The organism is Nitrospira sp. NS4 (assembly GCF_049546785.1).
Classification (GTDB): Bacteria; Nitrospirota; Nitrospiria; order Nitrospirales; family Nitrospiraceae; genus Nitrospira_D.
On record NZ_JBMWAN010000003.1, the window covers coordinates 507628 to 619793 of the forward strand.

The window sequence follows — 112166 nt, forward strand, 5'->3', positions numbered from 1 at the left end:
TCGTATGGAGGGCGGTTTCGACCAGTGCGCGTGCGCGTTCATGGGTGTCTGACCGGCCCGGAGGCTCGACCTTCAGGGTGCGGACGCCGGCCGGCGTGGCCCTGATATTTTGCAGCTGGGCCTTCAATTCAGCGTTTTCCTTTTGAAGTTCTCGAAAGTGCTCCGTGAATCGTTCTTCCGCGTGCCGTCGGCGGATGGCTTCTTGGAGGCTGTCGAGATTGACGACTGCCCGGATGCGGACAAAGAATGCCGGACGGTCGTGTTCAAACGTACGGCGGGACTCAAGGATTTCTGTCCTGGTGATGGCAGCTGCAAGGGTGCGAATTTCCATTGAGACGGTGAGGCTCTTCTTCCCATTGCGGAAGACTTCGTGATCGTGGAACGTGGCTTCGAGGTAGATGCCGGCTTCCTCAAGGGCCTTGCGTTGTGCGCGTTGAAGTACCGCGCGTTCAGCGCTCGCCAAGGTGTCGCCGTCGGCCATGAGGTACTGTCCTTCGGCGATGATGGTTCTATCGGTGGCGTAGGCGGTCTGGACGAAAAGGACAAAGCAGGAGAAGAGACTCGCCAGAGGAAGGCTATACCTGCTAATCATGTTGCAACTATACCGCTTCGAATTGAGGCGGACAATGATCCCAAAGTACTGCCCATTTGTCGAAATGGCGTATTGATTCCGGCAGGAAGGGGCTATTTAGGAAGAACCTGCATGAACGGATGAATCTCGACGCGTTCGAATACGCCATGGACGGTGTAAGGGTCTTGCCGGGCGAACTGTTCGGCTTCGGCCTGAGTTTCGAACTCCAGAACCAGCAAGCTTCCCGCTTTGTCCGTCAGCGGCCCGGCCAAGATGACGCGGCCTTGTTGCGCTAATGGGTCGAGATTCGCAAGATGGGCAGGCCGGTGAATCTTTCGCTTCGCTTCTCCCTCAGGGCCGTCGTATCCAAGAATGACGAATTTCATAGAGTCACCGTCGATCCCCCAATCAATAGGTGTGCTGTAGATGCGCTGTCGGGAAAACGAGTTCAGGCGGGACCCTCGAGGGGACAGCGGTCGTTGTAGCCGGTCGTGACTTCATGCCACCAACGTATCTCTTTTTCCCCCAGTTTCCAGCAGAGATAGACGATTCGTCCGTCACGGAGATGAGGAAAGTCGCACAGGCCCATATCGATGTCTTTGACATGAACGCCCAGTTCGTGGATGGCATGGAGGTTGGCGCTGATCTCTTGCAGACTGCGGACATAGTGAGCGCCAACGGGAGTTCCTCCCCCTTGGTCGGCCTGTGCTGAGGCTTTCCGGATTTCGTCACGGGTCTCCATCAGGATGGCTTTTCGGCGCTGAACAGTCGCCAGATGTGATTGGAGTTGAGGGATCAACTGGTTGGCTTCGAACAGCGTAAAGACACGCTCCGGATTTTCATCGTCTCGCTCATGTGCCATGCAATACTCCTCCGGGCTGTTTACCACAGTGGAATTCCGGGTTCAATGGGACGAGAACGCACGCGGCTCAATCGGAAGGATGAGCATGAAAAATAGTGGAAACTCAGTTGACAACCGGAGAAACCATGGGTATCATTCGCCATAGCATTCCGATTTTCGCGGGCACTCTCCACGAACCAGTCAACTCTCGGAACCTGTCTCAAAGCGAAATCACACGATCTGTCGAATGTCGGGGCGCAAGGCTAAAGCCAACAAGATGTATTGATGGTCATCGATACTTCAGTTGCTTCGGAGACCACATCCTGAATTTTTACAACGAATAATCTACACCCTGTACGAATCGTCCTCTCCGACGAACTATCGCGGACTCAACCACACACTAACATCTGTTTCGAATGGTCAATCAATTTCGTGAGTCGTCCCTCATGACAACAGAGCCGAAGGCTCGATAGGAGATCTATGCAAGCGACTAAGGGCGAGGTCATGTATCTGGCGGAGTTGAAGCAGAAATCCATCGCCGATCTCAACGATGTGGCCCGCGAGCTGAAGATTGAGGGCGCGGCGAATCTGCGCAAGCAGGAGTTGATCTTTGCGATCCTGCAAGGCCAGACGGAAAAGAACGGCGTGGTCTTCGGGGAAGGCGTCCTTGAGACCTTGCCTGATGGGTTCGGTTTCCTGCGCGCCCCGGATTCCAACTATCTTCCCGGTCCCGACGATATCTATATCTCTCCTTCTCAAATTAGACGGTTCAACCTTCGCACGGGGGACATCGTCTCCGGGCAAATCCGTCCGCCGAAGGAGAGTGAGCGATACTTCGCCCTGTTGAAGGTCGAGAAGGTCAACTATGAGGACCCTGAAGTTGCCCGCGACAAAATTCTCTTTGATAACCTCACCCCGCTCTATCCGGAAGAACGACTCAATCTGGAATTTGACCGGGAAGAATACTGTACCAGGGTCATGGATCTCACGACCCCCATCGGAAAAGGGCAGCGTGGACTGATCGTCGCGGCGCCCCGAACCGGTAAGACGATGCTGCTGCAGGCCATCGCCCGGGCCATCCTGAAGAACCATAAAGAAGTCACCCTGATCGTGCTGCTGATCGATGAGCGTCCCGAAGAAGTCACCGACTGGCAGCGCCAGGTCAAAGCGGAAGTGATCAGCTCGACATTCGATGAGCCGCCTCAGCGCCACGCGCAAGTGGCGGAAATGGTTCTGGAGAAGGCGAAGCGGCTGGTGGAACATAAGAAGGACGTGGTGATCCTGCTGGACAGCATCACGCGTCTGGCACGCGCCTACAATACCATCGCCCCGCCAAGCGGGAAAGTGCTGTCCGGCGGTCTGGACTCCAACGCGCTCCAGCGGCCGAAGCGGTTCTTCGGCGCCGCCCGGAACATCGAGCATGGAGGGAGTTTGACCATCATGGCCACCGCCTTGGTCGATACCGGGAGCCGCATGGACGATGTCATCTTCGAAGAATTCAAAGGCACCGGCAACATGGAAGTCCATCTGGATCGCCGGCTGGCCGACAAGCGGATTTTCCCGGCTATCGATATCAGCCAGTCCGGTACCCGCAAGGAAGAATTGCTGGTCGACAAGGACCGGCTCAACAAGATGTGGATTCTCCGTAAGGTGCTGAGCCCGCTCGGAACCATGGAAGCCATGGAGTTCTTGATGGACAAGATCGGCGGGACCAAGACCAATCAGGAGTTCTTGCAATCCATGAACCGGTAAGGGACGCTTGTTTCTACCCCCGTCGTTCGGATAGAGTGTACCGCTCTTGGCGTGGGGCCAGGAATCTGACCGAATGTTTGGCAAGGAGTCGTAGGTTATGCAAAAGGGAATTCATCCGGTGTATCGGGAAGCCACGGTTCATTGTGCCTGTGGGAATTCATTCAAGACACGAACGACCATCGGGGACATCAGCGTCGACATCTGTGCGGGCTGTCATCCGTTTTTCACCGGCACGCAAAAGATCGTCGATACCGAAGGACGTGTCGAACGGTTCAAGAAGAAGTACGCGAAGAAGGACAAGTAGCTGCGCGACGGTTCATAGAAGAGACCCTGCTTCGCATCGAGGCAGGGTCTTTTTCTATTCTGGGGGACGGACGCGTATGACCGTGCAGAGGGGCCGAACATGATCGATCCAGTAATTCTCAAGCGTTGGGAGGCTGCGGTAGAGCGGCTTGACGAGCTGACGAGCCAGCTCATGGATCCCTCTGTCATCAGTCAGCCAGCGCTCCTGGTGAAGCTCAGTAAGGAGCGGACCGAGCTCGAGTCCGTGGCCGCACTCTTCGAGGGGTATCAGGCCTGTCTCAAGCAGTTGGACGAGGCCGCCCAGATTCTTGCCGATCCCACGGCGGGAGAGGAGATGCGGGCAATGGCCGGTGAAGAGGCGTCCGCCCTCGAACAACAGCGCAACGACATGGAAGCGCAGGCGAAGGAGTTGCTCACGCCCAAAGACCCCCGCGACGAAAAAAACATGTTTCTCGAAATCCGCGCCGGCACCGGCGGCGACGAAGCGGCGTTGTTTGCAGGGGATCTCTTCCGGATGTACAGCAAGTATGCCGAGAAAAAGGGTTTGAAGGTCGAGATCGTCGAGGCATCGGAAACCGGCATCGGCGGATACAAGGAAGTCATTGCGCTGGTCGAGGGGAAAGGCGCCTTCGGCTATTTCAAGTATGAGAGCGGTGTTCATCGGGTGCAGCGCGTTCCGGCCACAGAGGCGAGCGGGCGTATCCATACCTCGACGGTGACCGTGGCGGTGATGCCGGAAGCCGACGAAGTGGATGTGAAGATCGACCCCAAAGATCTGCGCATCGACACGTTTTGCTCGTCCGGCGCCGGCGGACAGAGTGTCAATACCACCTATTCCGCCGTTCGCATCACGCACATTCCGACCGGCGTCGTCGTCAGCTGCCAGGATGAACGGTCGCAGCTCAAAAATCGGACCAAGGCCATGCGGACCCTCCGCGCCAGAATTCTGGAGGCCGAGCAGGAGAAACAGGCAGCGGAGATTGCCCAGAATCGCAAATCGCAAGTCGGTACCGGAGAGCGGAGCGAGAAGATTCGCACCTACAATTTTCCGCAGAACCGCGTCACCGACCATCGCGTAGGCGTTACGTTGCACAAGCTGGAGCTTGTGCTGGAAGGCGATCTCGACGAAATCGTCCAAGCACTGAAGACCCAGCGCGAACATGCGGAGTCCGGAGTGGCCTGAGTGGTAACCACCGTGCTGACAGGACCATTGACCCTTGGGGTGCTACTGGCGGAAGCCCGGCAGCGGTTAGCCGGAGCCGGTGTGGCCAATGCCGCACAAGAAGCAGGCTGGTTGCTGGAGAAGGGGTTAGGATGTCGCTCCCATCACCTCATGACACAGTCGGATCGGGAGATCTCGATCGAGCAGCGCGCATCGGTTCGGAGCCTGGTTGAACGACGCGCCCGCCGTGAGCCGCTCCAATATATTCTTGGCACACAGGAATTCTGCGGGCTGGAGTTCGCGGTCGGTCCGTCAGTCTTGATTCCGCGACCGGAGACAGAGCTGCTCGTGCGTGAAGTGGTGCGGCAGACTGGTGCCCACCATGCCTCGATGCTCGTCGATGTCGGGACAGGTTCAGGCTGTCTGGCGGTGACGCTGGCGACTACTCTCAGGGGATCGAAAGTGCTGGCGATCGATCGTTCGGCAGACGCCTTGCAGGTGGCGAAACAGAATGCGGCTACGCACGGGGTTCTGGAGGGAATCGAGTGGCTGCACGGGGACCTGCTGGCGCCGCTGGCGGGGCGCGGGTTGGAAGAACGGGTTGATGTCATCGTCTCAAATCCGCCCTATATCGCCGAGCGGGACTTGCCTGGACTCCAGCCGGAAGTTCAGATGTTTGAGCCTCATATGGCGCTGGTGAGCGGTCCGTTGGGGACGGAGTTTCATCGGCGATTGCTCCAAGATGCCCCGGCCTTCCTGGTTCCAGGAGGGAGGCTCATGATGGAAATCGGTCAGGGGCAGGCGGCAGCGGTGCGAGCATTGGCGCAGGATATCGGGGGCTATGCGCCGGTGGTCTTGGTCGAAGATGCGGCCGGCATCGAGCGCGTCGTGATCGCGCAGAAAGTGGGATAAGGCGGCTCTACGATGGATCACATTGTCATCACGGGCGGGAATCGGCTGCAGGGGGAAGTGCCGATCAGCGGAGCAAAGAATTCCGCCCTGCCCATTCTGGCCTCGACGATTTTGGGCGGCGGCGAGTGTGTCATTACGAATCTTCCTCGCGTCGTCGATGTGCTGACGATGGGCAAATTGCTTGGCATGCTGGGGGCCACGGTCGTTCATGAAGGCAATCGCGCGGTCATCAAGGCCGATGCGATTCATTCAACGGAGGCTCCCTACGACCTGGTCAAAACCATGCGGGCATCGGTGCTGGTGCTGGGCCCGTTGTTGGCCCGGTGGGGTGAAGCGAAGGTTTCGCTGCCGGGTGGATGCGCCATCGGTTCACGTCCGGTCAATCTTCATTTGGCCGGTTTGGCAAAATTAGGAGCTGACATTTCCATCGAGCATGGGTATATCACCGCTACGGCCAAGCGGTTGAAGGGGGCCCGGATCTATTGCGATACCCCGACGGTGACGGGAACCGAGAACTTGATGATGGCGGCGTCCCTCGCGGAAGGGACCACCGTCATTGAGAATGCGGCGAAAGAGCCTGAAATCAATGATTTGTCCGAGTTTCTGTGCCGGCGAGGTGCCCGGATTGCCGGTGCCGGGACCGATATTCTGACCATCGAAGGGGTGCAAGAGCTGCAAGGCGGTGATCACGATGTGATCCCAGACCGGATTGAAGCGGGGACCCATCTGGTAGCCGGGGCCATCACCAGGGGCGATGTGACGATTACCAACTGCCGGCCGGCTCATCTGGAAGCGCTCTTGATGAAGCTGCGTGAAGCCGGTGCCGATATTCAGGCGGGGCATGACCGGGTTCGTATCAGGGTGACAGGAAGGCTCAAGGGAACCGATATCCGGACCTTGCCGTTCCCGGGGTTTCCGACCGACATGCAGGCGCAGATGGTGGCCGTGATGGCGCTGGCCGAAGGCACCAGTGTGGTGACTGAAACCGTCTTTGAAAGCCGGTTCATGCATGTGGAAGAGTTGCGGCGAATGGGGGCGGACATTCGCGTAGAAGGGAACCGGTTGATCGTGACCGGCCGGCCTACCCTGACGGGTGCGCCGGTGATGGCATCGGATCTGCGCGCAAGCGCCGGATTGATCCTGGCGGGGCTCGCGGCGGAAGGGACCACGGAAGTTCAGCGGGTCTATCACCTCGATCGAGGCTATGAACGTATCGAAGAAAAACTGCGGGCGGTAGGGGCGGTGATTGAACGCCGAAAGGCGAGGACGTCGCCGACCATGCGGTAGGGGATGCTATGCTGACGATTGCACTGTCGAAAGGAAAGCTGATCGAGCCCACGCTGGAGCTGTTCCGCCGGGCGGGGTACGAAGGCGCCGGACTGGTCGGGGAAAGCCGGCGGCTGGTGTTTCCCTGCCCTGAAATCGGCATGACGTTTCTGATCGTGCGTCCGAGCGATGTCCCGACCTACGTGGAATATGGCGGGGCCGATGCCGGGGTGGTTGGCAAAGACGTCTTGATGGAGCAGGACAGCGACGTCTATGAACCATTGGATTTACTCTTTGGGGCGTGTAGAATCTCGGTCGCTGCGCTCCGGGCAGAAGTCGCGCGGGACCGGCTCTCGTCAAAAGTCCGCGTGGCCACGAAATACCCCAGGATCACCGAGCGGTTTTTCAATCAGCGCGGGATCCCGGTCGAAATCATCAAGCTCTACGGGTCGATCGAGCTGGCGCCGGTGGTCGGACTAGCCGACCGGATCGTCGATCTCGTCGAGACCGGCAGTACACTGAAGGCCCACGATCTCGTCGAAGTCGACGTGATCGCCCAGTCCACCGCGCGCTTCATCGCGAACCGGGCCAGTTTGAAACTGAAACACGAGCCGTTGATGGAGCTGATCCGCCGGCTCCGGAAAGCGGTTGCGGCGTCACACACCGCCCAGCCATCGAAGAACGGCAGCCCGGCATCGACCGGCCGAGCCAAGAAAGCGAAGGCCCGCGCATGAAGATTCTCACTCAGGCAGATCGATCCTTCGCCTCCACGCTCAAGAAAGTGGCGATGCGCGGGAGCGTCCAAAGCGGCGCGGTTGAGAAAGTCGTCCGGACCATTCTGCAGGCGGTACAGCGCGGCGGTGATCGGGCTGTCCTCCGCTACACGAAGCAGTTCGATCGCGTTACGCTGAAGGCGGAGGCGCTGCGGGTCACGCCGGAAGAAATCAAAGAAGCCTATCACCACATCAGAAAAGACGAAGGCGACGCGCTGCGTTTTGCCGCGCAACGGGTGATCTCCTTCCATGAGCGGCAGCGGACCAAAACCTGGATGTACCAGGACAACACGGCAACGCTGGGGCAGGTGGTGACGCCGGTCGATGCGGTGGGCGTTTATGTGCCGGGCGGCAAGGCCGTCTATCCCTCATCGGTGCTGATGTGCGCCATTCCCGCGAAAGTGGCCGGCGTGAAACGGATCGTGATGGTGACGCCGCCGCAGAAGGGCGGCATCAATCCATACTTGCTGGTTGCGGCTGATATCGCGGGGGTCACAGAAATCTATCGTGTCGGGGGTGTGCAGGCTGTTGCAGCATTGGCCTATGGGACGAAGACGATTGCGAAGGTCGATAAGGTCGTCGGGCCAGGCAATATCTACGTGGCCACCGCCAAGCGGCTGCTCTATGGGACGGTGGGGATTGATATGGTCGCCGGCCCGAGCGAGCTGCTCGTCGTCGCCGATGAGGATGCGAAGCCCGAACATGTCGCCGCCGATCTGCTCTGCGAAGCCGAGCATGACGAAGACGCGCAGGTCTTTCTCGTGACGACGTCCGAACGGCTGGCGAAGGACGTGTCCAAGCTCATCGGCAGTCAGTTGAAGGGGCTTCAGCGCGAGAAGATTGCCGCCAAGTCCATTGCGCGGCACTCCGTCGCGTTTGTGGTGCCTACGCTCGATGAGGCAATCGAGGTGGCGAACGAGATCGCCGCCGAACATTTGACTCTCTCCGTGGACAATCCCTTTGACTATCTGGAGAAAATCCGGCACGCGGGGGCCTTGTTCCTGGGGCGGTATACGCCGCCCTCCGTGGCCGACTACATTGCCGGGCCGAACCACGTGTTGCCCACCGGCGGGTCGGCGCGGTTCTTCTCGGCTCTGTCCGTGAACGACTATGTGAAGACCAGCAACATCGTGCATTACACCAAAGAGGAACTGAGCAAGGTGAAAGACCATCTCGTGCGCCTCGCGCATATTGAAGGGTTCGACGCTCATGCCAAGTCGGCCCAAAGCAGGTTCTCATGAAGACCAACGGATCGGCACCTCGACAAGCCTCGATACACCGTGCGACGAAGGAAACGGATATTTCTGTCGAATGGACGCTGGATGGCAGCGGACTGGGTAAGATCGACACCGGCATCCGCTTCTTCGACCACATGCTGGAGCTATTGTCCAAACACGGCTTTTTTGATCTCACCGTCAAGGCCAAAGGCGACATCGACATCGACGAACACCACACGGTCGAAGATGTCGGCATCGTGATGGGCAAGGCCTTGCATCAGGCGCTGGGAGAGAAGGCGGGGATTAAGCGATTCGGGTTTGCCTCGGCGCCGCTTGATGAGACGCTGGCTCAGATCACCGTGGATCTCAGCGGCCGGCCCTATCTTGTGTACAACGTGGCGTTGCCGGATCGGAAGATCAAATCGTTCGACCTGGGCCTCTTCGAAGACTTCTTCCAGGCCTTCGTCACCCATGGCGGGCTCAACCTGCATGTGAATCTGCTGTACGGCCGCAACCCGCACCACATTATGGAGGCTATTTTCAAAGGCCTGGCCAAGGCCCTCGATCAGGCCACCATGCCGGAAGAGCGGCTGGCCGGAAAAGTCCTCTCGACGAAGGGGTTGCTATAGCTGAGTAGGAGCAGTGAAGTAGCGTGTCTATTTTGAAGGGGCAGGTTTCTGAAAAGGAACCTGCCCTTTGTGTTTTGAATTTATTTAAGGGCAATTCTTGAAAGTCTAATGGCGTAAGGCTGAACTTAATCTTGCCTCTCTGTTGTATAAGTTCTTATGGCATATAAACGGAATCACTACGTGCCTGAGTTTTATTTGAAGAGCTTTTCGCTGTCGGTGTCCGGTCGTCGGAAACCGATGATTTGGGTTTACGACAAAGATGGAGGCTCAACACGACAGCAATCTGCGAAAGATACCGCTGTAGTGAGGGATCTCTACACCATTCGAAATGTTGAGGGTGTGCATCCTCACTTTCTGGAGCATGAATTTGCCAAATACGAATCAGCTGTCAAGCCAATCCTTGAACGATGGAAGGAGCCTGACGCAAAGCCTGCAGTGAAAGAAATTTTTGTGGTTTCTCAATTCCTCGCATATTTATACCTTCGTGTGCCAAGAACTATAGATGCAATCAAGCAGATTTCTGCGCATTCTAGCATCATCAGTCTGGAGAATTTGGCGAGAGATCCTGAGCGGCTTTTGAAGGCCTTTGAATGGCTTCGGTCGAATAAACAACCTAATCTGACCATGCAGGAATTGCGAGAACTTGCGGAGAACGTTGAGCAGCGATTTGAGGTCAAGGTTGATGACATATTTGCTTTATGTACAACGCTTCGAATGTTTGAGACGGTTGAGAAGCGACTTCGTAAACTGTATTGGTGTCTGAGCGCAGCTCCGCCCACGACTGAATTTATTACCTGTGACTCTCCACTCGTGGTCGTGTTTAGAGAGGAAGGCAGGATGGGATTGGGCGATGGTTTTGGCCATCCCCATGTTGAAGTCTCTTTCCCATTATCTCCTAGGGTTTGTCTGACGCTAGAGCGGAAAACCAACTTGAAAAGGAGAACCCTAGGAGATGGCCGAGTGCTAGAGATAAATAGACGGGCTGTGGCAGTAGCTGAGCGGTACATCTTTTCTGCTCATAAGAGTGATTACACAGAGAGGCTTGTAAGAGCCTTTGCCTTTACCAGGCAGACGCCAAAGGTGAGTAAGAAAGCTTTGCGCGCTCATTTTGACCTTCCCCCAATTCCGTGGACACCTGGTTAAGCGACTGCCGCCCTCGCTTCGTACTCGACCGGGGAGTGATAGCCGAGGGTTGAGTGCCGTCGCTGCCGATTGTAGAACACTTCGATGTATTCGAAGATGTCCTGCTTGGCTTCGTCTCGTGTGGCATAGTGCCGATGACAGACCAGCTCACGCTTCAGCGTCCCGAAGAAACTTTCGACGCAGGCGTTGTCCCAGCAGTTGCCTTTACGGCTCATGCTGGGAATGAGGCCGTACCCCGTGAGTACCCGCTGATAGCTCGTGGCGGCATACTGACTGCCGCGGTCCGAATGGTGCACGAGCCCCGCTGTGGGGGCCCGGTGCGCCAATGCCATCATGAGGGCCTGTTCGGCCAGATTAACGGTTAATCGCTGGCCCATGGCCCCCCCAACCACTCGGCGCGAGTATAGATCCAGCAGGACCGCCAAGTAGAGCCAGCCCTCCAGGGTCCAGACGTAGGTGATGTCTCCAGCCCACACCCGATTCGGCGCCGCGACCGTGAACTGGCGATCGAGCGTGTTGGCGGCCACGGGCAACCGATGATTCGACTGGGTAGTGGCGCGCCATTTCTTCACGGTCTTAGCCAGGATCCCTTCGACGCGCATCAGCCGGGCGACGCGATGCTCGCCAATGCGCTGGCCCTGCTTGAGCAGCGCATCCCAGATACGGGGACTACCGTAGGTCTCGCGGGACTCTCGATGAATCACCCGGATGGCTGAGAGCACAGTTCTGGCCGACACCGATCGGGCACTCTCAGGCCGTGCGCGCCACGCATAATAGCCTGCCGCCGAGACGGCGAGCGCCCGGCACATCAGGCGGATCGGATAGCGACGGTCATGCTCCTGGATCGCGCGGTATCTCATTGGGATTCCCTCGCGAAGAACGCCGCCGCACGTGTTAAAAAAACCCGCTCCTTCTTTAGCGTCTCATTTTCCCGCTTGAGCCGGGTCAGTTCGTCCTGGTCGGCGCGCATCGACTGGCGCGTCTGGCCCTGGGCGTCAGCCTGGCGCTGCTCGCCCCGCCAGCGGTAGAGCAAATTATCTCCAATCCCGAGTTCCCGCGCTACCTGGGCCACCGGCCGCCCCGATTCTCGTGTGAGCCGAACGGCTTCGGATTTGAACGCGTCGGTAAATTGACGTCGTGTGGGTGTTGCCATGCTGACCTCCAATTTCACTATTCTCCCACTTATGGAGGTGTCTGTGAAATCAGGGGAAGATCATTTCGAGTCCAAGCCGGGGGAGATAAAGGAGTAGGGGAGGTCTGATTAATTCCCGATTTCGATCAGCCAACCTTCAAAACACAGGGAATCCGACGAGGTCAGTGCCTGGAATTGCAAATTAATCAGACCTTTCCTAAGAGAAGGAATGAAGTGGCAAGATTACGGGGCCACTGTTTCACAATGCCTTTGGCCACGAATTCTTCTTGGAAAATCCGTTCCGATTAGGAGAGATGGATTGACCAATTAGTCTGATGGCTGAATTAGGAAAGCGCTTTGACGATGATCGAGGAGAATGCGCGGAAGTCTTCCAACTGCTTGGTGATAATGGCTTGAACCACTTCCAGATTTAGGCGGGTGTATTCGTGCACGGCTATGTTGCGGAAGCCAACCATCCGTTGCATGCGGATAGCGAGATCGGCTGGCAGGATGCCGGCAGTTTGCAAGAGTGTAAACGCGTCACGACTTTCCTGAGGGGCTCCAAGACGGCGTTGGTTGACCACGTACATGGCAAGGTCAATGGCGGTTTCACAGGCGCGCTGAAGGTTTAAGATGATGGCGTCCCGTTTGGTCTTGTTCGCCACCAGATTCTGATTATTCCCTGCATACTCTTCGAGAATGCGCTGGAGGCAGCGTTCGATGCTGGCTGCTTTGTTGAGAATGACGTCGTCAGCCATAGACTATCCCGCTCTCAGCGATCCTCTTTAAGATATCCCGCCGTTCCTCATTCAGCCTGGCATAGTCCGAATAGGCATACATTTCGAATTCCCGTCTGGCCGACTCGTCCGGCGCATCGAGGCACGTACCCGTCGAGATGACCTGCATTCGCATGACCGTTGACGCGCTGCGCAAATCGACGAGATCGACATCGCGATGGAGTTGGATGGCCAGCTCTTGGGCCAGTTCGAAGCGACGCATTCCGGGGATCGGGTCGCGGGCGAGCAGGGCGAGATCCACGTCGCTGTCCGGACGAGCGGTCCCTTTCGCCTGAGAGCCGAAGCGGTATAGGGCGATGAGTCCTGGGACGGACTTTCTGAGGTATTCGGTCAGTGCAGGATCGTCCATATTCGCGCTGCCTTTTGTGTCGGCTCAGGCTACTGGTTCAGCCTGGCACTGTCAATCTTAGGGTGCTGATCTCCATGAAGAAGGCCAGACGGGTTGCTTGTTAGCGTTCGTCCTGTCGTTTGCCAGTGGCAGGTTGCCGCTGGTTGCGGTATTGTTACGGCCTTACGGCCAGGCTAGGGGCGTGAGGCCATAGGCAAGAGAGGTACGAGGACGGTTCTTCTAGCCGCTCGCCTCGTGCCTCTCGCCTTCAGGGAATGGATATGATCGCGATTATCGATTACGGCATGGGCAACTTGCGCAGTGTTTCCAAGGCCTTTGAGGCGGTGGGGCATCAGGCGGTGGTGACGCGTGACGTGGCGGCGATCAACAATGCCAGTCATGTGGTGTTGCCGGGGGTCGGCGCGTTCGGCGACTGCATGGCCAACCTCGAACGTTATGATCTCATTGATTCTGTTCGCATGACGATTCAATCGGGCAAGCCGTTCCTGGGGATTTGTTTGGGGCTTCAATTGTTGTTCTCGGAAAGCGAGGAGTTCGGCCCCCATAAGGGGCTGGACATTATTCCCGGCAAGGTCCGGCGGTTTGCGGCTGATCCCGCGCTGAAAGTGCCGCATATGGGCTGGAATCAGGTGGATGTGCAGCGGCCCTGTCCCTTATTCAAGGGCATTCCCAACGGGGCTAATTGGTATTTCGTGCATTCCTACTTCGTCGATCCGGTGGATAAAGAGATTGCCGCGACGACCACAACCTATGGCATTCCGTTTGTCTCGAGCATTTGGAAAGACAATGTGGTGGCCTGCCAGTTCCATCCGGAAAAGAGCCAGGTCGTGGGATTGCAGCTGATCAAGAACTTTGGAGCATGGCATGTGTAGCCTTCAGGGGTGTGCTGTGAGGAATGAGCGGTGAAGACTCGACAGACCGGACAAGGCGCCGCCCGGCACACGCTTCGCGCACTGACAATGATGGCGCTCGTGGTCGCCGCCGTCGGGTGCAGCGGCGCCAAGGTCACGACGAAGTCGTCGAACGAACTCCCTCACTACAAGATTCAGACTCTTGCGCTGGTTCCTTTTACGTCCCTCAAGACGCCTCAGGTGCATGATCAGCGCGATTTGTATTTCTCAACCCCTTATGGTGTGCGAGGGTCGGATATTTCGGTCGCTATCCCGCCTGACACCGAGGTGCCGTCGAAGCGGACGGAGACCGTTCCCGCCTATGCCGCGGATAAGGTGACTCAGCTTTTTTGGAAGCGCCTTCAGCCGAGAGAGGGACTGCATGTGCTGCCGCCGGGGGACGCGGCCAAGGTGGCTCCTGTGACAGCGGAGGCCGCGAAGACTACTCCTGAAGCGGCTGCGGCGAACCTGGCTCAACGATTGAAGGCGGATGCGGCCTTCATCGGCGAGGTGCTGATGTTTCAAGAGCGGGTCGGCAGCCGAATGGGAGCGAACCCGACCGCGGCGGTGGGGTTCGAAGTCAAAGTCGTGGCGGCCGATGGGCAGGTGCTCTGGGTCGGCAATTACTATGAACGGCAGCGGCCGATGACGGAGGATTTTATGGGATTTATCCATCGGTGGGCGTTCGTCACGGCTGATGAATTGGCGCAGTATGGGGTTGAAGAGGTCCTGAAGGAGTTTCCGTTTGGAGCCACGGCGAAGTAGCGCAGAAAGGGCGGATGGATTTCCATGCTTGTTATTCCTGCAATTGATTTGAAAGACGGGCGCTGTGTGCGGCTTCGTCAGGGCGATATGGCGGCGGAGACGGTCTATTCCACCGATGTGCCGGCGATGGCGCGGCAGTGGCAGCAGCAGGGGGCGGGCTTGATCCATGTCGTGGATCTCAACGGCGCCGTGGACGGCGAGCCCAGGAATCTCTCCGAGATTCAAGCGGTGATGGCGACGGTCAGTGTGAAGGTTCAGGTCGGCGGCGGAATTCGCACCATCGAGACCGTCCGCCGGTATCTCACGGCCGGGGTGTCGCGCGTGGTGTTGGGGACGGCCGCGCTCACGGATCGGGCGTTCCTCGAGCAAGCCTGTCACGAATTCCCGCGGCGCATCCTGTTGGGGCTGGATGCGCGTGACGGCAAGGTGGCGGTGAAGGGCTGGACATCGGTATCCGATACGAAGGCCATCGACTTGTTGAAAGAGCTCTCCGGATACGCGTTGGGTGCCGTGATCTATACCGACATTGCGCGGGACGGCATGCTGGACGGGCCGAATCTGACGGCCCTGCGGGAGGTTGTCGAAAGTGCGTCGTTCCCGGTCATTGCCTCAGGCGGGATTTCGCGTGTGGAAGATCTGCACGCCATCAAATCGCTCGGCCCCCGTCTTGAGGGGGCCATCGTCGGCAAGGCCCTCTACGACGGGAAGCTGGATTACGCCGCGGCGGTAGCCGCGATAGGCGGGTGACGAGAGGTGAGGGGCAAGGAGTGGAGCAGTTCAAGCCAACCCTTTGGTTTTGCGGCTACCCTCATCCCTCTGGCCATGAGCGAACGGAGTGAGCGAGTATGTTGACGAAACGCATCATCCCCTGTCTCGACGTCAAAGACGGCCGTGTGGTGAAGGGCGTGAGCTTTGTCAATTTGCGCGATGCGGGTGATCCGGTCGAAGTTGCCACGGTCTATGACCGTGAAGGCGCGGACGAGCTATGCTTCCTGGACATCACGGCCTCCCATGAAAACAGGAAGACGATTCTCGATGTGGTGGAGCGGACAGCGACACGGGTCTTCATGCCCCTGACGGTGGGCGGGGGGGTGCGCACGCTCGATGATATTCGCGCGTTGTTGAACGCGGGTGCCGACAAGGTCAGCATCAACACGGCGGCGGTGCAGCGGCCCGAATTCGTGCGGGAGGCGGCGCAGCGGTTCGGTACGCAATGCATTGTCGTGGCGATTGATGCGAAGCGGGCGAGCAGGCCGGGTCACTGGGAAGTCTTTACGCACGGAGGCCGGAAATCGACCGGTCTTGATGCGATCGAGTGGGCGAGACGGATGGAAAGCTTCGGCGCGGGCGAGATTCTGCTCACGAGCATGGACCAGGACGGTCGGCAGACCGGCTATGACCTGGCACTTACTGCGGCAGTGTCCGAGCAAGTCTCCGTTCCGGTTATCGCATCCGGCGGTGTGGGCACGTTGGAGCATTTGTATGACGGGTTTGTCACCGGCAAGGCTGATGCGGTGCTGGCGGCGTCGATTTTTCATTTCCGAACCTATACCATTCCGCAGGCCAAACAATTCTTGAAAGAGAAAGGGGTGCCGGTCCGGCTGGATCAAGCTGTGTCGGTTGCGTGAGGTGATGGGACAACAGGACCGGGGAACGACGTTCAAGTTCGATGAGCAGGGGCTGATTCCGGCCGTGGTGCAGGACTGGCTCGACGGGACCGTGTTGATGGTCGGGTATATGAACCAGGAGGCGCTGAGTCAGACGCTGGCCACCAAGACAGTCCACTTCTGGAGCCGGTCTCGCAAGAAGCTCTGGGAGAAGGGTGAAACATCGGGGAACAAGCTTCATGTCAAAGCCCTCTTTGTCGATTGCGATCGCGACACGATTCTCGTGAAGGCGCAGCCGGTCGGGCCGACCTGTCATACGGGTGAGCGGGCCTGTTTCTTCACGGCGATTGATGCACAAGGCCGGATCGAGTCGGACAAGACGGGTGACGCGGCTGCTGGCATTCTTGAGGCCGTTGCTCGGACGATCGAGGACAGAAAGGCCCATCCTCAGCAGGGGTCCTACACGACGAAGTTGTTTGAAGGGGGCCAGGATAAGATTCTGAAGAAAGTGGCGGAAGAGGCGGGGGAAGTGCTCCTGGCTTCCAAGGGCGGCAAGCGGGACGAGATTGTTTATGAAGTAACCGACCTGTTTTTTCATACGCTGATGGTTTTGGGTTATCACGATGTGCCGCTCCAAGCGATCTATGAGGAACTCGCCAAGCGGTTCGGGAAGTCGGGCCTCAGGCCTGAGAAATAGCTAGGGAGGCCGTGTGAGCACCTGTATCTTTTGCCGGATTGTGGAGGGAAGTATCCCTGCCAAGGTGGTCTATCAGGATGAGGACACGCTCGCCTTCGACGACATTACCCCGCAGGCGCCGGTCCACACGCTGGTGATTCCCAAGCGGCATGTGGCGGCGGTTCAGGACCTCGGGGAGGCGGATCAGGCCCTGCTGGGACGGCTCCTCTTGACCTGTCGAAAGGTCGCGACGGAGAAGGGGCTGGCAGATTCCGGTTATCGCATTGTGGCGAATACCGGGAGGGATGGCGGGCAATCGGTTTTTCATCTGCATTTTCATGTGCTTGGAGGAAGGCACCTGGCCTGGCCTCCTGGGTGATCTTCCCCTCGCAGAATTGACAGACTTTCCAGCCGTCTGATACCCTGACCGATCTATTCATCCGACTTTTTGGCAACCGACCCGTCCGGTCGTGCGTGACGGGTGTGCAGGAGCGACGACTCTCGTGGGCCGAGGCTTGATTTCTGACGACATCATCAACCAGATTCGGGACCGCGCCGATATCGCCGATATCGTCGGACACCATGTCTCGCTCACGAAGGCGGGACAGAATCTCAAAGGGCTCTGTCCATTCCATCAAGAGAAAAGTCCCTCCTTTACGGTCAGTCCGTCGAAACAGATTTTTCATTGTTTTGGTTGCGGCGCGGGCGGCAACGTCTTCACATTTCTCACCCGGATTACCGGATCGAGCTTTCCGGAGGTCGTGCGAGAACTCGGTCGGAAGGTGGGCGTCGAGATCCAGGAGCAGGCGGAGTTCAATCCTCAGACGGCGCAGTTTGCCCGCATCGAGCAGGTGAATCAGGCGGCCTCCGCCTGGTTTTATAAAAACCTCCAAGATTCGAAGGCCGGCGATGAAGCCAGACGCTATCTTGTGGAGCGTGGAATCGAGACTGCGACGGTCGCGCAATTTAAGATCGGTGTGGCCCCGGCTGAGTGGGAGGGGTTGATCAAGTCGCTTACCCGTCAAGGATTTACGGCCGGCGATTTGGCGGCGGCGGGTCTGACGATTGCGCGGGAGCAGGCCGGCAACGGGGCGACGGGATTCTACGACCGGTTCAGGTCGCGGGTGATGTTTCCCATCGTCGATCTCCGCAAACGCGTGGTCGGGTTCGGGGGGCGCGCCCTCGGCGACGGGACTCCCAAGTATCTCAACTCCCCCGATACACCGTTATTCAAAAAAGGTCTGACGCTCTTTGCCTTCGATCGGGCGCGGGAGGCGATTGCCCGGACGAAGACCGTCATTGTGGTGGAAGGGTATTTCGACGCGATTGCGCTCCATCAAGCCGGTATTGCCCATACGGTGGCGACGCTGGGAACAGCATTGACGGCGGAACATATTCAGGCGCTCCGGCGGTTCGCCTCCAATGTGGTCTTGCTGTTTGATCCGGATGCGGCCGGTGTGCGTGCGGCGTTGCGGGGGCTGGATCTGTTTGTGAACAGCGGGTTGGGTGTGAAGGTGGTGACTCTTCCGGCGGGGGACGATCCGGACACCTACGTTCGCAAGGCCGGGGTGGAGGCCTTTGCGCGTCTGGAAGCCGCCGCGCCGAGCCTGTTGGATTATGCGCTCGAACATAGTGTGAAAGCCGCGGAGTCCGGATCGCTGGAAGGGCGCATCCGGAGCGTCGATGAAATTCTCCGGATTCTCCAAAAGAGCGAGCATCCCATCGAGCGGGAAGAGCGGATTCGCCTCGTGGCCGAGCGGTTAGGTATCAGCCAGCAGCGGTTGATCGAGCGCTATCCGGCATTGGTGGCGGAACAGCGGAAGGTCGCGGGTGCCCCGGCGGTCAATCCGAAGGCCGCGCCCCTGTTTAAAAACGCGCCGGAGGAACGAGACCTGGGGCTGATGCTGTTGCATGGCAAGCTGAATCCGGCGGATATTCGTCGGCTCAAGCCGGAATTGTTTTCAGTACCCGCCTGCAGGAAATTGGTGGAATTGGCGCTTGGGCATGTCGGATCGGACGGCCGGATCGGTGTCCGCTCGCTGCTTGACGCGGTGCTGGACGATCCGGATTGCGGGGCGCTGGCGACGGAATTGTCGTTGCGCGAGGAGCATTTCGACGATGTGCCGGCGCACATCAAGGATTGCCTGGATCAGTTGGACCGGAAACGGGCGGACGGAGCCATGCGCGACTTGATCGCCCGGCTCAAGATGGCCGAACGGGAAGGGCGATGGGAGGACGCGCAGTCGATTAATCTCCAAGTGAATGAATTGCGGATGCGGAAAGCCGGCACGCCAGTCGCCGGCACAGTCTCATTGGTTAAGGAGTAGCTATGCCGAAACAAGAGTTGCTCGGCGAGGTCAAAAAGCTTATCTCGATCGGGAAAGAAAAGGGCTTTCTGACTTACGACGAACTGAACAACACCCTGCCGGCTGAAGTGGTCTCATCCGATCAGTTCGGCAGCATCATGACGATGTTCGGCGAAATGGACATCGAGATTGTGGATGCGCCGGACGGGGAACGGGCGCAGAAGACGACCGAGCGCGACGATGCCGCCGACGAGAGCGACGAAGCGGAGGCGGAGAGCGACGAAGAGAACGAAAAACCCATCGACCTGACGCCGGGTGCGCTCAGCCGGACGGACGATCCGGTGCGGCTTTATTTGAAGGAAATGGGCAGCGTTGCCTTGCTGAGCCGCGAAGGGGAAATCGAGATCGCCAAGCGCATCGAAGAGGGGAAGAAGGACATTGCCTCGGTCATCTACGGCATGCCGATGACGATCGAGTTTGTCCTGGCCCTGCGGGATCAGCTCAAGGATGCCAAGATCGATGTGCGCGAAATCGTGCCGGTACAGGAAACGGAAGAGGATTTCGATGAAGAGCAGCCCGTTGAACGGGATTATGAAGAACTGCGGGTCAAGACGCTGGATGCCCTGAACGCGGTGCGGAAAGTGTCGCTGGCCCTGAAAGCCCTGGCCGAAAAGGGCAAGACGATCGGCAGCGATCCGGTCAAGCAGAAACAATTCAAGAAGCAGTTCGACATGGCCCGTCAGCAGGTGGTGGACAAGATCGAGTCCGTTAATCTGCACGGGGTCTTGAAAGATCGCATGGTGCAGCGGGTGCGCGACCTGGCAGTGCAGTTCCGCATGGCCGAGCGTGAAGTGGCCAGCTGCCAGCGGCGCATCGGGGTCAGCGGCGAGGCCGGGGCCGAGTTGCTGAGGAAAATGTGTCGGACGCGGCCGGATTTTCTGGCCGTCAAGCGGCGGGCCGGAGTGTCGGAAGACACGTTAAATGACATCAAGAAGGTCTATCAGGCGGCGAAGGCGCGCATCCGCCAGCTGGAAACCGAAGAGGCGCTGGTTTCGGCCGATGAGATCAAGGACGCGGTCAAGCATCTCGACGTGGCGGAGGAAAAAGTCAAGCGCGGGAAGGCGGAACTTGTCGAAGCCAACTTGCGGCTCGTCGTGAGCATCGCGAAGAAGTACACCAACCGCGGCTTGCAGTTCCTGGATCTCATTCAGGAAGGCAACATCGGCCTGATGAAGGCGGTCGACAAATTTGAATATAAGCGCGGGTACAAGTTCAGCACCTATGCGACCTGGTGGATTCGTCAGGCGATCACGCGGGCCATCGCGGATCAGGCGCGCACGATCCGCATTCCGGTGCACATGATCGAGACGATTAACAAGTTGATCCGGACGTCCCGCCATCTGGTGCAGAAACTCGGGCGTGAGCCGTTGCCGGAGGAAATCGCCGAGCGGATGGACCTGCCGCTCGACAAGGTGCGGAAGATCTTGAAAATCGCCCGCGAGCCGATTTCGCTCGAGACGCCGATCGGGGAAGAGGAAGACAGTCATTTGGGTGACTTTATCGAGGACAAGAAGGCGGTTTCCCCGCTGGAAGCCGCCATCCGGTACGATCTGCAGCGCCAGATCAACAGCGCCCTTGAAACGCTCACGCCGCGCGAAGAAAAAGTGCTGCGGAAGCGGTTCGGCATCGGTGAAGCGACGGATCACACACTGGAAGAAGTCGGGCAGGATTTCGAAGTGACCCGTGAGCGCATTCGCCAGATCGAGGCCAAGGCCCTGCGCAAGCTGCGTCATCCGAGCCGGAGCAAGAAGCTGCGCAGCTTCGTGGAAACCCTGTAAAGGGGCTGTTGCTGAGCACGATTTGACTCCAAGTGGGGGGCGGCCTAGAATCGAGCACTTATCTTCGGCTCTGTCCAGGCAGTGTGGGTATTCTCGGGACACCTGATCGGGCCCATAGCTCAGGTGGTTAGAGCGGCTGACTCATAATCAGCTGGTCCTAGGTTCAAGTCCTAGTGGGCCCACCACATGAGAGGCGTTCTTGCGCATGACCGGCTGTGATCGCCTGCATGCAGTATATAAAGGAGTCCGTTGAGCCAGAAACTAGTCCCCCTGATTGCCCTGCAAAAGCTTGATCTCCGTATCATGGAGATCAAAGACCAGCGTCGGAAAATTCCCGAACGTCTCAGTCTCGCCGAAGCGCCGCTTCGCGAGGCGACCCAGCTTTTGACCGACACCCAGGCGGCGATCGAAACCCTCATCAAAGAGCGTCGTGCGCATGAAAAAGATCTGGAGGCCCACGAAGCACAGACAGAGAAGATGAAGACGCACGCGTCAAGCTTGAAAACCAATAAGGAGTATCAAGCGCATCTCTTTGAGATCGAACTGGCCAACAAGAGGCGCGGAGAGTTTGAAGAAAAAATCCTTCTGTCGATGGAGAAGATCGAGCAACTGCAACAGACGGCCAAAGAGGCGCAGGAAAAGGCCGATGTGGCCGGGAAGATCTTTGCCGAAGAGAAAAAAGTCCTCGATGGACAGGATCAGGTGCTGGCGAAAGAGTTGGCCCAACTCGAAGCCCGGCAATCAGAGGCGGCACGGTTGATCGATAAGAACCTGCTCGCCCGGTATAATCAGATCAAAGCGGCCAAGAAGGAGCAGGCGCTGGCCGCTGTGCGCGATGGCATGTGCGCCGGATGCCGCCTGCAAATCCCGCCTCAGCTCATTGCCCAGGTCAAACGCTCCGACGATCTTCACGTATGCCCCTATTGCCGCCGTATGCTCTACTGGGAAGGCGAGGTCCCAACCGAGTCCCCGTCGGCGCTGAGCGAAGCCAAGAAAAAAGACCTGGAAGTCGGCGAATCGGTCTAGGCCAGTCGTGCCAGGACGGCTTGTGTGGTCTTGAAGTGCATCTTGGCCACGGTCTCAAGCCGCTCCCTTCCGTGCTTCTTGATGACCATCCGTGCGGCCAGTTCGACGGCGGGTGATGCGCCTTTGGGCAGCGTCGTCCCGACGTCCTCCGACAGTCGCTTCAGCCTCTGCAGGAATTCTGCACGCGCAAGGATGGAGGCGGCGGCTACGGCTATATCGGACTCGGCTTTGGGTCGCTGCTCCAGCACGATCGTGCGGCCCCTTTCTTGGAGCGCGTTCAGAATGAGCCGCTCGTCTCCAAATTGATCCGAAATCGCCCGCTCGCAGGACACCCTGTCGAGCAGATTCTCCAGGGCCCGCGCATGGCCCCAGGCGAGAAGGCGGTTCAGATTTTTGATCTTCGCATACAGCTCATTGTATTTCTGCGGGCCGATGGCCACGATGCTATGCGGGCAAATAGTCTTGATATCCGGTGCCATTTCCAAAATTCTTCCATCGGAAATCTTCTTGCTGTCTCGCACTTGCATGAGGGCCAGTTCGCCCTGGGTGGTCGTGTCGACGAAGACGGCGGCGATGACCAGCGGCCCAAAGTAGTCGCCTTTCCCTGATTCGTCGATGCCGATGCGTTCGATCGACGGTGCGTTAGGGGGTGGGGCTGTCACGCGTCTCTCCCGGTAGAAAACAATCATGAGGGCGCGGTAATCTAACGGATAGAAGAGGGGATGGTCAATTTGTGAGTTGGAACGACGGGGGAAGGGCATGAGGCATCGAGCAAACGTGATGCGGTTGTTGCTGGCGGGTACCGTGTGGTGTGTGTCGTTGAGTGTGCTGGGCTGCGAGACAAATCCCTACACGGGCCGGCATCAATTAGTGATGACGTCGGTGGCTGACGAAATGACGATGGGCGCGCAGGCCTACCAGCAGGTGAAGAGCGATCCCAAGATACGGCAGTCACAAGATCCGCGCGAGATCGAGCCGGTGAGGCGGGTGGCGGCCCGGATCATTGAGGCGGCGAAGCGGTCAAAGTACGCGGAGATGGCCCAGCAGTTTCAGTGGGAAGTGACGGTCATCAAGGATGATAAAACCATGAACGCGTTTGCGTTGCCTGGTGGGAAAATTGCCGTGTACACGGGAATTTTCCCCGTAGCCAAGACGGAGGCTGGACTGGCCGCTGTGATGGGGCATGAAGTCGTCCATGCGTTGGCGCGTCACGGAGCGGAACGGATGAGTCAGGGCCAACTGACGAGCGCGGCCTTGCAGGCGGCGGGAGCGGCGATTGGTGCCAGTGGTAGCAATCCGATGCTCAGTCAGGCGGCAATGGCTGCGCTGGGAGCCGGAGTTCAGGTTGGAGTGCTCTTACCGTTTAGTCGAGAGCATGAATCAGAAGCTGATTATATCGGCATTCTACTTGCGGCTGACGCAGGGTACGATCCGCGGGAGTCCGTTCATCTCTGGGAGCGAATGGAGCAGATGTCCACTGGCGGCGGGCCTGCGGAATTTTTGTCTACCCATCCGGGACACGAAACCAGAATTCAGCAACTCAAGAAGTGGATGCCGGAAGCGATGGCGATTTACCAGGGAAGACAGCCGGTTCCGGCTTTAAATTTGCCGGCTGTTGGGGGGCGATAGGGAGATCTGTGGGAGTGTTGGTGAATTCGGAGACAGACCTCTTGCGCCATTCCGGGGAGCCATTGCCGGTTCCTTGTCAGGCCTGAGCTGTTTCCCCTATACTAGACATGCGCGAGTGAGGAGGCTGGGCGATCGCTCGATACCTTCGGTATCGGGAGGAAAGTCCGGACTCCAAGGGCAGGGCGCTGGGTAACTCCCAGGCGGAGCGATCCGACACCAGCACCACAGAAAACAAACCGCCGATGGCCAACGCGACAGGATCCCATTCGGTCGCCGAGGCTCAGGTAAGGGTGAAACGGCGGGGTAAGAGCCCACCGCGGTGGTGGCGACATCACCGGCACGGTAAGCGTCGCCCGGTGCAAGGCCAAATAGGAAGACACGTGCGGATGCGAAAGCGTCTGCACAACGGCTGGCCCGGTCGAGGTCTTCGGGTAGGTTGCTTGAGGCTCGGGGTAACTCGAGTCCCAGAGAAATGATCGCCTATGCAAGGGCTTTGTGCTCTTGCAGGACAGAATCCGGCTTATAGGCTTCCTCACTCGCGCTTTTTCTTTTCCGCCTCGGTGTTTTCCTCTCTTAGAAGTATGTCGAAGGCCGAAACCGGATCGTACGGGCATTCTCCGTCCCCGTTGGATTCCGGCTCTTGACCCTCGTGGACCGTGATGTTAGGATCTCCCATCTTTCCCATTGATATTTCAGAAATTTCTGCGTGATCAGACGGGGCATTCTGTTTAGCCTATCTGTGGGGGCGATTTTCGCAAGAAACACACTCCGGCGGTCCGGGGGAGGATAAGGATATGAAGCTCAACGGATCAGAGATCTTTATCGAGAGCCTCAAGCGGGAAGGAGTGAAAACGATTTTCGCGCTTCCCGGTGGCGTGGTCCTCAAGATTTTCGACATGCTGCATCAGCAGAAGGATCTTGAAGTGATTCTGACCAGGCATGAGCAGGGTGCCGGTCACATGGCAGAGGGGTATGCCAAAGCGACCGGGAAGGCCGGCGTTGCGCTGGTGACCTCTGGGCCAGGGATGACGAATGTCATCACGGCGCTGGCCGATGCCTATATGGATTCGGTTCCGCTGGTCTGTTTCAGCGGCCAGGTGCCCACGAGCCTGATCGGCAATGATGCGTTTCAGGAAGCGGACAATATAGGGTTGAGCCGTCCCTGCACCAAGTATAATTTCCTGGTGAAGGACGTGAACGATCTTGCGATGACGATCAAGGAAGCCTTCTACATCGCGACGACCGGACGTCCCGGACCTGTGCTGGTTGATATTCCCAAGGACGTGTCGATGGCCAAGACGGAGTTCGTCTATCCGAACTCGGTGTCGATTCGCGGCTATAACCCCACCTACGAAGGCAATAAGTGGCAGATCAAGCAGGCGGCTGAGGCCATCATGAAGGCCAAGAAGCCGATCCTCTATGTGGGCGGCGGAGCGGTGTTCTCAGGGGCCGCGCAGGAATTGCTCGAACTCGCCGAACTCACCCAGATCCCTGTGGATATGACCTTGATGGGGCTGGGCATCTTCCCGGGCGAGCATCCGCTTTCGATGGGTATGCTCGGGATGCATGGCACCTATCAAGCCAACATGGCGATGCATTACTCGGATCTCGTAATTGCGATCGGAGCCCGGTTTGACGACCGGGTGACGGGGAAGGTGGCAGAGTTCTGCCCTCATGCCAAGATCATTCATGTCGATATCGATCCGACGTCGATCCGGAAGAACATCCACGTCGATATTCCGATCGTCGGCGATTGCAAGACGGTATTGCGAGAGTTGAACCAGATCCTTCGTGCGTCGGTGAACGGCGAGCAAAAGGAATTGCGCAAGCCCTGGTGGGACCAGATTCATGAGTGGCAGCGCAATCATCCCTTGGCCTATCAGCAGGATGCCGACGGACCGATCAAGCCTCAGCACGTAGTCAAGCGCCTGTACGAACTGACAAAGGATCGCGATCCGATTGTGTCGACCGACGTGGGCCAGCATCAAATGTGGGCCGCGCAATATTTCAAGCTGGCCAAGCCGAATCGCTGGTTGACCTCCGGCGGATTGGGCACCATGGGTTTCGGCTTTCCGGCTGCCATGGGGGCGCAGGCCGCATTTCGAGACCGGTTGGTGCTCTGCATTGCCGGAGACGGCAGCATTCAGATGAATATGCAGGAGATGGCGACCGCGGTGGTCAGCAAGCTCCCGGTGAAGATCATTGTCTTGAACAATCGCTTCCATGGCATGGTGCGGCAGTGGCAGGACTTGTTCTATGAGGGCCGCTATGCCTCCAGCGATCTTGAGAATACCCCGGACTTTGTGAAGCTGGCTGAGGCCTACGGCGCGGTCGGGTTGCGGGCCAGCAAGGTGGCCGATCTTGATGGCGTCTTAAAGGAAGCCATTGCCGTCGATAAGCCCGTGATCGTGGATGTTCCGACCTATCGTTTTGAGAACTGCTACCCCATGATTCCGGCCGGCGGGTGCAATCATGAAATGATTCTTGAAGATCCGCCCGAGTTGAAGAAAAAGCAGGCCGGTGCGGGAAAGGTGACTCCGGAAGACAAAGATACGGTATTGACGGCGTAAGGCAACCGATTATGGAACATATCATTGCAGTGACGGTCGAAAATAAGTTTGGAGTTTTGTCTCGCGTCGCGGGGCTGTTCAGCGGGCGGGGATTTAACATCGAGAGTCTGTCGGTGGCTCCGACGCTTGATCCGTCGATGTCGCAGATGATCATCGTCACATCCGGCGATGACCGCATCATCGAGCAGATCGTGAAGCAGCTGAACAAGCTGATCGATGTCATCAAGGTGGTTGATCTGAATGAAAGCGAATTCGTGTCGCGTGAAACCGCGCTGATCAAAGTGCATACCAAGGCGGAAGATCGGGCCGAGGCCCTTAGGATCGCGGACATCTTCCGGGCGAACGTCATCGATTCGACGCCGGCCACCTATACGATCGAAGTGACGGGTGATCCCAAAAAGATTGAAGCCATTATCAATTTGTTGCAGCCGCTTGGCATCAAGGAGCTCACCCGGACCGGCCGCGTGGCGGTCGCCCGTGAGCCGATTCGGGCTAGTGTCGTGCAACCAAGGAAAGTGGCGCGCGAGTAGCCGGTCGTTCAGCCAACGGTTTTATTCTGACCACAGGGAGTTGTTGAGGAGTGCATGATGAAGATCTATTACGACAAAGATGCCGACATTCAGCAGATTCGCAATAAAAAGGTCGCCGTGATCGGATACGGCAGCCAGGGCCATGCGCACGCGCTCAACATGAAGGAGAGCGGGGTGAACGTGGTCATCGGGTTGCGCGAGGGGGCGTCCTGGAAGAAGGCCGAACAGAGCGGCTTGAAAGTCATGCCGGTGGCCGATGCCGTCAAAGCATCGGATGTCGTCATGATTCTGGCCCCTGATGAAATGCAGGCGGCCATTTATCGCCAGGAGATCGCGCCCAATCTGAAAGCGGGGTCCTATCTTGCGTTCGGCCACGGGTTCAATATTCATTTCGGCCAGATTGTTCCCCCGGCGAACATCAATGTGTTCATGGTGGCGCCGAAGGGCCCCGGACATCTCGTCCGTTCCGAATACACCAAGGGGAGCGGTGTGCCCTGCTTGCTCGCGATCCATCAGGACCCCAGCGGGACAACCCGGCAGGTGGGCCTGGCCTACGCGAGCGCCGTCGGCGGCGGCCGCGCAGGCATCATCGAAACGAATTTCCGTGAAGAAACGGAAACCGATCTCTTCGGCGAACAGGCCGTCCTCTGCGGCGGACTCACGTCCCTGATTCAAGCGGGATTTGAAACCCTGGTCGAAGCAGGGTATTCACCTGAGATGGCCTATTTCGAGTGTCTCCACGAAGTGAAGTTAATCGTCGATCTGATCTATCAAGGCGGCATCGCCAATATGCGGTACTCGATCAGTACGACGGCGAAATACGGGGACATTACTCGCGGGCCCAGAGTCGTCACCGAGCAGACGAAGCAGGAGATGAAGAAGATTCTCGGCGAAATTCAGACCGGTCAGTTTGCCAAGGAGTGGGTGTTGGAGAATCAGGCCAATCGTCCCGTCTACAATGCGTTGCTGGCCAGAGGCGAAGCCCATCCGATCGAAGAGGTCGGCGCCAGGCTGCGGGCGATGATGCCGTGGCTCAAGAAGGACCAGCTCGTCGATAAATCCAAGAACTGAGGCTTCTGATCCCGTGGCAGATCGTGCTGTCGGCATCCCGATTGTCAAAGAAGGAATTCCCTTCGTCGGAATGACGGGAGGGATTACACTTCTATCAGGAATGATGGGGTGGATGATCCCTGCTGTGATAGCCGGGGGATTCACGCTCTTTACGGCCTGGTTTTTTCGTAACCCGCATCGGGTCATTCCGCAAGGCCCCAATTTGGTCGTGGCATCAGGCGATGGGAAAGTGATCGCCATTGAGGAAGAATTTGAACCCCGCTATCTGAAGGAGCGCAGTATCCGGCTCACGATTTTTCTGAACGTGTTCGACGTGCATGTGAATCGGATTCCTTGCGAGGGTATCATAGAAGACGTGCAGTATCAGCCGGGATTGTTCTTGGTCGCCAGCAAGCCGGAGGCGACGTTGAAGAATGAACAGAATGCCCTGATGATTCGAACGGCCGAGGGGATGAAGGTTTTGTGTGTGCAAGTAGCCGGGTTGATTGCCCGGCGCATCGTCTGCTGGGTGTCTCCAAAGGATAGGGCGGTCCGGGGTGAACGCTACGGCTTGATCCGGTTTGGGTCACGGATGGATACGTTTCTTCCTCTGGGGACGAAATTACGGGTGGCGGTGGGAGACCGCGTCAAGGGCGGGGAAACCATTGTAGGAGAACTGCAATGAGAGGAAACGGCTTGCGACAAGCGTTGGTGAAGGAAGGGCGAAAGCGCCAGGCCATGCACCTGATTCCCAATCTCCTGACCACTGGGAATCTGTTCTGTGGCGTCTATGCGATTCTATCTGTCTTTAATGCAAACTACATGGCCGCGGCCATCGCGATCTTGGTGGCCATGATTTTCGATGTCCTGGATGGAAAATCAGCCCGGCTGACCAATAGCACCAGCCATTTCGGGCTGGAGTATGATTCCTTGTCCGATGTGGTCTCTTTCGGCGTCGCTCCGGGCCTCCTGATCTACTCATGGGCATTGAGCGGACAGGGCACGTTCGGCGTGGCGGTGATGTTTGCCTATGTCGCGATGGGGGCGGTGCGTCTGGCGCGGTTCAATTCCACCGTGGCATTGGCAGATAGCAAGTACTTTACGGGGCTGGCCATCCCTGCTGCGGCCGGTGTGGTCGCCTCGCTCGTGATTCTTGAGCAGCATGTTGTCCGGATGGGGACCGATGTGAAGCCGGTGGTGGTCCTCATAATCACCCTGGCGTTGTCGTTTCTCATGGTCAGCACGGTGAAGTACCGAAGTTTTAAGGACATGAAGTTCAAGGGGCGTCAGCAGATTACCTATCTGGTGTGGGGTATTCTTGCGTTGATGCTGATTGCCGCGTGGCCCGAGGTCATGTTGTTTGTGGTTTTTGCCGGCTATGCCTTGATGGGGCCGACAGAGCGGGTATTTTGGCTGGTTGCCAGGGCAACGGGGAAGAAGGCCCTTCTCAAGTCGGATCAGCCTGTGATAGAACCCAAAGCGTAAGGCGACGACGAGGAGTAGTACGCGAGCCGCATAGATGGGAGAGAGCCGGCGGGTGGTGCAAGCCGGCCTGTGCGTCGCAGAACTCGCCTCCGAGCCGAATCCGTGAACTCCGAGTAATGGATTCCGCGTTGCTCCCGTAAGGAGCGAATGAAGGGCATCGGACGACAGCACTGTGGTCCGAGCTGAATCAGGGTGGTACCACGGAGCTTCTGAAGCCTCCGTCCCTGGGCTGAGGGATGGGGGCTTTTTGTTTTTTCAGTCCGATGAAAACGGTCGCCATCTGCATTCCCGGTTTAAAAACATCCTCAACGTACCCCAGAGGGTACGCCTACGGTGTTTTCTGTACCTGCGGCCTTGATGGACAACCGTTTTGATCGATCTGAATTGAAGAAGGGGGATGCCATGGCACGGATGATCCGGATTTTTGATACGACGTTACGCGACGGCGAGCAATCGCCAGGCGCCAGCATGAATGTGGAAGAAAAGGTGATGGTGGCGAAGCAGCTGGCGCGCCTCGGCGTCGATATTATCGAAGCCGGGTTTGCCTACAGTTCGCCCGGCGACTTCGAAGCGGTGCGGCGGATCGCGATGGAAGTGGACGGGCCGACGATTTGCAGCCTCGCTCGCGCGCGTCCGGAAGACATCGATCGGGCCTGGGATGCCCTCAAGGGGGCGCCGAAGGTTCGCATCCATACGTTCCTATCGACGTCGGATATCCATTTGAAGCATCAGTTCCGGATGACGAGGGAGGAAGCGAAGAACCGGGCGGTCGAGATGGTTCAGCGGGCGAGAAGCTATGTCAGTGATGTGGAGTTCTCCCCGATGGACGCCAGCCGATCCGATCCGGCCTATCTCTATGAGGTGATCGAGGCGGTCATTGCGGCGGGGGCCGGGACCATCAATATTCCGGATACGGTGGGCTATGCGGTTCCGCAAGAGTTCGGCCAGTTGATCAAGGGGATTTGCGAGAAGGTGCCCAATGCCAGGCAGGCGGTGATCTCCGTGCATTGCCACAACGACCTCGGGATGGCGGTGGCCAATAGCTTGGCGGCGGTGGTGAACGGTGCGGGCCAGGTTGAATGCACGATCAATGGAATCGGCGAGCGGGCCGGAAATACCTCGCTCGAAGAAATCGTGATGGGGCTTCGAACCAGGAAGGATTTCTATCAGGCCGATACGGGCGTGCGGACTGAGGAGATCGCCAAGACCAGCCGTCTCGTCAGCAAGATCACCGGCATGGTGGTGCAGCCGAACAAGGCGATTGTCGGGGCCAATGCCTTCGCCCATACATCCGGGATTCACCAGGACGGGCTGTTGAAAGACAAGACGACCTACGAGATCATGCGGCCGGAATCGATCGGGCTGGTCGAGAGCAAGATGGTGATGGGCAAATTGTCCGGCCGGCATGCGTTCCGGCAACGGCTGGAGGACTTGGGTTATAAACTCAGCGAAGAGGAAATCAATCACGCGTTCGAACGATTCAAGAAGCTGGCCGACCAGAAGAAGGAGATCTACGAAGAAGATCTCGAAGTGATCGTGTCGGAAGAGTTGGCCAAGATGACGGAACGGATCATTCTGAAGTCGTTCCATGTCGAGAGCGGAACAGATCGTGTGCCGACGGCCACGGTCGAACTGGAAATCGACGGCCGGCTCGTCAAAGAATCCGGCTGCGGCGATGGCCCGGTGGATGCGGTGTATCGCACGATCGCGTCCATCACAAAGACGAAGAGCAAGCTGCTGATGTTCGGCGTTAATGCCATCACCGGCGGGACCGATGCTCAGGGTGAAGTCTCCGTCCGCGTCGAGGAGGCCGGGCGTACCGTGTCCGGCCATGGAGCGGATACCGACATCATTACGGCCGCGGCCCGGGCCTACCTGAATGCCTTGAATCGGCTGGCCTATATGGCGTCGAAACAGGCTGACGGAGGGGGGAAGGTCCGCTTGATTTGATCGTTCCCGCCACGCTAGAGTGATTGCCCCGAGGGGTGTTCAAAGCGTCCGCCAGCGTCGTTTCCGAGGCGCTGACGCTTCAACGCACAGAACTGGGTACGTCTCGCGCCTCTGCTGGCTACGGCTTTGCTGAGCGGCTCTGGTGACCATCCTGCGAAGAGGAAGAGATGGTTCATTGCTGGATTGACTTGTGGTGTTGAAGCGAACGTTCGCCGACACTGAGGAGTTTCTTGCCGGGGACCATACGGTTCTGCGGGAATTGCTGCATCCGGCAAAGCAGTCGCTGAAGCTCGGCTACAGTCTGGCCCATGGCCGGCTTGCGCCGGGACGGCGGTCGAAGCGGCATAAGCTCGCTTCATCTGAGGTGTACTATTTTATTGCCGGGCAGGGGCGGTTCACAATCGATCATGAAGTCTGTTCCGTTGAAGGCGGCTCAGTGGTGTATGTGCCTCCGGGCGGGGATCAATCATTAGAGAATACCGGTACGTGCGATATTGAATTTCTCTGTCTCGTCGATCCGGCTTGGCGGGTGGAGGATGAGCAGGTGCTTGAGTAGGAGTGTCGGTTGTCCGTAAGAAGGAGTGCATGACGTGAAAGCAAAGATTGCGGTGTTGGCAGGCGATGGTGTCGGGCGGGAGATCGTTCCGGAAGCGGTCAAAGCATTGAAGGCAATCGGGGAAAAGTACCACCATTCATTTGAGTTCGTGTCGGCCGATATCGGCGGCCAGGCGATCGACAAGGTCGGGGTGCCGCTTCCTCAGGACACGCTGGCGCTGGCCAAACAAAGCGATGCGGTCTTGCTGGGGGCCGTCGGCGGTCCCAAGTGGGAAGGGTTGGAGTACAGCCTCAGGCCTGAGCGCGCGCTGCTCGGCATTCGCGAGGCCCTGGGGCTCTATGCCAATCTGCGTCCGGCCAAGGTCTATCCCAATCTGGTTGATGCCTCCACGTTGAAGCGCGAGGTCATCGAAGGGATCGACATCCTTGTCGTGCGCGAACTGACGGGCGGCATCTATTTCGGGAAGCCGAAGGGCATTGAAAAGCTCCCGAACGGTGAAGAGCGGGGTGTGAACACCGAAGTCTACACGACTGAAGAGATTCGTCGCATCGGGAAGGTGGCATTCGAGGCGGCCAGGAAGCGGCGGAAGAAGGTGACCTCGGTCGATAAAGCCAATGTGCTGGAATCGTCGGAACTCTGGCGCCGCGTGATGATTGAGGTGCAGAAGAGTTACCCGGACGTCGAATTGCACCACATGTATGTCGACAACGCGGCAATGCAGCTTGTGCGCAATCCCCGCCAGTTCGATGTGATGGTCTGCAATAACATGTTCGGCGACATTTTAAGCGACGAGGCCGCGATGCTGACGGGATCGATCGGCATGTTGCCCTCAGCCAGCATTGGGGCCAAAGTCGGCCTGTTTGAGCCCATCCATGGCAGCGCGCCAGATATCGCCGGGAAGAACATTGCCAATCCGATTGCGACCATTGCGTCGGCGGCGATGATGCTGTCCTATGCGTTCCAACTGGACAAGGAAGCGGAAGCCATAGAACAGGCGATCGTGAAGACGCTCGACCTGGGCTACCGGACGAAAGACATCCAGAGTCCGGGAGCCAGAATTGTCGGGACGACCGAGATGGGAGAGGCGATTCTTCGTAACCTGGTGTAATGCCGGGCGAGTCACGTATGACGACGACAATCAAATCCTGGATCATCAGCACTCGGGCGGGAATCGGAGACCCGGGATTTTCCGGTGACGGCGGGCTGGCTGTCCGGGCGAGTTTGAATGAGCCGAAGGGGCTCGCCATTGATCAAGACGGGCATCTCTTTATCGCGGATTCGGAAAATCATGTGGTTAGGCGGGTCGATCGTGTCACTGGTCTGATCACCAGGGTCGTTGGGGTTGCGCCAGAGACAACCACGGCAGGCGTGAATGTTCCGTGGATGCAGGCGTCCCAGCAAGAAGAGGTCGATCCGTTCGCGGAGGCCAGCCAATCCACGACAGAGAAATTTACCCAACAGACAGACTTGAGCGGGACAGTTCGCTATCTGGTCGGCGCGGCGGCGCACAAGCGATTCGGTGGCGACGGGGGACCTGCGAGGGAGGCGACTCTGAATTTTCCCACCGCGGTGGCAGTGGATGGGCAGGGGCACCTTTACGTGGCCGATACGATGAACCATCGTGTGCGACGGGTGGATGTACAGACCGGGATCATCACGACGGTGGCCGGGACCGGGCAGGCACGGTTTTCAGGCGATGGCGGACCAGCCGATCACGCGGCGCTCAATGAGCCGGCTGCGTTAGTGGTGGATGACGAAGGACATCTCTACATTGCCGATCAGAGCAACAATCGTGTGCGGGTGGTGGATCTGAAGACCGGCCTCATCAGGACGCTTGCCGGGACCGGTTCCGCGGCCTACGACGGAGATGGCAAGCCGGCGATCGAAGCAAGCCTTGCCGGACCAAGCGGACTGTCGTTAGGATCCGGCAGCTTGTATGTCGCCGATACGTTTAATGGAAGGATCCGGTCTGTGGATCTCTCAACCGGTATGATCTCCACGGTTGCCGGTGATGGCGGAGAGTATCGCTATCAGGCTCCTTCCGAACCGCCGTCTTCGAGCCTCTCCCGGCCCTCAGGGATTGCGCTGGATCAGGGAGGGAATATTTTTCTGACCGATTCGGACAGCCATCTAATTCGTCGTTGGGATCGGGAAACGGGGGCGGTGACACGGGTGGCCGGCATCGGAGCGGCCTCGTATACCGGTGATGGCGGACCGGCGTTGAATGCGAGTTTGTGCTATCCGTTCGGCATCGTGGCTGATCGGGACGGGGCATTGTTCATTGCCGATACGTTTAACCATCGCATTCGTACATTGTCGTTGGAGTAGGAAGAGACTCATGCTCAAGAAAAAGTCGGCGTATACAGTTGCGATTCTCGGGGCCACCGGTGCAGTCGGGAAGGAAACGCTCGAGATTTTGGAGGAGCGGAAATTCCCACTGGCGTCGCTCCGTCTGTTTGCCTCGAAGCGATCGGCCGGGGAAGTCATGACGTGCCAGGGCAAGGAATGGACGGTCGAAGAACTGTTGCCGTCGTCTTCGTTTGCCGGGGTCGATTTTGCGTTTATCTCAGCCACGGATGCGATCAGTAAAGAATATGGTCCCCGGTTGGGGGCTGCCGGCGTGGTGGTGATCGATGACAGCGCGGTGTTCCGGATGGATGCCGAGGTGCCGCTGGTCGTCCCGGAAGTGAATGCCGCCGCGTTACGGTCGCTTCCTCGCGGGATCGTCGCGATTCCCAATTGCACGACGACGCCGCTGGTGATGGCCTTGAAGCCGTTGCATGAGGCAGCGGGGGTCAAGCGTGTGGTCGTGACCACGTTTCAATCCGTGTCCGGAACCGGGGCTGCGGCGATGGATGAGTTGCTGGAGCAGACCAGAGCCTTGATGGCATTTCGCGATGTGAAGGCCGAAGTCTATCCCTATCAGATCGCGTTTAATCTTCTGCCGCACATCGGATCGTTTTCGGAGTCGGGCGATTGTTCGGAAGAGGTGAAGATCGTCCGGGAAACAAGAAAGATTCTGGATGCCCCGAAGCTGCGCGTGACCTCGACGACCGTCCGAGTGCCGGTTTTGCGCTGCCATTCCGAGGCGATCAATGTCGAGCTGGAGAAGCCGTTGACGGCGAATGAAGCGCGGGCGGCGCTGGCGGCCATGCCGGGCGTCCTCGTGTATGATGACCCGGTGAAGAAGCTGTATCCCATGCCGTTGGATGCGACCGGCAAGGACGAGGTCTACGTCGGCCGCATTCGCGAGGACGAGTCGATCACCAACGGTCTCAATCTATGGGTCGTTTCAGACAACCTTCGCAAGGGCGCCGCCCTCAATGCGATCCAAATTGCGGAGTGCCTGGTGCAGGGCTGATGGAAGACTGGAGCAGCCTCGGCAAGCTCTTGATCGCCGCAGGGGTGGGCGTTGTGCTGCTGGGCCTTCTTCTGGTGTTCGGTGACAGGCTGTCCGGGTTTGGTTCCTGGCTTGGTTGGATCGGTAGGCTTCCCGGCGATATCTCCGTCAAGCGCGAACACTTTTCCTTCTATTTTCCCCTCGGCACCAGCCTGGTACTCAGTGTGGTTCTGAGTCTGGTATTCTATCTACTATCATGGCTATTCCGACGCTAGGTCGTCTACAACGTGCCGCGTTGACCGGAGGACTGGCCGGGCTGGTCTTTTTCGGGACGATGCCAGCAGTCGAAGCCGCGGAGTCGATCCGTGTCTTGCTGGCCTCTGATGTTCATGGCCTGGAAGCCCGGGCCGAGACCGTCCTCTGGGTCACGGATGCGCAGAACCGGGCGCATCCGTTCAAGTCGGCGCTGCACGTCGAGGTGCGCGGGAATACCTTCCTCATCAACGGGACGCGGATGGCCGGAGACCGGATCACGCTTCGGGCCGGCGATCATGATCTCAAGCTGTGGGTGCCTCGTTCCCATGGAGGGACGAACGGCTCCTCCGTCCAGTCTACGGATGAGAAAACCGCGCTTCACGTGAGCGGGCAGGTCCATCTCCTCCGGCGCGGGAAAGGCGCGTTGGTGATCAACCAGGTCGATCTCGAAGAATATGTGAAGGGGGTGGTGCCGGCGGAGGTCAATTCGGCCTGGCATCCTGAAATGCTCAAGGTGCAGGCCGTCGCGGCCCGAACATATGCGTTGTATCAGCATATGCTGAGCGCCTCGCGTGACTACGATGTGGCCGCCAGTATTCAGGATCAGGTCTATCGCGGACGGCAGGGAGTTGATGCCAGAGTGCAGGAAGCAGTGGAATCCACAAGGGGATTGGTGGTGACCTACGACGGGGCGCCGATCTATGCCGCCTTCTCCTCGACGGCCGCCGGTCTTACCGAAGATGCCATGATTGTGTGGTCGAAGGACTTGCCGTATCTGAAAGGGGTCGAGTGCCCTTTTGATGTCGAGTCTCCGTACTACCAGTGGAAGGCCTCATTCAAAATCTCAACCTTGGAGCGCAACCTCAGAAGCCAGGGGTTCTCTCTCGGAACGATCGCGACGATCACGCCGGTGAGTTTTAGCCGGGCCGGCCGTGTCGCCAAGCTGCGCATCCTGCATTCCAAGGGCGAGCTGATCGTGCGCGGGGAGGATCTGCGCAAGGCGGTCGGGTATACCGTCATACCCAGCACGCAATTCACGATTGAGTCAATCGGTCAGGATGTGGTGCTGGTTGGATACGGCGCCGGGCACGCTGTCGGGTTGTGCCAGTGGGGCGCGAAGGAACTGGCCGAGTTGGGATATTCCTATTCAACCATCCTGCAGTATTACTATCCCGGCACGGAATTACAGAATGCGGCGTTGACCAAGATGCCACCGGTGCCCTCTTCCTAGATGAACCTCTCTGAATTCGACTTCCCCTTCGATGCTTCGCTGATCGCGTCCGAGCCGATTCTTCCCCGTCATGAGGCCCGGCTGCTCTGTCTCGATTCCGGCTCACACAGGATTGCACATCGGCAGGTGGCGGATCTCCCGGCGTTGCTGGAACCCGGCGATCTGCTGGTGGTCAATGACACCAGGGTGATGGCGGCCCGGCTTTCCGGGAGAAAACAGCCGACGGGCACATCGGTCGAGGTGTTGTTTGTCAGGGATCTCGGAGCGGCGGTGTGGGAAGTCATGATCAAGGGCCACTTCCGCGTGGGGCAGCGGATTGAGTTCGGCCCCGACGCATGTGCCACGGTCGTTCAACGCGACGCCGAAGGGACCAGGCTCAAGGTGGAGAGCGCCCTGCCGGTTGTGGAGTTGCTCCGGATTCACGGGCGCATGCCGCTGCCTCCTTACATCAAGCGATCCGCCAAGGCGGAGGATCACGTCTGGTATCAGACCTGTTTCGCCGACCGGGAAGGAGCCATCGCCGCTCCGACGGCCGGGCTTCATTTTACCCCAGAACTCATTGATCGTTTGCGCGCTCGCGGTATCTTAACCACGGCGGTTACGCTGCATGTGGGGCCGGGCACGTTCAAACCCGTGGTTGTCGGTCGCATCGAGGATCACCGTATGGGAGAGGAATGGTTTGAGGTGGGAGCGCCGGCGGTTCAGGCGATTCTGGAGACCAAACGAGCGGGGCGGCGGGTGGTGGCGGTCGGCACCACAGTCGTGCGGGCGTTGGAGTCCGCCGCGTTGCAGACCGGGATCCTCCGGCCGGCCGCCGGCGACAGCCGGTTATTTATCGCGCCGGGATTTCAGTTCAAGGTTGTCGACGCGCTCATGACCAACTTCCACCTGCCCCGGACGACCCTGTTGATGCTGGTGTCGGCCCTGGCCGGCGTGGAGGCCGTGCGTGCAGCCTATGCCGAGGCGGTCAATGAGCGCTACCGTTTTTACAGTTATGGCGATGCGATGTTGATCTTGTAGGGGGCAAGAGGCGAGGGACACAGGCATGAAGCTGAGTATGCCGGCCCCATGCCTGTGGTGTGATTGCTAGAGCAGTTCCCGGTGGATCTTGACCGGCACCTTCAACTTCAGCGACTCTTGATAGGCCATCAGGGCGCGTTGTTGTTTCTGAAAGAGCATGTCTTGCAACACGCGGTCCTTGGCTGCGGTGGCTTTGGCAGGATCAGCGTCAGGCTGCCGGGTCATCAGCGTCTGTCCTTCGGCGATTTCAGACGGGGTGAGCGCGACGGCATCCCGGACGAACATACGGGCTTTGTTTCCCAGGATTTCCTTGGCCTGCGCCTCCTCGAAGACTTTAGGGGTCAGATGGTTCGCGGCCAGGAGTCGTTGATACGTCTCCGGGTCAAAGGCGCCATTTTTCTGGAATTCCGGAATCTGGATGATCATGTCGCGGAGGTCTCCGTCCGAGACGGTGATGCCCATGTCTTTGGCGGCAATGAGCCAGAGGCGGTTATCGACCAGCTGCTCGATCACGAATTGCTTGATGGATTCATCCTTGAATTCCCCCGAAGCCTTGTCCTTGTAAAACCGGTACATGTTCTCGTAGGCGCGACGAAACTCTTCGCGGGTGACGGAGAGGTCCCCGACCGTCGCGACCGCATTGCCGGCTTGCTCTCCAAACCCCCACCATCCCATCGTAATCACGAAAGCAATAGCCAGAATCCCCATGATGGATTTGAGCAGCCAGGGGTAATTGTGGGATGCATCACGCATTAACTTGATCATTCGAGTCCTCTCGTCGTCTGAATTTGTGCGGGGATTGTACTTGGCGCGGGGGCTGAAGGCAAGATCGGGCGAGGGAGAACGATCTGGGGCTGTGGAGGGGGAGCGCAGTCCAGATTGATGAGGTGCGGGGTCTATTCTGGACAAGCTGCGGAGATCGCCGGCTCCCGACTGGTTGTGCCGGGCGGTTTGGAGGATCAGGAGGGGAAAACGAGGTTTGTTTGTGCATGTTGTTTGACTTTGTTATACTTTGCCACTAATTAGAAGGAGACGCCTTGATCGGGGTAGGGCCAGGTGTGAAGCTCATGGAACAGGCCGTCTATCCCAAGGCCCACGTTCTTAATCGGTTCATTGCCAAACTGATTGATCTGTTTATCGTGGTGGCGGCGGACGAGGTCGCCCCGCCGGTCGGGTTTCTTTCCGCGCTGGCCTATATTTTGATTGCCGATGGGTTTGCGGGGGGGAGAAGCATCGGGAAGCGGCTGGTCGGCCTGCAGACGGTGCGGCTTGATTTCCGGGAGTCCGCGGGGTTCCGGGAATCCATCATCCGGAATCTCCCTTGCGCGGCAGCGCAGGTGTTGTTTGCGGTGCCCTACATCGGATGGATCGGCTCCGTGGCGATTCTCACGTTTGAGGGCTTGTTGATCGTGGGGAATGAGCAAGGCCGGCGGTTGGGTGACGAAGTGGCCAGGACCCAGGTGTTGGATGCCGGTCAGTTGGCTGTGCCGGATTAGGTGTGAATGACGAGGGATTAGCGGGAGTCAGCGCTGGTCCGTGACGAAGGGAGAGAGGCCGTGGGGTTCACGGGAGATGTATTCGGATGGTTCTCCAACGATCTCGCGATTGATTTGGGGACGGCCACGACGCTGGTGTACGTGCACGGCAAAGGCATTGTGCTGAATGAGCCGTCGGTCGTCGCGGTGGAGAAGAAAAGCGAGAAAGTTCTGGCTGTGGGCGCTGATGCGAAGAAAATGCTCGGCCGGACTCCTGGAAATATCGTTGCCGTTCGGCCCATGAAAGAAGGCGTGATCGCCGATTTCGAGATGGCCGAGCAGATGCTCAAGCATTTCATCCGCAAAGCCCATAATCGCAGTGCGTTCGTGCGGCCGCGGATCATCATCGGCGTGCCCTCCCGGATTACGCAGGTCGAACAACGGGCCGTGCGCGATTCTGCTGAACTGGCGGGCGCGCGCGAAGTCTACTTGATCGAAGAGCCGGTGGCCGCCGCCATCGGCGCGGGACTGCCGATCACGGAGCCGTCAGGCAATATGGTGGTGGACGTGGGGGGCGGGACGACTGACATCGCCGTGATTTCGCTCGGCGGGATCGTGTACAGCGAGTCCGTCAAGGTCGCCGGCGACCGGATGGACGAAGCCATCATGAATTACATCAAGAAAAAGTACAATCTCCTCATCGGCGAACATATGGCGGAGCGCGTCAAGTTTGAGATCGGATCGGCCTATCCGTTCGAAGAGCGGAAGACCATGATGATCAAGGGGCGCGATCTGATCTCCGGAATTCCTCGCACGCTGGTCGTGGACGACGCCGAGATTCGCGAAGCGCTGCAGGAGCCGATCGGGACGATCGTCAATGCCATCAAGGTGGCGTTGGAAAACACTCCGCCGGAACTGGCGGGGGATATCATTGACCGCGGAATCGTGCTCACCGGTGGAGGCTCCCTCTTGAAGGGAATGGACACACGGTTCCGGGAAGAGACCAACTTGCCGATCATTACAGTGGACGATCCTCTCACCTCTGTGGTGCTGGGTGTCGGAAAGATCCTGGATGAGTTGGATCTCCTTCGCAAAGTGTCGGTCATGTCCCAGTGCAGTAGCCTCCGGTAAGGTCCCATCCCTCTATGCGGATGGCCAATTTTCGTTCATCGTACGGCGCACGGCGTCTCGCTCTCGGCGTGTTTCTGCTCGTCCTGCTGGGCTTCTTCCTGCTGCCGCATCAACTCCAAACCATGTTCCAAGGGCTGGGTGGACCGGTCGGGTGGGTCCTGAGCTGGCCTGTCCGCATGGTGGCTTCGATCGAAGACGGGATCGGCGAGGTCTGGCATCGTTATCTCGCCTTACAGGGCGTCGAAGACGAAAATCGGCGGCTCAAGAAAGAAATTGAGCGATTGCAGGGACAGAACAGCCAGTTGCGTGAGGCGGCATCGGCCACGGAGCGGTTGACGGCGCTGCTCGAATTCAAGGCTCAGGCCCTTCCGACCATGGTGGCGGCCCAGGTCATCGGGCGGAACACGGATAACTGGTATCGAACGATTATCCTGAATAAAGGGACCTCGGACGGAATTCGGCCCGATATGGGCGTGGTCACTTCAGCCGGCGTCGTGGGGCGTATCGTCAAGGCCACCCTCGCGACCTCGGTGGTGTTGCTGGTGTCCGATCCGAATAATGCGATCGCCGGGTTGATTCAACGCACGCGCGACGAGGGCATCGTCGAAGGGACGACCGAAGGGCTGGCACGACTCAAGTATATCCCCCTGCTGTCAAACGTCCGGAGCGGGGATCATGTCGTGACGTCCGGGCTGGTCGGGGGATTCCCGCGCGGGTTGGCCATCGGCACCATTACCAAGATCGACAAAGAAGAGGGGGCCCTGTTCCAATCAGCGGAAGTCCGGCCCGAGGTGGATGTCACCCGGGTGGAAGAGGTGCTGGTGATTCAATCCTCCTACGGGGCGAACGAGGAGAGCCAGGGGGAGGGACTTCCCTCCGTGAAGACGAAACCATGAGAGTGCTGCTCTACAGCGTGCTGATCGCCGGTCTGGTGGTGTTGCACACGACCCTCTTGCCGCACCTCAGTGTCTGGAATATCAAACCGGATGTCGGGTTGGTGGCGGTGTGCTTTGTCGGGCTCCTGGCGGGAGAGTTGGAGGGATTGCTGGTGGGCCTCTTTCTGGGCTGGGCGATGAGCTTGTTCTCAGCGGGGGATCTTGCTGCCAGTATGACGGTGAAGGGCGGCGCCGGTTTTCTGGCCGGGCTGGCCGGCCGGCAGATGGCGCAGGTGACACCTATCCTACTGGTGAGCGGGCTGCTCGTGGCATCGATCGGGGGCGGCCTTGTGACGATGTGGGCGGCCAAGCTGAGCGAACAACAAAATATCTGGTGGGTGCTCCAAACGATCATTGTGCCCCAGGCCTGCCTTGATGCCGTCATCGGGGGCATCGGGTATTGGCTGCTCTGGAGTCGATTCCATCTGGATCGGCTGGCGACGGAGCAGGAATTGTAAGCGACACCATGGCAACATCAGGCACCCATGATTCCGAACTCGGAGAGTTGCAGCGGCGGCTGACCCTGCTGCGGATCGGGCTGCTGCTGGTCGTCGGGTTGCTGGGGTTGCGGCTCTGGCATTTGCAGATTCGTGAGGGGCCCTACTATCGGGACCTGTCGGAGAATAACCGCACGCGGTCCGTGCTGCTGGAGCCGGCTCGGGGGCTGATCTATGACCGTCACGGCGTGCTGCTGGCGAATAATGTGCCCAGTTTCAGCCTCTATGTCACGCTGGAAGATGTCAAGGATCGAGAGGGACTGGTGCAGAAGCTCTCCGAGTTGCTGGGGCTCGATTCTGCCGTGATCCGGAAGAAGCTCGCGGGACGGGGCAGCAAGATGCTTCCCAGGAAAATCAAGGATCGGTTGACGCTGCGCGATGCGACGCTCATTGAATCGCATCGGCTTGATCTGCCTGGCGTCATGATTCAGGTCGAGTCGCAGCGCAATTATCCCGGCGGTATGGCGGCCTCGCATCTCATAGGCTATGTGGGAGAAGTTTCACCGGAGCAGTTGGAGAAGCCGGAGTTCGCGGATCTTCATCAAGGCAGCATCGTCGGTCAGTACGGGGTCGAAAAGTCCTTCGATCGCCATGTGCGGGGCCAGGCCGGGCAGAAAAGCGTCGAGGTCGATGCGTTGGGACACGAAAAGCGGACGGTGCAGGTCGACAAGCCGCAGTCCGGCAATGACCTCTACCTGACGATCGATATCAGGCTGCAGAAGGTGGCCGAGGATCTCCTCGGAGAGGAATCGGGAGCGATCGTCGCGCTGGATCCCACCAGCGGCGATATCCTGGCGATGGCCAGCCGTCCCGGTTTCGATCCCAATGTGCTCTCGCGCGAGCTCACGCCGAAACAATGGGTCGAAATCGTGCAGAACGAGGGGCGCCCGTTGAATAATCGGGCCTCGCAAGGCCAATATCCGCCAGGATCCACCTTCAAGGTGCCGATGGCGGTGGCGGCGTTGGAGTCCAATACGATGTCGCCGTCAAGCTCCGTGCTCTGTACAGGGGGCTATCAGTTCGGCAAGCGGGTGTACCGCGATTGGAAAGCCGGCGGACACGGGTATGTCGATCTCCACAAAGCCCTGGTCCATTCCTGCGACGTCTATTTTTACACCATCGGACAACGCATGGGGATCGATACGATGGCGGAGTATGCCAAGGAGTTTGGCCTGGGGCATGAAACCGGGATCGAGTTGCCATCTGAGCGGGTGGGGATTGTTCCTTCCACGGCCTGGAAGATGAAGGCCAAGAAAGAGGCCTGGTTGCCGGGTGAGACCATCTCCGCGGCGATCGGGCAAGGGTACGTGACCGTGACGCCCCTGCAGATGGCCAGCATGATCGGCACGGTGGCGAACGACGGGGTGAGCTACCGGCCGCGCCTGGTGCAGGCCATCATGGATCGGATGACGGGAAACCTGCAAGAGATGCCTGCCGTGCCTCGCGGGAAAGTGCATGCCAAGCCGGAGACGTTTCGGCTGGTGAAGGAGGCGTTGGCCGATGTGGTGACGGAAGGCACTGCCACGCGCGCGAAGTCCTCCATCGTGGCGATTGCCGGGAAAACCGGGACGGCGCAGACGACCGCGCTTGCCAAAGAGAAAAAGGCGGAGAAAGATATTCCCAAGAAATTTCGAGACCATGCCTGGTTCGTCGCCTTTGCTCCGGTGGAGTCTCCGAAGATCGCGGTGGCCGTGCTGGCAGAGCATATGGGCCACGGCGGGTCGGCGGCGGCGCCCCTGGCCAAGGAAGTAATCGAAACCTATATGAAACTGAAGGCGCAGGCGCCAACGGATGCGTCCGGGTCATGAGGATGCTGCGATGGAAAGCGAGGCGTGACGGCAGATGATCGACCGGCTGATCGACAACCGCGGCCTCGATAACTTCGACTACCGCTTCCTGGCGCTCGTGGTGGCCATCTTGGGCATCGGGGTGTTGTCGATTCATAGCGTGACGCACACCCAGCAGAGCGGCGCGGCCCCGTATTATCTCAAACAGCTGGTCTGGATCTTCCTGGGCGGCGTGGCGTTCGTCGTCATGCTGGTGTCCGACTACCATCGCATCGCCCGGCTGGCCTATCCCGCCTATGGCGTGGTGTTGCTCATGCTGGCGTTTGTGCTGTTGGAGGGCCGGACCAGCAAGGGCGCCCAGCGCTGGATCGCGCTCGGGCCGTTCAGCTTCCAGCCCTCCGAGTTTGCCAAGCTCGTTCTGATCCTGGTGCTGGCGCATTACTACTCCAAGGCGCCCCGCGTGGGATGGTTGCAGCGGGTGGTGCTGCCGGGGTTGCTGATGCTGCCGGGCTTGCTGCTGATTGTGAAGCAGCCCGACCTGGGCAGCGGATTAAGCTTTGTGGCGGTGTATGCGGCGATGCTGTTGATGGTCGGGGTGCGCTCGAAGGCCCTGGGGGTGATTCTGCTCTTTTCCCTCATGCTGTTCCCCTTTGCCTGGGAAGGGGTATGGGGGTCCTTGCATGATTATCAGCGACAGCGCATTATGGCCTTCGTGGATCCGGATTATGATCCGGGAGGAAAGGGCTATCACGCCTTGCAGTCCAGAATTGCGATTGGATCGGGGGAATTGATGGGGAAAGGGCTTTATGGGGGCACGCAAAGCCAACTGAAGTTCCTGCCCGAAGGTCATACAGACTTTGTCTTTGCCGTGTATGCGGAGGAATGGGGTTTCCTCGGGGTCCTGCTGCTGTTGGTGCTCTTTGTCGGGTTGATTTGGCTGTCCCTTGAAATCGCGTCGAAGGCCAAAGACCAGTTGGGGGCGCTGTTAGCCGCTGGCATTGTGGCGATGTTGTGTTTTTGTGTGGTCGTCAATATCGGGATGACGGCCGGCATGTTTCCGATCGTCGGGATTCCCCTTCCCCTCATGAGCTACGGGGGGAGCGCCACCATTATGACGATGGCGTCGCTGGGACTCCTGCTGAATGTGAAGCGAAGACGCTTGAGCTTGTTCTATTGAACCGATTGGAAAGTACTGTGGCTTTGTGAGTTAGGTAGCGGTGTATCGAGCAACCAGATTGAGAAGCCGGAGCCGCGTGTTGTGGACGGATGTATGGGACCTGGGCCCTCGGCCTGCGTCCTTCGCCCACGGCGCGGCGCCGGTTCTCGCAGACAAAAGGAGTCAGTATGGGTATTGAGATTGCGATTGCCGTTTCGCGGGAAGAAACCCGCGTGGCTGTGTTGGATGGCGGGGTCGTCACCGATTTGTTCGGCGACCGGGCCAAGCACAAGGATTTCGTCGGGAACATTTACAAAGGAAAAGTGGCCAAGGTGCTGCCGGGCATGCAGGCGGCCTTTGTCGATATTGGATTGGAGAAGGCCGCGTTCATGCACGTGTCCGATCTCTCGGAGGATGCGGAGCCCGGCGATCTGCTGGTGGAGGCGGACGAAGACGATAAAGATGCGGATATGCTGCGGCCGAAACGCCAGAGCGCCAAGCCGATCGAGCAGCTCCTGAGCGAAGGCCAGGAATTGATGGTGCAGATCTCAAAAGGTCCGATCGGCACAAAGGGGCCGCGTGTCACGACCTATGTGTCGCTGCCGGGCCGCTATCTGGTGTTTATGCCGAACGTCGAGCATATCGGAGTGTCCCGCCGGATTGCGCGGGATGAAGAGCGCGCCCGTTTGAAGGACATCATGCGGCGGGTCCGCCGCCCCGGGTGCGGCTACATCGTTCGGACGGTCAGCGAAGGCGTCAAGGAGGACGAACTGAAGTCCGACGTCGACTTTCTGCATGTGCTTTGGCAGGACATTCTGACGAATCGGGAAAAGCTGGGGGCGCCGGCATTATTGCACACCGACCTCAGCCTGAGCTTCCGTGTCGTGCGGGACCTCTTCGGCAGGAAAGTCGACCGGCTCTGGATCGATTCGCGCCGGGAGTATGACGCCATCCGGGATTTTGTCCAGCGATTCTCGCCGGAACAGACGTCGCGGATTCACTTTTACGACAAAGATGAAAGTCTGTTCGATCATCTGGGCGTCGAGCAGGAAATCTCGCGCGCGATGAGCCGGAAGGTCTGGCTCAAGTCGGGCGGGTATCTGGTGATCGATCATACCGAAGCCATGACCGTGATCGACGTGAATACCGGCCGGTTCGTCGGCAAACGCGATCAGGAGGAAACGATCCTCCGCAACAACCTTGAGGCGGCCAAAGAGGTCGCCTATCAGATCAAGCTGCGGGGCATCGGCGGGATCATCATCGTCGATTTCATCGATATGGAGCGGGAGAAAAACCGGGATAAGGTCTATCACGCGCTGGTCGATGCGATGGCGTCGGACAAGGCGCGCACGCGCATTTCCCGGATCTCCGACCTGGGGTTGATCGAGATCTCGCGCGAGCGGGTCCGCGAGGATCTGCTCCGTTCGTTGTCCGAGCCCTGCCATTACTGTGAAGGCCGGGGCTATACCAAGTCTCCCACGACCGTGGCGTATGAAATTTTCCGCGAGATCCGCAAGATCGGCGAGGCGGGCGAGTGCCAGCGGATCGTCATCGGTGTGCACCCCGCGGTCGCGGATCTGTTGCAGGACGAAGAACGCCAAGGTGTGGAGATTCTGGAGCGGGATTGTTCGGCCAAGATCCTTGTGACGCCGGACGACAAGCTCCATCTCGAACAGTACGATCTCGTCGCGCTGTAGGCGGGGATGCCTCCGGCGCAGTCTCTTCTGTAGCCCGGTCACGCAGCGACCGACGATGGCGGGGATGTTCCCCTCTCTTCGACGGCCGCTTCTCTGGTGGTCACGTTTCATGGATGCTGCGCAACTCACCGCCTGGTTGGTGCTGCAGGCAATCGAGGGTGTGGGCGACCGGACGCTCGCGAAGCTTGTGCAGACGTGCGGATCGCCGGAGCGGGCGCTGGCCGCCTCCCGGGAGGACTTGATCCGGGCCGGTTGCAGCGCTGAGCTGGCAGAGGCTGTTGGGCGCGGACCTGACCTGAAGGTTCGCGGGCAGATCGATCGCCAGGTTGCGCTGATCGAGCGGTTGAAGATTCGCGTGATCACCCTGTCTGATCCGGCCTATCCCAAGCGGCTCGCGATGATTCACGATCCGCCTCCGCTGTTGTATTACACGGGTTCGCTCGAGCAACAGGACGGGTTGGCCGTCGCAGTGGTCGGCGGGCGGCATGCGACTCCCGCCGGGCGTGCGGTGACGGAAGAGATTGCGAAGGAACTGGCCCAGGGGGGATGGACGATTGTCAGCGGCATGGCGCGCGGCATCGACGCGGCGGCGCATCGCGGCGCGCTGGCCGGGAACGGCCGCACAATCGCCGTGCTCGGCTGTGGAGTGGACCGGACCTATCCTCCGGAGCATGACCAGTTGCGTCGGCAGATTGAGGCGCATGGCGCGGTGCTCGCCGAGCTTCCGGTCGGTTCGCCGCCGCAGAGCCATCATTTCCCGAGAAGGAACCGGATCATCAGCGGTATGTCCGTGGGGGTGGTGGTCGCCGAAGCGGCGGTGAGCAGCGGATCGCTCATCACGGCGAAGCTGGCATTGGAGCAGGGGCGCGAGGTCTTTGCCGTGCCCGGTTCCGCCAGGGAAGAGCGCTGTCGCGGGTCGAACGGACTCATCAAAGAAGGCGCGAAGCTGGTCGACTGTGCGGCGGACATTCTGCAAGATCTGCTGCCGCAGGTGGAGCCGTCCTTGCGCGGGCGGATGAATCATGTTGTGATGTCGTCAGTTCCGGGCGATCGCGTGGGGCCGGAAGAACAGCGGGTGTACGAGGCGCTGTCCTACGAGGCGCAGTCAGTCGATGCGGTGATCGAACAGACGCAGATGAGCGCGGCCCGGGTCGTGGCCACGCTGTTGTCGCTGGAGCTTCGCGGCCATATCAGGCAGCTTCCCGGACAACAGTATCTGCGTCGGTGAATCACACACGAGTGCATTCCAGTTGCAGGATGAAGGAAATTTTGATACGGATGGGGACGGGAGTCATTTGAGCATGGGGTGGTCATGGCGAAATCGTTGATCATCGTTGAGTCGCCGACCAAGGCGAAGACGATTACCAAATATCTGGGGCGCGGCTACACCGTGATGGCCTCCGTCGGTCACATCAAGGATCTGCCGACCAGCAAGCTGGGCGTCGATCTCGAGCATGATTTCGAACCGCAGTACGTCACGATCAAAGGGAAGTCCAAAGTCCTCGCCGAAATCAAGAAGAAGGCCGAAGCGGCCGACAAGATCTTTCTTGCGCCGGACCCCGACCGTGAAGGAGAGGCAATTGCCTGGCACATTGCGGAAGAGTTGAAGGGGAAGTCCAAAAAGAAGAAGGACGGAAAAGTGTTCCGGGTGCTCTTCAATGAGATCACCGAGTCGGCGATCAAGCGCGCGCTGCAGGCGCCGGGCGAAATCGACATGAATCTGGTCAATGCCCAGCAGGCGCGCCGCGTGCTGGACCGCATCGTCGGCTATCAAGGCAGCCAGTTGTTGTGGAATAAAGTGCGCCGTGGGCTCAGCATGGGGCGCGTGCAGTCTGTCGCGATGCGGCTGATCTGCGAACGGGAAGCCGAGCGGGAAGCGTTTCGGACGGAAGAGTACTGGTCGTTGACTGCCCTGCTCGCCGGCGCCAATCCGCCCTCCTTTGAAGCCAAGCTCCACAGCATCAATGGCCAAGAGGCCTCGATCGAGAATGCCGAACAGGCCGGGCGGGTGGTGGAGGCCATCAACGGCAAGCCGTTCGTGGTTGAGTCGATCGAGCGACGGGAGAAGAAGCGGAATCCCGTCGCGCCCTTCATCACAAGCCGGTTGCAACAGGAGGCCGCCCGCAAGCTGCATTTCTCTCCGAAGAAGACGATGACGCTGGCCCAGCAGCTCTATGAAGGTATTGAAATCGGGGCCGAGGGGGCGACGGGTCTCATTACCTATATGAGAACCGACTCTCCGAGGATCTCGAACGAAGCGATGGCCGAAGCGCGCGAGGTGATTCAGGCCCGGTTCGGGGCGGAATATCTCCCGGCCACGCCGAATGTGTATAAGACCTCGAAGGCGGCTCAGGAAGCGCACGAAGCGGTCCGGCCCACGTCGGCCGCCCGCGATCCCGAGTCGATCCGTCAATATCTGGATCACGATCAGTACAATCTCTACAAGCTGATCTGGAATCGTTTCATCGCCTCGCAGATGGTTCCGGCTATTTTGGACGTGACGCGAATCGATTCCACGCCGGTCGGGACGAATGAGAAGTTCGGGTTCCGTTCGACCGGAACGGTCGTGAAGTTCCCTGGCCATACCATCGTCTACATGGAAGGCGTGGATAAAGAACTGCCGACGCAGAAGCCGAAAGCCGATCAGGACGCGGAGGACGATAACGAGCGTCAATTGCCTGCTTTGTCAGAAGGGGAACAACTGCGATTGGTCGAACAGGAAGGGCAATCGGTGCCGGGCCTGCTCTCCAAGCAGCATTTCACCCAGCCGCCCCCCCGGTACAACGAGGCGTTGCTGATCAAGGAACTGGAAGAAAAAGGCATCGGGCGTCCGTCCACCTATGCGGCCATCATCTCGACGATTCAGGACCGGAAATACGTTGAAAAGACCGAGGGGCGGTTGGTGCCGACCGAGACGGGGAAAACCGTTCACGATTATTTGATGAAGGGATTCCCGGAACTCATTAATGTCGATTTTACCTCGCACCTTGAAGAGCAACTCGATGAAGTGGAGGAAGGGACCAAGCCCTGGGTGACGGCGGTGCGCGACTTCTACACGCCGTTCACGAAGGAGCTGGAACGGGCCAAGACGATACCCGGCCCCAAGGACACGGTTGAGCCGCCGACGGATATCCCTTGCGAGAAATGCGGCAGGATGATGGAGATCAAGTGGGGACGGAACGGAAAGTTCCTGGCCTGTCCCGGGTATAAGGACGATCCGCCCTGCAAGAATACCCAGAACTTTCAGAGGCTTGAAGACGGGACCATAAGAATTGTTCCGAAGGTTGAGCTCACCACCGACCAGAAGTGCGACAAGTGCGGCAGCGCAATGGTGGTCAAGACAGGCCGGTTTGGAAAGTTCATCGCCTGCTCGGCCTACCCCGAGTGTAAGACGACCAAGCCGCTGGCGCTGGGCGTGAAGTGCCCGCAGCCGGACTGCGGCGGGGACCTCGTGCAGAAGCGGACCAAGAAGGGCCGCTCTTTCTTTGCCTGTAGCAATTATCCGAAGTGCGAGTTTGCCCTCTGGGATCGCCCCATCAACAAGGCCTGTCCCACCTGCCAGGCGCCGTTCCTCATTGAGAAGGTCAGCAAGCAGGCGGGCCGCAGCGTGCAGTGTCGCAATGAAGAATGCGGGTATCGCGAAGCCGGCTAATCGCCGCCGTTCGACTGTCGGATCTTCTCTCCTCATATTCCCCGGACCATCGAAACTGAGAAACGCTTTCATTTGCCTTTTATCGTGGCCCGGCCATCCCGATTCCATCGGTTGACGGGCGTCGCACGGCGGACGATAATGAGGTTGTTAAGTCGGTGACCGCTGACGATCAAACCTGCTTGAGCCCCTGCAAGAGGGCCTGCCTGACCAGAGAAAGGGGGGAGCATCCATGAAAGCAAAAGAGGGTGTGATTGACATATTGAATAAGGTCCTGACGGCCGATCTCACGGCCATCAATCAGTACTTCGTGCATGCCAAGATGTGTGACAACTGGGGCTATGAGCGGCTGCATCACAAGGTGCGCGAGCGCAGCATCGACGAGATGAAGGATGCCGATGTGTTGATCGGGCACATCCTCTATCTCGAAGGGGTGCCGAACGTGCAGCGCATGAATACGGTGCAGGTCGGGGAAACGGTTCCCGAACAGCTCAAGCTTGATCTGAAGGCGGAACAGGAAATGCTTGCGCTTTTGAGTGAAGGGGTCGTCCACTGCACCAAGGTGGCGGACTTCACGACCCGCCACATGCTCGAAGACATGGCGAAGGATGTGGACGCGCACATCGATTGGATCGAGACGCAACTGGAAACGATCAAACAGGTCGGGGTTGAGAATTACCTCGCCGAGCAGATCAAGAAAGACAGCTAACCGGGAAGTCTGTCTCCTGTTATGAAGGAAAGGACGCGCGCTGATGAAAGCGAAAGAAGGAATCCTCGATCAGCTTGGTGAGATCCTCACGGCCGAATTGACCGCCGTGCATCAATATCTGCTGCACGCGGAGTTGTGCCGGCACTGGGGGTATGAACGGCTGGCGGAGAAGTTTGAGCATTTGTATACGGAAGAGATCACCCATTCCGGCCAACTGGTCAGGCACATCCTCTATCTGGGTGGACTGCCCGATGTCGGGAAACTGGATCGCGTGAAAGAGGGCCCGTCGGTCAAGGACCTCTTCGAGGTTAACCTCGCGTTTGAGCAGGAAGATGTGGAGATGCTCCGGAAAGCCATCGCCCATGCGGCCAAGGTGGGCGACTTCACCACCCGTCAGAAGCTGGAAGAGATGGTGGTGGATTCGGAAGAGCATGTTGATTATTTCGAACGGCAACTGACCACGATTGCTCAAGTCGGCCTGACCGGCTATCTGGCCGAGCAGATCAAGAAGTCTTCATAACAGCTTTCCGGAACGACCGGGCTGCAAGAAAAGTGAGGGCGGGGGGCCTCAGGAGGACTGAGGGCCCCCGCCTGTGAAGTGGGAGGGGTCGGCTCCCTCCCACTCCGGTGCCGGCGCGTTGAGCACGCCGGCTGGTCAGGGTGCTTGTCTCAGTCCTTCCTTACTGGTAGTCCTCGTTGAGCGACTTCAGAAACGCCACAACCGACGCCACGTCTCCAGCGGTCAGTGCAATGCCCCCAAGCTGCGTGGCCCCATTGCGGAGCGTCCCTGCTCGCGCTTGGTCGGATGCGCTTCGATAAAACTGAACGACATCATCCAATGTGTCGAACTGCCCGGTGTGCATGTAAGGCGCCGAGTGACCGAGATCCCGGAGGCCAGGTGTTTTGAACCGAGCGATAGCCCGATCGAGTAGGACACCGTCAGAGAGCGGACAGGGTTCCTGGTCGTCGCATAGAAGGGTGCGGATCTTGGCCTGTGGGCCCGGCATGTCCGGATTGGCGAAGACGTTCCAGACTCCGAGATCAGTCAACCCTGGACTAGCCAAAGTGGGAATGGCACGGAAGGGCTCCAATGCCGCAGGGTGGGTCTCCGTTGCTGGGAGGAACTGATCGTAGCTCCCGTTTCGGGCGGCCCAATTCGGAATTGGCAGTCCTGCGAACTGGCCCGCCCCATGAAGGTCGTCGTATTCTTTCTGGGTGGTGCCGGTGTTGTGCAGTTTGAAGTCCGTGAAGTTCGGTGCGGCATGGCATGCGACGCAGTTGCCGATCCTGCCTGCATTCAGTTGGTTCTGTGTGAGGGGAAGTGCTGCCGGTTCCGCGAGGAACATCTTCAACCCTTCCAGCTCCGTTGCTCCAAATTGAAAGCTCTGCGAATGGAACTGAAATTGGCCGTTTGACCTGTTGGGATTGGCGGCCACGAATTGCGGACTGGCCAATCCATTTACGAGCGTTCTGAGGCGTCGGCTGTAATCGAGGGGCGATTCGTTTGCATCCGGCCGGCCGGGCAGCCCATTGAGTTCCAGGAAGACATCGTAGGGTGAGCGAATCGGGGTGCCGTTGTCGTCGGTTTGCGAGAAGAGGAGGCCGTTGACATAGGCGGCCACGACCTTCACGACGGCGTCGAAGATTTCTTGATCGGTGCCCGATCCGATAAACGCACGGAACTGTGGCGGCAGCTTGAATTCATCAGGGATGGCGGCATTCGTGCCGGTAAAGAGCAGCCGATAGGACAGCCCGTCGAATTGCTGTGCCAGATCACCGGATCCATCATCCCCACGGACCACTCGTGCGAGATGCGCGATGGCCTGTGCCTTCTCTCCAGGCAGCCACCCGAAGTTTCTTCCCGTAAAGGTAGCTGCGACCAGGTCTTCCATCGAGTTGAATTCCGCGTCGAAGTGGAACAGGACTCCACCCGGTCGATCCAGGGTCGAATTGACGAGTGCCGGTGAGTTGCGGGGGGCATGAGTCTTTCCGTCGGCCCGTGCGGGAATGGGGCTGCGACGCGCGAAATCGGCGTAGGTCCGCATCCCGCCACCGGGAGCTGTCAGTACGTCATCAACCATGTGGCAGGCCCGGCAATTCATGGACAGTCCTTTAAACGGTCCCGGGTCGATCGGTGCCCCCAGGGTTTCCACGGTATTGACGACGGCGTCGCCTGCATTGGGATCGTTAATGTCGCCGCCGTTGTCCAGGAACACCTTGAACGCCTGGGCAAAGCGGGTTTCGAGGAACAGGCGCTCTCCTACGGCTTGCTCGGCACCTGCCGTGCCGGCTGTGGCCGCTGTCGAAGATGTGCCGGGCGAACTGCTTCCTCCGGAACACCCATATCCGGCAGTCAGGAAGGTAATCCCCAGAAGGGCAAGCAGCGAGTGACCAAGTGTGCGTGTCGGGGATGCATGGCGTGTCATGGTGCGTCCTATTTCATGCGATCAGAAACAATTGATTGACGCGGGGAGTTCAGCGTCGAAATCTGATCATGTCCTCCCTCGATGAGACAATCTTCCAAGAGATGAACCAGTTGGGGATCGAATTGGGTGCCGGATGCGACGCGGATCATTCTCAGCGCAATGCGGTTGCGGAGAGACCGCTCGGAGACCTCAGGGACCAGGATGGCATCGAAGGCGTCGGCGATCGCCAGGATTCTGGCGCCCAATGGGACGTAAGCCCCTTGGATGCCATAGGGATAACCTGATCCATCCCACCGTTCGTGATGATGGGCGATGAGAACCGAGGCCTCTCTCAGGAACGGAAACGGTTCTAGGAGTGTCGCGCCAAGACGGGAATGTTGCTGGATGGCGACGTAGGCTTCTGGCTCAAGCGAGTCTCTGCTCTCGGTGAGGCGGGGTGGGAGCATCAAGAGCCCGATATCGTGAAGAAGGGCAGCCAGCTTGAGATGGTGCAACTCTTCATCCGTCAGCGCAGCGGCCTGTCCGATCCTGAGGGCGACGGCGGCGGTGCGCCGCCCATGCCCGGCCTGCCAGGGAAGGGCGCAATCGATCTCTTGACCGATCTGGCGGACCAGGATGCTTTCGATCTCGCGGCGAGACCCGATCGGAATTCTCAGGCGATCGGTCTTTCGGAGTAATCCCTGTATCTTCAGAACGGCTGGACTCAGCGTTGTGGCGATCGTGAACTGCATAACGTTCCTCTCAAAAACAAAGAGCCCGAGACCACGTCCGTGATCTCGGGCTCTGGGCGAATAACCTCTGGCCGCTCGACTGATTGAACGATCCTGGCTGTTTAGCCGGGACTCGAATGTTTCCCCGCCATTAACGGCTGTTGCAATATCCACATTTCGTAGAGCGGGATGCCCATCATGATCAGGAAGCTGACGGTCATGAGGGTATCTCCGGTCAACATGGTGATCACAAAAATCGGTGACACATAGCTGATCAACCAGGGTGAGATCAGGTCGAGCATCACTCCTCCGAGCCCGCCCCAGGTGACCGCGGCTTTGAGGCGATGACTGGCGTTCGTCAGATACATGACGTGAATGAGGATCATGAACACCACCGGCATGGTGAACAGGTGGAAGTGGGTCACTTCCGCCAATTCACGAAAGGACATGGGCTCGCCAAAGGTCGCGTCTGAGCCGCGGTAATGATCGGCAATCCCCTGTGGGGAAAGCCCCGTCATGCTATGTGCCCAAAAGAACGAAAACGTGAATCCTGCCAGCATCAGCAACAGGAACAGGGTGTACAACAGCCGGATGTGCCGGTCCGAGTCACGGAGTTTGAATCGCTGGTTAAAGTTACGCATAGTGGGACGCGTGGTCCGCTCCTGTTAATTGCCAAAGATGGATGACAAAATGCCCTTGTCGGTCTTGCGGGATGCGACGGTATCACTGCCGAGGCCCGCGGGTTTCAGGTAGAACTCGTCAACCAATACCAAAACCCGCTTGATTCCCGCGCTCATTGAGCGGACCGACATCGTCGCGCCGCTGATGTTGATGATGTCCTTGTTGATGCGGACAGGATCGAGGACCGTCTTGCCTTCATATTGGGTATTGAATCGCTTCTGGCGGATCTCGCTCCCGCGCGACTCACGGAAGACCAGGAGTTCCACGTCGGAAACCCGTCCTTTGGAGTCGACGCCGACCATGTAGGTCATGGGCTTGTGCTTGCCGATGGTGTTTTGGACAAGGGCGTACCCATCGACTTGGGCACCTGTTTCTCCGATGTACACTTCGAAAGAGTCCTCGGGAAACTTCCAGCCGATGCGTTCCTCGATCTGGGCTTTCTTTTCTGGACTGAGCTTGATGGTTTCCTTCCGAACCCGTTCCGACTTGGGAAGCATGATCTTGAGGCCTTCTTCCTCGCTCATGAAGATTTCGGCCATCATCATTTCCTGCTCGGTCAGATAGCGTTTGAGTTCGGCATCCCACACCCGCTCGCTCCATGCGGGTGTCGCCAACGTCGCCATGAGGATTCCATTGAGGACAGCCAACAGCAAATATTTCATGACGATGAACATCCTTTCTCGGCTAATTTGGCGTTCAAGCGGTTGGAAATGTCTCGCATCACTTCTTCCGACGGATCGATCGGCCACCACCTCGTGGCTTGCTGGGTGACGCCACCCTTGGCATGCCACCGCTGACGTGTTTCAGTCACACTGACTGCCGCCACATCGTCGAGGCGGTTCACCGTCGCCGTAAGCCGGGCGCGTTCCCGATTGCCGAATCCTTCCCGCCCAAACGCGCCAAATGTTCGCTCCTTGCCCTCCATTTCAATCCAGGCGGTTTCGATGATGCCCTTCTCTTTATTTTGAGACGTAATGGAATGAGGCTTCAGCGTTTCGACGGTTGCGTCCCAAACCACGTCATAGGAACAGACGTAGTAGTGTTCATGGCTTCCGCTGAATGTGGCGCATCCACCCGTGAGAGCGACCATGAACAAGGCGAGAGAGGAGCGAAGGGCTTGCATATTCATCCTTTTGTCGGGAAGCCCCTTCCTTGTGAGAAGGGGCTTCCCGATACGGCTTAGAAATACGTGGCTGCCGAAATTACGAATGCACTGTCGTGAATCCGCTCGCTGGTATTGGGATTGAAAGCCTTGGGCTGATATTGATAGCTGATTTTGAACACCGCATCTTCAATGGGCCGATAGTTGAGGCCAAATGAAATCTGTTCCAAGTTCCCAAAGCCGCCTGTTCCATTACTGTCATCCAGATTGGTATTGACTCTGTCGTACCTGATCACGGCGGTGAACGTGGACCCCTCGCCAAAGCGCTTGGGTGACCAGGCTCGAAGGAAATCAGGCATAAAATGGTAGTTGCCCTGAATGTAGTAGCCACTCATACGTTGCGGAGGAATTCCGATTCCGCTGTTGCCACCCATTCCGGTTAATAGCGACCCTGGAGAAAACCCAATGGTATTCCCTTGAATCGCTCGTGAATTGTTTCTGGCATAAGCCCAAGCTGCCTCGCCGATGAGTTCAAATGGGCCACGCTGCAGCGTCCAATCGATTGCAGCAATCGACAGGGGATTATAGTTTGATCCCGGCGCGGCGTTCCCATAGTAGCCTGACCCCGCCACTTCAATGCCTAGCATCGGGCTGAAGGCCACACGGCCGGAGACGGCCTTACCGTTATTGATATCGAAGCCGTCGTCCGAAGCGCATTTTCTCTGGCGTGAGGATTTCGTCCCATTCTCCTCATTAATGCGAGGAGTTCCATCGGAATTGTATCCGCAAGGGCCGGTCGTGACATAGAGTTCATAGTCCAACTTACTGGTGCGACCGGGATAAAAGGTTCCATAGAAGCCAGCGCCTGTCTCGGACATGGTCGACGGAATCAAAAACTGGCTGACAAGCGGCCGATCGGTCAAGTCGTTCAACGGTGAGTCGTGGAGTAAGTTAAACTTGCCGATCGGGATTAGCAGAATACCAGCGCGAATATTGAATGGTTCATGGACGAGATAGTCGATGTGGGCAAATTCTAAGCTGATTTCATTGTCACTGGTCCCCCTGATCCCGTGCTCAATCTCAAGCTCTGAAGCAAACTTCACATGCTCAGTAATATCCGCATAAATGAACGGGACGAATCGCTGCTGATCAAAGCCATTCGTGTTGCCACCGTAGCCGTTTTCGATGCTGGCTTTCTGTTGTGCGCGATACTGGATGTCCATGTAGCCGCCGACGATGGCCTTTGGTGCTGAGACAAATGGTTTGGCGTAGACCAAGCGACCTGACCCGCTTGATCCAAAGGACAGGGCCGGCTGAGATTCCGTCCGGCGTTCCTTGGCAACATCCGGAAGGGAGCCGATGCCTGGTTCTGCGGTTTGTCCCGAAACGCCTTCTTTCCTTTCAGTGGCACCCTCGCGCCGTTCATGTTCTTGCAGCCGTTTTTCGACGGCTTCGTCAACAAGCTTCTTGATGTCTTCCGGGGTGATGTCGGCGGCCAAGGCCGGCATAGCCGGCAAACTGGCAATCACGAGAGCCCCGAGGATCGACCGCATCCTCATTGCAAACCTCCATGATGAAGAATGATGGTGATGGTCTGACTCGGGACTCGGCGGTCTCTGGTCGTTGTCTGGTAGTGTGGATGTGTGCCCATGCACTGCGTGAAGCGAGAGGCACGCTCTCGGCATCCTCCTTTCATAGAGAGCATCATGATGCGACGGTGTTCCAGCCTTCGATCGAAGAGAAGGGGATGGTGACGATGCGTTTGCAACGCTTGCACTTGAGCTCCAATCCCCCCCCGACGACTTTGGCCATCAGCTGCCCGCACTCACAGCGGGTTTCGCTATTCCGGCACTCTTCTGTCCGAGGTGTTTTGTGCGTAACCATAGGGCGACGTCATCCTCTAAATGAAATTGAGAACGATTATTAATATCCCGACAGGCCCTCACTTGTCAAGGGCAGGACCTGGGAGGAGTGGGCGAATGCATTCTGACCAAGGTTTACCTATAATTGACGGGCGTAGTCCGATGGAGGCGCGCATAATGAGCAGGGGCTGGATCGTAGGAGTTTCGCTGAGTTGTGTGGCATGTGTGGCCCAGTTGCCTCCGCTTGCGGATGTCGCCGAGCCGAAGGACGGGTTGGTGGTTGGTCGAGTGTCGGCGGTTATCATGGGAGAAAGAGCCCGAAAGTACGAGCCGGAAGTGCGATCCTTCGAGGTGGAGAATCAGGAGTCCCGCGAACGGTTCAACGTCGAGATTAAGTCCGATGATCGACAGTTCTCGATGGCCCTTCCCCCGGGAGACTATCGCCTCAATAGGGTGCAGATCAGTGAAGGTCCATTCATGTCGATGGCGCAGCTGGATGCCGTGTTCTCCGTGGAGTCGAACGTGATGACCTATGTGGGGACATGGCGTTTCGGAGTGGATTCCCCCAAGTATGGACGCAAGATTGTGTTATCGATGATCGAGGACGAGCAGGATATGGCTCGGGCAGGCCAGACGGTGAAGGAGAGTTTTCCGGATTTCGCCGCTGTTCCTATGGTCAGGCGACTTCCCGCCCCTCCCCAGAGCGAGGCCCGGCTGTATGAAGTTATGCCCTATCCCCGCAATCAGCAGTATTTCCGCCGACATAACTGGTAGGAGAATCATGCAGCTTTTCCGTTGGTGTGCCGAGTCGCGTCCCGCCTTTTTGCTCTTGCTGTTACTCACCCTTACTGTTGCCTCAGGCTGCGCCGGGCGGTCGATGCAGCAGGAGCCCGTTGTCGTCAAGCGAACGCAGATGCATATGGGGACGCTGGTCTCAATCACAGCTGTGGCGGCTGATAAACAGGCTGCGCAGACTGCGATCGAGGCCGGGTTTTACGAGATCAAGCGATTAGAGCAGTTGCTGAGTACGTGGATTCCCGGCAGTGAATTGTCCGGGGTGAATCAGGCTGCGGGCAAACACGCTGTGGGCGTGAGTGGTGAAACGCTGGAGTTGGTTCAACGGTCGCTGGATATGGCGCGGTTGACCGAGGGGGGATTCAATATCGCGGTCGGACCGGCGGTGGAGGCCTGGAGCGTGACGGAGCGGCAGCACATTCCCACCCAGACGGAGCTTCAACAGCTAAGATCGGTAGTGGATTGGAAAAGTATTCAGATCGATCCGGAGGCCCGCACTATTTTTCTGCCCCGCCAGGGAATGCGAATTGATGTCGGGGGGATTGGGAAAGGGTATGCCGCAGATCGGGCTGTGGATGTGCTCCGGAAGGCCGGTGCGACAGGAGGTGTCGTCGCTTTGTCAGGTGACATCAAGACATTCGGGGATTTGCCAGGCATGAAGGGGTTTCCGGTCGGGATTCGACATCCTCGACAGGACGGGGTGGTGGTGGCCACGATCGATCTCCAGGATGAAGCGATTTCCACGGCCGGGGATTACGAGCGCTACTTTGAACAGGACGGTATACGGTACCACCATATCCTTGACCCGGTGTCATTGGAGCCTGCGCGCCTGTGTCAGAGTGTGACGGTCATCGCCAGGGAGGGGACCGTCGCAGATGGATTGGATACAGGAATTTTCGTGCTGGGGCCGGAACGGGGGATGGAGTTGGTGGAGCGGTTGCCGGATGTGGAAGCCGTCATCATCGATGTGCAGGGACGCATGATGGTGTCGTCGGGGCTGCGTGACCGACTGCGTTATCCCTAAGCGGTGGATACGGCGTGAAATGAAGAGACTATCAGCGAGCCGTTTTCAGATCGTAACTGATCGAGAATTTGATGGGCCGCTGTGACCGGCCGAGCGGACGTGAGAGTTGAATCGGCGGGCCCTTTTCCACAGCATTCACGGCCGCTTGATCCAGCAGCACATTGCCGGAGCTTTTCGACACCTTCACATCGCTCATGGTTCCGTCGTCATGCAGTATCGCCACGAGGATGACTTTCCCCTGAATGCCTTCCGCTCGCAAGCCGGGCGGGTAGGGCTTCTCTAAGTCCTGAATCCATTTCCCCATCAAGTCGGCCAGCCAGCCGTCATCGGGTTTGGCGACTTTCGATTGGCTTGGCGGTGCGAGCGCCGCCACCTCCTGCCCTGGCGGTGCGGCCGCTTGTTGCGTCGCCGGAGTTTCCTGGCGCCTCGCCTGGTCGCTGAGAGGAGCCGTGTGTGTCGGGGTTATGGGGGAGACCTCGTGTTGTGGGGCAGCTTCTGTCGTGGCCTGCGGTGGCGCTGTCACACTGGGTGCGGGGGCCGTCGGCGCTGCGGCCTGGCGGGACTCCACCGGCGGGGCGGGCTGCTCGGAGGGATGGGGCGAAGACAAAGACGCCGGCGCCGGTGTTTCAACCGTGGGGGCGGGCTTCTGCGCGTCTTCCGGTGTGACGATGGTCTTGGGCGGTGACGGAAGCTGCTCACGAACCGGTTCCGGTGCCGGCTCCAATTTCGCGGGAGCCGCGGTCTGCGGCGGCGGTTGTGGGATCGGTTCAGGCCGAGGCGGTGGAGGAGCCAGGGCCGGAGCAGGGGCCGGTGGAACGGGAGCCACGGGGACCGATGAGGGGCGCGGGGTCACTTCGGCGCGCGATGGTTTGACGAGGGTCTCAGTGGGGGGTGGTTGAGCGGGCGACGGTGTCCGCTGGAGAGGAGGTGCAGTCGCGGCACGTGTCGGCTCAGGGGGAGTCGGCGGCGCGGCGCTTGTCGCAGCCTGAGACGCCGGGCTGGCGACCGGTTCGACCATGGCGACGTCCCACTGGAACGGCTTGGATTGCGGCGCCAGCTGCACCTGTTGCAGAAAAAGTGCGGCTCCGAGCGCGAGCGCTCCGTGCAGACACACCGAGGCCACCCATCCGGCAGTTCTCGCGCCACCGGCTCTTATTCGACCATGGGAATGGGCCATGGTCACAACCGGATCACCTCCAGGCTCACCTGTTGGAATCCGAGCCCGCGCACTTCGTCCACTACGGCAACAAATCGTTCGAGGACCGTCACTTTATCGGCCCGTACTACGACGGCGGACTCGCGCGATTGAGATTCCATCGCCGCGGGCAACCCTCCCTCGGGGACAGGGTTGTCATTGAGGTAGAGCCCCCCTTCCGCAGTCAGGGTAATGACCAAGGGCACATCTTTCCGGTCGCTGACCGATTTGGCCTTGGCGAGATTCACGGGGATTTGGCCGGTGCTGATGAAGGTGGCTGTGGTCAGCACGATGACGAGCAGGACCAGCATCACATCCACGAGCGGGATGACGTTGATTTGATCAACCTGCTGACGATCCATGCTGCACCTTATACTCGGTCAGCAGTTCGCTGACGCGGCGGCGGAGGATGTTGTTCATCACGACGCAGGGAATAGCGACCAGCAGCCCGACCGCCGTGGCCTTCAAGGCCAGGCTGAGACCGATCATGATGGTATTGACCGCCATCGTGCCGGAGGTGCCCATCGTATGAAAGGTCATCATGATGCCGAGTACGGTGCCGAGCAGGCCGATGTACGGCGCGTTAGCCGCCACGGTGCCGATGATTACCAGCCGTTTGGTCAGGGCGATCTCAAGGACCTGGACGTTAGGATACCGGGAAAAGTTGATCGCTCGATAGAACAGCCACCGTTCAACCGCCACGGCGACGGACCAGAGGCTCAAGCCCAGCAACAGGCCGATGATTCCGTAGTCCACCGCGTTTTTCAACGCGTCCATAGGAAGCTCCTTTAGCCCCCGAAGTGAATGGGGCCCGGCAGGGTGAGGGGCCGGCATACCGGTTCATGAATGCCAGATGGAGAAAAGGCCTGTCAACTGGCAGGCAGTTGAAAAAGCCCGCCGGCTTATTGAAGGTTCAGGCTCAGGTTGAGAGAACGCACATTGAATCTTCGCTCTACCATAACTGCGGCCTCAGCCTATCGTGCTTCCGATGCGGCCGGCCCGGGGAAGAGGACGGTGTGGGTGGCCAGCACCCGCAATTCGACGGCGGTGCCTTCGTGATACACGCTCGTGGAGCCGGCGCTGCTATGCACGATCTGGCCCGAAGGGAGACTAACCGTATAGAGGTTCTCCGATCCTCTGAATTGTCGGGCGATGATGTGTGCGCCGGCGCCTTTGGCCGGAGTCAGCTGGATATCGTCTGGCCGGATCATCACCACCACAGGGGCGCCCTCTTCACAGGCGAGCGTGTTTGGAAATTCTCCCAGTTCCGTGTGCACCAGGCCGTTCTGAATTTCGCCCTGAATGAAATCGGCTTGCCCGACGAAATCCGCCACAAAGGGACTCGCTGGCATGTGGTAAATCAATTCCGGCGTGTCCATCTGCTCCAGGCGGCCGTGGTTGAGCACGGCGATCCGGTCGGCCATGGCAAAGGCTTCTTCATGGTCGTGCGTCACGAGGATCGTCGTTGTCTTGGTGCGCCGCAACAAGGCATGCAGTTCCTGACGCATCCGGCTGGCCATGTCCGGATCCAGGTTGCTGAAGGGCTCGTCGAGCAGGAGCACCACCGGGTTCTGCACCAGCGCCCGCGCCAGCGCGACGCGCTGTTGTTGGCCGCCGGAGAGTTCGTGCGGATAGCGCCGGTCGAATCCTTCGAGTCCTGTGAGGGTAAGCATTTCTTGGACCCGGCATTTGCGCTCGCTTCTTGAAAGCTGCTGCAGACCAAACGAGATATTGTCGGCCACCCGCAGGTGCGGGAACAGGGCATATTCCTGAAAGACCATCCCGACGCGGCGCTGCTCGGTGGGGACGGTCAGATTCTGGCTGGACACAAGCCGGCCCGAGAGAAACAGCTCTCCTGCACGGACCGGCTCAAAGCCGGCAATGGCTCTGAGAATCGTGGTCTTTCCGCAGCCGGACGGCCCGAGGAGGCAGAGGATTTCGCCTTCCCGCGCGGCGAAGGAAATCTCGCGAATCGCCGGCTGGCCGGTCTCATAGGCACAGGAGACCGAGCGCAGCTCCAGCACATTGGAGGCCGGTCGATAGAGGTCCGGTTGCATCGGTGCATGGTTGGTTTCAGTCTGTAGCATGGCTTCTTTCCGCTCCCCTTCGCGCCTGATTATGATGTCCGCCAGTCCTTGGACACGAGCAGCCAGAGTGCCGGCAAGCTCAGCAGCACGATCAGCAGGGCCGAGGGAGCCGCCAGTTGAAAATACTCTTCGCTCGCTTCGAGCCATACGCGGATGGCCAGGGTGTCGAATCCCACCGGGCGCAAGAGCAGGGTGGCCGGCAATTCCTTCATCGTCTGGAGAAACATCAAGACCCAGGCGACGATGAAGCCGTTGCGGACAAGCGGCAGGGTGACGCGGCGCCAGGTTTCACGCACGCCGAGTCCCAAGGTCCTGGCCACTTCTTCCAGGTTCGGCGTGATCTGCTGCAGTGCCGGCTCAAGCGACTGGAGTCCGGCCGGAAGGAAGTGGATCACGTAGGCCACGATCAGCAACAGCACCGTCCCGTAGAAAATCGGCATCAGTTTCAGGCACAGCACCAGTACTGCCAGGGCTGCAACCGGCCCGGGCAGCACATACCCGGCGTAGGCGGCCTGGAGGCAGCCGAGATTCAGGAGTGTCGGCCGCCGGCTGGCCAGGTACGCGAGGGGCAGTCCGATGAACACCCCGGCGGTGGCAGCGGCGGCGGCCAGTAGCGCGCTGTTCCAGACGAATCCGTAGAACCGGCTGTCGATGATGGCCAGAGCCTCAGGCGACAAGCTCCATTTCACCAGCAGAAACGCGGGCACGCCGAAGGACATCGCCACAATCCCGCCCAGCAGCGCGGTGATCGACAGAGTTCCGATCCAGCGGCAGCGGATCCGTTGCGGCGGACGATAGCGGCCGGTGGTTTGATAAAAGCGGCTGCGCTGCCGGAACCAGCGTTCGGTAACCAGGAACAGGAGGGCGAGCACGACAAGGAGCACGCTCAGAATACTCGCCGCTGTGTTGTCGGACCGCCCGGTCATCTGCTGGAACACGGCATAGGTCAGGGTCTGGTACCGGAGCAGCGACACGGCGCCGAAATCCGAGACGACATAGAGAACAACCAGGGCCACGCCGGCCGCAATCGAGGGGCGCATCAGGGGCAGCGTCACGCGCCAGAGCGTCATCATGCGGGACACGCCGCTGACCCGGGCCACTTCTTCAAACGACACGTTCAGGCTCAGGAGTGCGGTCCGCGTCAACAGATAGACGAAGGGAAAGGTATCCAGCGCCATGACGAGCGTGGTGCCCCAAAAGCTCTGCGGTGAGACGATGCGGCTTTGCGGTCCCGCCCAGAGCTGCCAGACCTGTTCCACCGGGCCGCCGAATCCTAGGAGATAGGTGTAGACGTAGGCCAGCACATAGGTCGGCATGGCCAGGGGGAGAATCAATGCCGCTTCCCACAGGCGCCGTCCGGGGAAGTCGAACCGTACGACAAGCCAGGCCGTGGAGACGCCGAGGATCAGCGTAAGCAAGGCGACGGCTCCCGCAAGCGAGACGGTGTTGAAGAGCAACTCGGGGATGCGCGTCGCCCAGAGGCGGGACCAGACGGCCGGGTCGGCTGTGACCGCCAGGAGCGTGACGTAGCCCAGCGGGAGCAGGATCAATCCTGCCGTGGCGATCGCCATGAGCTGCAGCGGCGAAGACAGGTGTTGGCGGAGCGTCGTCACCAGGAGCCTCGTGCCTTAGCGGAGGCCCACTTGTTCAATGAGCGTCAACGTCGGCTCCCGGAGTTCGGCCAGCTTCGTCAGCGGGACCATCGCGGCGCGAAAGCTCTTCCGATCAATGAGCGCCGGATCAGCCTTGACCTCCGGATGCAGGGGGTATTCCTTGTCCAGGTCGGCGAACATCTTCTGCCCGGCTTGCGCCACGAGGAATTCGATGAGCAGTTTGGCGTTATCGGCGTGGGTGCTGGATTTGGTGATCCCGATGCCCGTGACATTCATGATCGCCCCCATGGCGCCTTCGTTTTGATCCGGCATGAGGACGGCCAGCGGAGCGGTCGGTTGCGTCGCGAGATGGCGATAGACGTAGTAGTGATTCACGATCCCCATGGCCACCTGGCCTTTGGCGACAGCGTCCACGATCTGGGAGCTTTTTTGATAGACCTGGGATCCTGCGTTGTCGCGCAGCCCGGTCAGGAACTGCCTGGTCCGTTCGTCGCCATGGGTGGCGCGAATGACCGAGACGCCGGCCTGGAGATATTCGCTGCCGGAGTTCGGAATGGCGATTTTGTCTTTCCATTGGGGGGCCGCCAGGTCGAGCAGCGAGTGGACCTGGCCAGGTTTCACCAGCGAGGTGTTATAGACGATGATCCAGAAGCGTCCGGACAGACCGACCCAGCTATTGTCCGCCGCACGGAATTGCGAGGGGATGGCCCGATCGACTTCACGCATATTGAGCGGGCGCAAGAGCCCCGCTCCTCGCGCGAGCTCAAGGCTGCCAGCGTCGTTCGTCAGCAGCAGGTCGGCCGGCGTCCGATCTCCTTCGGCTTTCAACCGGTTCACCAATTCTGTGGTCCCGGAGGACAACAGCTCGATTTGAATACCGGTTTTGGCGGTGAAGGCGTCGAATACGGGCTTGATGAGTCGTTCGGACCGGCCTGAATACACGGTCAACTTGTCGGCGGCCGGCGACGGAGCCGGAGCGAACAGGAATGCGCTCAGGGCGAGGGGGAGTGCGACCAGCATGGCCAGAACAAGCCGTCGACTACGCGATGCCCTCAGAGACTCATGCCGAATGCCGAAGGAAGTCATAGGCGGTCCTCGCTCGGAAAATTGAAATTGATAAATCCTCTCAACAAGTTATCAAAAAAAACGGCGGGGGTCAATGACGGCAGCGGGAACAGAGGCCGTAGAGTTCGAGGCGGTGGGTCTTAATGGTAAACCCGTTGCGGGTGGCCACTTCTTCCTGGAGCTTTTCGATCTCGCAGTTTTCGAACTCGACGATCTTCCCGCAACCGGTGCAGATCAGGTGGTCGTGGTGGCCTTTGTGGGAGATGTTGTCGTATTGCGTCTGGGTGCCGAAATGCCTGGCCTGGGCCAGGCCGGCTTCGCAGAACAGGTTGAGCGTGCGGTAGATCGTGGCCAGGCCTAGATGCGGGTCTTTTTTAGCCAGCTGGTGGTACATCTCTTCCGCCGTGATGTGTTCCTGCTTGAGAAAGGCGTCGAGGATGAGTTCGCGCTGGCGGGTCAGCTTGAGCTGATGCTTCGCGAGATGGTCGCGAAGTATCCCCATTTCTTTTTCGCTTTTAGCCATGGACACCAGCGCTGCCTCCCGTTCGGGCCCCATTTAAGACCAAATGAGGGGGACGGTCAAGGGGACAACAGGAAAAGTCGGATGTCGGTTCACCCACAGGGGTTTGACGGTTCTCCCGGCGGGCGTTTATATTGCGCGCTCTAACCGAACCAATGAGAACGGATCATGCGCAAGCCGAATCAGATCGCGGTGGATCGTGCCCTGTTGCTCTATGTGCTCTCGCTGGCCGAGCCGCACGGGCTGCTGAGCGACGTGAAGCTGCAACAACTGTGCTTCCTCTGTGAACTCCAGACCTTCGGCAAAGGGTTCAAAGGCTTTCACTTCGAATTCTTCCGCTTTGCCTACGGCGCCTTCAGCAAGGATCTGGACAATGACCTGACCTCGCTCCGCCGCAAGGAGCGGGTGGAGAACTTTACGCTGTCCGATCAGGCCAAGGAAGAGGTGCTGCCGCTCCTCCAGAAAGGCATCGAGGGGGTGGAAACCAACGAAAAGATCAAAGAGATCATCGATGCCGTGGTGGCCACGTATGGGCCTCAGGACACGGGTGCCATCACCAATTCAGTTGAATCCGTCGAACTGAGCACGCCGCAACAGCCGGAGTTCAAAATCCCCATTCGCGATATCGTCTTCCACACCACGCTGCTGGTGCCCCATCGCATCGAGGTGCAAGCCGAATTTACCCTCCCGTCCGCCATCCTGGCCAGGCTCAATACGGCGATGGGGTATTGAATACAGGGCGAACAAAGCAGCTAGGCTGAGGCCGAGGGTAAGGTTGAGCGAGGATTATGGGGCCCCACTCAACCTGAGCCTGAACCGTGGCCTTCAGCATTCTGCTAGAGTTGATAGAGTTCCCCGTACTTCTTTTCAAGGTATGCGAGGAACGGTTCTGCGCTGATGCTCTTGCCGGTCACACGCCGGGCTAGATGGTCGGGGGTAAACATCCGTCCCCAGCGATGGATCTTCTGCTCCAGCCAGCGGCGTAACCCCAGCAATTGGCCGGCGGCAATGTCGTCCTCCAGATGGGGGATCTCCAGTTTCGCCTGCTCGAAAAATTGCACAGAGTAGAGATTGCCCAGCGTATAGGTCGGGAAGTAGCCGAACGCGCCGAACGACCAGTGCACATCCTGCAGCACGCCGACGGCATCGGTCAGGGGCGTGATTCCCAGATAGTCCCGCATCTTCTGATTCCAGATCTCCGGCAGATCTTCAGCCCTGGTCCGGCCTTCGATCAGATCCTGTTCGATTTCAAACCGCAGCATGATGTGCAGGTTGTAGGTCAGCTCGTCGGCTTCGACGCGAATGAACGACGGTTTGACGCAATTAATGGCGGCATAGAAGGCCTCCCGGTCCATGCCGTGCAGTTGCTGCGGAAAGGTCTGTTGCAGAATCGGATAGAAGAACCGCCAGAATGCCCGCGAGCGGCCGACGCAATTTTCCCACAGGCGCGATTGGCTTTCGTGAATGCCCAGCGACGCCGATTCCCCGAGCGGCGTCCCGAAGTAGCGCTGATCGAGCCCCTGGTCGTAGAGGCCGTGGCCGCCTTCGTGCACACAACTGAAGAGGCACGATTGCAATTCCCGCTCGTACACCCGGGTCGTAACCCGCACGTCGGTGGGGTGAAACGACGTGGTGAACGGGTGGGCCGAGAGATCCAGCCGTCCCCGTTCGAAATCGTAGCCCATGGCGATGAGGACGAGCCGGCCGAATTCCAGCTGCCGCGCCTGGTCATAGGTATGACGCAGAATGCTGTCATCGATCTGTACGCGGCTTTGGGTCACCCGCTTGAGCAGCGGCACGAGGCCCGCTTTCAGCCCGGCGAACAGGGGCTGTAAGGTCGCGCAGGTCGCGCCCGGCTCGTATTTGTCCAGCAACGCGTCGTAGGGCGACTCTTTGTAGCCCAGGTACTGCGCTTCCTCACGCTTGAGGGAGAGGATTGTGCGGAGATTGGGAAGAAATTGGCTGAATTTACTCTGTTCCTTGGCTTCGGCCCAGACCTGTTGCGCAAGCGAACATTCCCGGCTGAGTTTTACGACGAAGTCGGAGGGCAGTTTCTTGGCCCGGCTGAAGTCGCGCCAGATTTCGCGCAAGAGCGAGCGGGACGGTTCATCCCACAAGTCGCCGGGTTGATCGATCGCCTGTCCGGTCGCCGGGTCCACGACCGAGGCGAGGAGCCGTTCGATCTCCGGGGCAACCAGCTTCTGATGGGCCAGGCCTTCGAGGACAGCGATCTGTTCCGCCCGCGCCTCGCCGCCGCCGGCGGGCATGTGCGTTTCCTGATCCCACGACAGGACCGCTGCCGCGCTGGTGATCCGCTGGATCTCCAGCAGTTTGGTCGTCAAGGGTTCGAGGGTTGCGACAGTCTTCACGCCCGGCCTCCTGGTCAGAATGCGGTGAGGTGTGATGGGTGACGAGTAATGAGACTGGGCTGTGCGGCGGCCGCTCGTGCTCGACGGTCGGACAGGGCTCATCACCGATCACCTATCACTCTTCACGCGAAGGTGATGTATGATTGCGCGCCAGTGTACGCAACCCGGACCGCGTTTTTCAAACGAGTGAGGCTGCAACATGAAGACCCTGGTGGCTCAAGACATTGAAGCCTACGCACAGGCGCATTCCATGCCCGAATCCGATGTGGCCCGCGCCCTCCGCGAAGAGACCCAACGGACGATGGATTATGCCCAGATGATTGTGGGGCCTCTCGAAGGGGCGTTTCTCAAGATGATGGCGCAGCTCATCGGGGCCAGGCGGGTACTGGAGATCGGCATGTTCACGGGCTACAGCGCCCTCTGCTTTGCCGAGGCCTTGCCTGACGATGGTCGGGTCATCACCTGCGAGATCGAGGCCGAGACGGCGGCCCTGGGACGGAAGTATTTTGCCAAGAGCCCGCATGGCCGGAAGATCGAGGTCCGTCTCGCCCCGGCGCTGGAGACGATGCGAGAATTGACCGGGCCGTTTGATCTGATCTTTATCGACGCCGATAAGATCAACTATCTGAATTATTATCGGCGGGCGCTGGATCTGCTCGCACCGCAGGGCGTGATTCTCATCGACAATGTGTTGTGGGATGGCGATGTGCTCAAACAGCCGCCGCCGGATGAGAAGACTGCGGCCATTCAAGAGTTGAATCGCACGGTCGCCAACGATCCGCGCGTGAGCGCGGTACTCGTCACGATCCGTGACGGAGTGCTGGTGGTGCGGAAGAAAGCGTGACGGGTGATGAGTGAAGGCCGCTTCAGCCAAGAGAATAGATACAGAGACGTAACGGGAGGAGTGAGTTCATGGTGCAGCCCTCAACCAGTGCGGCGTACGGAGCACTCTCGCTTGCGGCGGTGCTGTGGGGCGGTTCGATCGTTGCGCAGAAGCTGGCGCTCGGATCGTTTTCCGCCGTGGAAGCCTCTGTGTTGCGCGATATCGGCGGGCTCGCGATTCTGCTGACGACCTGGTGGTGGCAGGAAGGGGCGCTGGCGAGACTCAGCAAGGCCGATCTGGCCACGCTGGGTTTGCTCGGGCTGGGAGTCCTGGGCAACCATCTGTTGATCCTGATGGGGCTCAAGTACGTGAGCGGGGCGGTCGCCGGCGTCATCATCGGCTCGGCTCCCGTGGTCACGGCGCTGCTGTCGGCGGCGTTGATTCAGGATGTGCCGCTTCGGTCGGTCTGGGCGGGGGGGCTGCTGTCTTGCGCGGGCGTCGCTCTGGTTTCGATCGCGGGGTTTCAGGCTGCCGGGGAGCAGCCCCTGCTGGGCAGCGCGCTCGTGTTTCTGGGCGTCGTGAGCTGGGCCCTCTACAGCATCGGCAGCCGCGCCATCATGGATCGGGTCTCGGCCCTGACGGTGAACTGGACGACGCTCCTGGTTGCGACCGTGATCCAAATCCCATTGCTCTGGACCGATCGCAAGATGCTTGATGCGGGTGTGGCATCGGTCACGACACCAGATTGGCTCGCGCTTGGCTACCTTGTGGTGTTTGCCACGGCCGTGGCGCAGCAGGCCTGGTTGTTCGGGGTGCAAGGCATCGGCCCTTCACGAGCCTCGGTCTTGGGGAATCTCACACCGGTGGCAGCGGTGGCTTTGTCCGCGCTCATTCTCCACGAATCGGTCGGCCTGGCCGAGATCGTCGGCATCACCCTCATTCTGGCCGGTGTGTGGGTGGTGGATCGGCAAACCAGGCAGTCTATATAATTTCGGTCTCTTTCCACTTTCTCTCCGCTCTTAAGGGACTTGCCAGGTTATCCTTCCTTGCGCGCATTGACCCAGCACGGTTGTCTTGTGCGCGGGCAGCGAGCAACAAGGATGGCCTGGCGAGTCCCGTTTCCTCCCCCCTCGCCCTCCTCTCTGTGATTGCAGTATGATGGCCTCCCTCAGGGAGGACGCTGCATGCTCGAACAACGGATCGAAGAAGTAACCAAAGCCAATCAGGCGTTTTACGAGGCCTTTGAAAGCCTCGATATCGCCAAGATGGATCGCATTTGGGCGCATCAGGAATATGTGACCTGCATTCATCCGGGCTGGGCGTTGCGCTCGGACTGGCCCGAGGTGCGCGATTCCTGGGTGCTGATCTTCAATAACACCTTCTCGATGAAGTTTGAACTGTCCGAGGTCATGATTCAGGTGGCCGGCGATATGGCCTGGGTGATCTGCGTCGAGAATATCGTCAATCAGCAATCCGATGAGCCGCAGCAGGCCAAAGTGCTTGCGACGAATCTCTTCGAGCGGATCGGCGACGAGTGGCTGCTGATTCATCATCACGGGTCGGCGGTGATGGGGTAGGGGAGGGTGCGGGTCGTCGTGTAGTTTTCTTCGCTCGCTGAGCGCGCACACGAACGGAAAACATGGCGAAGGTTTTTATCCCGTCGCCCGGAGCGTGATGAAGGGCTCCGGGTCGAACAAGTTCTGTGTGGCGAAGCTCGCTCAATGCGCGCAGGAGAACATCACCCCGCCGCCTGCTTGGTGAGAGTAAGAGAAGCGAGTTTGTCCGAAACGGGCAGAGGACAGGCCTGTGCGTGGATGTGTTAGGTCTTCGGCGAATTCGAGGGGGCTTCGTCGACGCGGATGGTTTTCTGCCACTCGGCGGCGATGGCGTCGCGATCCTGCATGGTCATCGCGGCGTACTTCAGAAACATCTGCGGGCCCCGGCGGCGGCGCCAGGTGAGAAAGTTGATGAAGTGATCTTTGCAGACGGACTGCGTCCCGGCCGGGGCATAGGGTCTGGATTGGCAATTGGGAACGAAGCAGCGGATGTCGTGCATGGCAGTCCTCGTGTGATGGTCCATCAGTATGCCGGATGGGTCGTCAAAGTTTCAACCCGGTGGGTTTCGCCGAGTATCCCCGGAAGGCGCGCGGTTCGGGGCAGGTGGCCGGTAAAAGAGATTGACTTCTCGCCCCTCGCCCCGTGCCTTCTCCCCCTTGACCTCTCCGTGGCGCTCGGGTAAGGACTCGCCTATGCAGCTTCATATTCGCTCCATCCTGTGCCTTCTACTCGCGACCTTGTCGCTGGGCTGTGCCCCCTCCTATCGTGATGGGCTCCCCCTCAATAGTCCTTTTGCCGAACCGGTGTCGTTGCGGTCGGACCTGTTACCGCAGGGATTTGCTGTCGGCGACGTGACGGCGAGTGGGGCGCTGGTCTGGGTGCGGACGGATGGCCCGGCGACGGTGCAGATCGAATGGGCGAAGCCTTCTGTGTGGGAGATGGCCTCGAAGACGGCGACGGCGGTGGCTCCGGTGGCAAGGACTCCCCGGATGGCGACAAGCGCGGACAGCGATTTCACCGCTGCGACTCCGTTGCAGGGCCTGGAGCCGGGCACGCGCTATCGGTACCACGTGCTCGTCGGGCGAGCGGCGGGGCCGCAGGATCAGACGGAATTGGCGCTGGCGGCGCGCGGGGAATTTACGACCTTGCCGGATGAGAAGACGTCGGCGCCGGTGACGTTCGCCTGGAGCGGCGATCTCGGCGGCCAGCAGCGCTGTCGCATCGGAGCGGACGGCTATCCGATCTTCGATCAGATGCGGCGCCAGGGGCTGGATTTCTTTCTGTTTCTGGGCGACACGATTTACAGCGATTACACCTGTCCCTCGCCTCCGAACGAGCCGGGCGCGGATTTCATTGCCACGACCTTGGCGGAATACCGCGTCCGGCATCGGTACCAACGAGGGGCGCTGGCCTTGCGGCGGTTCCTTGAAACGGTGCCCGTGTATGTGGTGTGGGACGATCACGAAGTGAAAAATGACTTTTCCGGTCCCTTTGAGGCGCAGATGCCGGATGGCCGGCAGGCGTTCCGGGAATACTGGCCGATCGCCTCGCCGTCCGATGATCCGCAGCGGTTGTACAGAACGTTGCGCTACGGGGCCGATCTGGAATTATTCATCCTGGACGGGCGGCAATATCGCAGCCGGAACACCGATCCGGACGGGCCCGATAAGACGATGCTGGGGCAGCGGCAACTCCAGTGGCTGCTTGAGGGGTTGCGCCGCTCCACGGCCACGTGGAAGGTTATCGCCACCTCGGTTCCCCTGTCGATTCCCAAAGGGAAAGGGACGACGGGGAAGGGCTTTGATGGATGGGCCGGTGGGTCGGATGGCACCGGTTTTGAGCGTGAACGGCAGGTGATTGTCGATACGATTCTCAATCAACAGATCAAGAACGTCGTCTTCCTGGCCGGCGATGTGCACTATGTCCAGGCCAACGCCTATGATCCCAACGGCGACGGCGTGCCGGACTTCCATGAGTTCATCGCGGGGCCGCTCTCGGCAGCACCCGGGCGGATGACTTTCCCCAGCCCGACGCTCAAGCCGACGAATCTGATTCATGAAGGCGGGTACTTCAATTTCGGAATGGTTCGGGCGACCTCTTCTTCCTTCGACGTCACGGTCCTGGATGATGCCGGGAAGGTTCGCTTCTCCCATCGTCTCTCGGCAAAGTAGCCTGCCGCGACGAATATCCCCCTTGCAATCATGACCGGCGGCCAGTTACCGTACCCCTTCGCGGGAGGCGGACACGACCGCCATTGCCCCGTGATCGGTCGTCTTGAACGGGATCATAGCAGAAAGGGGTACTACGTCATGGCAGGGTTGTTGTCGGCAGATGAGGTTTTCAAGAAGGCGGAAGATGCAGCGGCGGCGGCCACGGGGCCGGATGAAAAGGCGCTGCAGATCGATTATCAGGCGCTGAAAGAGAAATTTCGCGCGGCGCTCGGCGATCGCAAAGTCGCCTTGTGCCATATCAATAAATTCTTGCCGGAAGGGTACGAGGATCAGGGGCGCTTCAATCTCGTGCTGTTGACGGCGGGCAATGTGGTGTTCGACATCGTCATCGGCGATTCCTACTTCCGGTACGACGTGGTGTCGGTGGGTCAGTTGGACAAGGTCCAGGTGATCGACGCGATGTGGGACAATAAGGAAAAGCGGCGGGAGGAGCCGTTCCTGAGCCTGCGCCTCATGCACGGCGAAGAAGCCCACCTCTTGCTGGCGCTGGACGACGAAGAGCGTGCGAGTCTACTGGCCTTTGCGAAGGCGGTCTCGTCTGCGCGCAACCCCGAAAAGTAGTTTGGCCTGGAGTTAGGCGCGGCGGTAGAAGGGTAACGCCTGTACCGTCGCGTCACACTTCTTTCCGTCGATCTCTATTGAGAGCGCAGTATTCGGAGCGGAGAAGTCGCGGAGCGGGAAGCCAAAGGCGATGACGGCGTTTTGCTGCGGGGAGAAGGTTGCGCTGCTGATCCACCCTACTTCACGGTCTCCGCTAAACAGCTTGGCTCCCTTAGGCGGAACCACCGATCCTGTGACGAGCAGGCCCACCAGGTGCCGGCGGACGTTGCCGTAGGTATCCATCCGGGCCACGACTTCCTGCCCGGGATAGCAGCCCTTGCTCAGGCTGAAGGCTTTGCCTTCCAGGTTGGCTTCGGGCGGTACAATTTCTTCGTTCAGTTCCGGCCCCGCTTTCGGTATGCCGGCTTCCATCCGCAAGGCTTCGCGGGCCTGACTGCCGACCGGCTTGATGCCGAATTGTGCGCCAGCCTCCATAAGGCCGTTCCAGGCTGAGACAACTCCGTCGGCCGGAAGCAGAATTTCCAGGTCGACCTCGCCGGTCTCCTCCGTGCGCATAACCAGGGCCTGATGCCCACCGATCTGAGCTGTCACGAAATTCACGGGTTTCAGATCGCCGCAGTCCACACCGAAGGCGGTTTTGACCGTCTGTACCGCCTTGGGCCCGCTGACCAGAAGCAACCCCCAACTCTCTGCGCAGTTCTCCATCTTGGCTTTCGTGCCGTAGAGCAGAAACTTTCTGAGCGCGGCGTGGGTCGCGTCACCGATTTCTCCGACGTCTTCGAGCATGACGGCGTCCGTCTGCAGATAGACACGGAAGTAGGTCAGCATCTTGCCTTTGTGCGTGAGGAAACTGGAGTAGCTGCCCTGGCCAGGCTTGAGCGGGAGGATATCGTTGCTGATGACGCTCTGAAGCCACTTCACCCGGTCGTCGCCGGTGACCCGGACCTTGCCGCGATGAGACAGGTCGGCGACTCCGACGGCCTGACGGACCGCCTGGTATTCCGCTCGCCAGTCTCCGTAATGGGCGGGCATCTCCCAGCCGGCGACTTCTTCGAATGTCGCGCCGAGTTGAACATGATGTGCATGGAGACGGGATTGTTTCATCGGACGCCCTTCTGTACCTCGTCGACCAGATCTTTGGTCCTGGCCGAGAATTCGTTGCGGGAGACGATCTTCGTCACGCCCAGCGCCTTGGCTCTGTTCCAGGTGTCGACTTCTTCATGGTTCGCATAGGCGAGGATGGGAATGGACTTTGACCGGGGATCGGCTTTCAGTGTTTCGATGGCCTGAAACGCATCGAGGGTCAGATCGTTCATGTCCAGAATTACGACCGCCGGTGCTGTGGTTGTTGTCTTTTCGGCGATATCCTGCTGGGTCCGGGCTTTCTCCAGTCGATAGCCAACCTTCAGGGCATCTCGTACCTTGGTGTAGAAGAAAATATCGGTGACGGCGACGAGAACCGTCGGTTCGCTTGTTTCCATAGGCTCCTAATTCAGGGAACTGATCAGGCGTCCGAGCGATTTCTTGGCCAGGGCATAGTTGGGGTTGAGTGCGAGAGCCTGCTTGTAGGCATCGATGGCTTCGGTCCACAGGCCCTTCTTTTCGTAGACGCGGCCGAGGTTCAGGTGAGGGAAGGCCGGACTTTCATACCGCCGCGCCTGCATGGCTTTCTTAAACCAGACGATGGCTTCGTCGAATTCGCCCTTTTCAATAAGATACGCGCCAATGTCGTTGTAGGGATTGCCGAAGTCAGGATCTTGCGCGATGGCTTTATGGCATTCCTCGATGGCTTCGTCGAGCCGTCCCATAAAGCTGTAGGTCCATCCCAGGAACGTATGCGCCTCGGCGGTCGGGTGGGCGTCCAGCGACTTCTTGTAGAGGTTCACGGCCTCTTCCAATTCGCCCTTCATCTGGCGTTCGTAGGCCTGCTGGAAGAGCTGCCACGCTTCGCGTTTATCTTCTTCTCGGCCTTGGCCTTGTTCTAAAAAGTCTTGTACATCCATGTGTGGTGCCAAGAGCTGATGGCTTATAGCTCATAGCGGCCCGGAATTTCCGAGTCCGTCCTATCAGCCATTCGCTATCTGCTATACGCTCCTACTCCTGCTTCAGTTTCTTCTTGATCAGTTCCGCGCCGTAACGTCCGGAGAGCAGCATCGAGCCGAAGGCCGGGCCCATGCGCGGGGTGCCGTACACGGCGGCGACGGCCAGCCCGATGACGAAGCAGTTGGGGTAGACCTCGCCGGTCCGGTCCATCACTTCTTCCTCGGACCGTGAGACCCACATGGCGCCGTTTCCGGGAACGGACTTGTAGAGATTGCGCTTGTGCAGCAGTTCCACGACGATGGCGTCATGTCCCGTCGCATCCACCACGATCTTGCTCTCCAGCGCGATGGGATCGACATGGATGATGTCGTGTCCCGCCATCTCAGCGGTGGTGTTGTTCACGACGACGCCTTCGAGGATGCCGTCCCGGCGCAAGATCAAATCCACCACGCGGGTGAGGTTCAACACTTTTGCTCCGGCTCCATAGGCCGCTGCGATCAGCGCGCCGGTGGCGTGCGGGGGATCGACCATGTACATCCCTTCGCACTCCTTGATCTTCTTGCAGGGGACGCCGATCTCTTCGAGGATTTCATTGGCCGGTTCGCAGATGGTGGCTTTGTTCATCAAATAGCCGCCGTGCCAGAATCCGCCGCCGAGGGCGAGGCTCTGTTCGAGAATTAATGTGCGGAAGCCCATTTTGGCGAGGTCATGGGCGCAGATCAGGCCGGATGGCCCGGCTCCGACGATGATCACGTCGCTCTCGATGAGGGAATCGAACTCTTTATAGTATTCCCGCGCAATCTGCCGGGTGATATCTCGTTCGCGCAACGGCGCGGGTCTTGGCTTTGCCATGGGTGCTCCTATCGGTAAATCTCGGAACCGGTCTTCTTGAACTCTTCGGCCTTTTCCTTCATGCCGATTTGGATCGCCTTCTGTTCATCCACCTGTAACTGCGAGGCATAGTCGCGCACGTCCTGGGTGATCTTCATGGAACAGAAATGCGGGCCGCACATGCTGCAGAAGTGCGAGACCTTGGCGGCGTTGTCCGGCAGGGTCTCGTCGTGGAACTCCTTGGCCGTGTCCGGATCGAGCGAGAGATGGAATTGATCCTCCCACCGGAATTCGAAGCGGGCCTTGGAAAGGGCATTGTCTCGGATCTGTGCGCCTGGATGACCCTTCGCCAGGTCCGCCGCATGAGCGGCAATTTTATAGGTGATGACGCCGGTCTTCACGTCCTCCCGGTCCGGCAGGCCGAGATGTTCTTTCGGCGTGACGTAGCAGAGCATCGCGCAGCCGTACCAGCCGATCATCGCGGCACCGATGCCGGAGGTGATGTGGTCGTAGCCAGGCGCGATGTCGGTCGTCAGCGGACCGAGCGTATAGAAGGGCGCCTCGTGGCATTCCTTGAGCTGTTTTTCCATGTTGACCTGGATCATGTGCATCGGCACGTGGCCGGGCCCCTCGATCATCACCTGCACGTCGTGCTTCCAGGCGATCTTCGTCAGCTCACCCAGCGTTTCCAGTTCCGCGAACTGGCCTTCGTCGTTGGCATCGGCGATGGAGCCGGGACGGAGTCCGTCGCCGAGACTGAAGGACACGTCGTAGGCCTTCATGATCTCGCAGATTTCCTCGAAGTGTGTATAGGCGAAGTTCTCTTGATGATGCGCCAGGCACCACTTGGCATGGATGGATCCGCCGCGTGAGACGATCCCGGTCATGCGCTTCGCGGTCATCGGCACGTAGGCCAGCCGCACCCCGGCGTGGATGGTGAAGTAGTCCACGCCCTGCTCGGCCTGTTCGATCAGGGTATCGCGGAAGATCTCCCAGGTCAGGTCTTCGGCCTTGCCGCCGACCTTTTCGAGCGCCTGGTAGATGGGCACGGTGCCGATGGGCACGGGCGAATTGCGGATGATCCATTCGCGCGTTTCGTGGATGTTCTTGCCGGTCGAGAGGTCCATCACCGTGTCGGCGCCCCAGCGGATCGACCAGATCATCTTTTCGACTTCTTCCTCGATCGACGAGGCGACCGCCGAATTGCCGATGTTCGAGTTGATCTTGACCAGGAAGTTCCGGCCGATGATCATCGGCTCGCTTTCTGGATGGTTGATATTCGCCGGGATGATCGCGCGACCGCGGGCCACTTCGTCGCGCACGAACTCCGGAGTAATAGCAGGAGGAATATTGGCGCCCCAGGATTGCCCGGGATGCTGTGTCACGCCTCCGCCCTTGCCGTTCCGCTCCGCTAATTCGCGCGCGACCTCGCGCGACTGGTTTTCGCGAATGGCGATGAATTCCATCTCCGGGGTCACGATGCCTTTGCGGGCATAGTGGATCTGGGTGACGTTCATGCCGGCTTTCGCGCGCAGGGGTTTGCGAATGTGCTGGAAGCGGAGTTCGTCCAGCTTGGAGTCCGCGGCGCGCATGCGGCCGAATTGCGAGGTGATATCGGAGAGCTGTTCGACATCCTGCCGGCCGAGGATCCAGGGGCGGCGGAGCGGCGCGAGCCCGGCGCGCACGTCGATCGTGACCGAGGGATCGGTGTAGGGGCCTGAGGTATCGTAGACGGTGACCGGTTCGTTGGGCGTCGGCGTCCCGCCGTTCATCGACTTGGTCGGGCTCAGGCTGATTTCCCGCATCGGCACCTGCACACCCGGCTGGGCGCCGTTGATGTAGACCTTCCGCGAAGCCGGGAAGGGGGCGGTCGTCAACGTCGTGGAGGCCGCCTTCTTCCCATCGCCATTCGATCCATTGTATTCGCTCATGGTCGGGTCCTTTCTCGCCATCGTGAACGTCGCGGTGACCGAACAATAAAAAAGCCGTACCACTTGGGGAGGTACGGCTGAGTGCTCACGAAGACCGCTGGTGCCGGCTTCCCTACGCTGGTATTACCCAGGTCAGGTTGTGAGGGTCGTCCGACTTCACGGACTCTCAGCCATCTGGCTCCCCTAGCTACAGTGAAGATCGTATGCCCGGCCTCCCCCGTTGTCAACGGGCTATTAGGCCTAGCAGGTGAGGCGCCGGGTGGCCTGCGTGGCTAGGCCCTCTTCCGGCCGGGCCGTTCATTGATTGTGGGGAGGGGCTATCGTAGAATGAACGACTTCTATTTTTGCCGAGGGCACTGTGAAATCTGTATCAACGCTTCCGAGACCGATCACCGACTATCAGAACCTGTCGTCCGACGAACTCCTTCGGCGGACGGTTGAGGCCAAACGTGCGCTTGGTGATCGCGTGATGATTCTCGGCCATAACTATCAACGGGATGAAGTCATTCAACATGCCGACTTCCGTGGCGATTCTCTCTTGCTCGCGAAGCTGGCGGCGGAGCGTTCGGAGCGGCCCTATATCGTCTTCTGCGGTGTCCATTTCATGGCCGAAACGGCGGACATTCTCAGCCGGTCGAATCAGACGGTGATCCTGCCCGACATGGCAGCCGGTTGCTCCATGGCCGATATGGCGGCGATTGAGCAGGTCGATCAATGCTGGGAAGCGTTGGGCCGGGTGATTCCGGTCGAGGAAACGGTGATGCCGGCTGTGTATGTGAATAGCGCGGCGGTGCTCAAGGCCTTTTGCGGCGAGCACGGCGGGATTACCTGCACATCGTCCAACGCCAGGGCGGTGATCGAATGGAGTTGGGCGCGGCGCGAGAAGATTCTCTTCTTCCCCGATGAGCACCTGGGCCGGAACACGGCTAACAGGATGGGCATCACGCGTGAGCAGATGATCGTCTGGGACCCCTATCAGCCGAACGGAGGCAACACCCGCGAGGCCATCAAGCGGGCCAAGCTCATTTTGTGGAAGGGCCATTGCAGCGTGCACCAGATGTTTCAGCCGGTGCATGTGGACAATTTCCGCAAGCAGTATCCGGACGGCAAGGTCATCGTGCACCCCGAATGTCATGAGGATGTGGTCAACAAAGCCGATCTGATCGGGTCCACCGAATTCATTATCAAGACGGTGACCGCCGCGCCGGCCGGGACGACCTGGGCGGTAGGGACGGAACTCAATCTGGTGAATCGCCTGAAGCACGAACTCAGGGACAAGAAGGTCTTCTTCCTGTCATCGACCGTCTGTCAGTGCGCCACCATGTTCCGGATCGATGCCCCGCATCTCTGCTGGGCCATGGAGAATCTCGCCGACGGCCACGTCGTCAACCACATCGTGGTGCCGGACGAAGACAAGCGCTGGGCGAAGGTCGCTTTAGACAGGATGATGGCCATTAGTTGAGTATCCGGCGGGTGGCCCGAGGCTCGGGGTAAGAGGAGACTATGAACAACGACAAAATTGAGATTGCTACCGGTTCTTCCCTCCTGTAAATTCCCTCTCGCCGCCGTGCCACAATCCCCTGGCCTGAGTTATTGGATTTGACCGATGGACTACAAAGCCACACTGAATCTGCCCAAGACGGATTTCCCCATGAAGGCCAACCTGCCGCAGCGGGAGCCGGAGATGCTGGCCTGGTGGGAGCAGGAAAAGCTGTACGAGCAAATCCAGGACGCGGGCAAGGGGCGGCCGCGCTATGTGCTGCATGACGGCCCTCCCTATGCGAACGGGCGCATTCATATCGGCCACGCGCTGAACAAGATTCTGAAAGACATCATCATCAAGTCCAAGACCATGGCGGGCTATCAGGCTCCGTACGTGCCGGGGTGGGATTGCCACGGTCTCCCGATCGAACATCAGGTGATGAAGGAGTTGGGCGACAAGAAGAAGGATTTGGACGCCTCCGCCATCCGCAAGCTCTGCCGCGAGTATGCTGAGAAATACGTTGCGATCCAGCGCGAGGAGTTTCAGCGGCTTGGTGTGTTGGGCGAGTGGCAGCAGCCCTATCTCACCATGACACCGTCTTATGAAGCCTCGATCATTCGCGAGTTCGGCAAGTTCGTCGAACGGGGCGGTGTCTATAAAGGGCTTAAGCCGGTGCTCTGGTGCACGCAGGACCAGACCGCCCTGGCCGAAGCGGAAGTGGAGTACGACAACCATACATCGCCCTCCGTCTATGTGAAGTTTCCGGTGGTCACGTCGCCGACCGTGTTGAGCGCCACGTTTCCCGGCATTGTTTTTCCTGACGGGATCAAGCTGGTGTCGGTCGTCATCTGGACGACCACGCCCTGGACCCTGCCGGCCAATCAAGCGGTCTGTCTCCACCGCGATTTCGACTACGCTTTCGTGCAGGTCGGAGACGAAATCTTGATCATCGCCGAGAAGCTTCTGGAGACGGCGGCGAAAGCCTGCAAGCTCGAAGGCTATCGGGTGTTGGGGGTGAAGAAGGGCGGCGAAGGGTTCGAGGGCCTGGAAACGCAACGGCCTCTTTCGACCGGCTTGTCACCGATTCTGCTCGGCGACTTCGTGACGCTTGAGCAGGGAACCGGCTGCGTGCATATCGCGCCCGGTCACGGCATGGAGGACTACATCCTCGTCCTCAACCACAATGCCGAGGCGTCGGCGGGAGAAAAGCTGGAGATTCTCGCGCCGGTCGACAACGGCGGGCGGTTTACGGACGTGGTGAAGGAATTCGCGGGGCAACATGTCTTCAAGGCGAATCCGAAGATCGTCGAATATCTGCAGGCCAACGGCCGTCTGCTGGGCCACGAGGCGCTGAACCATTCCTATCCGCACTGTTGGCGCTGCAAGAGCCCCGTCATTTTCCGGGCGACCGAACAGTGGTTCGTCTCGATGGAGACGAACGATCTGCGCCAGGAAGCTTTGGCAGAGATCGGGCGCGTTAAGTGGATTCCCGCCTATGGCCGCGATCGCATCAACGGCATGATCGAGAACCGGCCTGACTGGTGCCTCTCCCGGCAACGAGTCTGGGGCGTGCCGATTCCCGGTTTTATGTGCACCGGCTGCCGATCTGTCCTGGCGGAGCCGCGGCACATTGACCACATCGCCTCGTTGATGGAACAGGAAGGAGCCGACGTCTGGTTCCAACGGTCGGCCGCCGACTTGTTGCCTTCCGGCACGACGTGTTCGAAATGCGGCGGGGCTTCGTTTGAGAAAGAAAAAGACATTCTGGATGTGTGGTTCGAGTCCGGCGTGAGCTATGCGGCGGTATTGAAGCCCCGGAAGTGGTGGCCGGCCGATCTCTATCTCGAAGGGTCGGATCAGCATCGCGGGTGGTTTCACAGCGCCTTGCTGGCTGGCGTCACGACGGATCGGAGGGCACCGTACAAATCAGTGTTGACGCACGGCTTCGTCGTCGACGGGCAAGGGAAGAAGATGTCCAAGTCGGCGGGCAACGTCGTTGCGCCGCAGGATGTCATCAAGCAATCCGGCGCGGAAATTCTTCGCTTGTGGGTCTCGGCTCAGGACTATCGCGAAGATCTCCGCATCTCGCAGGAGATTTTGAATCATCTCATCGAAGCGTATCGGAAGATCAGGAACACCAGCCGCTTCCTCCTGAGCAACCTCTACGACTTCGATCCGGCGAAACATCGGGTATCCTATGATCAATTGCCGGAGTTGGATCGATGGGCGCTCATGCGTTTGGGCGAACTGATCCCCAAGGTCAGGCAGTCATATGAGGACTTTGAGTTCCACGCGATCTTCCATGCCCTGAACAATTTCTGCTCGGTGGATCTGAGCGCGGTGTATCTGGATATTCTAAAGGACCGGCTCTATACGTTCCGGACTGATTCGCTAGTCCGGCGCGGTTCTCAGACCGTCTTGTACGATATCCTCCTGGCGATGACCAAACTGATGGCGCCGGTATTGAGCTTCACGGCGGAGGAAATTTGGAGGACTCTTTCCATGCAGGTGCCCGGCGGCATGGAGACAAAGAGCGTGCACCTGGCATCGTTCCCTGAGGTCAATCCGGTGTGGGCTGATCCAAAACTGGCGGAGCAATGGGAGCGGCTGCTGCAATATCGCACGCAGGTCCAGGGCGTTTTGGAGGGCAGCCGGCGAGATAAAGTGATCGGTTCGTCGCTTGAGGCGCACGTCCGGATCGAAGCTGGCGGCGAATCATTTACGTTCTTGAATGGATATCAGCGCGACCTGAGCGCGTTGTGTATTGTCTCCCAGGTCGTACTCACGGAGAACCCCGCCCTCAGCGGCGATGTCCGTGTGGTGGTATCGAAGTCGCAAGCGGGCAAATGCGAGCGCTGTTGGAACTATCGAGAAGCCGTAGGCACGTTTCCTGACCATCCGACGCTCTGCGACCGTTGTGTGGAGGCGATCCGGTGAGCGGGGCACTCCTGCGGAATCTGGTGCTGGCAGCGCTGACGGGCGGCGTGGTTCTGACCGACCAACTCACGAAGCTGCATATCATGCAGACGATGCGGCTGCATGAATCCATCCCGGTCATTCCTAATCTGTTCAGCCTCACATATATCCGCAACCCTGGCGCCGCGTTCGGGTTGCTGGCCGGGAGCAGCAACGCGTTCCGGATGGTCTTCTTCGGCCTCACCTCGCTCTTTGCGCTGGTGCTGCTGGGGTCGATCCTGTATCGGATGCCGGAGCAGGAGTGGATGGGACGTCTGAGCGTGTCGTCGATCTTAGGCGGCGCGGTGGGCAACCTGATCGACCGCATGCGCTATGGCGAGGTAATCGACTTTCTCGATGTCTACGTCAACGACTACCATTGGCCGGCTTTCAACGTGGCCGATTCGGCGATTACCGTAGGCGTGGTCTTTCTCGTCATCCACTTCATGTTTGAAAAGAAGGACGTTCCGCCTGTCATGCCGGAGCACCATTCGGTGCAGCCCCCCCGCACGTAAACAGGAGGGACATACCCTGCCTGTCTCTCTGAATCCCTGCCGGCCGTTTGCTCGATAGCACGGCTCTTTCCGCCCGGTCCCCAGGTGGCGCTGTCGCACCCCTGTCTGTTCTTCATCAGTGAAAGACAATAAAGACCAGGATGCCGAGGATAATCCGGTAATAGGCGAAGACACGCAAAGTGTGTCGCTGCACGTAGGTGAGGAAAGCGGCGATGACCGCCCAGGCGACCAGGAATGAGACGACCAGCCCGATGCCGAGGGCCACGTAGTCATCTTGTGTAAAGGTCGCCGTGGCTTTGAGCATCTGATAGGCGGTCGCGGCGATGATGGTCGGGAGCGCCAGAAAGAAGGAGTATTCCGTCGCCACTTTCCGGTCGAGGCCGGCCAGCAGCCCGCCGATGATGGTCGAGCCGGACCGGGACATGCCGGGAATCAGCGATGCACATTGCGCCACGCCGACCCAGAATGCCGACCGGACGGGGATGTGGTCAAGCTGGGTGGTGCGGCTCGGCCGTTGGCGGGCTTCGACCAGCAGAATGATGATGCCGCCGATGATTGAGGTTGCCGCGACCGTCTGCGGGGTAAAGAGTGCGGATTTGATCCAGCCGTGGGCGAGGAATCCGACCGTGGCGGCAGGGAGAAAGGCGATGCCGAGGCCGATGACAAACCAGAGGCTGGGATGTGCCTGCATGGACGCCGACAGCAACGCCATCCAGGTCTTGTGCCGGCCGGTGCGGCGCAGTTGGTGCAACGCCGCCTGTTCCTGCCATGCGCCGGAGATCAACCGGCCGATTTTCTCACGTTCAAAGACGATGACGGCCAGAATGGCGCCGAGTTGAATCGAGATCTCGGCATTGGCTGCGGTATCCCCGGTGAAGCCGAGCGCGTGGCCGACAAGAATCAGATGGCCCGTCGAGGAGACCGGCAGGAATTCGGTCAGGCCTTCCACAACTCCCAGAATGACCGCCAGCGCGGGGCCCCATTCAGACATGGTTGTCCTTTATGATGGATGAAGGTTCGGCTATCGATGATATCCTGCGATCATCACAGAGCGGCTCGTGCCCGTCAAGTAAGCGCTGCGTTTGCTCGCGTCTTGTTTTCCCGTAAGTGGAGCTGCGTGTGCCGGCAAGCGCAAATCTGTTGACAATGAAAGGTCGTTGGCATACACACAATTCAGGCACGGCGATCGAGTACCGTCTGTCAGGAGCAGTGCGGCGAGGGGCTGCCTGGTTCGATCTCACGAAATGCTTGATTATTCCGAGATGGGGAGGTTCGTATGAGACGGGAGTGGATGATGTCGGTCATCTTGGTCGGTGCGATCCTGGCCAGTGGATGCGTGACCACGAAAAAGTACGAAGATGCGGTGGCTGAGGCGGACGCGGTCAAGATGGAATTGGAGAAGACGCGCCAGCAGAAGAACGTGATGGAGCAGCAGGTCAAAACCCTGAAGGACCTGAACGCGAAGATCGGCAATGAAGCACAGGCGGCGCGGGATGAACTCCAACGGATCGAACACGGGCGGGATAAGGAGCGCGCGGCCATCGATGCACGGACAAAGGAGCTTGAGGACAAGGTCAAAGCGTTGTCCGCTCAGAATAAGAATCTCAGGGCCGAGTATGAGGATGTGAAGCGGCACAATGAAACTCTGAAGTCACTGGTCGCCCGCTATCAGAAAGAACTCAAAGACCAGTCCCGGTCGGGCGCTGCGTCGCTCACGCCTTCGTCACCCCTGGCGCCGTTGCCCGGTTCAGCCCCTGCGCCTGCTGTTCCGGCGCCGGCCTCTGCGGCCATGAACGTGAACAAGGCGTCCGCTGGCGATCTGGTTCTCTTCCTTGGACTGAAGAAGGAGGAGGCGGACCGGATTGTGGCGAATCGTCCGTATCGGGTGAAGGGGGAATTGGTCGCGAGGAACGTGGTGCCCAAGGAGACCTTCGATATGATCAAGGATCGGATTTCCGTCAGCCCGTAGTGGATCGGCCATGACGGTTGTTCAGGCAAGGGCCGTTCTCTCCGAAGAGGGAGGACGGCCCTTCTATCTTTGGGGCCGTTCTCCCCCCGGGATGATTCGCCGGCGGTCTTCCTGGTATGATCAAATCCTTTCGGCATTAGGAGAGAATGTTGGGCATGCGGCGTATCGGAATCATCTTGAGTGTCGTGGGCATCGGGCTCGCGATCGGCGGTTATGTGTTCTTCAACGGGGAACGCAAGGCACCGGTGCGGTATCGCACCGCCGCGGTGGAGCGAGGCTCGGTTGTGTCCATCGTCAGCGCAACCGGGACCATCAATCCCGTCGTGTCGGTCCAGGTGGGCACGCAGGTCTCCGGGATGATCAAGAGCCTCCATGCCGATTTCAATTCGCGGGTCAAGGCGGGCGATACGGTGGCCGTGATCGATCCTGAACCTTTCAAGGCTCGCCGCGATCAGGCGGCCAGTAACCTGGAGATGGCGCGAGCCAATGTCGCGCGGGCGAAGACGGATTGGGGCCAGCGGAAGCGTGAGTTGGACCGGGTGAAGTCGCTCATCTCCCAGAACTTTGTCTCACAGAACGACGTGGATGTGGCGCTGACGAATGCGCAGAGCGCGGAGGCGCAGGTGCATGTGGCGGAAGCTCAAGTGAGACAAGCCGAAGCGGCGTTGAATTCAGCCGACCTGGATCTCAAGTATACGGTGATCCGCTCCCCGGTCGACGGGATTGTGGTGGCCAGAAATGTGGAGGTCGGCCAGACCGTCGCGTCGAGTTTTGCGACGCCGAATCTTTTCTTGATCGCCCTGGACCTCACCAAGATGCAAGTCGATACGAACGTGAGCGAGTCGGACATCGGCGGGATGACGGAAGGGAAAGACGCGACCTTTACGGTTGATGCCTATCCCGGCGTGAAGTTTTCCGGCACGATTCGCCAGGTCCGGCTTGCGCCGATCAATGTGCAAAACGTCATCACCTACAACGTGGTCGTGGCGGTGGACAATCAGGATTTGCGGCTCAAGCCGGGAATGACGGCGAATGTGGCCATCGTGGTGGCGCAAAAAGACCAGGTCTTGAAGGTGCCGAACGCCGCCTTGCGATTCACTCCCCCCAGGAGCGCAGGGGCGGAGGGAGCTTCTTCTGAAGGCCGGCCTGCAAAGGCGGAGGGAAGACCTTCCGGCGGCCGTCCTCCTTCTTCCGGCGGGGCGGACACGGCCGGGGCGACCAGAAAAGTCTGGAAACAGGATGAATCCGGCGAGCTCGTACCCGTGCCCATTCAAACCGGGATTTCCGACGGGGTGGCGACAGAGATCGTCGACGGTCCACTGACGGAAAACGATGTGGTCATTGTGGGCCTGGACGTCCCGCGCGGCGCCAGGGCCGGCGGTGACCTGCCTCCGGGGTTCGGTAGCAGCGGGCAGAGGAGTCCGCGCAATCGAGGAATCTAGCCGGTCGTGGATCGGGCAGGATCGAGGCGAGTCCTGGCGCGTTGGCGCGGAAGATGAGAACGCCTCTCCTGCCCGAACCTGTGTAAGGGGTATGTCCTGTGGGTGAAATCAACGGAAAACAGCCTGCCTCGTTGATTCACTGTGAAGATTTGTGGAAGGTGTACCGTCTCGGCGATGTGGAGGTGCACGCGCTTCGCGGATTGAACCTCACGATCGAACAGGGTGAATTCGTCGCGATCATGGGTTCGTCGGGGTCCGGCAAGTCAACCCTCATGAACATGCTGGGCTGTCTCGACCAACCGACGAACGGGCACTATTGGTTGAACGGCGTCGATGTCGCGAGGCTCCGGGCCGATGAACTGGCCGACATCCGGAACCGGCAGATCGGGTTTGTATTCCAAAGCTTCAATCTGATTGCCCGCACCAGCGCCTTGGAAAATGCGCAACTGCCCCTCTTTTACCGGGGACTTCCGCTTCGTGAACAGCGCGCGCTGGCCGCGGCCGCGCTGGAACGTGTGGGGCTCAAGGGCCGGGAACACCATTACCCCACGCAATTGTCCGGTGGACAGCAGCAACGAGTGGCCATCGCCCGGGCGTTGGTGACCAGACCCTCACTGCTGCTTGCCGACGAACCGACCGGGAATCTCGATACGGAATCCAGCCGGGAGATCATGACCATTCTCGATCGGTTGAATAAGGAAGAAGGGATTACCGTCATCCTCGTCACGCATGAGCCTGACATTGCCGCATACGCCTCGCGCGAAGTGGTGATTAAAGACGGGCAGGTGCTGACAGATCGTCATACCAAGCTCAATGAGCCGTCGCCTGCGGCGGGAATCTGATGCCGGCATTTCTTTTACTCACGATCGTGACGGCAGTTCGAATTCTGAGCCGCAACCGGCTCAGAGCCGGCCTGACTATGTTGGGGATTGTGATCGGGGTGGGCGCCGTCATTGCGATGGTCAGCATCGGCGAAGGGGCGAAAGCGGCGGTTCAGGCTCAGGTGGCCACGATGGGGACGAATGTCATCATTATTCTTCCCGGCGCCACGACGGCTACCGGTGTCCGCGGAGGCCAGGGGACTAAGGTGACGCTCACCGTCTCCGACGGAATCTATTTGAAAAAGCGGGCTCCCCTCCTGCGCGACACCGGTTGGGCCAAGCGGGATGCGATGCAGGTGGTCAACGGCAGTCGAAACTGGAATGTCCGGGTGTACGGGATCTCTCCCAGTTATTTGTCGATTCGCGATTGGTCATTCGAGAATGGAGGGGGCTTCACGCAAACGGACGTGGATACGGCCGCCCGAGTCGCGATCATCGGACAAACGGTGGTGGATAACTTGTTTGAGGCGGGCGAGGAGCCGGTCGGGGCCGCCATTCGTATTAAGAATGTCCCGTTCCGTGTCGTGGGGGTGCTGACGGCGAAAGGACAGTCGGCTGAAGGGTGGGATCAAGACGATGTGATTTTCATTCCGTTCAGCACGGCGGAACGAAAAGTGTTCGGCACGTCTTTTTTTGGTTCCGTCGGGGCACTCTACGCGTCGACCGAGAACGTGGAGGATTTAGCGCCCGCCGTTGAGCAGATTCGCGAGGCGCTGCGGGTGCGGCATCGGTTGCAGCCGGACCAAGAGGATGACTTCACGATCAAGACGCAGGTCGATATCGGGAAGCTGCAGGAAGGAACCAGCGAGACACTGACCGTGATGTTGCTCTCCATCGCGGCCGTGTCGCTCCTGGTCGGCGGCATCGGCATCATGAATATTTTATTGGTGTCGGTGACGGAGCGGACAAGAGAGATCGGCGTGCGGATGGCCGTCGGGGCCAAACGGCGCCATATCCTCATCCAGTTCTTGATTGAGGCGGTGACATTGAGCCTTCTGGGCGGCACCATCGGTATTATCGTGGGCATTGTCGGGGCCAGGCTGACAACCGTGATCGCCGGCTGGCCGACGATCATTTCAGGGAGTACGGTGATCGCGGCGTTTCTGTTCTCCCTCGTGGTCGGTTTGTTCTTCGGGCTGTATCCCGCCAACAAAGCGGCGCGTCTCAATCCCATCGAGGCGCTTCGCTACGAGTAAGTCGTCCGCACGTATCAACGGGGACAAGGTGAAGGCTGGATCTTGCCATAGGCAAGACCAGTCGACACGGACTGCCCCGGGCTAAGTGGCCCGGGAGGAGTGAGCGGTACGGCGTGGCTCAGGTGTATCCATCACGGTTGCAATGGCCCGTTCAGGTGAGGCAGTCGCCTGATCCGACAAGTCGATGACCAGCGGGGTCGGCATTTCGTCTCCGCCGGGATTATGGGTGATGGCGACGACCGGTTGATGCGACGTCGAGGGATTCAATTCGGTGACGACGGCCTGTTCCTGGGTGTTGAGCCGGACGCGGCTGTGGACGGGGTAAATCCCGACCAGCTTGATTAGGCTCGACAGAATAGTGCGATCGAGAAGCCCTTCTTGCGCCTCCTGATACAGGCGTTGAAGCGCTTGATGCGGGGTGAGAGGCGAGGCGCCTCCGAATCCGGTGATGAGTTCGTCATAGTGGTCGGCAATCATCAGGATACGGGATCGCTCCGATGTAAATTCGCCCCGGGTGCCTTGAGGATACCCCGACCCGTTGAGGCGGACATGATGCTCTCCGATCAACTGCAGCATCCTGGTTTCAAACCCGCCTTGTCGCTCCAGCGTCAGAATGCTCAATTGCGGGTGGGACTGTAGAATCTGTTGCTCGCGTCGAGACAACGGACTGGATGTGTTCGCGCTGCGTTGAATGATGGCGGCAGGGATTTGCAGGAGCCCGATATCATGGAGCAGCGCGGCCATGGCCAATTCCTGCAGCTCAAGCGGGTTGTACTCGAAGGATTGTCCCATCACCAGCGACAAGGTGCAGGTAGCGAGGGCATGTTGGCTGAATGAGGAGTTGCCCGCCCGCTGGCTGCTTAAGGCCATGAAGATGGCTGAATGGGGAAGCGTTCGTGTGACGGCGGCGATTTCCCGCACGGCGTCGGCGGCCTGGCGATGGTCAAGGGAACCACGTTCGGAGAGTGACGCGAAGACGGAGCGGACGGACTGTTCAAGCTGTTTCGAGGCTATTTTCGCTTGTGCGAGTTCTTCGTTCAGCTGGGCAAGCGGTTTCGGACCCTGCGAGGACGTGAGGGACAGAGAGGCCCGGATAGTTGCCAGCAGAGAATCCGATGCGCTTGGTTCGTCCCGGGCTGCGACATCCTCCCCGCGGGACGGGTCGATCTGAACCCGTTGGATGCCTGCCCGGCGAAGTTGGTCGATCTGGGTCTCGCTGTGGATCAGAAACGAGTGCCGCAGGAAAGGTGAGCGGAACCATGAAACATCCAGCTTGGCTACGTACATGCCCACGCGCAGTTGTTGAGTCGCAACGGATTTGGTTGCCATGGTTCAGGATATGCCGATGTTTCTGAAAAGTACCCGACTCTTTATCGGTCGGAGCGGAGAAAATCTAAAGCGACCGGGACTGGTCTTCCGGGGCTAGTCTTTGGGCGGGCTATGAGCAGCCAGAGAGAGCGACACTTCGATACGGGGATTGGTGCGGTCCAGATCTTTGTAAAGATGGGTCTCAATGATGCGATTGTCATTCAGTCCGATTCCTTCACAGAGGGCGTCCTGGGCGATCTTGAGGCCGCCATCGACATCGCGCCGCAAGGGCGAAGTGAAATAGAACCGGATGGAAAGGGCCAGGGGCTCCGTGCGAAAACGATGGAGCAACGCCTGTTTATGAGCGGATTGGGAAAGGGCGAGCCAGAGTTGCTGCCCGACATGGAGTTTGAAAGCTCGCCCGGATGACGAAAGGATACGCCGCCCGTTCACCGTGGCGTATTGATGATTGATGCTTGGCGGGACGGGCAGCGTGATGCAGAGCTGTTCCGCGGTGATGGTGGAAGCAGTTGCAGGGATGTGGAGCGGGGCTTGCGGCGGTTTTGGGCGGACAGGAGGGTGTGCGCTATGGGATGACGGGATGCCGTTCGTCGAGTTCGGTGCCTCCGGGCGTCGGTACGAAGTGGTCCGGATAGGGACTTTCGAGGGGCGGGGGCCTGTGCGATGTCGGCCAGCCGGCATGGAGCTATTTAGAGAAGGTTCTGAATCTTCGCCATGTTTTGTTCGTAGCGGTCTTCCGTACGGGCGATGAATCGGCGCCATTCACTGGGGTTCCAGATTTCCATGCGGTGATAGAGTCCGACGAGGGTGATCTCAAGGTCCTCGTCGACAGGCACCAGCTTTCGCAGGCGGCCGGGGATGAGAATGCGTCCGGTCTTGTCGATTTCCGAGGTGCCGGCTTCGGAGACGACGAAGTGCATGAACAGGCGGCTCTGGTCTTCGTCCAGCGTGGTGCGCGTCCGCTCGAGGACTTTCTCCCATTCCTTCATCGAATAGAGCAGGAGCGATTGCTCCGGCCCCTTGAGAAACATCACCGCCTGGCCTTCGGCCTCGATCTGCTCCCGGATCGGAGAGGGCACGATGAAGCGGCCCTTCTCGTCGACTTTACAGTGGTACTCGCCAGCAAACATCGCGCGTCCTAATTTACGAGGGGAGGGCGGTTCTGGTTCGGTCGCGGATCCACTGCTCCAGATCCGAACGTACGAATCGCCATTCTTTCCCAAGCTTGAAGGCTGGAATCTGCCGATTCTGTATATAGCGATAGAGAGTGCGGGTCGTAATTTTCAGGTAGCGACAGGTCTCCGACACCGTCATCAATTCGCTCTTCGGGGCTGTCCCCATCGTCCCACCTGTTTTGAGAGGGCCTGTTCGTCATAAGACTCCAGAATCTAAGGGCCATTCTAGGGAACGGGGAGGGAATGTCAAGTGAATTTGTATGACAATGCCTGTCATAGACTGTCACCGGTATCATCCGATCCTGCCTCTTCCTCGCCGGACTCCATCATGGCTTCGACATCCGCTCCTACCTCCTCGCCCATCTCGTCACCCATCTGCTTCATGAACCGGGCGACCGATTGCGGGTCGTTTTCGTCGAGGCCATCGAGGTGACTGGGATCAGCCAGCGATTCAAGGCGGGCCTCCTCGGACTTCGGGGAGGCAAACCGGGACAGCAGGCGCTCGACGTGACCGCTCCCGCAGTGTTTACAGGCAGCCGGTGAGGGATTCGAGAGGCTCAGGATCAGGAGCGAGCTGCGTTTCCGGCAGTCGAGACAGAGGTATTCATAGATCGGCATGGTTTATCCCCCGAGCAATCCGACGGGGTCGGTGGCGCGTTGGGCCAGAATCCGGTCCGGCACGACGCTTGTTTCGACCGTCCTGGCCAAGGTCAGCACAAAAATGTCTCCCGCCCCTGCGTTTCTGAGGACCTTGGCGCATTCGTTGACCGTGGTGCCGGTGGTGAAGACATCGTCGATGAGCAGAATGCGTGTCTGCGCAATCCGGTCAGGCTGGCGCACGCCAAAGGCCCGGCGGAGATTTTTCATCCGCTCCTTCCGTGACAGGGTGCTTTGGGGATCAGAAGGCACGGTGCGGACAAGATTCGTGAACGAGACGGGGAGGCGCAGGTGCCGTGCAATCTGATCGGCCAGCAGCAGCGACTGATTGAATTCCCGTTCCCGCAAGCGAGACGGATGCAACGGGACGGGCATGATCAGATCCGCCTGTACGGCGGGAGGGAGGGCGTCGATCATCAGCCGGGCCAGCGGTTTGGCGAGCGACACCTTCCCGCGATACTTGTAGAGACAAATCGCATCTTGGAGCGGAGGCAGATAGGGAAACAGCGTCCAGGCTCTCGCATAGGCAGGCGGTCGGACGGTGCAATGGTGGCAGCGATGGGTCGGGCTATGGGTCAAAGCCACGGGCGATGGCAAGGGGCGGTCGCATTGTGAACAGCGGGATAGGGCGAGCGGGGCGATGGTGCGCCAACAGTTCGCGCAGAACAACGGGACCGGATCGCTGTGGAGGGGCGATCCGCAGGCCGCACAGGCGGCGGGCAGAAACAAACGGATGGCCTGTCGCATCAAACCCGGAAGCCTGTGAGATAGCGTTCCAGCCATCGATAACCCTCCGGCTCATCATGCAAGACAGAGAGTCTTTAGGGGGAGAACCTGCCTCCTGTCAAGGTTGTGGGCCTTCAAAGGGTTGTGTTATACGAGGAAGGCTGCGGCATGGGATGTGGGATATGGCCGAAGGTGAGGCGCGAGGGGCATGGTCACGTTGGTTCAGCTCTCCAAGACCTATGTGCGTGGCGAGACGACCGTGGCCGCGTTGCGCGATGTCAGTCTTGAAGTCGGGCGGGGAGAGTTCTGCGCCTTTGTCGGACCGAGCGGGTGCGGCAAAAGCACCCTGCTGGGGCTGGTGGCCGGCCTTGATCACCCCACATCGGGGGATATCCTGCTTGACGGTCGCAGGGCCACGACCTTTACCAGCAACGATTGGACGGTGGCGCGGCGGGATGTCATCGGGATTGTCTTTCAGGCCTTTCATTTGGTTCCCGGGCTGACGGCGGTGGAAAATGTCGCGCTGCCTCTTCTGTTGCGCGGCGACCGTGGCAGCACGGTCGCCCGGCGGGCGGAGGAGGTGCTGGAGATGGTGTCCATGACGCATCGGCGGCACCATCGTCCGGGAGAGTTGTCCGGCGGCGAGCAGCAGCGTGTGGCGATCGCCCGGGCGCTCGCGCATCGACCGAAGGTATTACTGGCCGACGAACCGACGGGGAATCTGGATTCTCACCAGGGGACGGACATCATGGCATTGATTCGCTCGCTGACCAAGGCCGGAGAGGTGACGGTGTTGCTGGTGACGCATAGCCAGAGCGCGGCGCAGAGCGCGGACTATGTATGGACCATGCAGGATGGCCGGCTGGTGTCGCGCACCACGCCGTCCGCACTCGCAGGTGTCGCATGACCGATCTCTCGACGACGATCGCCGGTGTCAGGTTTCCGAGCTGCTTCATGAACGCGGCCGGGGCGCTCTGTGTGACGCGGGAAGAACTGGAAGCGCTGGGCCGGTCGCGCGCGGGGGCCATTGTCACCAAGTCGATGACGGTCGAAGCCCGGCAGGGCAATCCGGAGCCCCGGTATTATGGATTCCCCGGCGGTTCGATCAATTCCATGGGGCTGCCCAATCTGGGTTATCGCGCCTATGCGGAACTGATTCCCGGGTTGAAGCGGTTCGGCAAGCCGGTGATCGCGAGCGTGGCGGGGCTCTGTGAGGACGACTTCCCGACGATTGCCGCCTTGATCAATGCGGCGCAGCCGGACTTGATCGAAGTGAATCTCTCCTGTCCTAACATCCCCGGCAAGCCGCAGATCGGCTATGACCCGGACGCCTCCGAGCGCCTCTTGAAGCGAGTGCGCAAGGTCATTACCGTGCCGATGGGTGTGAAGCTCCCGCCGTACTTCGATCCCGCCCATCATGAGGTGATGGGGAAAGTGATCGGTCGGTGCGAGGTCGATTTTCTCAACATGATTAACTCGGTCGGCAATGGTCTCGTGGTCGATCCGGACCGTGAAGAAGTCGTCATCAAGCCGAAGGGCGGCTTTGGCGGTTTAGGCGGAACGATCATCAAGCCGGTGGCGCTGGCAAACGTGCGGGCCTTCTACAAGATTTTTCAAGGAAAGATTCCGATCATCGGCACCGGGGGCGTGGTGAATGGCATCGATGCGTTCGAGCACTTCTTGTGCGGCGCGTCGGCCGTCCAGATCGGCACGGTGTTGGTCGAAGAAGGTCTCGAGGTGTTCGGCAGATTGGAAGCGGAGCTGGCCACCCAGCTGAAGAAGAAGGGCTATGGGTCGATTGCGGACTGCCGGGGGAAGGTGAAGGAGTTATAACCCTACCTCAGGCCGAAGTTGCGCGGCAGTAATCCTTGTTGAAGCGCCTGCCTGAGCAGTTGCGCCACGTTCCGCACGTTCAATCGCCGCATCAAATTGAAGCGGTGCACCTCGACGGTGCGGATGCTGATGTCGAGCGAATCGGCGATCTCCCGATTCGTATGACCCAGCGCGACCATCTTGAGAATTTCACGTTGCCGCGGGGTGATCGACAGCTCCGCCTTCGGGTGCCGGTCGATTTGCAGTGCCGTGTTCCCTCGACTTCTTGCCATAGCGTACTCCTGATCTAAGGTTCCCTGCGAATCTAGCAAAGGAAGGAAAGGCTGTAAACGAAACGGCCGATCTTTGCAGACGGACCTGATCCGCAAGTGCGCAGTCGGTTTCACTGATAGTGTTTCTCAATAGGTGCACGCGTGTGTCCCTTGTGGGTTGGTGTTGTATGGTGGCATTGCTGAACCTCTTTGCGCTGCTGTTGCGCGTCCATCTCACTCAACGGCCCTTCCGGACCGCGCTCACGATTGTGGGCGTGGCGTTGGGTGTTGCGGCATCGGTGGCGGTGCGCACCGCCAATATCGAGGTGCTGCATTCGTTCGAGCAGGCGGTGGTCACGGTTGCCGGGCCGACGACGTTGGAGGTCTCGGGCGGAGATGTGGGGATCGACGAACAACTCATCACGGCGGTGCGAGGGGTGCCCGGTGTGGCCGCGGCCTCGCCGGTCCTGGCACAGACGGCGGTGCGGCTGGATGTCGCGGGGCGGCCCGGCGGGGCGCTTCAAGTGCTGGGCCTCGATCTGCTGGCCGAGTTTGAGAGCCGCGGGTTCCGGCTCACCCAGGCCCCTGGCAGGAATCCGATCGAAGATCTGTTGAGCGCCGAGAGTCTGTATCTCGGGCGAAAGCTGGCGGCTGAGTGGAAGGTGGGCGAGGGGAGCACGATTTCGCTCCAGGTCGGCCCACGCCCTGTTGAGGCGCGGATCGCCGGCGTGATGCAAGACCAATCCGATCGGGTCTCCTCCTGGGATCATCTCGCAATCATGGATATTGCCGCCGCCCAGGTCTTGTTCAACATGGTGGGGCGGCTGGACCGGATCGACATCATCACCCATGCAGAGGCACCCGTTGAGGCGGTGGCGCAGGCGGTGCGCGCGGTCCTGCCGCCGCATCTGACTGTCGAACGGCCGACCAGCCGGACGAGGCAGGTCGAGCAGATGGTGCGGGCGTTCCGGCTCAACCTCATGGTCTTGAGCTGGGTCGGGCTGTTGGTCGGGATGTTTCTGATCTACAACACGATGGCCTTTGCCGTGGCGCAGCGACGGCGGGAGATCGGCATCTATCGCGCGATCGGCATGACACAGCCCCGCGTCGCCGGGCTCTTTCTGGCGGAAGCGGCCCTGTTCGGGCTGTTTGGCGGGATCGTCGGGAGCGTGGGCGGCGTGGTGCTGGCGCAAACGTTGATCGGGCTGGTCAGCCGGACCGTATCGGATCTCTACGTGCCGCTGAGTCAAGGAGAGGTTTCCTGGTTCGATTCAGCGGAGCTCTGGCAGGCGTCGTTCGAAGGCGTGGTCATAGGCTGTCTTGTGTCCATGATCGGGGCGATCGGCCCGAGTCTCGATGCCAGCCGGACTGCCACGATCCGCGCGCTGGCTCCCGGAGATTATGAAGCCAGCCGGCAACTGCGTGTGGGAGCCCTGGCGTTGGGTGGGCTCGGGCTGCTCGTGGCGGCGGGTGTTCTTGCTGTGGCCAGCCCCCTTGGAGGGGTGCCGGTCTTAGGGTATCTCGCCACCTTCTGTCTGCTGGCTGGCCTGTCCTGTCTGGCTCCGGGATGCGTGACCGGCTGGCGGAGACGGAGCCTCCACCACGATCGTGTTCCCGGCGTCCAAGGCGCCATGCGGGAGATCGCCGTCGAGCATGCAGCCAGAAATCCCGGCCGAAACGGCGTGACGGTGTCCGCGCTGATGGTGGGGCTGGCCATCATGATCGGTGTGCTGATCATGGTGCGTAGCTTCCGGCATACCGTTGAATTATGGATCAACGACACGATCATCGCGGATATTGTCGTCGCTCCCTCGACCTGGTTGCGCGAAGCGAATGGCGGGAGCGGGAGCAAGAGTCTTCCTCCATCCTGGCGTGACCGGCTGGCCACGATTCCCGGCGTCGCCGAGGTTGATACGTATCGCGACGTGCGGGTGGAGGTGCAGGGCCAGCGGGTGGCGATCGTCTCGCGCGATCTCGGGCTCCATGCCCGGCGCAGCCAATACCTCGTTCGTCAGGGAGACTCAACCGAACTGTTGACTCAGGCGGTCGAGCGCGGCGGCATCATCGTGTCCGAAGTGCTGGCTAACAGGCTAGGGGTTCAGGAAGGTCAGTCGCTGGAAATCATGACGCCGCAAGGAGCGAGGTCGTTTCCCGTCGTGGCCGTGTTCTATGACTATGCGACTGACGGCGGGAAACTGGTGATGGATCGCGAACTCTATCAATCCCTCTGGCATGACGAACTCGTCACGGTGTTTCCGGTTTATCTCCAAGCCGGGGCGAATATGGAGGAGGTCAGGCGGGCGATAGCCGGAATGCTGCAGCAGGGACAGGAACAGGCGCTTCCACCGCTCATCATCAGCAATGCCGAGTTGCGCAGGGAAATCCTCGACATCTTCGACCGGACGTTTCTCCTGACCTACGTGCTTGAGGCCATTGCTGTCATCATTGCCATGCTCGGGATCGTGAATACGCTGGTGACGTCCGTCTTAGAGCGCCGGCGCGAGTTTGCCACGCTGCGGGCCATCGGCGGCAGCGAGGGGCAGATCCGGCAACTGGTCTTGTGGGAGGCGGCTTATCTAGGGCTGGTGGGTATTGCGCTAGGGCTTATCGGCGGCGGGCTGCTGTCGCTGCTGCTGATCAAGGTGATCAACAAGCAGTCGTTCGGCTGGACGATTCAGATGATCCTTCCCCTCGGCGCCCTCGCCCAAGCCGTAGGCCTCGCCGCCGCTGCAACGCTATTGGCCGGTTATTTTCCCGCCCGCTGGGCCGCACAACAGCCGGTGGTGGAGGGGTTGAGGGAGGAGTAGGACCGGTTGTTCAGCCTCTGGCACGGAGCCTACGATATCGTGTGAGATCAGCTCGCCACCGGCTGCTGGTAATCCACTTCGATCTTGAAGCCGAGGTCTTCGATCATGCCCCAGACTTCGGGGGCCGGTGAACCCGGTGTCGTCAGGTAGTTATTCACAAAGACTGAGTCGGCGGGGTAGAGGGATAGCGGTTGCAAGCTGCGGAGGTTGTGCTCGCGGCCGCCGGCGATGCGGAGTTCCGTGCGTGGATGCAGGAAGCGGAAGAGGCAGAGGACTTTGAGGCAGCGCTGCGGTGTGAGAGCGTCGATGTTCTCCAACGGCGTGCCTTCCACCGGATTGAGCATGTTCAGCGGAATCGAGTCCGGCTTCACGTCGCGCAGGACGGTGGCCAGGTCGATGAGATCTTCGTCGCTTTCCCCCATGCCGACGATCCCGCCCGAGCAGATTTCCAATCCCGCGGCCCGCGCATTCTTGATGGTCGAAAGACGGTCCTGAAACGTGTGGGTCGTGCAAATCGACTCGTGGTAGGCCTCGCTGGTGTTCAAATTGTGGTTCACGCGATCAACCCCGGCAGCCTTCAGCCGCTTGGCCTGTTCCTCGTTCATGAGGCCGAGCGAGCAGCAGATCTGAATGGGGATTTCTTGCTTGATCGAGCGCACGGCGCCTGCGATTTCATCGATTTCCCGATCCAACGGGCTGCGTCCGCTGATGACGATGCAATAGCGCTGAGCCTTCGAGGCGGCGGCTTGGCGCGCGCCTTCCATCATCTGTTTCTGCGGGAGCAAGTTATAGCGCTCGATCGGCGCGGTCGAGATGGCGGATTGCGAGCAGTAGTGGCAGTCTTCCTGGCAGGCGCCGCTTTTGGCGTTCTGCAACATCTGCAAGCGGACGGTGCGGCCGAAGTATTTCGACCGGACTTGAAAGGCGGCATGCAGCAGCGCGAGGAGTTCGTCATCCGGTGCCGTCAACACGGATAGCGATTCCGCCCTGGTGAGCGGTTCGTCATTGAGGGCTTTTTGCGCAAGCTGCATGTAGTCGGTCATCTCAGGTGCCTCTCGTCAAAGAATTGGATGGGTCATCGTTCGTGAAACGTCGATCGTCCCAGGGCGCCAGAGTGGTCCGCGCTTCACGAGGGACGCTTCACAAGAGACGATTCTTGAGGGGAAAAACCTACACGGTTTCAAACGGAGAAGCAATGCCCTGGTAGGGGACGGTGCGGACGGAAGGTGCCCCTTCCTCTGCCCCGGTGGCGGGTTGCCCGGCTTCGAGCCAGGGGAGCGCGGTGAGGGTGTTCCAGCGGAGGCAGCGGCGGCAGCGGCCGGACCACTCCATCGACTCCTGCTGGCACTGGGTGCAGATATAGGGGACGATCACCCGCTTCTTGAAGTTGAGGGCTTTCTTGAGTTCCACAATGGCCTGCTCGAAGTGCTGTTTTCGCAGATACAGATTGGCCATGATCTTGTGGTAGTCCAGCAGATGGTCTTGCGGTCCCTCGATAGTCGAGAGGACGTCGAAGGCCTCGTCCACCATTTCAAGCCGGTAGTAGAGTTTGCCGAGATAGAATTGCAGAATGGGGTTTTGTGGATCCTGCTGCAGGGCTTCTTGATACACACGAATGATCTCGCTCGGCTCGCCCTGATCGAGGAACAACTCTTCCAGCCGGTGCAGAATGATGACGCTTCTGGTGCGTGTATAGACCTTCTTAAGGATTTCGACGGCCTCTTTCGTCTTCCCTTCATGGATCAGGATTTCGCCCAATCCGATATAGGCGGGGAGGAAGCTCCGATCCTTCTTGATGGCGCCACGGAAGTACCGGCGGGCTTTGTCGGGATGACCCCGTTCGAGCAATTGGCGGCCGACTTCGTACATGCAGCCGACGAGAAGTTCCGCTTCGGCCTGTTTCTCCGGTTCCGGAAGGTTGGCCTTCAAGAGGCGATGCTGGATCTCCAGGGCATCGCTCCACTTCTCCAGCTTGATCTGCAGGTCGCGTTTGCGAATGAGGGCGGTCAGATTATCCGGCTCGATCTTTAAAATCTTCTGGAGCGTCTGGAGGGCGTCCTCATACCGCTTGGCGCTTTCGAGGTCTTTGCCGAGTTCCAGCAGCACTTCGATGTTGCGGTCATCCACGCGGTGCGCATGTTGGTGGAGCCTGATCGCTTCGGTGTAGTTGTGCTCGGACCGGTAGATGTTGCCGAGCCATAGCAACGAATCCACGCGATTGGGGTCCATCGCCAGCGCTTTTTCGAACAGGCTGATGGCTTCGACCGTCCGCTTGGACATGAAGGCATGGGTACCTTCCCGGTGCAGCGCATCCACTTTTTCTTTCCGGCGCGCGAGACGAGTGCTTTGCCAGGTGTTGATGGCGTGCGCGGTCTGCTGCAGGCCGACGATAAAGGCCACGATCACCGCTCCGATGGACATGGAAATCAGGGCGAGGGTGACGGGGCTGATCTCAAACTCGACATTCTGGCTCGGGCGGACCAGCACGGTGCCGGGATTGAGTTCGCGAAAATAGCTGTAAACGAAGACTCCGGCGCTGACGAGGAAGATGGTGAGGAGCAGTCTGACCATGGCTTAGCAGCCTGTCGTGCAGCTATTGTGAGTGGGGTCCGGTCTCAGCTCAGCGCTGGATCCAGCACCCTGTTAGACTGACTTTTTGGCGCGCGGTTTCCGTGTCACGACGCGCTTCTTCGGGGCTGCGACCGGAGCCGGAACGGGAGCCTCTTCTTCGATCGGCACCAGCTCGGCGTCGCTCCAAAGCCGCTCCAGCGCATATTGCTCGCGGGCGTCCTGCCGGAAAATGTGCGCCACGACGTCTCCGAAATCCATCAGGACCCATTGTCCCGACGACATGCCTTCGATACTCAATGGCCGGTCGCCTTTGCCGGACTGGATGCTGTCGATATGGTCCGCAATGGCGCGTGTTTGCCGGTCGGATTCCGCCGACCCGATGACGAGGTAGTCGGCCACCGAGGTAAGCGGGGCGACGTGGAGGATCTGGACATCGAGGGCCTTCTTGTCGAGCATCGCCCTTCCGATGACAAGGGCGGTGGCCTTAGATGTGCGTGCGATTGCAGTCCTCCTGGTACAGCTGATGCTGGAGTATATAAGATTCAACAGGGGGCGGCAACAAATTTGCCAGCGCCGCTCCGCGTCGGATGCGAGATCGAATGTCGGAGGCCGAAATGGGGCAGGGGGGGAGCGGCAGACAAATGACCTCGCGCCCTGACGGCAGCGGGAGATCGAGCCTGCTGACCAGGCCGTTGTCCAACGAGGCCAGTGTGTCCGCATCGATCTTGGGGAGAACGGGCAGTGAAGCCAGCGCACGGTAGGTTTGGCCGGGTCTTGAGATGACGACGAAGGAGCAGGCGCCGAGGAGGGCTTCTGGTTCCCGCCAGTTCGGCAAATCGATAAAGGCATCGAGGCCGATCAGAAAGAACAGCTCGGTGGACGGGCCATGCTGCCGCCGAAGTGCACGAACGGTATCGATGGAGTAGGATTTTCCCTGGCGTGCGATTTCGATATCAGAGATAGCGAATATGGGATCAGCGGCAATCGCCAGGCGTACCATCTCATAGCGATGCCGGGCGGGGGCCAGTGCGCCATGCTGCTTGTGGGGCGGATCGCCGGTTGGAATAAACAAAATCCGGTCGAGCGCCAGGATCTCGCGGGCCTGGCGGGCGATGGCCAGATGGCCGTTGTGGATCGGATTGAAGCTGCCGCCGAAGAGGCCAAGTCTGGTTGGTGCTGAGGGCTGGGTGCTGAGTGCTGAGATTTCGGAGCCGGGGGGAATCATCGCTCAGCGCTCAGGACTCGTTTCTATAATATGACGAGATTGTCCCGATGAATGACTTCTTCATATTCCTGCGGGCCGATTTGGTGCTGGATGTCCTGGGTTTTAAGTCCCTTCATGCGGCCGAGCAATTCCGAGGGGAAATTCACCAGGCCCTTGGCGAACTCCTTCCCGTCATGGTCGAGGCAGCTCACCGGATCGCCGGCTTCGAAGTGGCCGGTGATCTCGACGATGCCGGAGGCCAGCAGGCTCTTGCCCCGTTGCGTAAGGGCTTCGACGGCTCCCTGATCGACCCGGATCTGTCCCCGTGCTCGCAGGGTGAAGGCGATCCAGTGTTTGCGGCTATTCAGCCGCCGCTCTTTCGCGACAAATAGACTGCCGCCGGATCCGCCAGCCAGTACTTGAGGAAGCAGGCCCGGCTGTTGTCCGTTGACGATCAGGGTGGCGACGCCGTATTCGCCGACCTTTTTGGCGGCGCGTACTTTGGTCGCCATGCCTCCCGTCCCCTCGAAGGTGCTGGACATGCCGGCTTTACGCTCGATCTCTTCGGTGATTTCCGGGATGAGCGGAATCAACGTCGCCGCCGGATTCTTGCGGGGGTCTTCCGTAAACATGCCGTCCACGTCCGATAAGATGACGAGCAGGTCGGCGTCGACCAGGTGCGCTACTTGCGCGGCGAGGGTGTCGTTGTCGCCGACCCGGATTTCTTCGACCGCGACCGTGTCGTTTTCGTTGATGATCGGGAGCACACCGAATCCGATGAGGGCCGTGAGGGTATAGCGGGCATTCAGAAACCGGCGGCGGTCGGCCAGGTCCTGGTGAGTCAACAAGATTTGGGCGACCTGGATGTGGAGTCGTTCAAAGGCTTTCTCGTAAGCCCACATGAGCCGGCTTTGGCCCACGGCGGCGGCGGCCTGTTTCACCGGCAGGCTTTTCGGGTATTCCTTTAATTGGAGCTTTTTGATGCCGGACACGATGGCGCCGGATGAGACGACGAGCACTTCCCGCCCGTCCGCGCGCAGCGCGGCGATTTCGTCGGCCAGCCGTTCGATCTGCTCGGGACGGAGCCCGGTGGCGCGGGAGGCGATCAGGCTGCTCCCGATTTTGACGACGATGCGTTTGGCGCTCTTTAGGAGTTCGTCTCGCACGGCGTGTTCCTGATGCTGTCGACTTTCTTCCCGACGAAGGCGATCAGCTCGTCGAGTCCTTCTCTCGTGGCGGCCGATACGGCAAAACATTTGTACTTGCGGCGCTTGCAATAGGCTTGGAGCTGGCTCAGGCGGTCGGATTTGCCGCTGATATCGACTTTGGTGGCCACAATGGCGAAGGGGCGTTTGTTCAACGTCGCATCGTAGGCATCCAGTTCCTGGCGCATGATCTCAAAGCTGGTGACCGGCTCTTCCTGTGCCCACTCCGATACATCGATCAGGTGGAGCAGGAAGGCGGTTCGTTCGATATGGCGGAGAAATTGAAAGCCCAGTCCCTTGCCCTCCGATGCGCCCTCGATCAATCCGGGAATGTCGGCGACCACAAAGCTGCGGTCGGATCCCCAGCGGACCACGCCGAGATTGGGAATCAACGTGGTGAAGGGATAATCGGCGATTTTGGGCCGCGCCGCCGAGATGGCCGCGATGAGCGTGGATTTGCCCGCGTTCGGAAACCCGACGAGCCCGACGTCAGCCAGGAGCTTGAGTTCGAGGCGCAGGTGCTTTTCTTCGCCGTCCTTGCCGTGCTCGAAATACGTCGGGACCCGATTGGTCGATGTGGCGAAGTTGCCGTTGCCACGGCCGCCCCGCCCTCCCTGCGCGATGACGGCTTCATCGCCATCGGCCACCAGGTCGGCCAAGACATCTCCGGTTTCATCGTCGTAGATGACGGTTCCCACGGGAAGTGTGACGATGACCGATTTCCCACGGCGTCCCGTGCAGTTGGATGCCCCGCCATGCCGGCCGTCTTCCGCTTCGTAATGTTTCTGGTAACGGAGGTCGAGCAGGGTCGTCAGCCGGTGCGAGGCCACGAAGACGACGTCCCCGCCGTTTCCGCCGTCGCCTCCGTCAGGACCACCTCGGGGGACGAACATTTCACGGCGGAAACTACACGAGCCGTCCCCGCCTCGTCCGGCCTTTACCACGACTCGAACTTCATCGACAAACATGCGGTGTCCTTCAGATGTCAATCGCCATCGGACATGGAGGGGTGAGTATACCTGACCCTGCCCCTGATAGGGGAGGGTCAGAATACGATCTCAACCGATTTCAATGAGAGCGAGTAAAGAGGCTTAGGATTTGGCAGGGGCGGGATACACGCTGACTTTTCGTCTGGCACGCCCACCTTCGAACTTCACCACGCCGGTCACCTTGGCGAACAGCGTGTGATCTCTGCCGAGATCGACGTTGAATCCGGGGAAAAACTTTGTGCCGCGCTGACGGACGATGATGCTGCCGGCCGTGACGGTTTCTCCGCCGTAGGCCTTCACGCCCAGGTATTGTGGATTACTATCCCGCCCGTTTCGTGACGATCCGCCGCCTTTATTTGTTGCCATGGCAAGTCCTTCTTATACGTGCTTATGCCGTTGCAATTCCGGTCACGCGCAGGCTGGTGAAGCCCTGACGATGCCCGCGGGTCCGCCGGTAGCCCTTCCGGCGCTTCTTCTTGAACACGGTGATGGATCTGGTTCGACCATGGCGGACGATTTCAGCGGTTACCTTGGCCCCTTGGACCAACGGCTGCCCGATGACAACGCCGCTCTCTCCATGGACGAGCCGGACTTGATCCAGCTCAACCGTGGCTCCCACGTCACCCTCTAATGAGGCAACCTGCAAAAGAGAGCCTGTTTCAACCCGATACTGTTTTCCGCCTGTTTCAATGATCGCGTACATTCCTATTTCCCTCCCAACCGGAACGCCTCATGTAACATAGGGTTCAGTAAGGTGTCAAGAGAAGGATTCGGAGATCCGCCTGCGCGGGCGATTATTTCTCCGCGCGGCAGCGTGGCCTTCCCCCTCTTTTGTGGGCTATGAGAGAGGTCGCTATTGGACGTATTCTTTAGCTTCGCATTGGAGATGAATGTGTCCGAATTGTCGTTCTTGCCTAGGAGTGAAGGGTATGTCTCAGAGCACGCGGTTTATCATTCGAGCCTATCACCGGATTCCCGTCCGATGCATCTTATATTACATGGGAGGCGAATTCTTGGGCAAAGGGACGGTCGTAAATATGTCGAGAAAGGGGATGCGCGTGCTCGGCGATCATCAGGTCGTTCCGGGGATGGAGTTGGTCCTGCGGCTCTCACTGCCGGATAAAGACGAACCGGTGGAAATTCAGCGTGTCGTGGTCCGGTGGGTTCGCGGGTTGCTCTTCGGGGCGAAGATCGTGACCGTGAGTCCGGATGGCGAGGAGCGTGTGGGGAGTTTTCTGAGTTCCCGCCTGCGTTCCTATTGCGCCTCGTCTTAATTTCACTCAGACCGTGCCCGCTATGATTCTGGAGGAGGGAGGTTTGCTTGACCCTTCTCCACCCCCACGCTATAGTCTGCCAACCATTTTCCCCGTCATCGTTCCTATCGTAGAGGAGTGATATTCGATGCTGGAGCCAGTCGAGAAGATTTGGATGGATGGCAAGTTGGTGCCCTGGGCGGAAGCCAACGTCCATATTTTGACCCATTCCCTGCATTACGGGCTCGCGGCCTTTGAGGGCATTCGCTGCTATAAGGGGCAGTCAGGTTCCGCTATTTTCCGCCTTCAGGAGCATGTTGACCGGCTGTTCGAGTCCGCCCATATCGGGATGATGGAGATGCCGTATGATCGCAAGCAGGTCGCGGACGCCATCGTCGAGACCGTGAGGGCCAATCGCCTCGACGCCTGCTACATTCGGCCGCTGGTCTACATCGGTTATGGCGCCATGGGCGTGCATCCGGGAAACAACCCGATCAGGATCGCGATAGCGGCCTGGCGGTGGGGTGCCTACCTGGGTGACGACGCGCTGGCCAATGGGATGCGAGCGCGGGTGTCGTCGTTCACCCGGCATCATGTGAATGTCTCGATGACGCGGGGGAAGATTGCCGGCTACTACGTGAATTCGATCCTGGCCAAGCGTGAAGCGAAAATCGACGGATATGATGAAGCGATCATGCTCGATCCCGAGGGCTATGTCTCCGAAGGGACCGGCGAAAATATCTTCATCGTCCGCCGGGGCAAAATCAAAACGACGCCTCTGACGTCGATCCTTGAGGGGATCACGCGAAACTCCGTGATGGAACTGGCGCGCGAACGCAACATTCCGGTGGTGGAAGAGCGCTTCACTCGCGACGAGATGTATGTGGCGGATGAAGTGTTTGTAACCGGCACGGCGGCAGAACTGACGCCGGTGCGGGAAATCGACAACCGGCGTATCGGAACCGGCAAGCCGGGTCCTGTGACGCTTGCGCTTCAAAAAGCCTTCTTCGCCATCGTACGCGGCGAAGACCCGGCACACCAATCATGGCTGACCCGCGTGTAGCCGTTTCGGCTCACGCGGGCGCCCGAATTGCAGTAGAATATTTTCAATCAGGAAAGAAACGGATGTGTCTAGTGGGCCGCGGCCGGCGCCTCTGCGGACGGCTTCGTCTCCGGTGCCGGTGCGGCCGGCGCCGAGGATGTTTCTTTCGGCTTGAGATCGATGACCGTCGATGAGAAGTTTCGCTGTTTCGCCAGGATGGCCAGGCTGAATGAGGTCAGCATGAACACGGCAGCGACGATGACGGTGAGTTTGCTCAGGAAGTTGGCCGGGCCCCGACTGCCGAAGACGGTCTGGCTGGATCCGCCGAAGGCCGCGCCGATCTCCGCTCCCTTCCCTGATTGCAGCAGGATGGCGCCGATCATCAGGAAGCAGACGAACACATGAAGAATGACCACGAGCGTATACAGCATGCTTAATGCCCCGTTTGTTTTTGTGCGAGCCTCGCGATAGTAGCAAAGGAATCGACCTGGAGGCAAGCCCCGCCCACAAGTGCGCCATCGATGTCGGGCGAGGCAAGGAATCCCTCGACATTTTGCGGGGTCACGCTGCCGCCGTAGAGAATGCGGGTTGAAGCGGCGACGGAGGCAGACCATCCGGCAGTCAGAGCCCGCCGGATCAGTTGATGCACCTCGGCGGCTTGTTCGGGGGTGGCCGCTTTCCCGGTGCCGATGGCCCACACCGGTTCGTAGGCGATGATCAGGTTTGTCAGGCGTGCGGGCTCGAATCCCGCAAGGCATCCGTTCAACTGCTGCTCGATGACCTCCGCCGTTGTGCCCGATTCCCGTTCGGACAACGATTCGCCCACGCACAGAATCGGTTTGAGTTCGTGTTTGAGTGCGGCGAGGAGCTTCTTGTGGATCAGGTCGTCCTGTTCGCCAAACTGTGCGCGCCTCTCTGAATGCCCAAGAATGACATAGCGGCAGCCCAGATCCTTGAGCATGGGCGCGGAAATTTCTCCCGTATAGGCTCCATGGTCTTCCCAATGCAGATTCTGTGCGCCCAGTCCGATGGCAGGAGCCGGGCCGAGCGAATCCCGGACGGCCGCCAGTGCCGTGAATGGAGGAGCGATCACAACGTCGATGGCAGAAGTCGAAAGAGGCTGCTGAACCAACTCGCGCGTGAAGCGTACCGCTTCCGACGCGGTCTTGTTCATCTTCCAATTGCCGGCGATCAGCGGTGTGCGCACGGTGTCCTTTTGTCGGGCGTTCTGCGCGAGCAGAAGGGAAGGCTAGACTGCCCGGTCCGGCAGCGCGGCGAGGCCGGGAAGTTGTTTCCCTTCCAGCAACTCCAGGGCTGCGCCACCGCCGGTCGAAATAAAGGAGATGCTGTCGGACTCGCCTGCACGGTGGATGGCCATCGCCGTTTCTCCGCCGCCGACAATCGTCAAGGCATAGGCATTGGCCACGGCATGAGCCACGGAGAGCGTGCCGCGGGCGAAGGCGTCGATTTCGAACATCCCCATCGGCCCGTTCCACAGAATCGTCTTGGCATCCTGCAGGGCCTCACTGAACAATTTCACCGAGGCAGGACCGATGTCGAGTCCGTACCAGCCCTTGGGGATTTCCTGAACCGGCACGATCTTCGTTTCAGCGCCCGGTTCCCGGCTGGCCGCCACCACGCAATCGACGGGCAGATAGAATTTCACCCCCCGTGAGAGGGCATGGTCTTCGATGCCGCGCGCGAAGTCTAGCATGTCGTTTTCGACCAGTGAGTTCCCGATTTCAAATCCCTTGGCCTTCAGAAAGGTAAAGGCCATGCCGCCACCGATGATGACCTTGTCGACGCGCTTCCCGAGATTTTCGATGACGCCGATTTTCCCGGACACCTTGGCTCCCCCGAGGATTGCCACAAACGGGCGAACGGGGTTCTCGACGGCCCCTTCCAGATACTCGATTTCTTTCTTGAGGAGCGCCCCGGCGGCCGAGGCCTTGATGAATTTCGTGATGCCGACCGTTGAGGCGTGAGCCCGATGGGCGGCGCCGAAGGCGTCGTTGATAAAGACATCGCCCAGAGAGGCCAGCGCTTTGGAAAACGCCTCGTCGTTTTTCTCTTCGCCGGGGTGAAAACGAAGATTCTCCAGCAGCAACACGTCGCCGGGGTTCATTTTGGCCACCAGCTTTTCGGCGGCGGGGCCGATGCAATCCGGAGCGAAAAGGACTTCCTTGCCCAGCAGGCGGCTCAACCGTTTGGCGACGGGAGCGAGGCTGTATCGGGGATCGAATGCACCCTTGGGACGCCCCAGGTGCGAGCAGAGGATGACTTTGGCTCCTTCGTCGACGACCCGGTTGATGGTCGGGAGGGTCGAGCGGATGCGGGTGTCATCGGTAATCTGGAGGGCCTCGTCGAGGGGGACATTGAAGTCGGCACGGATGATCACGCGTTTTCCGCGCAACTCGACGTCGTCGATGGTTTGCTTCCGCAGGTTCATGCGTGCTCCTTCACGGGGCTCCCCGGCGTGTCGTGGCGAGACGGAAGCGACATCGAACGGGAGCGATCATCGGGGCGTGGTGTTACCCCTTGGCCTTGGCCGCGAGCGACTTGATCAGATCGCGGACGCGGCACGAATAACCCCACTCGTTGTCGTACCAGGCGGTGACTTTGACTAACCGCTTATCGATCACATTGGTGAGCGGCGCATCCAGGGTGGCCGAGTGGGGGTCTCCTTTTTGATCGATTGAGACAATCGGGGCCTCCGAATAGTTCAGGATGCCCTTCAGCGGGCCTTCGGCCGCCTTCTTGAAGGCGGCATTGACGGAGGCGATATCGCAATCTTTCTCGGTTTCCACCGTCAGATCGACGAGCGAGACGTTCGGAGTCGGGACGCGAATGGCCAGACCGTCCATCTTGCCCTTTAACTGCGGGATCACCAGGTGCAACGCTTTGGCTGCGCCGGTGCTGGTCGGAATCATCGACATACCGGCGGCACGCGCCCGTCGCAAATCTTTGTGCGGAAGATCGAGCAATTGCTGGTCGTTGGTGTAGGAGTGAATCGTGGTCATCACGCCGTGCTTGATGCCGAAGTTTTCCATCAACACCTTGGCGACCGGCGCGAGACAGTTGGTCGTGCAGGAGGCGTTGGAAATGATGTGGTGTGATTTTGGATCAAAATCCTTATCGTTGACGCCGAGAACGATCGTAACGTCCGGATCTGATGAGGGAGCCGAGATGATCACCTGCTTGGCTCCGGCCGACAGGTGCCTGCCTGCACCCTCCCGATCCGTGAAGCGGCCGGTGGATTCGATGACCACATCCACATTCAAATCTTTCCAAGGGAGTTCTTTGGGGTCCTTCTTGGCAAGCACCTTGATCGGTTTCCCGTCGACGACAATGTGATCGTCTTTCGCTTCGACGCTGACATTGAGAGTGCCGTGCACGGAGTCGTACTTGAGGAGGTACGCCAGGGTCTTGGCGTCTGTAAGATCGTTGATGGCGACAATATCCAGTTCCGGGTCTCCCAGCGAGGCCCGAAACACGTTGCGTCCGATACGTCCGAATCCGTTGATGCCGATGCGAATAGCCATGTCGAGTATGTCCTTTACTAAATAACCAGGCGGGTGCAGATCACCCGCAATCATGATCGCGATAGTATCGACGCCCTAGACCCTTGTCAAGCTGTACGAAGGGGGAATATTCGTCGAAACACTAGTGTTTCGAGGCCTTTTTCTGTGTCCCGGTTCAGTAGAATTCCCCGGGGACGGCGGGCGATTGCCTTGCTTCTCGCGCGATCTCTTCGCTAGAGTCCTGCCATCCTCATTTCGCTACCGGATCCATGATGCTGTGATGAAGCAGACCCTCTCAGAAAAAGCCGCGCAGGCCCTGGAATGGCCCCGTTTGCTCGACTGCCTGGCACAAGGAGCCCAGTCCGTGCTGGGCGCGGCGCGCTGCCGGGCCTTGACTCTTCACGATGAGTTGGACGTATTGATCCGGTGTCAGCAGGAGACGACCGAGTGGCTCCGATTGGTGGACGGGAGTGATCCGGCTCCGGCTCTGTCTTTCCCGGATGTGCGCGAGTTGGTCGAGCGTGCCCACAAAGGCGGGGTGCTCGAAGCCGCTGAGTTACGCGACTGCGGGCTCGTGCTCACCCTGATGGAGGAGGCGGCCCGGTTTGTCGCGCGCCATCAGACTGCTGCGCCTGCAGTAATGTCTGTCGCAGCTCCGTTGCAGTGGACGCGGGAGTTGCAGGCGCTCAAGCGGGCGCTCGATGCCGCGATTCAACCGGACGGTGCGATGAAGGAGTCGGCGAGCCCCGAGTTGCGCCGCCTCACCCATGCGGCCCAAGAATTGAAGCAGCGCATGCGGGAGCAACTCGATCGCATCCTGCACTCCAGCCGCTATGAGGAGGTCCTCCAAGAATTCTACTTTGCGCAGCGGGAAGGCCGCTATGTGGTGCCGGTGAAGGCCGACATGCGCGGGCGCATTCCCGGCATCGTGCATGATGTGTCGGCGAGCGGCGCCACGGTGTTTCTGGAACCGCGCGAACTGGTGGAACTGAACAATTCGATCAAGGTCGCCGATCTGGAGATCGATCGGGAGGTCCGGCGCATCCTGCGTGAACTCACGCTGCTCGTGGCGGGAAACGCCGAGGCCGTGCAGTCCGGCGTCGAGGTGCTCACGGAACTGGATTGCCTTCAGGCGAAGGCATCGCTCAGCCGGCGGCTCAAGGCCAGCCCCGTCTCGCTCAACGATTGCGGCCGCGTGATGTTGAAGCAGGCGCGGCATCCGCTGCTGATGCTGGCCAAGAATCAGGTGGTGCCGAACGACATCCTGCTCGGCGAATCGATTCGCGTCCTCGTGATTTCCGGTCCCAACACCGGCGGCAAGACGGTGACGCTGAAGATCGTCGGGCTGTTTTCCCTGATGGTGCGGGCCGGGCTGCATCTGCCCTGCGCGCCGGAATCCGAGATGGCGATCTTTCCCGACCTCTATGCCGACATCGGCGACGCGCAGGATCTGAGCCGGGACCTCTCCAGCTTCTCCGCCCACATGTCGCAGATGGTCCAGCTGCTCTCCGAGTCCACGCGGTCTTCGGGGGACCGATCCCGGTCGCTGGTGTTGCTCGATGAGCCGGTGACCTCGACCGATCCTCAAGAGGGTGCGGCGCTGGCGGAAGCGCTGCTCTGTCATTTGGCAGCGCTGAATATGAAGGTGGTAGCCACAACCCACTATGGCCCGCTGAAGGAACTCGCACAGACCACCGCGGGATTTGCCAACGCCAGTGTGGAGTTCGATGTGACGCGCCTCGCGCCGACCTATCGGCTGTTTCTGGGGATTCCGGGAGGCTCGTCGGCGCTGGAGATCGCCGGCCGTCTGGGCATGGATGCGGCCATTTTGGCTGATGCACGCCAGCGGCTGCGCCATGAGGATCGAAGGCTGGAAGATCTGATGGTCGACTTGCAGCAGAAACAGCGTCAGTTGGCCGAAGACGCGACACGGGCGCGGCAAGCCAGGGAAGAAGCAGAATTGGCGGCCGGCGAGGCGAAAGCGCTGCAAGCGCGGTTAGAAGAAGCTGAGCAGGAAGCCCGCAAAGGACTCAAGAAAAAATTGGGCGAGCAGTTCCAGCGCGCGCGGGCCGAAGTACAGGCGACGGTCGATGCCTTCAAGCGCGAGCAGAAGCTCATCAAGGCCAAGGAGACGAAGCAACGGCTGAGTGAGATGGAGGCTCAGACCAGGCAGGAACTCGCGCCGGCAGATGAACCGATTCCCGTCGAGCATCTCAGCATCGGCGATTCTGTGGAGATCTCCGGGTTGGGCATGACGGGAAGTTTGCTGGAGGCGCCGCAGGGCAGGAAGCGCGTGCGCGTCAAAGTGGGCGAAGGCGAAGTGCTGGCCACGGTGGCGAATCTCATCGGCTTGGCACGCGGGGCGGCTGCGTCAACTCCCCCGGCGCCCTCATCCTCAACCAGTCCGCGCAGGTTTTCGGTCGGCGGCGGGCTGGGGCTCGACGAACAGACGGTGGTCGATGTGCGCGGGCAGGCAGCAGACGAGGCGCTCGATCAGGTCATCGCGGCGCTGGATCGGGCCACACTCGATGGTGCGCCGTTTCTGCGGATCATTCATGGCCACGGGACAGGAAAGCTCAAGGCCACGCTACGAGAGTATTTGAAGGACTCTCCTTACGTCTCCGGCATCCGCCCGGGCGACCGCGCCGAAGGCGGCGATGGGGTCACGGTTGTGACGATCCGGTGAGAAAAAACAGCAGAGAGCAGCCTAGATGGTTACCTGTGCTCATACAGCGCGTGGCTTGGGAAGAGGCTCGTGGGATACGTGGAGTGGGAGGTCAATCAGTCCCATTCACGAAGAGAGAAGGTGCGAGATCTGAAGGATTGCTGGATGGGCGCAGAGAATGGTGTCTGAGGCCATTAATTTGTGGCGAATAAGGAAAGGGCCTGGGACTTGCCCAGGCCCTCCCGAAATTGTTTGAGGGAAGTAGTTACTTGCCCTTCACGATCGTGCAAAATTCGGCGACGATACCCAGAGTGCTCTTTGCCGAATGGTCCACATGAGAGACTTCGGTAATTCCGCCAGCGGCCTTAGCAGCTGTGATACTTGCATCACCGGTTGCCACTAATCCCATGATTGTGTTTGCACAGGCTTTGCCTTCTTTGGTGGCATTAGGACTCTGCGTGGCT

Annotated in this window: 113 protein-coding genes, 1 tRNA gene, 1 other RNA gene and 1 riboswitch (2 of these 116 only partly in view); of the genes, 66 read left to right on the top strand and 49 right to left on the bottom strand. The window is 59.4% G+C overall.

The window, feature by feature from the left end; genetic code table 11:
- The 3 genes from ACO9S2_RS11120 to ACO9S2_RS11130 form a co-directional block, all read right to left on the bottom strand.
- Positions 1 to 592: the 5' end (the start) of a tetratricopeptide repeat protein gene (locus ACO9S2_RS11120; protein WP_423722195.1), read on the bottom strand. Its footprint begins 674 nt before the window's first position; 592 of the gene's 1266 nt are visible here — the first part of the coding sequence; the start codon lies at positions 590 to 592; its stop codon lies off the left edge, out of view.
- A 92-nt stretch (positions 593 to 684) separates the two neighbouring features.
- The gene (locus ACO9S2_RS11125) at positions 685 to 957 is read right to left on the bottom strand and encodes a YciI family protein (protein WP_423722198.1); all 273 of its coding nucleotides are present in this window, start codon (positions 955 to 957) and stop codon (positions 685 to 687) included.
- Positions 958 to 1019: 62 nt separating this feature from the next.
- The gene (locus ACO9S2_RS11130) at positions 1020 to 1433 is read right to left on the bottom strand and encodes a DUF2203 domain-containing protein (RefSeq protein WP_423722200.1); all 414 of its coding nucleotides are present in this window, start codon (positions 1431 to 1433) and stop codon (positions 1020 to 1022) included.
- Positions 1434 to 1916: 483 nt separating this feature from the next.
- Here ACO9S2_RS11130 and rho point away from each other — a divergent pair, with 483 nt between their 5' ends.
- From rho to ACO9S2_RS11175, 9 genes are all read left to right on the top strand, one after another.
- The gene (gene rho / locus ACO9S2_RS11135) at positions 1917 to 3164 is read left to right on the top strand and encodes a transcription termination factor Rho (protein ID WP_423722499.1); all 1248 of its coding nucleotides are present in this window, start codon (positions 1917 to 1919) and stop codon (positions 3162 to 3164) included.
- A gap of 97 nt (positions 3165 to 3261) precedes the next feature.
- A complete protein-coding gene (rpmE, locus tag ACO9S2_RS11140; RefSeq protein WP_423722201.1) occupies positions 3262 to 3468 on the top strand; it encodes a 50S ribosomal protein L31 in 207 nt (68 codons plus the stop codon).
- Positions 3469 to 3567: 99 nt separating this feature from the next.
- A complete protein-coding gene (prfA, locus tag ACO9S2_RS11145; RefSeq protein WP_423722203.1) occupies positions 3568 to 4650 on the top strand; it encodes a peptide chain release factor 1 in 1083 nt (360 codons plus the stop codon).
- Positions 4651 to 5541 carry a peptide chain release factor N(5)-glutamine methyltransferase gene (gene prmC / locus ACO9S2_RS11150; protein ID WP_423722205.1) on the top strand — a complete coding sequence of 297 codons (891 nt, stop codon included), beginning with the start codon at positions 4651 to 4653 and terminating at the stop codon, positions 5539 to 5541.
- A 12-nt stretch (positions 5542 to 5553) separates the two neighbouring features.
- Positions 5554 to 6828, top strand: coding sequence for a UDP-N-acetylglucosamine 1-carboxyvinyltransferase (gene murA / locus ACO9S2_RS11155; RefSeq protein ID WP_423722207.1), 1275 nt, complete (start codon positions 5554 to 5556; stop codon positions 6826 to 6828).
- An 8-nt stretch (positions 6829 to 6836) separates the two neighbouring features.
- Complete coding sequence (gene hisG / locus ACO9S2_RS11160; protein WP_423722209.1) at positions 6837 to 7541, top strand: ATP phosphoribosyltransferase; 705 nt, start codon at positions 6837 to 6839, stop codon at positions 7539 to 7541.
- The gene (gene hisD, locus ACO9S2_RS11165; protein WP_423722210.1) at positions 7538 to 8821 is read left to right on the top strand and encodes a histidinol dehydrogenase; all 1284 of its coding nucleotides are present in this window, start codon (positions 7538 to 7540) and stop codon (positions 8819 to 8821) included. The genes hisG and hisD overlap by 4 nt, the downstream gene beginning before the upstream one ends.
- Positions 8818 to 9426, top strand: a complete 609-nt coding sequence (gene hisB, locus ACO9S2_RS11170) for an imidazoleglycerol-phosphate dehydratase HisB (protein ID WP_423722212.1) — start codon at positions 8818 to 8820, stop codon at positions 9424 to 9426. Before hisD ends, hisB begins: the two co-directional genes overlap by 4 nt.
- Positions 9427 to 9582: 156 nt before the next feature.
- Complete coding sequence (locus tag ACO9S2_RS11175) at positions 9583 to 10569, top strand: DUF4238 domain-containing protein (protein ID WP_423722213.1); 987 nt, start codon at positions 9583 to 9585, stop codon at positions 10567 to 10569.
- On the opposite strand, the gene ACO9S2_RS11180 is transcribed toward ACO9S2_RS11175, so the two are convergent.
- The 3 genes from ACO9S2_RS11180 to mntA form a co-directional block, all read right to left on the bottom strand.
- A protein-coding gene (locus ACO9S2_RS11180; protein WP_423722215.1) for an IS3 family transposase occupies positions 10566 to 11722 on the bottom strand; the annotation gives its coding sequence in 2 pieces (ribosomal slippage) (positions 10566 to 11449 and positions 11449 to 11722; 1158 coding nt in all). The two genes, ACO9S2_RS11175 and ACO9S2_RS11180, sit on opposite strands and share 4 nt — an antisense overlap.
- 323 nt (positions 11723 to 12045) lie before the next feature.
- Positions 12046 to 12459 carry a type VII toxin-antitoxin system HepT family RNase toxin gene (gene hepT / locus ACO9S2_RS11185; protein WP_423722217.1) on the bottom strand — a complete coding sequence of 138 codons (414 nt, stop codon included), beginning with the start codon at positions 12457 to 12459 and terminating at the stop codon, positions 12046 to 12048.
- Positions 12452 to 12847 (bottom strand): type VII toxin-antitoxin system MntA family adenylyltransferase antitoxin, encoded by a 396-nt coding sequence (mntA, locus tag ACO9S2_RS11190; RefSeq protein WP_423722219.1) that lies wholly within the window; start codon positions 12845 to 12847, stop codon positions 12452 to 12454. Before mntA ends, hepT begins: the two co-directional genes overlap by 8 nt.
- Before the next feature lie 254 nt (positions 12848 to 13101).
- Here mntA and hisH point away from each other — a divergent pair, with 254 nt between their 5' ends.
- From hisH to ACO9S2_RS11240, 10 genes are all read left to right on the top strand, one after another.
- Positions 13102 to 13719 (top strand): imidazole glycerol phosphate synthase subunit HisH, encoded by a 618-nt coding sequence (gene hisH, locus ACO9S2_RS11195; protein WP_423722221.1) that lies wholly within the window; start codon positions 13102 to 13104, stop codon positions 13717 to 13719.
- Between the two features lie 30 nt (positions 13720 to 13749).
- Positions 13750 to 14502: a hypothetical protein gene (locus ACO9S2_RS11200; protein ID WP_423722222.1), complete on the top strand. Its 753-nt coding sequence runs from the start codon at positions 13750 to 13752 to the stop codon at positions 14500 to 14502.
- Positions 14503 to 14526: 24 nt separating this feature from the next.
- Complete coding sequence (hisA, locus tag ACO9S2_RS11205; protein WP_423722224.1) at positions 14527 to 15249, top strand: 1-(5-phosphoribosyl)-5-[(5-phosphoribosylamino)methylideneamino]imidazole-4-carboxamide isomerase; 723 nt, start codon at positions 14527 to 14529, stop codon at positions 15247 to 15249.
- A 98-nt stretch (positions 15250 to 15347) separates the two neighbouring features.
- Positions 15348 to 16130 (top strand): imidazole glycerol phosphate synthase subunit HisF, encoded by a 783-nt coding sequence (gene hisF / locus ACO9S2_RS11210; RefSeq protein WP_423722226.1) that lies wholly within the window; start codon positions 15348 to 15350, stop codon positions 16128 to 16130.
- 4 nt (positions 16131 to 16134) lie between these two features.
- Positions 16135 to 16806: a bifunctional phosphoribosyl-AMP cyclohydrolase/phosphoribosyl-ATP diphosphatase HisIE gene (gene hisIE, locus ACO9S2_RS11215; protein ID WP_423722228.1), complete on the top strand. Its 672-nt coding sequence runs from the start codon at positions 16135 to 16137 to the stop codon at positions 16804 to 16806.
- Between the two features lie 13 nt (positions 16807 to 16819).
- Positions 16820 to 17164 (top strand): histidine triad nucleotide-binding protein, encoded by a 345-nt coding sequence (locus ACO9S2_RS11220; RefSeq protein ID WP_423722230.1) that lies wholly within the window; start codon positions 16820 to 16822, stop codon positions 17162 to 17164.
- 124 nt (positions 17165 to 17288) lie between these two features.
- Entirely contained in the window at positions 17289 to 19112 is a 1824-nt protein-coding gene (gene dnaG, locus ACO9S2_RS11225) for a DNA primase (protein WP_423722231.1), read from the top strand.
- A 2-nt stretch (positions 19113 to 19114) separates the two neighbouring features.
- On the top strand, positions 19115 to 20929 hold the full coding sequence (gene rpoD, locus ACO9S2_RS11230) for an RNA polymerase sigma factor RpoD (protein ID WP_423722233.1): 1815 nt from the start codon (positions 19115 to 19117) through the stop codon (positions 20927 to 20929).
- 108 nt (positions 20930 to 21037) lie between these two features.
- A tRNA-Ile gene (locus ACO9S2_RS11235) sits at positions 21038 to 21114 on the top strand.
- A 64-nt stretch (positions 21115 to 21178) separates the two neighbouring features.
- The gene (locus ACO9S2_RS11240) at positions 21179 to 21955 is read left to right on the top strand and encodes a zinc ribbon domain-containing protein (protein ID WP_423722236.1); all 777 of its coding nucleotides are present in this window, start codon (positions 21179 to 21181) and stop codon (positions 21953 to 21955) included.
- Here ACO9S2_RS11240 and rnhC read toward each other — a convergent pair.
- A complete protein-coding gene (rnhC, locus tag ACO9S2_RS11245) occupies positions 21952 to 22617 on the bottom strand; it encodes a ribonuclease HIII (protein ID WP_423722238.1) in 666 nt (221 codons plus the stop codon). The genes ACO9S2_RS11240 and rnhC overlap by 4 nt on opposite strands.
- 97 nt (positions 22618 to 22714) lie before the next feature.
- On the opposite strand from rnhC, the gene ACO9S2_RS11250 reads away from it, so the two are divergent.
- The 15 genes from ACO9S2_RS11250 to queA all read left to right on the top strand — a co-directional run bounded on the left by ACO9S2_RS11250 (position 22715) and on the right by queA (position 37571).
- Positions 22715 to 23584 carry a M48 family metallopeptidase gene (locus tag ACO9S2_RS11250; RefSeq protein ID WP_423722239.1) on the top strand — a complete coding sequence of 290 codons (870 nt, stop codon included), beginning with the start codon at positions 22715 to 22717 and terminating at the stop codon, positions 23582 to 23584.
- Between the two features lie 116 nt (positions 23585 to 23700).
- An RNA gene (gene rnpB / locus ACO9S2_RS11255) (RNase P RNA component class A) lies at positions 23701 to 24123 on the top strand.
- 255 nt (positions 24124 to 24378) lie between these two features.
- Positions 24379 to 26154, top strand: a complete 1776-nt coding sequence (ilvB, locus tag ACO9S2_RS11260; protein ID WP_423722241.1) for a biosynthetic-type acetolactate synthase large subunit — start codon at positions 24379 to 24381, stop codon at positions 26152 to 26154.
- Positions 26155 to 26165: 11 nt separating this feature from the next.
- Positions 26166 to 26684, top strand: coding sequence for an acetolactate synthase small subunit (gene ilvN, locus ACO9S2_RS11265; protein ID WP_423722243.1), 519 nt, complete (start codon positions 26166 to 26168; stop codon positions 26682 to 26684).
- Positions 26685 to 26741: 57 nt separating this feature from the next.
- Positions 26742 to 27755, top strand: coding sequence for a ketol-acid reductoisomerase (gene ilvC / locus ACO9S2_RS11270; RefSeq protein ID WP_423722501.1), 1014 nt, complete (start codon positions 26742 to 26744; stop codon positions 27753 to 27755).
- Positions 27756 to 27768: 13 nt separating this feature from the next.
- A complete protein-coding gene (locus tag ACO9S2_RS11275) occupies positions 27769 to 28419 on the top strand; it encodes a phosphatidylserine decarboxylase family protein (RefSeq protein WP_423722245.1) in 651 nt (216 codons plus the stop codon).
- Positions 28416 to 29219: a CDP-diacylglycerol--serine O-phosphatidyltransferase gene (gene pssA / locus ACO9S2_RS11280; protein ID WP_423722247.1), complete on the top strand. Its 804-nt coding sequence runs from the start codon at positions 28416 to 28418 to the stop codon at positions 29217 to 29219. Before ACO9S2_RS11275 ends, pssA begins: the two co-directional genes overlap by 4 nt.
- A 402-nt stretch (positions 29220 to 29621) precedes the next feature.
- Positions 29622 to 31169 carry a 2-isopropylmalate synthase gene (locus ACO9S2_RS11285; protein WP_423722248.1) on the top strand — a complete coding sequence of 516 codons (1548 nt, stop codon included), beginning with the start codon at positions 29622 to 29624 and terminating at the stop codon, positions 31167 to 31169.
- Between the two features lie 193 nt (positions 31170 to 31362).
- Positions 31363 to 31725 (top strand): cupin domain-containing protein, encoded by a 363-nt coding sequence (locus tag ACO9S2_RS11290; protein ID WP_423722250.1) that lies wholly within the window; start codon positions 31363 to 31365, stop codon positions 31723 to 31725.
- A 34-nt stretch (positions 31726 to 31759) separates the two neighbouring features.
- A complete protein-coding gene (gene leuB / locus ACO9S2_RS11295; protein WP_423722252.1) occupies positions 31760 to 32833 on the top strand; it encodes a 3-isopropylmalate dehydrogenase in 1074 nt (357 codons plus the stop codon).
- Between the two features lie 17 nt (positions 32834 to 32850).
- Complete coding sequence (locus ACO9S2_RS11300; RefSeq protein ID WP_423722255.1) at positions 32851 to 34053, top strand: hypothetical protein; 1203 nt, start codon at positions 32851 to 32853, stop codon at positions 34051 to 34053.
- A 10-nt stretch (positions 34054 to 34063) separates the two neighbouring features.
- Positions 34064 to 35086: an aspartate-semialdehyde dehydrogenase gene (locus ACO9S2_RS11305; protein ID WP_423722257.1), complete on the top strand. Its 1023-nt coding sequence runs from the start codon at positions 34064 to 34066 to the stop codon at positions 35084 to 35086.
- Entirely contained in the window at positions 35086 to 35340 is a 255-nt protein-coding gene (locus tag ACO9S2_RS11310; RefSeq protein WP_423722259.1) for a DUF2905 domain-containing protein, read from the top strand. The genes ACO9S2_RS11305 and ACO9S2_RS11310 overlap by 1 nt, the downstream gene beginning before the upstream one ends.
- The gene (locus ACO9S2_RS11315; RefSeq protein ID WP_423722260.1) at positions 35322 to 36551 is read left to right on the top strand and encodes a SpoIID/LytB domain-containing protein; all 1230 of its coding nucleotides are present in this window, start codon (positions 35322 to 35324) and stop codon (positions 36549 to 36551) included. Before ACO9S2_RS11310 ends, ACO9S2_RS11315 begins: the two co-directional genes overlap by 19 nt.
- Complete coding sequence (gene queA / locus ACO9S2_RS11320) at positions 36552 to 37571, top strand: tRNA preQ1(34) S-adenosylmethionine ribosyltransferase-isomerase QueA (protein ID WP_423722262.1); 1020 nt, start codon at positions 36552 to 36554, stop codon at positions 37569 to 37571.
- Positions 37572 to 37637: 66 nt separating this feature from the next.
- Here queA and ACO9S2_RS11325 read toward each other — a convergent pair whose 3' ends face one another.
- Positions 37638 to 38324 (bottom strand): SurA N-terminal domain-containing protein, encoded by a 687-nt coding sequence (locus ACO9S2_RS11325; protein ID WP_423722264.1) that lies wholly within the window; start codon positions 38322 to 38324, stop codon positions 37638 to 37640.
- 314 nt (positions 38325 to 38638) lie between these two features.
- On the opposite strand from ACO9S2_RS11325, the gene ACO9S2_RS11330 reads away from it, so the two are divergent.
- The 11 genes from ACO9S2_RS11330 to bfr (ACO9S2_RS11380) all read left to right on the top strand — a co-directional run bounded on the left by ACO9S2_RS11330 (position 38639) and on the right by bfr (ACO9S2_RS11380) (position 51127).
- Positions 38639 to 39067 (top strand): RDD family protein, encoded by a 429-nt coding sequence (locus ACO9S2_RS11330; protein WP_423722265.1) that lies wholly within the window; start codon positions 38639 to 38641, stop codon positions 39065 to 39067.
- A gap of 60 nt (positions 39068 to 39127) precedes the next feature.
- Positions 39128 to 40177, top strand: coding sequence for a rod shape-determining protein (locus ACO9S2_RS11335; RefSeq protein ID WP_423722267.1), 1050 nt, complete (start codon positions 39128 to 39130; stop codon positions 40175 to 40177).
- Positions 40178 to 40191: 14 nt separating this feature from the next.
- Positions 40192 to 41073, top strand: a complete 882-nt coding sequence (gene mreC / locus ACO9S2_RS11340) for a rod shape-determining protein MreC (RefSeq protein ID WP_423722269.1) — start codon at positions 40192 to 40194, stop codon at positions 41071 to 41073.
- On the top strand, positions 41070 to 41570 hold the full coding sequence (locus ACO9S2_RS11345; RefSeq protein ID WP_423722271.1) for a hypothetical protein: 501 nt from the start codon (positions 41070 to 41072) through the stop codon (positions 41568 to 41570). Before mreC ends, ACO9S2_RS11345 begins: the two co-directional genes overlap by 4 nt.
- Before the next feature lie 8 nt (positions 41571 to 41578).
- The gene (gene mrdA, locus ACO9S2_RS11350; RefSeq protein WP_423722273.1) at positions 41579 to 43417 is read left to right on the top strand and encodes a penicillin-binding protein 2; all 1839 of its coding nucleotides are present in this window, start codon (positions 41579 to 41581) and stop codon (positions 43415 to 43417) included.
- A gap of 34 nt (positions 43418 to 43451) precedes the next feature.
- Positions 43452 to 44573, top strand: a complete 1122-nt coding sequence (gene rodA / locus ACO9S2_RS11355; protein ID WP_423722274.1) for a rod shape-determining protein RodA — start codon at positions 43452 to 43454, stop codon at positions 44571 to 44573.
- Between the two features lie 167 nt (positions 44574 to 44740).
- Positions 44741 to 46249, top strand: coding sequence for an Rne/Rng family ribonuclease (locus ACO9S2_RS11360; protein ID WP_423722276.1), 1509 nt, complete (start codon positions 44741 to 44743; stop codon positions 46247 to 46249).
- A 109-nt stretch (positions 46250 to 46358) separates the two neighbouring features.
- The gene (gene dprA / locus ACO9S2_RS11365; RefSeq protein ID WP_423722277.1) at positions 46359 to 47477 is read left to right on the top strand and encodes a DNA-processing protein DprA; all 1119 of its coding nucleotides are present in this window, start codon (positions 46359 to 46361) and stop codon (positions 47475 to 47477) included.
- 84 nt (positions 47478 to 47561) lie between these two features.
- Positions 47562 to 49901, top strand: coding sequence for a type I DNA topoisomerase (topA, locus tag ACO9S2_RS11370; protein WP_423722279.1), 2340 nt, complete (start codon positions 47562 to 47564; stop codon positions 49899 to 49901).
- A 229-nt stretch (positions 49902 to 50130) separates the two neighbouring features.
- The gene (bfr, locus tag ACO9S2_RS11375; protein ID WP_423722281.1) at positions 50131 to 50607 is read left to right on the top strand and encodes a bacterioferritin; all 477 of its coding nucleotides are present in this window, start codon (positions 50131 to 50133) and stop codon (positions 50605 to 50607) included.
- Positions 50608 to 50650: 43 nt separating this feature from the next.
- Entirely contained in the window at positions 50651 to 51127 is a 477-nt protein-coding gene (gene bfr, locus ACO9S2_RS11380; RefSeq protein WP_423722283.1) for a bacterioferritin, read from the top strand.
- A 160-nt stretch (positions 51128 to 51287) separates the two neighbouring features.
- On the opposite strand, the gene ACO9S2_RS11385 is transcribed toward bfr (ACO9S2_RS11380), so the two are convergent.
- The 6 genes from ACO9S2_RS11385 to ACO9S2_RS11410 all read right to left on the bottom strand — a co-directional run bounded on the left by ACO9S2_RS11385 (position 51288) and on the right by ACO9S2_RS11410 (position 57085).
- Entirely contained in the window at positions 51288 to 53033 is a 1746-nt protein-coding gene (locus tag ACO9S2_RS11385) for a hypothetical protein (protein WP_423722285.1), read from the bottom strand.
- Positions 53034 to 53041: 8 nt separating this feature from the next.
- Positions 53042 to 53764 carry an HD-GYP domain-containing protein gene (locus tag ACO9S2_RS11390; RefSeq protein WP_423722287.1) on the bottom strand — a complete coding sequence of 241 codons (723 nt, stop codon included), beginning with the start codon at positions 53762 to 53764 and terminating at the stop codon, positions 53042 to 53044.
- Between the two features lie 101 nt (positions 53765 to 53865).
- Positions 53866 to 54384, bottom strand: coding sequence for a hypothetical protein (locus ACO9S2_RS11395; RefSeq protein ID WP_423722289.1), 519 nt, complete (start codon positions 54382 to 54384; stop codon positions 53866 to 53868).
- 24 nt (positions 54385 to 54408) lie between these two features.
- On the bottom strand, positions 54409 to 55086 hold the full coding sequence (locus tag ACO9S2_RS11400; RefSeq protein WP_423722290.1) for an FMN-binding protein: 678 nt from the start codon (positions 55084 to 55086) through the stop codon (positions 54409 to 54411).
- Positions 55083 to 55547, bottom strand: coding sequence for a hypothetical protein (locus ACO9S2_RS11405; protein ID WP_423722292.1), 465 nt, complete (start codon positions 55545 to 55547; stop codon positions 55083 to 55085). Before ACO9S2_RS11405 ends, ACO9S2_RS11400 begins: the two co-directional genes overlap by 4 nt.
- A 56-nt stretch (positions 55548 to 55603) precedes the next feature.
- Positions 55604 to 57085, bottom strand: coding sequence for a hypothetical protein (locus tag ACO9S2_RS11410; RefSeq protein ID WP_423722294.1), 1482 nt, complete (start codon positions 57083 to 57085; stop codon positions 55604 to 55606).
- Positions 57086 to 57604: 519 nt separating this feature from the next.
- Here ACO9S2_RS11410 and ACO9S2_RS11415 point away from each other — a divergent pair.
- Both ACO9S2_RS11415 and ACO9S2_RS11420 read left to right on the top strand, forming a co-directional pair.
- The gene (locus ACO9S2_RS11415) at positions 57605 to 58162 is read left to right on the top strand and encodes a hypothetical protein (protein WP_423722295.1); all 558 of its coding nucleotides are present in this window, start codon (positions 57605 to 57607) and stop codon (positions 58160 to 58162) included.
- 7 nt (positions 58163 to 58169) lie between these two features.
- Positions 58170 to 59207: an FAD:protein FMN transferase gene (locus tag ACO9S2_RS11420; protein ID WP_423722297.1), complete on the top strand. Its 1038-nt coding sequence runs from the start codon at positions 58170 to 58172 to the stop codon at positions 59205 to 59207.
- 31 nt (positions 59208 to 59238) lie between these two features.
- On the opposite strand, the gene ACO9S2_RS11425 is transcribed toward ACO9S2_RS11420, so the two are convergent.
- From ACO9S2_RS11425 to ACO9S2_RS11455, 7 genes are all read right to left on the bottom strand, one after another.
- The gene (locus ACO9S2_RS11425) at positions 59239 to 60321 is read right to left on the bottom strand and encodes a TonB family protein (protein ID WP_423722298.1); all 1083 of its coding nucleotides are present in this window, start codon (positions 60319 to 60321) and stop codon (positions 59239 to 59241) included.
- A 65-nt stretch (positions 60322 to 60386) separates the two neighbouring features.
- Positions 60387 to 60764: a biopolymer transporter ExbD gene (locus ACO9S2_RS11430; protein ID WP_423722300.1), complete on the bottom strand. Its 378-nt coding sequence runs from the start codon at positions 60762 to 60764 to the stop codon at positions 60387 to 60389.
- The gene (gene exbB / locus ACO9S2_RS11435) at positions 60745 to 61179 is read right to left on the bottom strand and encodes a TonB-system energizer ExbB (protein WP_423722302.1); all 435 of its coding nucleotides are present in this window, start codon (positions 61177 to 61179) and stop codon (positions 60745 to 60747) included. Before exbB ends, ACO9S2_RS11430 begins: the two co-directional genes overlap by 20 nt.
- A 197-nt stretch (positions 61180 to 61376) precedes the next feature.
- Positions 61377 to 62489, bottom strand: coding sequence for an ABC transporter ATP-binding protein (locus ACO9S2_RS11440; protein ID WP_423722304.1), 1113 nt, complete (start codon positions 62487 to 62489; stop codon positions 61377 to 61379).
- Positions 62490 to 62518: 29 nt separating this feature from the next.
- Positions 62519 to 64102 (bottom strand): ABC transporter permease, encoded by a 1584-nt coding sequence (locus ACO9S2_RS11445; RefSeq protein ID WP_423722306.1) that lies wholly within the window; start codon positions 64100 to 64102, stop codon positions 62519 to 62521.
- A 15-nt stretch (positions 64103 to 64117) separates the two neighbouring features.
- Positions 64118 to 65122 (bottom strand): extracellular solute-binding protein, encoded by a 1005-nt coding sequence (locus ACO9S2_RS11450; RefSeq protein WP_423722308.1) that lies wholly within the window; start codon positions 65120 to 65122, stop codon positions 64118 to 64120.
- 136 nt (positions 65123 to 65258) lie between these two features.
- A complete protein-coding gene (locus ACO9S2_RS11455; RefSeq protein WP_423722310.1) occupies positions 65259 to 65690 on the bottom strand; it encodes a Fur family transcriptional regulator in 432 nt (143 codons plus the stop codon).
- A 165-nt stretch (positions 65691 to 65855) separates the two neighbouring features.
- Here ACO9S2_RS11455 and ACO9S2_RS11460 point away from each other — a divergent pair, with 165 nt between their 5' ends.
- Positions 65856 to 66419, top strand: coding sequence for a hypothetical protein (locus ACO9S2_RS11460; RefSeq protein ID WP_423722311.1), 564 nt, complete (start codon positions 65856 to 65858; stop codon positions 66417 to 66419).
- Between the two features lie 104 nt (positions 66420 to 66523).
- Here ACO9S2_RS11460 and ACO9S2_RS11465 read toward each other — a convergent pair whose 3' ends face one another.
- Positions 66524 to 68056: a carboxypeptidase M32 gene (locus tag ACO9S2_RS11465; protein WP_423722313.1), complete on the bottom strand. Its 1533-nt coding sequence runs from the start codon at positions 68054 to 68056 to the stop codon at positions 66524 to 66526.
- A gap of 199 nt (positions 68057 to 68255) precedes the next feature.
- Between ACO9S2_RS11465 and ACO9S2_RS11470 the strand changes: the two genes are divergently transcribed.
- The 3 genes from ACO9S2_RS11470 (at position 68256) to ACO9S2_RS11480 (ending at position 70456) form a co-directional block, all read left to right on the top strand.
- On the top strand, positions 68256 to 68900 hold the full coding sequence (locus tag ACO9S2_RS11470) for an O-methyltransferase (RefSeq protein ID WP_423722315.1): 645 nt from the start codon (positions 68256 to 68258) through the stop codon (positions 68898 to 68900).
- A gap of 68 nt (positions 68901 to 68968) precedes the next feature.
- Positions 68969 to 69868, top strand: a complete 900-nt coding sequence (locus ACO9S2_RS11475) for a DMT family transporter (RefSeq protein ID WP_423722317.1) — start codon at positions 68969 to 68971, stop codon at positions 69866 to 69868.
- Positions 69869 to 70063: 195 nt separating this feature from the next.
- Positions 70064 to 70456 (top strand): nuclear transport factor 2 family protein, encoded by a 393-nt coding sequence (locus ACO9S2_RS11480; RefSeq protein WP_423722319.1) that lies wholly within the window; start codon positions 70064 to 70066, stop codon positions 70454 to 70456.
- 242 nt (positions 70457 to 70698) lie between these two features.
- Here ACO9S2_RS11480 and ACO9S2_RS11485 read toward each other — a convergent pair whose 3' ends face one another.
- On the bottom strand, positions 70699 to 70935 hold the full coding sequence (locus tag ACO9S2_RS11485) for a hypothetical protein (protein ID WP_423722321.1): 237 nt from the start codon (positions 70933 to 70935) through the stop codon (positions 70699 to 70701).
- Between the two features lie 193 nt (positions 70936 to 71128).
- On the opposite strand from ACO9S2_RS11485, the gene ACO9S2_RS11490 reads away from it, so the two are divergent.
- A complete protein-coding gene (locus ACO9S2_RS11490; RefSeq protein WP_423722323.1) occupies positions 71129 to 72607 on the top strand; it encodes an alkaline phosphatase D family protein in 1479 nt (492 codons plus the stop codon).
- A gap of 138 nt (positions 72608 to 72745) precedes the next feature.
- Positions 72746 to 73228, top strand: a complete 483-nt coding sequence (locus ACO9S2_RS11495) for a hypothetical protein (RefSeq protein ID WP_423722324.1) — start codon at positions 72746 to 72748, stop codon at positions 73226 to 73228.
- Positions 73229 to 73240: 12 nt separating this feature from the next.
- Here ACO9S2_RS11495 and ACO9S2_RS11500 read toward each other — a convergent pair whose 3' ends face one another.
- The 5 genes from ACO9S2_RS11500 to thiC form a co-directional block, all read right to left on the bottom strand.
- A complete protein-coding gene (locus ACO9S2_RS11500; protein WP_423722325.1) occupies positions 73241 to 74332 on the bottom strand; it encodes an aminomethyltransferase family protein in 1092 nt (363 codons plus the stop codon).
- Complete coding sequence (locus ACO9S2_RS11505) at positions 74329 to 74709, bottom strand: response regulator (RefSeq protein ID WP_423722327.1); 381 nt, start codon at positions 74707 to 74709, stop codon at positions 74329 to 74331. The genes ACO9S2_RS11500 and ACO9S2_RS11505 overlap by 4 nt, the downstream gene beginning before the upstream one ends.
- A gap of 6 nt (positions 74710 to 74715) precedes the next feature.
- Complete coding sequence (locus ACO9S2_RS11510) at positions 74716 to 75231, bottom strand: tetratricopeptide repeat protein (protein ID WP_423722329.1); 516 nt, start codon at positions 75229 to 75231, stop codon at positions 74716 to 74718.
- A gap of 91 nt (positions 75232 to 75322) precedes the next feature.
- Positions 75323 to 76123: a sulfide-dependent adenosine diphosphate thiazole synthase gene (locus ACO9S2_RS11515; RefSeq protein ID WP_423722331.1), complete on the bottom strand. Its 801-nt coding sequence runs from the start codon at positions 76121 to 76123 to the stop codon at positions 75323 to 75325.
- Positions 76124 to 76131: 8 nt separating this feature from the next.
- The gene (thiC, locus tag ACO9S2_RS11520; protein ID WP_423722332.1) at positions 76132 to 78033 is read right to left on the bottom strand and encodes a phosphomethylpyrimidine synthase ThiC; all 1902 of its coding nucleotides are present in this window, start codon (positions 78031 to 78033) and stop codon (positions 76132 to 76134) included.
- Between the two features lie 92 nt (positions 78034 to 78125).
- A riboswitch (TPP riboswitch) is annotated at positions 78126 to 78228 on the bottom strand.
- 163 nt (positions 78229 to 78391) lie between these two features.
- Here thiC and nadA point away from each other — a divergent pair.
- The 3 genes from nadA to lspA all read left to right on the top strand — a co-directional run bounded on the left by nadA (position 78392) and on the right by lspA (position 82986).
- Positions 78392 to 79495 carry a quinolinate synthase NadA gene (gene nadA, locus ACO9S2_RS11525; RefSeq protein ID WP_423722334.1) on the top strand — a complete coding sequence of 368 codons (1104 nt, stop codon included), beginning with the start codon at positions 78392 to 78394 and terminating at the stop codon, positions 79493 to 79495.
- 144 nt (positions 79496 to 79639) lie between these two features.
- Positions 79640 to 82453, top strand: coding sequence for an isoleucine--tRNA ligase (gene ileS / locus ACO9S2_RS11530; protein WP_423722336.1), 2814 nt, complete (start codon positions 79640 to 79642; stop codon positions 82451 to 82453).
- Positions 82450 to 82986, top strand: a complete 537-nt coding sequence (gene lspA / locus ACO9S2_RS11535; RefSeq protein ID WP_423722337.1) for a signal peptidase II — start codon at positions 82450 to 82452, stop codon at positions 82984 to 82986. The genes ileS and lspA overlap by 4 nt, the downstream gene beginning before the upstream one ends.
- Before the next feature lie 115 nt (positions 82987 to 83101).
- On the opposite strand, the gene ACO9S2_RS11540 is transcribed toward lspA, so the two are convergent.
- A complete protein-coding gene (locus ACO9S2_RS11540) occupies positions 83102 to 83977 on the bottom strand; it encodes an undecaprenyl-diphosphate phosphatase (protein ID WP_423722339.1) in 876 nt (291 codons plus the stop codon).
- Between the two features lie 285 nt (positions 83978 to 84262).
- Here ACO9S2_RS11540 and ACO9S2_RS11545 point away from each other — a divergent pair, with 285 nt between their 5' ends.
- From ACO9S2_RS11545 to ACO9S2_RS11560, 4 genes are all read left to right on the top strand, one after another.
- Positions 84263 to 84955: a hypothetical protein gene (locus ACO9S2_RS11545; RefSeq protein ID WP_423722341.1), complete on the top strand. Its 693-nt coding sequence runs from the start codon at positions 84263 to 84265 to the stop codon at positions 84953 to 84955.
- Positions 84956 to 85110: 155 nt separating this feature from the next.
- Positions 85111 to 86397, top strand: a complete 1287-nt coding sequence (locus tag ACO9S2_RS11550) for an efflux RND transporter periplasmic adaptor subunit (protein ID WP_423722342.1) — start codon at positions 85111 to 85113, stop codon at positions 86395 to 86397.
- A gap of 107 nt (positions 86398 to 86504) precedes the next feature.
- A complete protein-coding gene (locus ACO9S2_RS11555; protein WP_423722502.1) occupies positions 86505 to 87239 on the top strand; it encodes an ABC transporter ATP-binding protein in 735 nt (244 codons plus the stop codon).
- Entirely contained in the window at positions 87239 to 88474 is a 1236-nt protein-coding gene (locus ACO9S2_RS11560) for an ABC transporter permease (protein ID WP_423722344.1), read from the top strand. Before ACO9S2_RS11555 ends, ACO9S2_RS11560 begins: the two co-directional genes overlap by 1 nt.
- 81 nt (positions 88475 to 88555) lie before the next feature.
- On the opposite strand, the gene ACO9S2_RS11565 is transcribed toward ACO9S2_RS11560, so the two are convergent.
- The 6 genes from ACO9S2_RS11565 to ACO9S2_RS11590 form a co-directional block, all read right to left on the bottom strand.
- A complete protein-coding gene (locus ACO9S2_RS11565) occupies positions 88556 to 89803 on the bottom strand; it encodes an HD-GYP domain-containing protein (protein ID WP_423722345.1) in 1248 nt (415 codons plus the stop codon).
- Positions 89804 to 89896: 93 nt separating this feature from the next.
- Positions 89897 to 90565 carry a RusA family crossover junction endodeoxyribonuclease gene (locus ACO9S2_RS11570; RefSeq protein WP_423722346.1) on the bottom strand — a complete coding sequence of 223 codons (669 nt, stop codon included), beginning with the start codon at positions 90563 to 90565 and terminating at the stop codon, positions 89897 to 89899.
- Complete coding sequence (locus tag ACO9S2_RS11575) at positions 90493 to 90933, bottom strand: division/cell wall cluster transcriptional repressor MraZ (protein WP_423722348.1); 441 nt, start codon at positions 90931 to 90933, stop codon at positions 90493 to 90495. Before ACO9S2_RS11575 ends, ACO9S2_RS11570 begins: the two co-directional genes overlap by 73 nt.
- A gap of 13 nt (positions 90934 to 90946) precedes the next feature.
- Entirely contained in the window at positions 90947 to 91144 is a 198-nt protein-coding gene (locus ACO9S2_RS11580; RefSeq protein ID WP_423722350.1) for a helix-turn-helix domain-containing protein, read from the bottom strand.
- 107 nt (positions 91145 to 91251) lie between these two features.
- Complete coding sequence (locus tag ACO9S2_RS11585) at positions 91252 to 91596, bottom strand: FmdB family zinc ribbon protein (protein WP_423722352.1); 345 nt, start codon at positions 91594 to 91596, stop codon at positions 91252 to 91254.
- 3 nt (positions 91597 to 91599) lie between these two features.
- Complete coding sequence (locus tag ACO9S2_RS11590; RefSeq protein WP_423722354.1) at positions 91600 to 92418, bottom strand: ComF family protein; 819 nt, start codon at positions 92416 to 92418, stop codon at positions 91600 to 91602.
- 151 nt (positions 92419 to 92569) lie between these two features.
- Here ACO9S2_RS11590 and ACO9S2_RS11595 point away from each other — a divergent pair, with 151 nt between their 5' ends.
- Both ACO9S2_RS11595 and ACO9S2_RS11600 read left to right on the top strand, forming a co-directional pair.
- Complete coding sequence (locus ACO9S2_RS11595; RefSeq protein WP_423722356.1) at positions 92570 to 93268, top strand: ABC transporter ATP-binding protein; 699 nt, start codon at positions 92570 to 92572, stop codon at positions 93266 to 93268.
- Positions 93265 to 94194 (top strand): dihydroorotate oxidase, encoded by a 930-nt coding sequence (locus ACO9S2_RS11600; protein WP_423722358.1) that lies wholly within the window; start codon positions 93265 to 93267, stop codon positions 94192 to 94194. The genes ACO9S2_RS11595 and ACO9S2_RS11600 overlap by 4 nt, the downstream gene beginning before the upstream one ends.
- 2 nt (positions 94195 to 94196) lie before the next feature.
- Here ACO9S2_RS11600 and ACO9S2_RS11605 read toward each other — a convergent pair whose 3' ends face one another.
- Positions 94197 to 94466 (bottom strand): LuxR C-terminal-related transcriptional regulator, encoded by a 270-nt coding sequence (locus ACO9S2_RS11605; RefSeq protein ID WP_423722360.1) that lies wholly within the window; start codon positions 94464 to 94466, stop codon positions 94197 to 94199.
- A 167-nt stretch (positions 94467 to 94633) separates the two neighbouring features.
- On the opposite strand from ACO9S2_RS11605, the gene ACO9S2_RS11610 reads away from it, so the two are divergent.
- Positions 94634 to 97252, top strand: a complete 2619-nt coding sequence (locus ACO9S2_RS11610) for an FtsX-like permease family protein (RefSeq protein WP_423722361.1) — start codon at positions 94634 to 94636, stop codon at positions 97250 to 97252.
- Between the two features lie 47 nt (positions 97253 to 97299).
- Here the strand turns inward: ACO9S2_RS11610 and bioB are convergent, their stop codons facing one another.
- From bioB to rplU, 8 genes are all read right to left on the bottom strand, one after another.
- Positions 97300 to 98295 (bottom strand): biotin synthase BioB, encoded by a 996-nt coding sequence (gene bioB / locus ACO9S2_RS11615; RefSeq protein ID WP_423722363.1) that lies wholly within the window; start codon positions 98293 to 98295, stop codon positions 97300 to 97302.
- Between the two features lie 127 nt (positions 98296 to 98422).
- Entirely contained in the window at positions 98423 to 99823 is a 1401-nt protein-coding gene (locus ACO9S2_RS11620) for a tetratricopeptide repeat protein (RefSeq protein ID WP_423722365.1), read from the bottom strand.
- Between the two features lie 72 nt (positions 99824 to 99895).
- Positions 99896 to 100279: a ribosome silencing factor gene (gene rsfS, locus ACO9S2_RS11625; RefSeq protein WP_423722367.1), complete on the bottom strand. Its 384-nt coding sequence runs from the start codon at positions 100277 to 100279 to the stop codon at positions 99896 to 99898.
- Between the two features lie 28 nt (positions 100280 to 100307).
- Positions 100308 to 101048: a nicotinate-nucleotide adenylyltransferase gene (gene nadD / locus ACO9S2_RS11630; RefSeq protein WP_423722368.1), complete on the bottom strand. Its 741-nt coding sequence runs from the start codon at positions 101046 to 101048 to the stop codon at positions 100308 to 100310.
- Positions 101049 to 101071: 23 nt separating this feature from the next.
- The gene (gene proB / locus ACO9S2_RS11635; protein WP_423722370.1) at positions 101072 to 102193 is read right to left on the bottom strand and encodes a glutamate 5-kinase; all 1122 of its coding nucleotides are present in this window, start codon (positions 102191 to 102193) and stop codon (positions 101072 to 101074) included.
- Positions 102175 to 103200, bottom strand: a complete 1026-nt coding sequence (obgE, locus tag ACO9S2_RS11640; RefSeq protein ID WP_423722371.1) for a GTPase ObgE — start codon at positions 103198 to 103200, stop codon at positions 102175 to 102177. Before obgE ends, proB begins: the two co-directional genes overlap by 19 nt.
- A 123-nt stretch (positions 103201 to 103323) precedes the next feature.
- Positions 103324 to 103587 carry a 50S ribosomal protein L27 gene (gene rpmA / locus ACO9S2_RS11645; RefSeq protein ID WP_423722373.1) on the bottom strand — a complete coding sequence of 88 codons (264 nt, stop codon included), beginning with the start codon at positions 103585 to 103587 and terminating at the stop codon, positions 103324 to 103326.
- Between the two features lie 22 nt (positions 103588 to 103609).
- A complete protein-coding gene (gene rplU, locus ACO9S2_RS11650) occupies positions 103610 to 103924 on the bottom strand; it encodes a 50S ribosomal protein L21 (RefSeq protein ID WP_423722378.1) in 315 nt (104 codons plus the stop codon).
- 226 nt (positions 103925 to 104150) lie between these two features.
- Here rplU and ACO9S2_RS11655 point away from each other — a divergent pair, with 226 nt between their 5' ends.
- Together ACO9S2_RS11655 and ACO9S2_RS11660 are read left to right on the top strand one after the other, a co-directional pair.
- Positions 104151 to 104495, top strand: a complete 345-nt coding sequence (locus tag ACO9S2_RS11655; RefSeq protein WP_423722380.1) for a PilZ domain-containing protein — start codon at positions 104151 to 104153, stop codon at positions 104493 to 104495.
- Positions 104496 to 104622: 127 nt separating this feature from the next.
- Positions 104623 to 105537 (top strand): branched-chain amino acid transaminase, encoded by a 915-nt coding sequence (locus ACO9S2_RS11660; RefSeq protein ID WP_423722382.1) that lies wholly within the window; start codon positions 104623 to 104625, stop codon positions 105535 to 105537.
- A 68-nt stretch (positions 105538 to 105605) separates the two neighbouring features.
- Here ACO9S2_RS11660 and secG read toward each other — a convergent pair whose 3' ends face one another.
- The 4 genes from secG to gap form a co-directional block, all read right to left on the bottom strand.
- Positions 105606 to 105947 (bottom strand): preprotein translocase subunit SecG, encoded by a 342-nt coding sequence (gene secG, locus ACO9S2_RS11665; RefSeq protein ID WP_423722383.1) that lies wholly within the window; start codon positions 105945 to 105947, stop codon positions 105606 to 105608.
- A gap of 2 nt (positions 105948 to 105949) precedes the next feature.
- Positions 105950 to 106723, bottom strand: coding sequence for a triose-phosphate isomerase (gene tpiA, locus ACO9S2_RS11670; protein WP_423722385.1), 774 nt, complete (start codon positions 106721 to 106723; stop codon positions 105950 to 105952).
- Positions 106724 to 106765: 42 nt separating this feature from the next.
- On the bottom strand, positions 106766 to 107965 hold the full coding sequence (locus tag ACO9S2_RS11675; RefSeq protein ID WP_423722387.1) for a phosphoglycerate kinase: 1200 nt from the start codon (positions 107963 to 107965) through the stop codon (positions 106766 to 106768).
- A gap of 82 nt (positions 107966 to 108047) precedes the next feature.
- Positions 108048 to 109058 carry a type I glyceraldehyde-3-phosphate dehydrogenase gene (gene gap, locus ACO9S2_RS11680; protein WP_423722389.1) on the bottom strand — a complete coding sequence of 337 codons (1011 nt, stop codon included), beginning with the start codon at positions 109056 to 109058 and terminating at the stop codon, positions 108048 to 108050.
- Positions 109059 to 109317: 259 nt separating this feature from the next.
- On the opposite strand from gap, the gene ACO9S2_RS11685 reads away from it, so the two are divergent.
- Positions 109318 to 111723: an endonuclease MutS2 gene (locus ACO9S2_RS11685; protein WP_423722391.1), complete on the top strand. Its 2406-nt coding sequence runs from the start codon at positions 109318 to 109320 to the stop codon at positions 111721 to 111723.
- A gap of 244 nt (positions 111724 to 111967) precedes the next feature.
- On the opposite strand, the gene ACO9S2_RS11690 is transcribed toward ACO9S2_RS11685, so the two are convergent.
- Positions 111968 to 112166, bottom strand: the 3' portion of a protein-coding gene (locus tag ACO9S2_RS11690; protein ID WP_423722393.1) for a TRL-like family protein. 119 nt of this gene lie beyond the right edge of the window; only the last 199 of its 318 coding nucleotides appear in the window; its start codon lies beyond the right edge, outside the window; its stop codon occupies positions 111968 to 111970.

Excerpts from the sequence above, each read along its gene's own strand:
- ACO9S2_RS11430 (WP_423722300.1), bottom strand. The coding sequence starts at position 60,764 with ATGGATCGTCAGCAGGTTGATCAAATCAACGTCATCCCGCTCGTGGAT.
- hisB (WP_423722212.1), top strand. The coding sequence starts at position 8,818 with ATGAAGACCAACGGATCGGCACCTCGACAAGCCTCGATACACCGTGCG.
- dprA (WP_423722277.1), top strand. The coding sequence starts at position 46,359 with ATGGATGCTGCGCAACTCACCGCCTGGTTGGTGCTGCAGGCAATCGAG.
- gap (WP_423722389.1), bottom strand. The coding sequence starts at position 109,058 with ATGGCTATTCGCATCGGCATCAACGGATTCGGACGTATCGGACGCAAC.
- ACO9S2_RS11310 (WP_423722259.1), top strand. The coding sequence starts at position 35,086 with ATGGAAGACTGGAGCAGCCTCGGCAAGCTCTTGATCGCCGCAGGGGTG.
- ACO9S2_RS11485 (WP_423722321.1), bottom strand. The coding sequence starts at position 70,935 with ATGCACGACATCCGCTGCTTCGTTCCCAATTGCCAATCCAGACCCTAT.
- ACO9S2_RS11500 (WP_423722325.1), bottom strand. The coding sequence starts at position 74,332 with ATGAAACAATCCCGTCTCCATGCACATCATGTTCAACTCGGCGCGACA.
- nadD (WP_423722368.1), bottom strand. The coding sequence starts at position 101,048 with ATGATTCCCCCCGGCTCCGAAATCTCAGCACTCAGCACCCAGCCCTCA.
- ACO9S2_RS11660 (WP_423722382.1), top strand. The coding sequence starts at position 104,623 with ATGCTGGAGCCAGTCGAGAAGATTTGGATGGATGGCAAGTTGGTGCCC.
- ACO9S2_RS11505 (WP_423722327.1), bottom strand. The coding sequence starts at position 74,709 with ATGGAAACAAGCGAACCGACGGTTCTCGTCGCCGTCACCGATATTTTC.
- ACO9S2_RS11250 (WP_423722239.1), top strand. The coding sequence starts at position 22,715 with ATGAGGCATCGAGCAAACGTGATGCGGTTGTTGCTGGCGGGTACCGTG.
- ACO9S2_RS11565 (WP_423722345.1), bottom strand. The coding sequence starts at position 89,803 with ATGGCAACCAAATCCGTTGCGACTCAACAACTGCGCGTGGGCATGTAC.
- hisIE (WP_423722228.1), top strand. The coding sequence starts at position 16,135 with ATGGGACAACAGGACCGGGGAACGACGTTCAAGTTCGATGAGCAGGGG.
- obgE (WP_423722371.1), bottom strand. The coding sequence starts at position 103,200 with ATGTTTGTCGATGAAGTTCGAGTCGTGGTAAAGGCCGGACGAGGCGGG.
- ACO9S2_RS11300 (WP_423722255.1), top strand. The coding sequence starts at position 32,851 with ATGACGACGACAATCAAATCCTGGATCATCAGCACTCGGGCGGGAATC.
- ACO9S2_RS11285 (WP_423722248.1), top strand. The coding sequence starts at position 29,622 with ATGGCACGGATGATCCGGATTTTTGATACGACGTTACGCGACGGCGAG.
- ACO9S2_RS11545 (WP_423722341.1), top strand. The coding sequence starts at position 84,263 with ATGAGACGGGAGTGGATGATGTCGGTCATCTTGGTCGGTGCGATCCTG.
- ACO9S2_RS11130 (WP_423722200.1), bottom strand. The coding sequence starts at position 1,433 with ATGGCACATGAGCGAGACGATGAAAATCCGGAGCGTGTCTTTACGCTG.
- bioB (WP_423722363.1), bottom strand. The coding sequence starts at position 98,295 with ATGACCGACTACATGCAGCTTGCGCAAAAAGCCCTCAATGACGAACCG.
- ACO9S2_RS11620 (WP_423722365.1), bottom strand. The coding sequence starts at position 99,823 with ATGGTCAGACTGCTCCTCACCATCTTCCTCGTCAGCGCCGGAGTCTTC.
- pssA (WP_423722247.1), top strand. The coding sequence starts at position 28,416 with ATGAGAGGAAACGGCTTGCGACAAGCGTTGGTGAAGGAAGGGCGAAAG.
- ACO9S2_RS11685 (WP_423722391.1), top strand. The coding sequence starts at position 109,318 with ATGAAGCAGACCCTCTCAGAAAAAGCCGCGCAGGCCCTGGAATGGCCC.
- ACO9S2_RS11345 (WP_423722271.1), top strand. The coding sequence starts at position 41,070 with ATGAGAGTGCTGCTCTACAGCGTGCTGATCGCCGGTCTGGTGGTGTTG.
- mreC (WP_423722269.1), top strand. The coding sequence starts at position 40,192 with ATGCGGATGGCCAATTTTCGTTCATCGTACGGCGCACGGCGTCTCGCT.
- ACO9S2_RS11515 (WP_423722331.1), bottom strand. The coding sequence starts at position 76,123 with ATGGCAAAGCCAAGACCCGCGCCGTTGCGCGAACGAGATATCACCCGG.
- ACO9S2_RS11560 (WP_423722344.1), top strand. The coding sequence starts at position 87,239 with ATGCCGGCATTTCTTTTACTCACGATCGTGACGGCAGTTCGAATTCTG.
- queA (WP_423722262.1), top strand. The coding sequence starts at position 36,552 with ATGAACCTCTCTGAATTCGACTTCCCCTTCGATGCTTCGCTGATCGCG.
- ACO9S2_RS11420 (WP_423722297.1), top strand. The coding sequence starts at position 58,170 with ATGCAGCTTTTCCGTTGGTGTGCCGAGTCGCGTCCCGCCTTTTTGCTC.
- hepT (WP_423722217.1), bottom strand. The coding sequence starts at position 12,459 with ATGGCTGACGACGTCATTCTCAACAAAGCAGCCAGCATCGAACGCTGC.
- ilvB (WP_423722241.1), top strand. The coding sequence starts at position 24,379 with ATGAAGCTCAACGGATCAGAGATCTTTATCGAGAGCCTCAAGCGGGAA.
- ACO9S2_RS11595 (WP_423722356.1), top strand. The coding sequence starts at position 92,570 with ATGGTCACGTTGGTTCAGCTCTCCAAGACCTATGTGCGTGGCGAGACG.
- hisF (WP_423722226.1), top strand. The coding sequence starts at position 15,348 with ATGTTGACGAAACGCATCATCCCCTGTCTCGACGTCAAAGACGGCCGT.
- ACO9S2_RS11125 (WP_423722198.1), bottom strand. The coding sequence starts at position 957 with ATGAAATTCGTCATTCTTGGATACGACGGCCCTGAGGGAGAAGCGAAG.
- ACO9S2_RS11455 (WP_423722310.1), bottom strand. The coding sequence starts at position 65,690 with ATGGCTAAAAGCGAAAAAGAAATGGGGATACTTCGCGACCATCTCGCG.
- ACO9S2_RS11405 (WP_423722292.1), bottom strand. The coding sequence starts at position 55,547 with ATGCAAGCCCTTCGCTCCTCTCTCGCCTTGTTCATGGTCGCTCTCACG.
- ACO9S2_RS11305 (WP_423722257.1), top strand. The coding sequence starts at position 34,064 with ATGCTCAAGAAAAAGTCGGCGTATACAGTTGCGATTCTCGGGGCCACC.
- ACO9S2_RS11510 (WP_423722329.1), bottom strand. The coding sequence starts at position 75,231 with ATGGATGTACAAGACTTTTTAGAACAAGGCCAAGGCCGAGAAGAAGAT.
- ACO9S2_RS11655 (WP_423722380.1), top strand. The coding sequence starts at position 104,151 with ATGTCTCAGAGCACGCGGTTTATCATTCGAGCCTATCACCGGATTCCC.
- ACO9S2_RS11605 (WP_423722360.1), bottom strand. The coding sequence starts at position 94,466 with ATGGCAAGAAGTCGAGGGAACACGGCACTGCAAATCGACCGGCACCCG.
- ACO9S2_RS11395 (WP_423722289.1), bottom strand. The coding sequence starts at position 54,384 with ATGCGTAACTTTAACCAGCGATTCAAACTCCGTGACTCGGACCGGCAC.
- hisD (WP_423722210.1), top strand. The coding sequence starts at position 7,538 with ATGAAGATTCTCACTCAGGCAGATCGATCCTTCGCCTCCACGCTCAAG.
- ilvC (WP_423722501.1), top strand. The coding sequence starts at position 26,742 with ATGAAGATCTATTACGACAAAGATGCCGACATTCAGCAGATTCGCAAT.
- ACO9S2_RS11400 (WP_423722290.1), bottom strand. The coding sequence starts at position 55,086 with ATGAAATATTTGCTGTTGGCTGTCCTCAATGGAATCCTCATGGCGACG.
- ACO9S2_RS11675 (WP_423722387.1), bottom strand. The coding sequence starts at position 107,965 with ATGAACCTGCGGAAGCAAACCATCGACGACGTCGAGTTGCGCGGAAAA.
- rsfS (WP_423722367.1), bottom strand. The coding sequence starts at position 100,279 with ATGCTCGACAAGAAGGCCCTCGATGTCCAGATCCTCCACGTCGCCCCG.
- rodA (WP_423722274.1), top strand. The coding sequence starts at position 43,452 with ATGATCGACCGGCTGATCGACAACCGCGGCCTCGATAACTTCGACTAC.
- ACO9S2_RS11410 (WP_423722294.1), bottom strand. The coding sequence starts at position 57,085 with ATGAGGATGCGGTCGATCCTCGGGGCTCTCGTGATTGCCAGTTTGCCG.
- murA (WP_423722207.1), top strand. The coding sequence starts at position 5,554 with ATGGATCACATTGTCATCACGGGCGGGAATCGGCTGCAGGGGGAAGTG.
- exbB (WP_423722302.1), bottom strand. The coding sequence starts at position 61,179 with ATGGACGCGTTGAAAAACGCGGTGGACTACGGAATCATCGGCCTGTTG.
- ACO9S2_RS11550 (WP_423722342.1), top strand. The coding sequence starts at position 85,111 with ATGCGGCGTATCGGAATCATCTTGAGTGTCGTGGGCATCGGGCTCGCG.
- ACO9S2_RS11460 (WP_423722311.1), top strand. The coding sequence starts at position 65,856 with ATGCGCAAGCCGAATCAGATCGCGGTGGATCGTGCCCTGTTGCTCTAT.
- bfr (WP_423722281.1), top strand. The coding sequence starts at position 50,131 with ATGAAAGCAAAAGAGGGTGTGATTGACATATTGAATAAGGTCCTGACG.
- topA (WP_423722279.1), top strand. The coding sequence starts at position 47,562 with ATGGCGAAATCGTTGATCATCGTTGAGTCGCCGACCAAGGCGAAGACG.
- rplU (WP_423722378.1), bottom strand. The coding sequence starts at position 103,924 with ATGTACGCGATCATTGAAACAGGCGGAAAACAGTATCGGGTTGAAACA.
- rpoD (WP_423722233.1), top strand. The coding sequence starts at position 19,115 with ATGCCGAAACAAGAGTTGCTCGGCGAGGTCAAAAAGCTTATCTCGATC.
- ACO9S2_RS11540 (WP_423722339.1), bottom strand. The coding sequence starts at position 83,977 with ATGTCTGAATGGGGCCCCGCGCTGGCGGTCATTCTGGGAGTTGTGGAA.
- ACO9S2_RS11585 (WP_423722352.1), bottom strand. The coding sequence starts at position 91,596 with ATGCCGATCTATGAATACCTCTGTCTCGACTGCCGGAAACGCAGCTCG.
- ACO9S2_RS11440 (WP_423722304.1), bottom strand. The coding sequence starts at position 62,489 with ATGCTACAGACTGAAACCAACCATGCACCGATGCAACCGGACCTCTAT.
- rpmA (WP_423722373.1), bottom strand. The coding sequence starts at position 103,587 with ATGGCAACAAATAAAGGCGGCGGATCGTCACGAAACGGGCGGGATAGT.
- ACO9S2_RS11315 (WP_423722260.1), top strand. The coding sequence starts at position 35,322 with ATGGCTATTCCGACGCTAGGTCGTCTACAACGTGCCGCGTTGACCGGA.
- ACO9S2_RS11490 (WP_423722323.1), top strand. The coding sequence starts at position 71,129 with ATGCAGCTTCATATTCGCTCCATCCTGTGCCTTCTACTCGCGACCTTG.
- ACO9S2_RS11175 (WP_423722213.1), top strand. The coding sequence starts at position 9,583 with ATGGCATATAAACGGAATCACTACGTGCCTGAGTTTTATTTGAAGAGC.
- ilvN (WP_423722243.1), top strand. The coding sequence starts at position 26,166 with ATGGAACATATCATTGCAGTGACGGTCGAAAATAAGTTTGGAGTTTTG.
- ACO9S2_RS11330 (WP_423722265.1), top strand. The coding sequence starts at position 38,639 with ATGGAACAGGCCGTCTATCCCAAGGCCCACGTTCTTAATCGGTTCATT.
- ACO9S2_RS11325 (WP_423722264.1), bottom strand. The coding sequence starts at position 38,324 with ATGCGTGATGCATCCCACAATTACCCCTGGCTGCTCAAATCCATCATG.
- mntA (WP_423722219.1), bottom strand. The coding sequence starts at position 12,847 with ATGGACGATCCTGCACTGACCGAATACCTCAGAAAGTCCGTCCCAGGA.
- ileS (WP_423722336.1), top strand. The coding sequence starts at position 79,640 with ATGGACTACAAAGCCACACTGAATCTGCCCAAGACGGATTTCCCCATG.
- ACO9S2_RS11390 (WP_423722287.1), bottom strand. The coding sequence starts at position 53,764 with ATGCAGTTCACGATCGCCACAACGCTGAGTCCAGCCGTTCTGAAGATA.
- ACO9S2_RS11360 (WP_423722276.1), top strand. The coding sequence starts at position 44,741 with ATGGGTATTGAGATTGCGATTGCCGTTTCGCGGGAAGAAACCCGCGTG.
- ACO9S2_RS11450 (WP_423722308.1), bottom strand. The coding sequence starts at position 65,122 with ATGCTGGTCGCACTCCCCCTCGCCCTGAGCGCATTCCTGTTCGCTCCG.
- rpmE (WP_423722201.1), top strand. The coding sequence starts at position 3,262 with ATGCAAAAGGGAATTCATCCGGTGTATCGGGAAGCCACGGTTCATTGT.
- ACO9S2_RS11470 (WP_423722315.1), top strand. The coding sequence starts at position 68,256 with ATGAAGACCCTGGTGGCTCAAGACATTGAAGCCTACGCACAGGCGCAT.
- hisG (WP_423722209.1), top strand. The coding sequence starts at position 6,837 with ATGCTGACGATTGCACTGTCGAAAGGAAAGCTGATCGAGCCCACGCTG.
- ACO9S2_RS11590 (WP_423722354.1), bottom strand. The coding sequence starts at position 92,418 with ATGGCTGGAACGCTATCTCACAGGCTTCCGGGTTTGATGCGACAGGCC.
- secG (WP_423722383.1), bottom strand. The coding sequence starts at position 105,947 with ATGCTGTATACGCTCGTGGTCATTCTTCATGTGTTCGTCTGCTTCCTG.
- ACO9S2_RS11600 (WP_423722358.1), top strand. The coding sequence starts at position 93,265 with ATGACCGATCTCTCGACGACGATCGCCGGTGTCAGGTTTCCGAGCTGC.
- ACO9S2_RS11610 (WP_423722361.1), top strand. The coding sequence starts at position 94,634 with ATGGTGGCATTGCTGAACCTCTTTGCGCTGCTGTTGCGCGTCCATCTC.
- bfr (WP_423722283.1), top strand. The coding sequence starts at position 50,651 with ATGAAAGCGAAAGAAGGAATCCTCGATCAGCTTGGTGAGATCCTCACG.
- thiC (WP_423722332.1), bottom strand. The coding sequence starts at position 78,033 with ATGAGCGAATACAATGGATCGAATGGCGATGGGAAGAAGGCGGCCTCC.
- ACO9S2_RS11495 (WP_423722324.1), top strand. The coding sequence starts at position 72,746 with ATGGCAGGGTTGTTGTCGGCAGATGAGGTTTTCAAGAAGGCGGAAGAT.
- hisH (WP_423722221.1), top strand. The coding sequence starts at position 13,102 with ATGGATATGATCGCGATTATCGATTACGGCATGGGCAACTTGCGCAGT.
- ACO9S2_RS11570 (WP_423722346.1), bottom strand. The coding sequence starts at position 90,565 with ATGGCGCCGATTCATCGCCCGTACGGAAGACCGCTACGAACAAAACAT.
- rho (WP_423722499.1), top strand. The coding sequence starts at position 1,917 with ATGTATCTGGCGGAGTTGAAGCAGAAATCCATCGCCGATCTCAACGAT.
- mrdA (WP_423722273.1), top strand. The coding sequence starts at position 41,579 with ATGGCAACATCAGGCACCCATGATTCCGAACTCGGAGAGTTGCAGCGG.
- ACO9S2_RS11385 (WP_423722285.1), bottom strand. The coding sequence starts at position 53,033 with ATGACACGCCATGCATCCCCGACACGCACACTTGGTCACTCGCTGCTT.
- hisA (WP_423722224.1), top strand. The coding sequence starts at position 14,527 with ATGCTTGTTATTCCTGCAATTGATTTGAAAGACGGGCGCTGTGTGCGG.
- ACO9S2_RS11480 (WP_423722319.1), top strand. The coding sequence starts at position 70,064 with ATGCTCGAACAACGGATCGAAGAAGTAACCAAAGCCAATCAGGCGTTT.
- ACO9S2_RS11475 (WP_423722317.1), top strand. The coding sequence starts at position 68,969 with ATGGTGCAGCCCTCAACCAGTGCGGCGTACGGAGCACTCTCGCTTGCG.
- prfA (WP_423722203.1), top strand. The coding sequence starts at position 3,568 with ATGATCGATCCAGTAATTCTCAAGCGTTGGGAGGCTGCGGTAGAGCGG.
- ACO9S2_RS11580 (WP_423722350.1), bottom strand. The coding sequence starts at position 91,144 with ATGGGGACAGCCCCGAAGAGCGAATTGATGACGGTGTCGGAGACCTGT.
- ACO9S2_RS11575 (WP_423722348.1), bottom strand. The coding sequence starts at position 90,933 with ATGTTTGCTGGCGAGTACCACTGTAAAGTCGACGAGAAGGGCCGCTTC.